Here is a 114,404-nt window from a genome sequence, read left to right on the forward strand (position 1 = left end):
CAGCTACATCACAGTCGGCTCCAGCTTCGCCGTCAAGAAGGGCAACCCCGACGGCCTCAACCCCGACGACGTGTGCGGCAAGGCGATCGGCGTCCAGACCGGCACGTGGCAGGAGGAGGAGCTCGGCATGTTCAACGAGGAGTGCTCCGCCGCCGGCAAGGAAGCCATCGAGGTCCTCTCCTACCCCCGCCAGAGCGACGTGACCACCAACGTGGTGGGCGGCAAGGCTGACGCCTTCTACGCCGACTCCACGGTGGCGAGCTACTCGGTGGCCATCACCGGTGACCAGCTCGAGGTCGTCGGTGACGTCCGCGACGCCGCCCCACAGGGCATCGTCGTGCCGCAGGACGACGCCGCCCTTACCGAAGCGGTGCAGAAGGCCATGCAGCACCTCATGGACGACGGAACCTGGCAGGCCATCCTCGACTCCTGGGGTGTCGACGAGGCCGCGCTGGACACGGCTGAGCTGAACCCGGAGGGCTGATCCCCGTGCCCACCCGACCGGAGTTGATCCGCGCCCGCCCCGTGCCCAGACCCAGCGTCTGGATCTGGGCGGCCATCGTCCTGGTGCTGTTCGGCCTGCTGGTCTACAGCCTGTTCACGAACCCCAACTACCGCTGGGACGTGGTCGGCCAGTACCTGTTCGACGCGCGGGTCATCTCCGGTGTGGGCTGGACCCTCATCCTGACGGTCCTCGCCATGGCGCTGGGCATCCTGCTGGCGGTCACCACCGCCATCATGCGGATGGGCACCAATCCCATCCTCCGCGCGGTGGCCTACGTCTACATCTGGTTCTTCCGCGGGACCCCCATCTACACCCAGCTGGTGTTCTGGGGCCTCATCGCGGTGCTGTACCCCCGAATGGGGGTGCCGTTCGGCCCCGAGTGGCTGCAGTTCGACACGCAGGACGTCATCAACGCCACCGTCGCAGCCGTGCTCGGCCTGGGCCTCAATGAGGGCGCCTACCTCTCGGAGATCGTGCGCGGGGGGCTCAGCTCCGTGGACAAGGGCCAGTGGGAGGCGTCGACCGCGCTGGGCATGAAGCGATCGACGACGCTGCGTCGCATCGTCATCCCGCAGGCCATGCGGGTGATCGTGCCGCCCACGGGCAACGAGACCATCTCCATGCTGAAGACCACCTCGCTCGTGCTGGCAGTGCCGTTCTCGCTGGAGCTGACGTTCGTCACCAACGCCATCGGCAACAAGAGCTTCCTGCCCGTGCCGCTGCTGATCGTCGCCGCCATCTGGTACCTGAGCATCACCTCGGTGCTGATGGTGGGGCAGGCACGCCTGGAGCGCTACTACGGCCGGGGCTTCGACAACTCGGAGACCTCCGGTGGCGGCAGAGCCAAGGGCGTCTCGAAGAAGCAGCAGGCCATCCTCGCCTCCGGTACCGTCCATGAAGACCCCAATCTGGAGGTGACCCCGTGACCACCGCAACCCCCATGGTCGACATCCAGGGCGTGCACAAGTTCTTCGGTGAACTGCACGTCCTCAAGGGCATCGACCTCCAGGTGCAGAGGGGCGAGGTGTGCGTCGTGCTGGGCCCCTCAGGCTCCGGCAAATCCACCCTCATCCGGTGCATCAACGAACTGGAGCAGATCAGCGCCGGCCGCCTCTACGTCGACGGCGACCTCATGGGTCTCCGCGAGGTCGACGGGGTGCTGCACAGGCTCAGCGACAAGCAGATCGCCAAGCAGCGCGAGCGCGTCGGCATGGTGTTCCAGCGTTTCAACCTCTTCCCCCACATGACCGCGCGCGAGAACGTGATGGAGGCCCCCAGACAGGTCCGCGGCCTCGGGAAGGCCGAAGCCGCCACGCTGGCCGACGAGCAGCTGGCCCGCGTCGGACTCTCGGACCGAGCCGACCACTACCCCGCCCAGCTCTCCGGTGGGCAGCAGCAGCGCGTGGCCATAGCACGCGCCCTCGCGATGCAGCCGGACCTGATGCTGTTCGACGAGCCCACCTCCGCGCTCGACCCGGAGCTGGTGGGCGAAGTGCTGAGCGTGATGAAAGAACTTGCCGCCAGCGGCATGACGATGGTCGTGGTGACCCACGAGGTCGGCTTCGCCCGTGAGGTCGCGGATCAGGTGGTGTTCATGGACGACGGCGTGATCGTCGAACGCGGCACCCCCCGCGATGTCATCGACAACCCACAACAGCAGCGCACCGCGGAGTTCTTCGCCAAGGTCCTCTGAGGCCCCTCCCCCTGGCCACCCGGACGCTCACGGCGAGACATCTTCACTCGTGGCATGAAACAAGGCCCCGGCCGATCCGTAGATCGCCGGGGCCTCGGAGAAGGACCAGGGGTGGTTACCAGACCCTGGTGCCCTTACCACCGCGCATGGGGACGAAGTTGAGGATCAGGCCAACCACGATCAGGATGATTCCGATCCAGGTGAGGATCGAAATGTTCGCGATCAGGCCAATGATGAGGAGGATGATTCCGAGTACTACCATGATGGCCAACCCCTTCGGTTGATGGTCTTTCCAAGCGGGGAACCGCTCTTCTCAACTAGCTTTCCGGTGTTGGAGAGCGGGGCAACACATCCAAATGGGTGAGTTGCCCCGGTGTAATTTGCGGTATCCGACGTGGGCTCTCAGAGCCTCACACGTTCCTCCACCCACGATGCCTCGCTGCGGACCTCTCGCCCGACGACCAGTTCACCGTCGACGACAAACCCCTCCTCGCGCTCGGAGAGATAGCGGATCAGACGCTGCCGCCAGTGCCCCAACTCGTCCGCTCGTGCTGCGTCATGGGCGAGGTCCTGCAGCTCGGTGGGATCGGCGTCGAGGTCGAAGAACTGTTGGATGCCTGATCCGGACCACCACACGAACTTACGGTGGCCATCCGTCACCCAGTGCATCGACTCCCACCCCTGCATGCTGTAGGTGTGCTCGCCGTGGATCTCCTCGCGCCAGGACACCTCTTCACCCCGGATCAGGGGCAGGACACTGGCGCCGTCGAGCGAGTCGGGGATCTCGGCGCCGGCGATGTCGAGGATCGTCGGCATGACGTCGCGCAGTTCCACCGCCTCGTCGACGCTCGGCACCACCTTCTCGCCACCGGGGAGGCGCAGGATGAACGGGATGCGCGCGCTGCCCTCATACCCGACCGACTTCCGGTAGAAGTGGTGATCACCCAGCATGTCGCCGTGATCGGACACGAACATGATCGCGGTGTTGCGAAGGAGGTCGAAGTCGCTCAGCGCCTCGAACATCCGGTTCAGTTGGTGGTCAATCTGGGTGATGAGCCCGAAATAGCCGGCGAGGGCCCGACGGCGCACCTCCGGTCGCTGTTTCCCGAAGGAGGCGTCTGCCAGATGGTCACGCCGGTAGTCGGCGAACCGGTCGACCCAGTCCCCTACCGGCGCTTCCCCCAGGTCAGCGTCCAGGTACTGATCCAACGCCCAGGCAGGCGGGTCGTAGGGTGCATGGGGGCGGTGGAAGGACAGATACAGGAAGAAGGGCATCGTCGGATCTCGGCGGTGGAGCCAATCAACGGCTTCAGACATGATCCACGACGTGGGGTGGTAGGCCTCGTCCTTGTCCCACGGCCTCGCCATCATCGAGTTGCACCCCACCCCGTGATCGGTTTCCGCGGCCGCGGCCATGCCCGGCTGCCTCCGCAACCAGGTGCTGTAGTCGTCGATGAGTTGCAGGTTGCGCCCGGCCCTCTGGCGGGCGAAGTGCAGGAAGCCATCATGCAGCCTGACATCGTCGAAGCCGATGCGGTCGCGTTCAGGGTAGACGTGCATCTTGCCGATGGCCTGCGTCTGGTATCCCGCCCGGCCGAGTTCGCGGGGCAGCGTGGTCTCATACAGGTCGCTGAAGGGCACCCCCTCGCGGTATCCGTACCGGCCGTGCGACTCCTGGTTCAGGCCGGTCATGAGCCCCACCCGGGCCGGCACACAGGTCGGCACCGCCGAGTAGGCGTGCGGGAACGTCGTCCCCTCGGCGGCCAGGGTGTCCAGGTAGGGCGTCTGGACGACGGGGTGACCGGCCCCGGACATGGCGTCGCCGCGCATCTGGTCGACGCAGACGAGGATGATGTTGGTCCGCTCGGTCATCCCCCCACCTCCCCGCAACGAGGCTGTGCCGGCGGACCGGTGACGAGAAGAGGTGTCATGCGCTGTGCTCCTGTGCACTCGATGCTGCTGGCTAAACGATTCACCGTGTGCAGCAGCGCTGTCAAGCCCGATAGCGAAATGCGCAGTGTCGGCTGGAGGCCTAGTGGCTATCCGAGGGGCGTGGAGAGGCCGACGACCGCGATGGCGGCGCGCAGTGCGGTCACGACTTCCTGCAGGGAGAGCGGGTCCGCGGCTGCACGGCCCACGGCCGGTCCGTCTGTCTCGGATCCCACCAGCACCGTCCCTGTTGCCCGGACCGCAGGTACGTGGATGAAGCCCGCAGGACCGTCGAAGCCCGTGAGCGCCGCACGGAACGTGGCGTTGCACACATAGCGGCCGGCGTCGTCGCTAACCTCTGCCGCCACGCCTGCGGCACGCACGGCCCTGACGATCCCGTCCACGTCCAGCCGTGACGGCAGACGCGGCACGAGGTCGTCGATGGGCCCGCAGGGCTGTGCTCCGTCGTTGTCAGGGATGCGGGCCCGCCGCTCGTTGACGGCCCAGCGCTCCGGCGTGACGAGGGGTCGCCCGCCGGCTTCGCCGACGCAGATCACGGCGTCCGGCCGCACCGCCTCGATCGACGCTGCCAACGTCTCCGGGGCCCGGTCGAAGGACACCGGAAGGATCACCGTGTGCAACTCGACCGACGCATCAGACCAGGTGGCCCCGAGTTCCCGGACGGCGTCGCCGCTCGCGTTGGCCGGATCGCCACCGAACGGTTCGAACCCGGACACAAGAATGCGCATGGGTGTCAGTGTGACACCCATGCGCATTCTTCGTGAGTCGGAGGTCCGTCAACCGGCCGCGAGCGGCAGGCTGGAGGGACCGATCAGGCCTCGGCGGGCTTGAGGGCCGAACCGTCGATGCTGACGGACGGGCTCATGGTGGCCGAGACGGCGACCTTGCGGAGGTAGCGACCCTTGGCCGCGGCCGGCTTCAGGCGCAGGACCTCGTCGAGGACGGCGAAGTAGTTCTCAGCGAGCTGCTGCTCCGTGAAGGAGGCGCGGCCGATGATGAACTGGAGGTTCGCGTGACGGTCCACGCGGAACTCGATCTTGCCGCCCTTGATGTCGGCGACGGCCTTGCCGGTGTCCATGGTGACGGTGCCGGTCTTGGGGTTCGGCATCAGGCCACGGGGGCCGAGGACGCGGCCCAGACGGCCGACCTTGCCCATGAGGTCAGGGGTGGCGACGACTGCGTCGAAGTCGAGGTAGCCGCCGGCCACCTTCTCGATCAGTTCGTCGGTGCCGACCTCGTCAGCCCCCGCCGCGCGTGCGGCGTCAGCCTTGTCGCCGGCGGCGAAGACGAGGACCCGTGCCGTCTTGCCAGTGCCGTGCGGCAGGTTGATGGTGCCGCGGACCAACTGGTCCGCCTTGCGGGGGTCGACGCCGAGGCGCATGGCCACGTCGATCGACTCGTCGAACTTGGCCGTTGCCATCTCCTTGACGAGGCGGATGGCCTCTTCAGGGCTGTAGGCCTGGCCTTCGGCGCGCTTCTCGGCGGCCGCCTTGTATGCCTTGCTGTGCTTCATGCTGGTTCCTTGTGTTTGTGCCGGGCTCATGACCCGGTCCACCAGTTCTGGTGTGGGGAGCACTCCCCTACCAGGGATGTGTGTGTTCGGGGTTCAGATCACTCGGAGACGGTGACGCCCATGGAGCGGGCGGTGCCTTCGACGATCTTCATGGCGGCCTCGACGTCATTGGCGTTGAGGTCCGGCAGCTTGGTGGTGGCGATCTCGCGGACCTGGTCCTTGGTGATCTTGCCGACCTTGTCAGCCAACGGGTTGGCCGAGCCGGACTTGAGGCCTGCCGCCTTCTTGATCAGCTCGGACGCCGGGGGCGTCTTCGTGATGAAGGTGAACGTGCGGTCCTCGTAGATCGTGATCTCGACGGGGATGATGTTGCCGCGCTGGGATTCGGTCTGGGCGTTGTACGCCTTCACGAATTCCATGATGTTGACGCCGTGGGGGCCGAGAGCGGTACCGACCGGCGGTGCAGGCGTGGCTGCGCCGGCCTGCAGGGCGACCTTGACGAGCGCCGCAACCTTCTTCTTGGGAGGCATGGGTGGGTCCTTTACCTATACGGATGGATGGCGCGCCCGGAACAGGCGCGACGCACAATCTTAGACGACCTTCTCGACCTGCTTGAAATCCAGGTCGACAGGGGTCTCGCGGCCGAGGATCTCGACGAGAGCGATGAGCCGCTGATTGTTGGCGTTGAGTTCGGTGATCGTGGCGTGCACCCCGGCAAAGGGGCCGTCCGTCACCATGACGGAGTCGCCGACCGCCAAGTCGACGACTTCGACCTTCTTCTTCCGTGCGGCCTCGGAACCCGCGTGAGCGGCGTTGACCTTGGCGACGACGGAAGGAGTCAGCATGTGGAGGACCTCGTCGATCGACAGCGGCACGGGCTGCTGCCCCTGGCCGACGAAGCCGGTGACGGAGGGGGTCTGGCGGACGGCGCTCCAGGAGTCGTCGGTCAGTTCCATCCGGATGAGGACGTATCCCGGCAGGACGCAACGCGTGACGGTCTTGCGGCCGTTGTTGCGGACCTCGACGACGTCCTCGGTGGGGACGACCGTCTCGAAGATGTAGTCCTCCATATTCAGCGTGGTGACACGCGCGTCGACGTTCTGCTTGACGCGGTTCTCCATACCGGAATAGGTGTGGATGACGTACCAGTCACCGAACTTGGATTCGAGTTCCTCGCGCAGCTCGTTGATGGCTGCTTCGAGGGCCTCGTCGCGGTCCTGGGAGGCCTTGTCGGTGGCCTCGTCCGGCTCTTCCTCAGCCAGTTCGGCGAGTTCGATGGTGGTGTCGTCGTCCTCGGCGACGTCCAGCGCGCCGAGGTCGATCTCCACGTCGTCGGTGGAGGTCTCTTCGATCGGGCCGAGGTCGACCTCAAAATCAGAGTTGTCAGTCATGGATTCAGCTCCCAAACAACTGCAGCAGCGACCAGCCGAAGAAGAGATCCAGCGAGCCGACGATGGCGATCATGATCAACACGAACACCAGGACGGCGCTGAACATCGAGATCGTCTGCGGCCAGGTGGGCCACACGACCTTCTTCAGCTCGGAGCCCGACTGCTTGGCGAATTCGACCGGGTTGGAAGCCCGGTAGGGGTCATCGTGCTCGGCGAGCGCTTCGGAGCGCTTGCGGGTGACGGTGTCCTTCTTGCGGACAGGGGCCTTGACGGTACGACGGACCGGTGCCAGCGCGGCGGCGGCTTCCTGCTCCTCCGGGGTGAAGTCCTGCTCAAGCTCGCCGAGGGTGATGTCCTCGTCGGCTTCGGCGACTTCCTCTTCGGCGGCAGCCAGCGCTTCGGGATCCTCGATCTCGACGGCGTCGTCTTCGGGCGCGTCGGGCTCCCCGGGGACGAAATCTTCGTTCTCCGGTACTGCGTCGTGCGACTTGTCGCTCACGCCGTGATCCCTTCGCTTGACAAACAAAATGCCTCCGGCTCGGAAGCCGTAGGCGGGGCGAGACAGCCATTGCTGACCATCTAGCAGGGCAGGAGGGACTCGAACCCCCAACCTGCGGTTTTGGAGACCGCTGCTCTGCCAATTGAGCTACTACCCTTTGGCGGTTGGATTACCGGATGGACCGTGTTGTGTGGACACGCTCCGACCTTGGCAAATTGAACCGGTGCTCGTCCACTATAGGGGTTTTCCGGGCCTGAGTCGAACCAACCAGGACCCGGGCAGTCTCAGTGATCGACTAGTCCGTGCTGATACGCCGAGACGACCACCTGCACCCGGTCACGCAGCCCCATCTTGCGCAGGATGGCGCCGACGTGCGACTTGATCGTGGACTCGGAGGCGAAGATGGTCTGCCCGATCTCCACGTTGCTGAGCCCCTGCGCCACCAGGGCGAAGACCTCGTGTTCCTTCTCGGACAGTTGTGTGAAGCCGACCGGCGGGGCCGGCTTCTCCTGGAAGGAGGAGTCGAGCAGCGCGGCGAGGTCCTCCGGCGCGATGACGCCGTTGCCGCTGTGCACCGTACGGATGGAGTCCGTGAGCATCTGCGGGGTGATGTCCTTGAGCAGGAACCCGCTGGCGCCGTACCTGATGGCGGTGGCCGCGCGGTCGTCGAGGTTGAACGTGGTGAGCACCAGCACCTTGACGCCGGAGCCGGAGGCGACAGCGTTGCCCAGGATGCGGCGGGTGGCCTCCACGCCGTCGACCCCGGGCATGCGGATGTCCATCAGGATCACGTCGGGGTCGAGCTGGGCCGCCAGCGCCACGGCCTCCTCACCATCGGTGGCCTCCCCCACCACCTCGAGGTCGTCCTGGGCGTTGACGATGACCCGGATGGCCGAGCGGAACAGTTCCTGGTCGTCGACCAGCATGACGCGGATGGGCACGCGGTCCTCCTAGTTGGTTCGCAGTGGCAGCCAGGCGGTGGCGGTGATGACCTCACCGTCGGCGCCCTGGTGCCGGTTGAGTTCGAAACTACCGCCCACGGCGCCGAGCCGCGCGCTCATCCCGGCGATCCCCCCGCCGTGGAGCGCCCTGGAGAGGGTGTGCCCGCCGTCGAGGTTGCGCACCTCCATGGTGAGCCGGTCCGCCCAGGTCAACGCGACGGCGATGGGCCTGCCGTGTTCGCCGTGCTTGATGGCGTTGGTGAGCATCTCCTGCAGCACCCGGTAGGCGACTGTCTCAGCGTCGGGTGGCAACGCCCGGCTCTGCCCCAGTTGGGTGACCTCGAGGTCGACGCCCGAGGCCCGCACGCTGTCCAGTAGCGCGCCGAGCCCTCCGGGCGGGGCGGGCACCGACGGGTGGTCGCCGCGGGCCGCGTGCAGCACCTCCCGGATCTCCCCCAGGGAGCGGCGGGCGCACACGGCGATGTTGTTCATGGATTCGTGCAGGTCCTGGGTGTTGGTCAGGTACTGCGCGGATTCGGCCTGCATCAGGATCACGGCCAGGGAGTGGCCGACGACGTCGTGGACGTCGCGTGCGAGCCTGGCGTTGGCGGCCTCGGCCGCGGCGACCCTGGTGAGGCGCTGCTCTTCCAGGACGGCGTGCTGTTGCGCCTCGATGGCCCGGGTGCGCTGCCACTCGGCGTCCTCGGCCCGGGTCTGTTGCGCGCGGACCTGTGCCGTGGAGCGCTGCCGCAGGCCCAGCAGCCACGGCGCACCGAGGAAGGACGCCACCAACCCGAAGGCGAACGCGGTGCCGCCCAGCCCGAAGTACTGCTGACCCCAGAAGAACTGCTGCCCGAGGAGGGTGCCCGCGATCAGCGCCCCGAGCGCCAACGAGACACCGGAGACGATGACGGTGGCGCGGGACCCGAACCGCGTGGCGGTGTAGGCCAACCAGGCGCCGGCGACGACCTGGACCAACAGCGGCAGGGGCTCGCTGCCGACCATCAGCAGGAAGAGGCTGCCCGCCCAGAAGATGCCGAGCGAGGCGCCAGGCTGGCGACGGGCGATGACGAGCACGGCGACCATGAACAGCGCTCCGATGGCCCGGTCCGGGGAGGGGCTGGCGAGCGCGTACAGGAGGAAGGTGGGCGCCCCGAGGACCACTGCGACGACGAGCGCGATCCGGTCTGCGAGGAGTCCCCACGCGACACTGTCGGGACGGGCGTGGGCTGCTGGCATGAGGCCAACATACGTGCCCACGCCCGTGGGCGACATCAGACTCTGGGTCAGAGCCTCTGGTACTTCCCGGCGGGGCGGGCCGGGTCAGCGGCTGCGACGACGCCCGCCACCGCCGGCGGAGAAGGCTGCGGCCCCGCCCACGCGCGGCTGGCCCTCGGTGCGACGGCCACCGCCGTCACGCTGCGAGCGCGGCTGATCCCCGCTGCGCTGGCGCTGCGCACGGGGCTGTTCCCCGCTGCGCTCGCGCTGCGAACGAGGCTGTTCCCCGCTGCGGGAACGCTGACCGGACGGCTGCCTGTCGCCGCTCGCGGCACGGCGCCGCCCGCCGCCGTTGCCGCCGCCGCGCTGCTGCTGTTGCTGCTGCGGCTTGGCCTTGATGATGCCGCCGGGGAACTTCCGCTCCCCGGGGGCGATTTCGAGCAGCACGGGGTGCCGCTCGTCGGCGCGGGTGACGGTGGGCTTGACCCCTGCCTTGCGGGTGAGGTCACGCACGTCGCCGCGCTGCGCGTCGAGCATGAGGGTCACGACGGTGCCCTCGGCGCCGGCGCGGGCGGTGCGGCCCGAGCGGTGGGTGTAGGCCTTGTGCTCGACCGGCGGGTCGGCGTGGATGACCAGGCCCACGTCGTCGACGTGGATGCCGCGGGCGGCGACGTCCGTGGCGACCAGGGTCTGGGCGGTCCCGGACTGGAACGCGTGCATGGAACGCTCGCGGTCGTTCTGGCTCATGTTTCCCTGCAACTCGACGGAGGGCACGCCCGCGGCGTTGAGCTGGCGTGCGAGCTTCGTCGCGCGGCGCTTGGTGCGGGTGAACACCACCGTGCGGCCGGGCGCGGCGGTGAGGTTCACCAGGACGGGGAGGTGCTGCTGGTCGCTGACGTGCAGCACGTGGTGGTGCAGCGTCGGGACGGGCGAATCTGCGGAATCGGCCTCGTGGGTCTTGGGCTGGTGCAGGAACTGCTTGACGAGCGTGTCCACGGCCTTGTCGAGGGTTGCGGAGAACAGCATGCGCTGGCCGTTCGACGGGGTGGCCGACAGCAGCCGGCGCACCGACGGCAGGAAGCCGAGGTCTGCCATGTGATCGGCCTCGTCGAGGATGGTGACCTCGATGGAGCCGAGGTTCACGTGGCCCATCTCGATGAGGCTCTCGAGGCGGCCGGGGCAGGCGACGACCACGTCGACGCCCTTCGTCAGCGCGACGACCTGGGGCCGCTCCTTCACGCCGCCGAAGACCGTGCGCGAGGTGAGCCCGGCGACGGCTGCCAGCGGGGCGAGGGCCTCGTCGATCTGGTTGGCCAGTTCGCGGGTGGGCGCCAGGATGAGGGCGCGGGGGCGCTTGGGCGTGCGGCGGGTGCCGCTCGCCATCAGCCGGGCGACCATGGGGAGCAGGAACGCGTACGTCTTGCCGGAGCCGGTGCGGCCGCGGCCGAGGACGTCGCGGCCCAGGAGCGAGTCAGGCAGCGTGGCGGCCTGGATGGGGGTGGGGACGGTGATGCCGCGATCCTCGAGGACGGCAGCAAGCTGTGCGGGCACGCCAAGCGCGCCGAAGGACTGAGAAGTCAAAGGGGTTTCTCCCGATAGGGCGATGCAGCGGTTCTGCCCGGCGCGGAAATCTCATCCGCAGCGCGATGGCATCAAAGAAAAAGATCAGAGTTTACCCGGAGCAGAACATCCGGGCGCTGTGTCCACAGTAGCGCGCGCAGCCCCAAACCCCCACATCGGCGACCCGGCGGCTAAGCCAGCGAGGCCAACCAGGCGGCGTGCAGGTCGGCGTAGCGGCCCCCGCCAGCGATCAGTTCCACCGGCGTGCCGTCCTCGACGATGCGGCCGTGGCTAAGGACCAGCACCCTGTCGGCGATCTCCACCGTCGAGAGCCGGTGGGCGATGATGATGGCGGTCCGGTCGGCGAGGATCGTCGACAGCGCCGCCTGGACGAGGCGTTCGGTGGGGATGTCCAGCGAGCTGGTGGCCTCGTCGAGGATCAGCACCCGCGGGTCTGCCAGGACGACGCGGGCGAAGGCGACAAGCTGGCGCTGGCCGGCGGACAACCGCGAGCCCCGCTTGCCGGTGTCGGTGTCGAACCCGTCCGGCATGGCCTCGATGAACGTGTGGGCACCGACGGCGCGGGCCGCCGCGACCACCTCGTCGCGCGTGGCTCCAGGGCGGCCGAAGGCGATGTTGTCGGCGATGGTGCCGGCGAAGATGAAGTTCTCCTGGGTGAGCAGCGTGACGTGCCGGCGCAGGGTGGCGTCGTCGAGGTCACGCACGTCGACGCCGTCGAGCCGCACGGCCCCCGCCTGCGGGTCGTAGAACCTGGCGATGAGCTTGGCGATGGTGGTCTTGCCCGCGCCGGTGGTGCCCACGAGGGCGACGGTCTGCCCGGCCGGGATGTCCAGGCCGAGGCCCGGCAGCACCGGGGCGTCCTCCACGTAGGAGAAGTCCACGCCGTGGAGGCTGACCGCTCCCCTGACGTCCGGCAGCGCAACCGGGTGCTCGGGGTCTGCCACGTCGTCGGCCTCGTCCATCACGCTGGAGATCTTCTCCAGCGCGGTGAGCGCCGACTGCAGGGTGGAGATGAACTGGCTGAGGTCCTGCATGGGGTCGAAGAACATGCGCAGGTACAGCACGAAGGCGGCCATGGTGCCGATGGAGACGCTTCCCCCCACCGCGAGGTAGCCGCCGGCGAGCACCACGAGCACGATGCCGAGGTTGCCGATGAACTGGATCCCGGGCATGGCGCGGGCGAAGATGCGCATGGCGCGCACATTGGAGTCGCGGTAGGTCAGCGCGACGTCCTCGAAGATCTCGCCGGCGCGGGGCTCGCGGCGGAACGCCTGGACGGCCTTGATGCCGGTCATGGTCTCGATGAACTGCACGATGACGATGGCCGAATGCGTGCGCACGGCACGGAACGCGCGGGTGGAGGCGCCGGCGAACCACCGCATGAGGAGCAGGAGCGGCGGGTAGCTGAGGAAGGCGACGAGGGCCAGGCGCCAGTCGAGGCTCAGCATGATGACGCTGGAACCGAGGATGGTCAGCGCGGCGATGATCACTACGTCGAGGCCCTGCAGCACGAGTTCCTGCACGGCCTCGACGTCGCTGGTCATGCGCGACACGGCGCGTCCGGAGGTGTAGCGGTCGTGGAAGCGGATGCTGAGCCGCTGGAACTTCTTGTAGAGGCGGCGGCGCAGGTCCAGCAGGATGGCGTTGCCGATCCGGCCGGAGCTGCGCAGGAAGGTGACGCGCGCTGCCACCTGGACGACGATGGCGACGGCCATCAGGCCCAGCGTGGGGAGCAGCACGCTGTCGTCGGTGAGCCCGTCGTCGAGCACATCCCGCACGAGCACCGGCACGACCAGACGGGCGGCCGCCTCGACGACCACGACACCGACGAGGAGCAGCAGCCAGGTGCGCCATGGGCGCACGAGGGTGGCGAGCAGCCGGCGCGACGGGGCGCGCAGGCCTGCGGACGAGTCACGTTCCTCGTCGATCTCCTGCTTGACCCCCCGCCACGCGACGTTCGGGTCATCGGGGTGCTGCGGCTCAGTGCTCACCGTTGTCGCCTTCCATCGAGATGGCGTAATCGGCCGAGAGCAGTTCGCGGTACTCCGGCACGGTGGCCAGCAGTTCGCTGTGCGTGCCGGTGTGGGCGATGCGCCCCTCGACCAGCATCGCCACCCGGTCCGCCAGGAGGACGGTGGACGCGCGGTGCGCCACGACGACCCCGGTGACCCCGACCAGGGTGGACCTGAGGGCCTCCTCCACCTCTGCCTCGGTGTGGATGTCGAGGGCGCTGAGGGTGTCGTCGAGCACGAGCACGCGGGGCTGGACGAGGATGGCACGGGCCAGCGCCAGCCGTTGTCGCTGGCCCCCGGAGAGGCTGAGTCCCTGCTCGCCCAGACGCGTGTCGAGGCCCCAGGGAAGGTCGTGGACGAACTCCGCGCGGGCCACGCGCACGGCTTCGGCGATCTCCTCCTCAGTGGCGTCGGGACGGCCGAGCGTGAGGTTCTCGCGGGCAGACATGGAGAACAGGATGGGGTCCTCGAAGGCGGTGCCGATGAGGCTGCGCAACTGCCGCAGGTCCAGGTCGCGCAGGTCCACGCCGTCGAGCAGGATCTGGCCGCCGGTGACGTCGACGAGGCGCGGGATCAGCGAGACGAGGGTGGACTTGCCGGAGCCGGTGCCGCCCACCAGCGCCACGGTCTCCCCCGGCGCGATGTCCAGGTCCAGGTCACGCAGGGTGGGTTCCTCGGCGTCTGGGAACTGGAAGGTCACACCGCGCAACTGCAGGTGCCCGCGCGGCTCCGCGATGGTCTTGTCGCCGCTGACGATCGTGACCGGCGCGTCGAACACCTCCGCGACGCGGTTGGCCGCCGTCGCCGCCTCACGGGCGAAGGAGAGCAGGAAGCCGAGGCTGCCCACCGGCCACGCCAGGGACAGCAGCAGCGTCACGAACGTGACGGCCGCGCCGAGGCTGAGCCCGCCCTCTGACACCCCGTAGCTCACGCCGAACAGGACGATCAGCAACAGGACCGAGGGGAAGATCTCCAGCAGCGTCCAGAGCACGGAGGCCAGGTTCATGCGCCGCACACCGCTCTCGGCGAGCGCGGCGGCGCGCTTGTCGAAGGCCTCGAACGAATGACGGGTGCGGCCGAACGAGCGGATGACGCGCACCCCGTGCAGCGACTCCTCGGCTGCCGAGGCCACGTCGCCCGTCTGGTCCTGCACCCGCCGCGAGATGCGGCCGAAGCGGCCCATGAGCGCGAACACGGCGATGACGACGGGGATGACCGAGATCAGCACCGCCACGCCCACCTGCCAGAGCGTGACGACCATGATCCCGACCACCACGACGATGTGCAGCGAGCTCATCGCCAGCATCACCAGGCCGAACGACATGAAGCGGCGCAACAGGCCGAGGTCGCTCATGATGCGGCTGAGCAGCTGGCCGGATTCCCACGCCTTGTGGAAGCCCAGTGGGAGGCGCTGCAACTGGTCGAAGAGGTCGAGGCGGATGTTGGCCTCGATGTGCGAGGTGGCGCGCGACATGATCCACCGGCGCACGAAGCTCATGAACGCCTCGAAGGCCCCCACTCCCAGCAGCGCCAACGAGTACCAGAGCACCCCGACGACGTCGCCGCGGCGGATGGGCCCGTCGACGACGGCGCCGAGCAGCAACGGGATGGCGACGCTGGCCAGCACCTGGAGCGGGGCCAGGGCGAAGGAGGTGATGAACTGCGGCGCGAACGGGCGGATGTACGGGAGGAAGCGCAGCACGTCTGCGCGCTTGGGGTGTGCCGCTGCCAGCGCATATCGGCGGGGGGACTCAGCAGGAAGCACCGGGCCACACTACCCGGTTGCGGGCAACGGTCTCGGCGCCCGTTGACATGCTCCCCCTTGTAGGGTGGCCGGGTGATCCCGATCCCGTTCTCCGTCGTCAGCAAACCGACGGGGGCTGCCTGCAACCTCGACTGCACGTACTGCTTCTTCCTGTCCAAGGACCTGCTGTACGACGAGGACAAACGGCAGTGGATGTCGCCGGAGCAACTGGACACCTTCATCCGGGAATTCCTGGGGGGCCAGCCTGACGGCGAGGTCACGTTGGCCTGGCAGGGCGGCGAACCCACTCTGCGGGGCCTCGACTTCTACCGGACGGCCGTCGAGCTCACCCGGCGCTACCAGCGCCCGGGCCAGCGGGTGCAGCAGTCCATCCAGACCAACGGCACGCTGCTGGACGACGAATGGTGCAGTTTCCTGGCCGCGGAGAACTTCCTGGTAGGCCTGTCCGTCGACGGCCCGCAGCACCTCCACGACGCGCACCGCGTCAACAAGGCCGGCCGCGGCACCCACGCCCAGGTCATCCGCGGATGGGAGTTCCTCCGCAAGCACGGCGTCGAGACCAACATCCTGTGCACGGTGAACTCTGCCAACGGCGACCACGGGGCCGAGGTCTACCGCTACTTCCGCGACGTGCTGGGCGCGACCTTCCTGCAGTTCATCCCCATCGTCGAGCGGGCCGGCTACGAGGCCCCTGACGGCAAGAGGTTGCTGTACCTCCAGCAGGGCGACGACGTCACGGACCGCTCGGTCGGCCCCGGCCAGTGGGGCCGGTTCCTGAGCGAGGTCTTCGACGAGTGGCTCAAGGCCGACGTCGGCAGGGTCTTCGTGCAGCACTTCGACGTGATGCTCGCCGCCCGCTTCGGTCAGTACTCGCTGTGCGTCCACTCCCCCGAGTGCGGCACCGCCTTGGCCGTCGAACACAACGGTGACGTCTACAGCTGCGACCACTACGTCGAGCCGGGCTACAAACTGGGCAACGTCGCCGACGGCGGGTTCCAGGAGTACCTACAGCTCCCGGAGCAGCGCGAATTCGGGCGGTCGAAGAGGACCTCGCTGACTGAACAGTGTCGCCGGTGCCCGGTGCGCTGGGCCTGCCACGGTGGGTGCCCCAAGGACCGCTTCGCCACCTCGGCCGACGGCGAGCCCGGCCAGAACTATCTGTGCGAGGGCTACTACGGCTTCTTCTCCCACGCCGCCCCCACCATCGAACTGATGGCCCGCGCCGTGGCCTCAGGCCGCCCCGCGTCCGACGTCACGGGCTGACCGCGCCCGGCGCCCGCACGGGTTCGCTGGCACTCCCAGCACATTGTCTTCTTCGGTAGCCTAGGCAGCTATGAGCCTGCTCGAGGAGCTGACTGCCGCCGTCGACGGCATACTGCCCGACGCGGCCGCCCTCAGGCGCGCCATCCACGCCGAGCCCTACATCAGCGGCGAGGAGGGACCCACCCGTGACCGGCTGGTTCGGTCCATGGGCTGGCTCGACTGGACGCCGGTCGCTGGGACAGGAGCCTGGGCCCGGCTGGGCCCGGCTGGCCCCGCCGTCGGGCTGCGCGCCGAGTTGGATGCCCTCCCGGTCATGGAGGCCACCGGCGTGGAGTGGGAATCGCGGCGCCCCGGCGTGGCGCACGCCTGCGGCCACGACGTGCACATGGCGGCGCTCTGGGCAGTGACGACCGCCGCCCGCAGCCTCGACCTGCCTGTCGGCCTCGTGCCCGTGCTTCAGCCGCGCGAAGAGGTGACCCCGCCCGGCGCCGGGGACGTCGTGCGCTCCGGCCTGCTGGACGAGCAGGAGATCGAGGCGATGATCGGTGTGCATCTTCAGCCGCAGGTGGACCGGGGCGTCGTCTCCACGGGGGCCGGCGCCGTCAACGCCGCCTACGACTCCTTCGAGATCGTGGTGCGGGGCCGCCCGGGGCACGGCGCGTACCCCCATGTCGCCGTGGACCCCATCAGCGCGTTGGCCACCATCATCGGCGAACTCCAGAGCCTGCCCGGACGCATCATCAATCCCACGCACCCCACCGTGATCTCGGTGGGCCAGATCGCGGGCGGCACCGCACACAACGTCATCGCGGACCAGGCCAGCTGCCAGGGCTCCATCCGCACCTATTCGGAGGCGGACCGCGCGCTGCTGCACGAGGCCTTGGCACGGCTGGCGTCGGCGGTCGCGGAATCGCGCGGCGGGCAGGCGACGACGCGCTTCGTGCGGGGCGGCCCGGCGCTGCTCAACGACCCCGGGCTGGTGAAACGCATCGATCCGCTGCTGCGCGGCCTGGGGCTGACGGTCGCGGAGACGCCGTTCAGATCCTGCGGCTCGGACGACTTCGCGGAGTACGGCCGCGAGGCCGCCTCCGTCATGTGCTTCATCGGCACCGGCCACGTGGACGGCGTCGGCCTCCACCACGGGGCGTTCCTCCCAGGGCGCGAGGCACTGCAGTTGGCCGCGCACGCGTTCGCGGCCGGCTATGTCGCGGCCGCCGCCCTGATCGCGGCGTGACGCGGGGCTCTCAGCCGAGGAGGCGGGCCCACGTGGCGTAGCTCGAGTGGCCGCTGCCCTCGATGCGGTGCCGCTGCTGGAAGGAACGCAGCGCCTTGTCCGTGGCGGCGTCGAAGGTGCCCGTGACGGCGACACTGCCGTCCTTGAGCTGCAGCTGGGTTTGGAGGACGCGGACGCCCTCCCCCTTCGCCCCGGATGCGAGCTCGGGCAGCAGCGCCTGCCACGTGGCGTCGTCCATCTTGCCGGTCACGGTGAGCTTCTGGGCCCGCTGGAACGCGCTGACGGCGGCCGTCGTCTGCGAGCCGTAGATGCCGTCGACGCCGATGCCGGCCTCGAGCGTGTTGAGCAGCCGCTGCAGCGAGCGCACTGCGTCGCCGCGGCTGCCGACGAGAAGTTGGGGGAACATCGTGTACGGGTCAACCGTGGTGACCGGCGGCGTGGGGCCGTCGGGGTCCATGCCCTCCGGGTAGCCGGGGCCCTGGCCACGCAGGTTGTACTGGTACAGGTTGTGCGAGCGCATGATGCTGATGACCTTTTCGGGGTACTTCGGGTCCGTCGCGTAACCGCCCTTCCACACCTCGGTGACGAACTGATCCGGGTAGTCGACGTACTGGAAGGCCGCGGCGTAACGCGTGGCGGTGCTCAGCAGGCGGGCGTAGTCCCGCGTCGAGTCGAGCCAGCTCGCGTAGGTGCGGAAATCCGCCACGATGTAGTACTTGGTGCCGTCGGAGCGGGTGTACTCGGCGGTACGGACCGGGACGCAACCCGTCTGGTACGGCGAAGGCGTCGAGGTGCACTTGATGTTGAACAGGGTGTTCACGTTGTAGACCACCCCGTCTACGGTCAGCTGCCCAGCCATTTTCGACTCGCCCCAACCCGACTCCAAGGCGGCCATGCCGATGGTCACCGACGCGGGGATACCGAATTCCCGTTCGGTCTGCTGGGCGTCCTTGACCAGCTTCGCGATGAAGTCGCTGGCCGTACTGCCCGCCGCTTCCTGCTGCCGCTGGAGCATCGGGACGGCCACGACGGCGAGCACTACTGCCACCGCCGCGAGCCTGAGCCATCGTTTCATCTGCAATCACCCTCCGGGGAGGAGGCTAATGGCAGGGGCACGTCGGCCGGAAATATCTCAAGCATCACTTGAGGTCGGGCAACGCCGTTCCCACGAGGTTGACCTCCGGCACCAGACGGATCCCGAAACGCTCTGCCACGCCGTCGCGGACCTCGGCGGCGAGCGCCACCAGGTCTGCGGCGGTGGCCGAGCCACGGTTCGTCAGCGCCAGCACGTGTTTGCCTGAGAGCCTGGCCTGGCCGTCGCCATGGCCCTTCGCGAAGCCGGCGTGCTGGATCAGCCACGCAGCGCTGGTCTTGACCCGGCCGTCCGCGTCCGGGAACCGCGGGGCCTCAGGAGGCAGCGCCGCCGCTTCGTCCGCGCCGAGGATGGGGTTGGTGAAGAAGGAGCCCGCGCTCCAGGAATCGTGATCCGCCTCGTCGAGCACCATGCCCTTGGAGCGGCGGATCGCCAGTACGGTCTCGCGGACGCGGGTGGCGTCGACGCGACCGCCCGGCGCGGTGTCGAGGCGGCCCGCGAGCTCGGCGTAGCGGATCGGTGCCCCGAGCGAGCCCAACCGGAACTGGAACCCCACCTCCAGGACAAGGTAGCGGCCGGGCTCACGCTTGAAGCGGGAGGTGCGGTAGCCGAAGCCGCAGTCCGTGAGGGGGAAGGTGCGCTGCGTGCGTTCCTTCCTGTCCCAGGTGCGCACAGAGGTGATGGTCTCCGCGACGTCGGAGCCGTAGGCGCCGACGTTCTGGATGGGCGTGGCGCCCACGCTGCCGGGGATGCCGGACAGCATCTCGATGCCGCTCCATTCGTTGGCGACGGCGTGGGCCACGAAGGTGTCCCAGTTCTCGCCCGCCGCGACGCGGACCGCCGCTCCCCCGCAGTCTGAGACGTCGGCGGTGATGCCGGTGGTGCCCACCCGCACGACGGTGCCGGGGAAGCCGGCGTCGCTGATGAGCAGGTTGGAGCCGCCGCCGAGGACCAGGACCGGCTCATCGCGGCGGTCGCAGTCTGTGACGACGTCGATCAGGTCGCGCTCGGCGCGGGCCACGACGAACCGTTCGGCAGGGCCACCCACGCGCAGCGTCGTGTGGCGGGCCAGCAGCGGGGAATCCGGGATGGGCGGGGCGTCGGTGTCGATCGCGACGCGGTCCAGGCTGCAGGACGCGGCCTCTCCCCCCGGCTCAGTCAAGTCGCACCTCGGCGCGCGCGGCGCCCAGCACCGCGTCGTCGCCACAGGTGGCGGTGATGGCGAGCTTCGCCACTCCGTCTGCCACCTCTGTGACCTTGGCCGCGTAGACCACCTCGGTGCCCTCGTCGGTGTCCGGGACGACGACGGGGCGGGTGAAGCGGACGAAGTAGCTGAGGACTCTGGCCGGGTCCCCCACCCAGTCCGTGACGATCTTCAGGCCGGCGCCCATGGTCCACATGCCGTGGGCGACGACACCCGGCAGGCCGATGGCCTGCGCATGACGGTCGGAGAAGTGGATCTCGTTGAAATCCGTGGAGGCACCGGAGTAGCGCACCACGGTGGAGCGGGTGACCCCGACCCTGAGTTCGGGCAGCTCGGTGCCGACGGTGACCTCACTCATCGCTGTCCTCCCGGGGGCGCGTGTGCATCAGGGTGGAGCGCGCCTCGCAGACCGCTTCACCGTCGACGGTGAGGTCCACCAGCACGGTGATCATCTCCAGGTTGCCCCGGTTGCGCACCTTCTCGATGCTCAGTTCGGCCGCCACGGCGTCACCGGGGCGCAGCGGGCGGTGGAAGGCGAAGTTCTGGTCCGTGTGCATGGTGCGGTTGAGCGCCAGGCCGAGTTCCTCGTCGGCGAACAAAGAGCCCCAGGCCTGGGCTGCGATGACCGCGGCGAAGGTGGGTGGGGCGATGGGGTCTTCGCCCGAATAGGCGGGGTTGTCATCGCGCACGGCTGAAGCGAATTCGGCGATCTTGGCGCGGCTGACCACGTACGGCGGAGCGGCCGGGTAACGGCGGCCCACGTGTTCGGCGGAAATCGGCATGCGCGTAAGGTTACCGCCCACCGACGACAACGGCCGCCCCCTGGACGGGAGCGGCCGTTGTGGTGAGCGGTGGGGGTTCAGCGGGTTTCGCGGTGCGCCTGGTGCGTGCGGCAGCGCGGGCAGAACTTCTTGAGTTCGAGACGATCCGGCGTGTTACGACGGTTCTTCTTCGTCACGTAGTTGCGCTCCTTGCATTCGGTGCAGGCGAGCGTGATGATCGGGCGGACATCCCCGGACTTCTTAGCCATGATCTTCCTTAGCTTGCGGCGCGTAGCGCGTGTTCTCTGCTGACAATGTGGTGACGAGGGCGGGAATCGAACCCGCGACACAGCGATTATGAGCCGCTTGCTCTACCGACTGAGCTACCCCGTCAGGAGTTCTTTCCCTGGTGGAGCAGGGAAAGAACAGAGCCCCCATGCGGAATCGAACCGCAGACCTTCTCCTTACCATGGAGACGCTCTGCCTACTGAGCTATAGGGGCCAGCCGACGACCAACAGTACATCACCCAATTCGGAGAGCACAAATCGGGGGTTCTCCTTCCTGAGACCCGTCCGATCGGGGTTTTCGGTCGATCTGCGGGACCCCCGCCATTTAGGCTTCGGGCCATGATCTGGCAACTGACAGCGATGGCCCTGTACATGGCCGGCATGCTCTACATCGGGTACCGGGCCACCAAGCAGGTGGAGGACCTGGACGACTACATGCTGGGTGGCCGACGGCTGTCCCCCGCGGTGGCGGCCCTTTCGGCCGGCGCCTCGGACATGTCCGGCTGGCTGATGATGGGCCTGCCCGGTGCCCTGTACGCCGCCGGTCTGTTCCAGGCGTGGATCGCCATCGGCCTCACGGTCGGCGCGTGGTTGAACTGGCTGCTCGTCGCGCCGCGCCTGCGCAGCTACACGGAGATCGCCCGCAACTCGATCACCATCCCGTCGTTCTTCCAGCACCGCTTCCGCCACGACTCCCCCGTCATGCGCGTCGCCGCCAGCCTGATCATCCTGGTGTTCTTCACCTTCTACGTCTCCTCCGGCATGGTGGCCGGCGGCAAGTTCGTGGAGTCCACCTTCGGCCAGCCCTATCTGCTGGGCATGCTGATCGTCTCCGGCGTGGTCATCACCTACACCCTGTTCGGCGGCTTCCTGGGCGCCACGTACACCGACGTCGTCCAGGGCATCCTGATGTTCGTGGCGCTCCTGGTGGTGCCGGTCATCGGCCTCATCGCGGTGGGCGGGCCCGACGAGGTGATGGCGGGCATCCGAGCGGTCGAGGCGCAGGACGGGGTGCCGCGCCTCAGCCTCAGCGCGGGCGGCACGCTGATCGGTGGCCTCTCCGCGGCCGCGTGGGGCCTGGGCTACTTCGGCCAGCCCCACATCATCGTGCGCTTCATGGCCATTCGCTCCGCCCGGGAGACCAAGGTCGCCCGCCGCATCGGTGTCACCTGGATGGCGCTCGGCCTCGTGGGCGCCTGCGCCACCGCGCTGGTCGGCATCGCCTACTTCAACCAGCGCCCCAACGAGTTCGTCTCCAAGGACCCCGAGCAGGTCTTCCTCGTCCTGTCCTCCGAGGTGTTCCACCCGTTCCTGGCCGGCCTCGTCCTGGCTGCCGTGTTGGCCGCCATCATGTCCACGCTGTCGTCGCAGCTCGTGGTGTGCTCCTCGGCCGTCATCGAGGACCTCTACAAGCTGGTCACGAAGCGGACGATGACCAAGCGTCAGGAGGTCGTCGCGGGCCGCCTCGGCGTGCTGGCCGTCTCCGTCATCGCGCTCCTGCTGGCCATCAACGACGACAACCCGGCGGTGTTGTTGCTCGTCGCGTTCGCCTGGGCCGGGTTCGGGGCCAGCTTCGGACCGACGATCATCCTGAGCCTGTTCTGGAAGCGCCTCACCTCACAGGGAGCGCTGTGGGGCATGGTGACCGGTGCCGTCGTCGCCTTCGTCTGGGGCCGGACCGAGGCCCTCAGCAGCACGCTCTACGAGATCGTGCCCGGCTTCCTGGCGAACCTGCTGGTGGCGGTGGTGGTGTCGCTGCTGACGGCTCCCCCGGCGCCCGAGGTGGTCGAGGAGTTCGAGGAGGCCGTCGCAGCGTCGAAGGCCTGACTCAGGCGCGCAGCGCCGCGACGGCGGCCTGCAGCGAGTCCGTGAACATGGTCTCGCGTTCTTCGGCCGTGAGGTCGCCCGAGCCGTCCTTGAGATGGTCCGACACGGTGAGCACTGCGAGCGCCTCCTTGCCGTGCGCGGCGGCGCAGGCGTACAGACCGGCCGCCTCCATCTCGACGCCGAGGGTCCCCAGCTTGTCGAGCGCGGGGATGATGTCCATCCGCGAGGAGTAGAAGAAGTCGCTGGTGTAGACCGATCCGACGTGCACCGTCCGACCGGCGCCCCGAGCCTGGTCCACGGCACCGCGCAGCATGTCGTAGCTGGCGGCCAGCGACAGGCTCACGCCGGGCACGTCGATGGTGGCCACGCTCGAATTGGTGTGGGCGGAGACCGCCACGATGACGTCCTTCACCTTCACCTTCGACGAGATGCCGCCGCAGGTGCCCACCCGGCAGATGCGCTCCACCCCGAACTGCGAGTACAGCTCGTTGGCGTAGATCGAGAGCGAGGGCACGCCCATGCCGGAGGCCATGGCGGTGACGGGCACGCCGTCGAACGTCCCGGTCCAGGCCCCGATGCCGCGCACGTCGGAGACCAGCCGGACCCCCTCCATGTGGTCGCGGGCGATCCGCTCGGCGCGCTTCGGGTCACCGGGCATGATCACCAGGGGGGCGATGTCGCCGGGTTCGCAGGCGATGTGGGGAGTGGCCATCGTGGGCACCTTTCTCAGTGGGGCTTGCGCATCACACACTAGGTGCGAAAACACGAATAAGGCCCCGAATCAATCCGATTCGGGGCCTGGTGGCAAGTGTTGGATTCGAACCAACGTAGGCTACGCCGACGGTTTTACAGACCGCTCCCTTTGGCCGCTCGGGCAACTTGCCATTCACCGGTTTGACCCGGCGACGCACAACTCTAGCAGGAGGAATCCGGCAGGTACAAAGCGCCTCCGGGGGAGTCCGTGCTGGCACAATGTGAGGACCGATCACCGACCGAACCCAGGAGAGACATGGCTGCGGACAGCTCATTCGACGTCGTCAGCAAGGTGGACCGCCAGGAGGTGGACAACGCCCTCAACCAGGCGGCCAAGGAGGTTGGCCAGCGCTTCGACTTCAAGAACGTCGAGGCGAAGATCGCCTGGTCCGGCGAGGCCATCGAGATGGAGGCCAACTCCGAGGAACGGGTCAAGGCCATCCTGGACGTGTTCCAGACCAAGCTGCTGCGGCGCGGCGTCAGCCTCAAGGCCCTGGAGACCGGCGACCCCCGCGTCTCCGGCAAGCTCTGGAAGATCACCGCCAGCACGCGCGAGGGCATCAAGCAGGAGGACGCCAAGAAGGTCTCCAAGCTCATCCGCGACGAGGGACCGCGCGGCGTCAAGACCCAGATCCAGGGCGAGGAGCTGCGCGTCTCGTCCAAGAGCCGCGACGACCTGCAGGCCGTGCAGCAGTTGATCAAGGAAGCGGACTTCGACTTCGCCGTGCAGTTCGTCAACTACCGCTGAGGCTAAGCTTCGGCACCATGCGCATCGGTACCCACAACGTCAACGGCATCCGTGCGGCGCTCCGCCGCGGCTTCCGAACCTACTGGGACGGTGCCGGGGCCGACGTCATCGCCCTGCAGGAGGTGCGTTGCCGCGTCGGCGACCTCCCGCTGGAGGCGTTCGCCGGCTACCACGTGACGCTCGACGCGGGGCAACTCGCCGGGCGCAACGGCGTGGCGATACTCACGCGGGAGAAGCCCGCCCACGTGCGGGCCCTCTCGGAGTCGGCCACCACGGTGGCCCCGGACGGCGAGCCGGAGGAGGTCGACGCGGAGCGGATCATCAGCCGTGACCTGGCCTCGTTCGCCGGCGAGGGCCGCTACGTCGAGGTCGACCTGTCCGACGCCCCGCTGCGGGTGGCGTCGCTGTACCTCCCCAAGGGGTCCGCGTGGCCCTACGAGGAGGATGGCGAGGAGAAGTACCAGCGCAAGATGCGCTTCATGCGTGGGCTGGCCCGGGTGCTGACCACGTCGCGCCGGGAGGCCGCCGCGCAGGGCCGCGAGTTCCTCGTGATGGGCGACTTCAACATCGCCCACACGCGCCACGACCTGAAATCCTGGCGCACCAACCAGAAGTCCGAGGGCTTCCTCCCGGAGGAGCGCGAGTGGTTCGGCGCCCTGCTGAGCCCGCGCAGCCTCGTCGACGTGGTGCGCCGCCTGCACCCGGACACCGACGGCCCCTACAGCTGGTGGTCGTGGCGCGGCCAGTCCTGGACGACCGACGCGGGGTGGCGCATCGACTACCACCTGGCCTCCCCCGGCCTCGCCGCCCGGGCGACCCGGGCCTGGGTGGGCCGGGAGGCCACCTACGAGGAGCGGATCAGCGACCACTCTCCGGTGCTGGCTGACTACTCTCTGTGATGGGTTGGCGCAGCTCGTGGGTGTGCACCGCCCAGTAGGACGCCCCGAAGAGGATCAGCACCATCATCCACAGCCCGTTGCGGATGCCGAAGTTCATCGCGTTGAACCCCAGCAGGATCACGGTGGCCACGATCGCCCAGCGCAGCGCCCGTGACGACGGGCGGGTCACCGGCAGCAGCACAGCTCCCCACAGCAGGTACCAGGAGTGAATGGCCGGGGCGCTGAAGGCGAACCACAGGAACGAATAGCTGATGAAGTGCAGCGGCCGCTTGCCCAGGTGCCGCCACGCGAACCAGCCGATGCCCGCCACGGCCGCCACGGCGCCGATGCCCCGGAACACCGTGATGACGGCGCGGCCGGTGGGATCCAGGCCGGCCCAGGTCACCGGGTACTGCACGATGAAACCGGCGACGGTGAACGGCGACACCGTGTCCACCATGCCGGGCACGTTGATGGCGTTGACCCAGCCGAAGCCGAGCCCCGACACCAGCGAGATGGCCGCGAAGACGGCCACGGACAGAGCGAGCGACGCCGTCGCCTTCAGGGCCGCCCACACCGTCGACCGCCACCGCCACGACGCCCAGGGGTGCACCAGGAACGGCAACGCGACCGAGACGAGGAACGCGGGCTGCTTGATGGCCGCGGCCAGGCCCACGATGAGGGCGCCGAGCCACCAGTGTCGCCACTTCAGGGTGACCCAGATGCCCAGCAGCATCAGGCCCGTCATCTGGGAGTCGTTGTGCGCCCCGCCGATGAAGTCGATGACCAGGATCGGGTTGAGTACGGCGAACCAGCTGGCCATGGCCGGATCGACACCCACCCGCTCGGCGATCCGCGGCACCATCAGGCCGATCAGCACCACGCCCACTAACGCCGGGATCCGCATCAGGACGGCCGAGAGGTACGGGTCGAACGCCGCCAGGTTGACGAGCCCGTGGCTCATCCACAGCGACAGCGGGCCGTACGGAGCCGTCGTGCCGCGCCACACCCACGCCACCTGGTCGGCGTAGTAGCCGGGCAGAATGCCGGGGCCGACGGCATAGGGGTTCAGCTGGTTGTGGATCAGCCACCCGTGGGCGGCGTAGGAGTAGGCGTCGTGCGAGAAGATCGGCGGGCCGAACAGCAGCGGCAGCGACACGATCGCCAGCACCGCCCAGTGCCGCAGTTGTGGCTGCCCCAGGGCCCGACGGCGCGCCGGCCGGAGCCTGAACCACGCCTCGAGCATGAGGGTCAGGCCGAGCAGCGTGGCGATGGTGCCGAACCAGCGGGTGGTTGGCCCGTCGATGCGCCAGGCGCGCAGGACGTCCCAGATGGGTGAGGCCTGCGGGAGGTACGCGGGGCTCAGTGAGCCCATGAGGATGCCGAGGCTGCCGAGGAAACCGAACCAGACCCCACGTGTGGCGCCGGCCTGCCTCAGATCTGACCACGCGCCCCGGGCGATGTCACCCGTGCGTCGCACCGGGGGCCAGTTGCTCGCGGTGGTGCAGCAGGTCCACCAGGCGGTCTGCCGAGGGCACGTGCGCGCCGCCCCATACGAGCGCGTCGGTGGGGCACTGCTCGATGCACACGCCGCAGTACATGCACAGGGACCAGTCGATGGCGAAGGTGTCGAGCACGTTGTGGGTGCGTGGGCGGGCGCCCGGCGCGGGCACCGTCTGCTCCTGGTGCGACGTGAGCGTGATGCACCACGTGGGGCACTCCCGGGCGCAGATCATGCAGGACGTGCAGCGTTCCTCGATGAGGTCGATGGAACCGTGGATCATCTGGCGCCCTCCACCCCGGGTGGCAGCAGCTTGCGGCGGCCGGGCTCGGAGGACCCCGGCTCCACGGCACCCGGCCAGGGCCTGGCCTGGCGCGGCTCGAGAAGGACGTCCTTGCGCAGGGGGGTGCCGCCGGCGTGGTGGATCAGGGGGCGGTTGTCCCCGCCGTCGAAGGTGACGCCGAAGAAGTCGTGCACCTGGCGCTGCAGCCAGGCGGCGCCCGGGAAGACCGCCGCCACGTCCGGCAGGTGCGCATCGTCGCGCGGGGTGCGCGTCACCAGGTCCACGCGGTCGCGGGTGACCGGGTTCTCGAGCGTGAGGATGATGCGGATCTCGTCGGAGCGGCCCAGCTCGTCGACGGCGGTGAGGTTGATCAGCAGGCTGAATCCGGCGCGGCGGGCGGCAGCCGTCTCGTTCGCCCACTCCTCCACCGGGATCTGGTACTCAGCCACGCAGGCCCACCAGGTACTCGTCGAGCGCGGACGGCGGCGGTGGGCAACCGGCGATGAAGTGGTCCACGGGCACCAGCTCCTCGCCGCCCTTCACGACGGCGTACGAATCCCAGTAGGGCCCGCCCACGCAGGCGCAGGCGCCGAAGGCGACCACCGTGGCGTCCGGCACCTGGTCGAGCGCGTGCCGGATGGCCGGGACCATCGGCGCGGTGAGCGTGCCGGAGAGAGTGACCACGATCCTGGCCCCGTCGGGGATGGACGCGGCGTCGACGACGGGGCGCGAACCGGCCGCTGACTGCGATTCGAGCGCGCAGCAGGCCAGCGGGACGTCGACGACGAAGATGTCGCCGTCTCCGAACCAGTCGCGTGCCATGAGCATGCCGAGAGTCTAGTGCGATACGGCACTGTCGGCTCGGGCGGCTAGACTCGCCCGAGCAATGACGACGACCTACCCGGACTGGGTCCCTCGACTGACCGACGCGGACCTCACTCTTCACTTCGGCGCACCGACGGTGGCGCGCGGGGCGCACTATGCCAACCTGGGGCGGGTCTCCAACATCCAGACGGCCGGTGTGCTGGCCACGGCACAGGTGCGCGGCAGCAACTTCCGGCAGTACCAGACGAGCGTCGCGCTCAACCGCGGCGTGCTCACCGCCACGTGCAGCTGCCCCATGCGCGCCAACTGCAAACACGCGGTGGCCCTCATCCTCAGCATGCGCACCCCGTCGCTCACCCGCCCCCAGGTGTCCTGGCGGGCGCTGCTGCAGCCGCTGATGGATCAGCCCACGGTGGCGGACGGCTCGCCGATGGCGTTGGTCTTCAGCGAGGACGGCGCGGAGCTCGGCATCGCCCCCGCCCGGTTGGGCGCCCGCGGCAACTGGGTCCGCTCCGGTGTCGGCTGGGCCGAGATCATCAGGGACCCGGGGAACCTGGACCCGTCCCACCTCGAGGCCGTCCGGGCCGTCCTCGAATCCCGCGACCTGTCCAGGGGTGGCGGCAACTGGGTGCCGCAGGTGCTCGCGTTCAACGACCTCAACCCGGGCGTCTGGGAAGCGCTGCGCCGCGCCTCCGCCGCCGGCATCGAGTTCATCCCCGGCGCGGCGGCCTCGGGACGCACGATGGCCCCGCCGGTGGTCTCGGCCCAGCCCTTCGAGCCCACGCTGCTGCTGCGCCGCGACGACGGCGGCCTGAGACTGGTCCCGGCCGTGCACGACGGCGAGGACACCATCGAGGTGACCGGCCGGGCGCTGTTGGGTCGCCCGGCACACGGCGTGTCGTTCCCACGCGAGGGCGAGTTGGTCCTGGGCGCGCTGTCGCGCCCACTGGACCAGTCGGAGCAGCGGGTCTTCGCGCACGGGTCCATCACCGTCCCGGAAGCGGAGGAGGCGGCGTTCTCCGCCGGCTTCCTGCCGCAGTTGCGCCGCCGGCTCCGGGTGAAGGTGGCCGAGGACGTGCACCTCTCGGAGCCTGAACCGCCGAAGCTGCTCCTCCGGGCCGAGTTCTCCTCGGATGCGGCCACCCTGGAGTGGGGGTTCCGCTACCGCATCGGCACCACCGTCGTCGACGTGCCGCTGCAGGCCCGCGCTTCGGAGGCGCACCCCCGCGACTACGCCGCCGAGGCGAAACTGCTGCCCCTGGCGGCGAGCCCCTGGTTGCAGCCGCTCTCCCATCGGCGCCCGGAACCCACCACCCTCACCGGACGGCCACTGATCGGCTTCGCCAGCGACACCCTCCCGGACCTACAGGCGCACCCGGACGTCGAAGTGGAGTCCACGGGCAGCGCCCGGGCCTACCGCGAGGCCGAGGACCAGCCGGACATCGAGCTCAACGTCACCGAATCGGAGCGCGGCGACTGGTTCGACCTGGGCGTCAACGTCACCGTCGGCGGCGAGCCCGTGCCGCTGGCCGAACTACTGGCCGCCCTCACGTCCGGCGACGACCACCTCGTCCTCGATTCGGGCGTCTGGTTCTCGCTGGACGTGCCGGAGCTGGTCCAGCTCCGCGAGCTCCTCGACGAGGCGCGGCTGCTGATCGAGCACGACGGCGACACCATCCGCCTGCGGCCCGAACACGCCGGCCTCTGGGAGGAACTGGTCTCGCTCGGGGTCGTCGCCGAACAGTCCGCCGCGTGGCGGCAGTCGGTGCAGGGCCTGCTCGACCCCGATTCGCTCCCCCCGGTGGACCTCCCCAAGGGCCTCGACGCGGAGCTGCGCCCCTACCAGGACACCGGTTTCCGCTGGCTCACATTCCTGTGGCAGACGCGGCTGGGCGGCGTCCTCGCCGACGAGATGGGCCTGGGCAAGACCCTCCAGTCGCTCGCGTTCCTGCAGGCGGTGCACGAGCGGGGCGATCTGACGCATCCCGCACTCGTCGTGGCGCCCACCTCCGTCATCGGCACCTGGGTGGCGGAGGCGGAGCGGTTCGCCCCGGGCCTCACCGTAGTGCCCATCACGGAGACACACGCCCGACGCGGCACCCAACTGCCGGAGGCGATCGAGGGGGCAGACCTCGTCGTGACCTCCTACACGCTGCTGCGGCTCGAGGAGGAGGCCTACCGGGACCTGGAGTGGTCCGCCGTGCTGCTCGACGAGGCGCAGTTCGTGAAGAACCACACGTCGAAGGCATACAAGGCGGTCCGCCGGCTGCGCGCGCGCCTGAAGGTGGCCCTCACCGGCACGCCGCTGGAGAACAACCTGATGGACCTGTGGTCGCTGCTGTCGATCGCCGCCCCCGGGCTGTTCCCGGACCCGAAGGCGTTCACCACGGCCTACCGCAAGCCCATCGAGAACGGCAACCGCGACGCCCTGGCCCGCCTCCACCGCCGGACACGCCCGCTGATCCTGCGCCGCACCAAGGCCGCCGTCGCGGAGGAACTGCCGGACAAGCAGGAGCAGTTGGTGCCCGTGCAACTCGCCCCGGCGCACCGTCGGATCTACGACAAGCACCTGGCCCGCGAACGACAGAAGATCCTGGGCCTGGTGGGAGACCTGCAGCGCAACCGGATCACCATCCTGCGCTCGCTCACCATGCTGCGCCAGCTGAGCCTCTCCCCCGTCCTGGTCGACGGCGACTACCCGGCCGCCTCGGCGAAGATCGACGCGCTGCTGGACCTGCTCGACGAGGCCCTCGCCGAAGGCCACCGGGCACTGGTGTTCTCGCAGTTCACCGGGTTCCTGGGATTGGTGCGCGAGAGGCTCGACGCGGAGAAGATCAGCTACGAGTACCTCGACGGCAGCACCCGCAACAGGGCCGAGCGGATCTCCGCCTTCCGGGGCGGCGAGGCCTCGCTGTTCCTGATCAGCCTGAAGGCCGGCGGCTTCGGCCTCACGCTGACGGAGGCGGACTACGTCTTCATCCTGGACCCGTGGTGGAACCCCGCGGCGGAGGCGCAGGCCATCGACCGGACGCACCGCATCGGGCAGGACAAGCCCGTCAACGTCTACCGCCTCGTCGCGGAGGGCACCATCGAGGAGAAGGTGGTGGCGCTGCAGGAACGCAAGCGCGCCCTGTTCGACGACGTGGTGGGCTCCGGTTCAGACACCGCAGCCCCCATGAGCGCCGCAGACATCCTGGGCCTGATTCAAGACTGACAAGGTCTGTGGGCTAGGCTCCGTGATCGGTGAACACGTCGCGAGAGCGCTGGGGAGAAGAACCTGATGAACCGCCTGAAGACCGTCGTGCTGGCCGCGCTCATGGCAGTGGGCGGCGTGCTGCTACCCACCGTCACGGAGGCCCCGGAAGCGGCTGCACTCGACGTGTACACCACGCCCGGCACCCACACGCTCAACGGCCGCCAGTGGAAGACGGCGTGTGCCGCGTACTCCCCGACGATCGACCGCTGCCGCACGGAGATCTACGCGACGCAGATCACCCGCGACGCGGCCGGCCGCTTCACCCAGGCCAACGGCTGGGCGTTCAACAACCTCACCTACAAGCCGGTGGCGCACAAGTTGTGGGGCAACAACCCCCTGGCCACCCCCGGCGAGTGGATGGAAGGTGGCCGTAGGTGGCGCACCGAGTGCGGCACCGCGGCCACCGGCAAGGACGGCTGCCGCAGCTACATCCACGGGACCGCCTACACCTCCGTGGGCGGCCGGATCGAGGCCGTCAACCAGTGGATGTTCAACAACATCGTCCGCGTCACACCGGGCTCGATGAAGGTGGGCCTGGAGGCGGACCCGATCCGACGGGCGCCGGACTTCCTGCACGGCCGGCGGTTCTTCACGCTGGGCACGATCATCACCAACCCGAACGAGGGCGGCCAGGCACGCGGCACCGGCCGGCTCAGCCAGGTGGAGCTCGACCCGGCCGGCAAGGTGGGCACGTTCAGGGAGAGCTACTGGTCATTCACCTGGGACATGGCGCGCGAGTCCGACTACGGCGCCTTCCGCACCTCCATCGCCGACCGCCCCACCGGCTGCACTGTCAGCGCCCCGGACAACGCCGACCGCCTCCGCATGGGGCTGCCCGCGTTGCCCGCCGGCACCTGCGACGTGCGGGCGGCCCGGTCCTTCACCGCGAAGCCGACCGTGCGCTACGGCACCTATGACCACTCGGGCGGCAACCGCCTCCGGTTGTTCTGGAACAACTCGTTCATCACGGAGACCTACCTCGACGCCACCGCCGGCGGCGCCGCCCACAGCGAGCTGCGCCTCGCCGCCCACACGCACCAGGGCAGCGTCAACGCGCTCGGTTTCATGTTCGGTTCGACGAAGGCGCCGGCGGCCGGCCGCTCGATGGTCCCGGAGACCCAGAAGCAGCCGCCGTGGCTGCCGCCCCGCTCAGTGAACCCGGCCGTCGTGACACAGTCGCTCTTCCCGAGCCCGGCCGGGGGCGCGGACAAGACCCTCTGGGTCCAGAACCTCGCCACGCCCACCCTTCTCCCGGTGCGGCAGTCCTTCCAGTTCCGCGATTACCAGGACGCAGGGCGCGGCTGCATCGTGACGAAGCCGGAGTTCCGGGGGCGGGTGTCCCCGTCGGGCTGGCACTCCTACTTCTGTCCCCTGGCGGACAACGGCAAGCTGGTCTGGCACCACATGGCCGCGTCGCTGGTGGCGGAGGGCCATGGCCTGTGCGGGATCGGCGACTGGAGCAAGTGCACCGCCGCCAGCCCCCAGACCGTCCGGTTCGGGCTCCCGGCACGGGCCGGCGGCCACGTCTACGCCGGGCTGCAACAGATCGACGACAACAACAGGCTGGCCGCGATCGTCGGCCTGGAGACGAGCATGTACAACCACAAGGCGAGCTCGCAGTCCGCCATGTCGCTGTTCGCCGCCGTGTCCCCTGACAGCTGAACCGGGATTTCGCCGAGCGATCGGGACTAATCGGGTGCTGCGCGGTGTTATGCGCTGAGGGACCCGTGGAACACCGGGTCTAAACTCTGACCGGGGACGATTCGTCTCCGGCGATACGACAAGAGGGAACACACAGTGGCAGACCAGCTCTCGCTCGACCGGGTGGTCATCCGTTTCGCCGGTGACTCCGGCGACGGCATGCAGCTCACCGGAGACCGGTTCACGGCCGAAACGGCCGCGTTCGGCAACGACATCGCGACGCTGCCCAACTTCCCGGCGGAGATCCGCGCGCCACAGGGCACGCTGCACGGGGTGTCCAGCTTCCAGCTGCACTTCGCCAACTTCGACATCGTGACCCCCGGTGACCGGCCGGACGTGCTCGTCGCGATGAACCCGGCTGCGTTGAAGGCGAACCTGAAGGACCTGCCCAAGGGCGGGGTCATCATCGTCGACACGGCCGACTTCACGGCCCGCAACCTCAAAAAGATCGGGTGGCAGACCAACCCGCTCGAGGACGGCAGCCTCACCAACTACTCCGTGCACTCGCTGGACCTCACCGGCCTGGCCACCGGCGCCGTCGAGGGTTTCGGGCTGACCCGCAAGGACGCCTCCCGCACGAAGAACATGTTCGCCCTGGGCCTGCTGAGCTGGCTGTACTCGCGCCCCGTCGACGGCACCCTGCGGTTCCTCAGCGAGAAGTTCGCCTCCAAGCCGGACATCCGCGACGCCAACATCGCGGCCTTCAAGGCCGGTCACGCCTACGGCGAGACCACGGAGGCGTTCGAGGTCAACTACACCATCGCCCCCGCGCCTGTGCCCGCCGGCCGCTACCGCCAGGTGTCGGGCAACATCGCCACGGCCTACGGCCTCATCACGGGCGCCCACAAGGCCGGCCTGCAACTCTTCCTGGGGTCCTACCCCATCACCCCCGCCTCGGACATCCTGCACGAACTGTCGCGCCGCAAGGACCTGGGCGTCATGACCTTCCAGGCGGAGGACGAGATCGCCGCCGTCGGCGCGGCGCTGGGCGCTTCGTTCGCCGGCTCCTTGGGCGTCACCACCACGTCGGGCCCCGGCATGGCGCTGAAGGCCGAAACCATCGGCCTGGCGGTGATGACCGAACTCCCGCTCGTCGTCGTCAACGTGCAGCGCTCCGGCCCGTCCACCGGCATGCCCACGAAGACCGAGCAGGCAGATCTGCTGCAGGCGATGTACGGCCGCAACGGCGAGTCGCCGCTGCCCGTACTGGCCGCCAAGTCCTCGACGGACTGCTTCGACACCGCGCTCGAGGCCTGCCGCATCGCGGTGAAGTACCGCACGCCGGTCATCATGCTGTCCGACGGGTACCTCGCCAACGGCGCGGAACCCTGGAAGCTGCCGGACCTCAGCCAGATCGAGCCCATCGAACCCGGCTTCGCAACCGAGTTCAACGGCACAGACGCCTCCGGCAAGGACGCGTTCCTGCCCTACGCGCGTGACCCCGAGACCCTCGCCCGCGCCTGGGCCGTGCCGGGCACCCCCGGCCTGGAGCACCGCATCGGCGGCCTCGAGAAGTCCGAGGGCACCGGCGACATCTCCTACGACCCGGACAACCACGAGGCCATGACCCTCACGCGCCGGGCGAAGTTGCGGGGCATCGCCCGCGACATCCCGGACCTCGTCGTCGACGACCCCAGCGGCGACGCCCGGGTACTGGTGCTCGGCTGGGGTTCCACGTACGGCCCCATCACCGCGGCCGCACGGCGCGTCCGCCTCTCCGGACGCAAGGTGGCGCTCGCGCACCTGCGTCACCTCAACCCCATGCCGGACAACCTGGGCGACATCCTGCACCGCTACGACAAGGTTGTGGTGCCCGAGATGAACCTCGGCCAGCTCGCCGTCGTGTTGCAGGCGCGCTACGCCAAGGCCATCACGCGTTACTCGCGCGTCCGTGGGCTGCCCATCTCGCTCACCGAACTCGAGGTCGACCTGTGCGCGGAGATCGACGCCACCACCAAGGAGGACAACTGATGTCGGGTCTCGTCGGAGTTCCGCTGAGCGTCGAACCGCTCAGCAAGAAGGACTTCACCTCGGATCAGGAGGTGCGCTGGTGCCCCGGCTGTGGCGACTACGCCGTCCTGTCAACCTTCCAGTCCATGATGGCCACGCTCGGCATCAAGCGTGAGAACACCGTCATCATCTCGGGCATCGGCTGCTCGTCGCGGTTCCCGTACTACGTGGACTCCTACGGCATGCACTCCATCCACGGGCGCGCGCCGGCCATCGCCACGGGCGTGGCCATGACGCGGCCGGACCTCAACGTCTGGGTCGTGACGGGAGACGGTGACGCCCTCTCCATCGGCGGCAACCACCTGATCCACACGCTGCGCCGCAACGTGAACCTCACCATCCTGCTGTTCAACAACCGGATCTACGGCCTCACCAAGGGCCAGTACTCCCCCACCTCGGAGATCGGCAAGCTCACCAAGTCGACGCCGTACGGCTCGGTGGACACCCCGTTCAACCCCGTCACGCTCGCGCTCGGCGCGGAGGCCACCTTCGTGGCCCGCACCATCGACTCGGACCGCGCGCACCTGTCCGAGGTGCTGACGGCGGCGGCCAACCACCGCGGCACGTCGCTGGTGGAGATCTACCAGAACTGCCCCATCTTCAACGATGACGCGTTCTCCACGTTGAAGGGCCCGGACGGTCTGCTCATCAAGCTGGTGCACGGCGAGCCCATCACGTTCGGCAATGGCGAACTGGCCGTTGCCAGGGGTGCCGACGGCGACCTGAAGGTGGTCCGCACCGCTGAGGTGGACCAGGCCAGCATCGTCGTGCACGACGAGACGCGCCAGGACCCCACGCTGGCGTTCGCGCTGTCGCGCCTCACGGAACCGGGCGTGCTCCGGCAGGCCCCCATCGGCATCTTCAGGCGTGTTGAGCGCCCCAGTTATGATGACCTCGTCCGAGACCAGATCGGTACCGCAAGGGCCGCAGACACCGAGGCCGCGCTTGCCGCGGTGCTCGCCGGGCCAGATACCTGGGAGGCAGAGACGCGATGACAGACCGGCAGCCGGGTTGGCATCAGCCGCTGCCGCCCGACGGCCCCACGTCACCGACGACGCCCACCCGCCCCATGACGGGCGACGAGGCGCCTGCCCTGGATACGTTCGATGCCGTCGGCATGCAGTCCGTGCTCACCCGGGCCCGCAACCACAGCCGGTTCGTCGCACCTCCCCCTGAGGAGGCCGCCACCCGGCGCCCCTTCCCCGTGCGGGCCCTGGGCTGGGGAATGGCGCTGATCCTCGCCGTCGGGGTGCTCACCGGTTTCCTCTACGTGAACCACTTCAGACCGGTCGCCGATGATCCGGACACGATCGTCTCCCTCCCCAGCCCGACGGCGAGCATCTCTGAGGTCACGGCACAGACGCCGCAGGAGATCGTCTCGGAGTACTTCGAGGCGCTCTCCACCGGCGACCTGGCCCGCGCGCTGGCGATGGGCGACACGGGCGGCAACGGTTCCCAGGCACTGCTGAACGCCAACGTCTACGCCCGCTCCCGCGAACTCAGCCCCATCACCGACGTCGAGATCCTGTCGGACAGCCTGACGGCCACCGACATCCCGGTGCGCTACCTCATTGGGGGCGAGCCGTTCGAGACGACCATCTCGCTCAACCTGCTGGACAACGGCAGGTACCGCCTGGCGCAGACCACCGTCACCGCGGAGTTCGTGCTCGCCGGCGGCCAGAATCTCCCGGTGCTGGTCAACGGCCAGAGGGTCGACCCGTCGCTCACCTATGAGGTCGTGCCCGGCACCTACGAGGTCTCCACCGGCCTGCCCTTCCTCGATTTCACCGAGACCAGCATGCTGCAGGTGGCCTCCCCGTCCCGGGCCGACGCCGTGAAGGTCAACATCACGCCAGAGCTCACGGAGGCCGGTCGTGACGCACTGATCGGGGCCGCCAGGGCCTCCCTGAACGCCTGCTTCAGCACCCCGAGCATCGCGCCCGCGGGGTGTCCCAACCAGGCGGAAGCGGCGGGTGGCGCGACGGTCTCCTCGGCGAGATGGCGCCTCACGAACAACCCCTGGTCCGAAGCTTCCCCCACGCTGGTGGCCGACGACCAGAGCGTGGCCCTGATCCGGCTGCGGCTGGCCACCTCCCTCGACATCAGCTACAGCAACGGGTCCGGCTCGCACCCCACGCCGACGATCTCCGCAGACGTGCGCGCCTCCATGCTGGGCCGCGATCCGTCGGCCATCGAGGTCACCTGGAGCACCGGATAGCGACGGTAGGGTGGCGGCCATGACCCCTGCGATCGACTTCGAACATTCCGACCCCGCCGTCCGTCCACAGGACGACCTCTTCCGCCACGTCAACGGGACCTGGCTGCGGACGGCCACCATCGAACCCGACCAGTCCTCGGCCGGCGGTTTCGTGGACCTGCGCAACGCCGCAGAACTCGACGTGCGCGCGATCGTGGAGGAGCAGCAGCAGGGCGATCCGGCCACCGACGAGGGTCGTATCGCTGCGCTCTACGCCTCCTTCATGGACACGGACCGCATCGAGGCGCTCGGCATCGAACCGGTGCGCCCCATCCTGGACAGCATCGACGCCATCGATTCGCCTGTCGCCCTGGCCCGGCACCTCGGCTGGTCGCTGCGCCACGGGCTGAGCCCTCTGGTGCACCTCTACGAGGAATCAGACCCGGGGGATCCCAGCCGTTACGCCGTGTTCGCCTCGCAGGGTGGCCTGGGGCTGCCCGACGAGGCCTACTACCGCCTCGATGAGCACGCCGAGATCCGGGAGAAGTACCTGGCCCACCTGACGCGCGTCTTCGAACTGGCCGGCTTCGAACTTGCCGAGCAGCAGGGCCAGGCCGTCCTCGCCGTCGAGACGGAGATCGCGTCACACCACTGGGACAGGGTCCGCTGCCGCGACCTGCGGGCGATGTACAACCCCACCTCGTTGGAGGACGTCATCTCCGCCACGCCCGGGTTCGACTGGGACGCCTTCCTCGAAGGAGCCGGGATCCCCCGCGCGAAGCTGGCCGAACTGATCGTCAGCCAGCCGTCGTTCCTCGAAGGGGTGGCGCCTGTGCTGGTCTCGGCGCCCCTCGACACGTGGCGCTCGTGGGCACGATGGAAGGCGCTTTCGGGGCTGTCGGCCTACCTGTCCGAGGACTTCGTCGAGGCCCGCTTCGACTTCTACGAGAAGACACTGGCCGGCAACGAGGAGCAGCGCCCCCGCTGGAAGCGCGGCCTCGCCCTGGTGGAGGGTGTGCTCGGCGAAGCCGTCGGCCGTCTCTACGTGGAGCGCCACTTCAAGCCCGAGGCGAAGGCCGCCATGGACGAGTTGGTGGGCAACCTGATGAAGGCCTACGAGAACTCCATCACGAAGCTGACCTGGATGACCGAGGAGACCCGCGCCGAGGCGCTGCGCAAGCTCAGCCAGTTCACGCCCAAGATCGGTTACCCGGTGAAGTGGCGCGACTACTCGGCGCTGCCGGTCACCGCCGACGACCTGGTCGCCAACGTGCTCGCCGCGAACTCCTTCGAGCTGGACTACACCTTGGAGCGCATCGGCGGGCCGGTGGACCGCGACGAGTGGCAGATGTTCCCGCAGACGGTCAACGCCTACTACCACCCGCTGCGCAACGAGATCGTGTTCCCCGCAGCCATCCTGCAGCCGCCCTTCTTCAACGCCGACGCGGACGACGCGGTCAACTACGGCGCCATCGGCGCGGTCATCGGCCACGAGATCGGGCACGGCTTCGACGACAAGGGCAGCACCTGCGACGGTGACGGCCGCCTGCGCGACTGGTGGCAGCCCGCCGACAGGGAGTCCTTCGAGGCACTCGCCGAGCGGCTGATCGGTCAGTACGAGGGGCTCGTCCCGGAAGGCATCGAGGGGGCCGGCGTCAACGGCAGGCTCACCGTCGGGGAGAACATCGGCGACCTCGGCGGCCTGGGCATCGCCTACGACGCGTGGCTGCTCGCCGGCGGCGACCCCCGTGGCGAGGCGGTCGACGGGCTGACCCCGGCCCAGCGCTTCTTCACCGGCTGGGCGCAGGCGTGGCGCGGCAAGCGGCGCCCCGAGGCCATGAGGGTCCTGTTGGCGACGGACCCGCACTCGCCCAACGAGTTCCGCTGCAACCAGATCGTGCGCAACCTCGACGCCTTCTACGGCGCCTTCGAGGTCAGCGCCGACGACGCCCTCTGGCTCGCCCCGGAGGACCGCGTCACCATCTGGTGATCTCTCGGCAGAGGGCTGGAGCGCTGATCATGGCGCTCCAGCCCTTTTTGTATCACCCCTTGTCACGGCCGCTTACGGAAATATGAGATCGCTCTCATGTCTCGATTTGGTAACAGAACGCTCCTCCAGCTTGACTCACCTCCCGGAAAGGATGAGAGTTACCCAATGAGAGCGCTCCCACGGAGCGCACGGACATGACGAAGGAGTCATAGTGAAGAAGCGTTCCATCGCCCTGGTCAGTGCGCTGGCCATCGGGCTCACCGCCTGTTCCGCCAGTGCGGAGCCTGCCGACAACGAGACCGGCGCCAGCAGCGACGAGCAGATCACCCTGCGCGTGGCCACGTTCAACGAATTCGGCTACGAGGATCTCTTCCAGGACTACATGGATGAGCACCCCAACGTGAAGATCGAGCACAAGAAGGCCGCCACGACCGACGAGGCCCGCGACAACCTCAACACCCGCCTGGCCGCCGGCTCCGGCCTCTCGGACATCGAAGCCGTCGAGGTCGACTGGCTGCCCGAACTGATGCAGTACGCCGACAAGTTCGTCGATCTCAAGAACGACGACGTCGAAGGCCGCTGGCTCGAATGGAAGGAAGCCTCCGCCACCACCGCCGACGGCCAGCTGATCGGTTACGGCACCGACATCGGCCCCGAGGCCGTGTGCTACCGCTCGGACCTCTTCGAGGCCGCGGGCCTGCCGTCGGACCGTGAAGCCGTCGCCGACCTCCTCGAGGGCGACTGGGACACCTACTTCAACGTGGGCAAGGACTTCGTCGCCAAGTCCGACGCCGCCTGGTACGACTCCTCCGACGCCACCTTCCAGGGCATGGTCAACCAGGTCGCCACCCCGTTCGAGAACGAGGACGGCACGCCTATCCCCCTGGCCGACAACGCGGAGATCAAGAGCATCTACGACCAGATCATGCAGGCCAAGGCCGACGACCTCTCCGCCGGGTACGCCCAGTGGAGCGAAGACTGGACCGCAGCCTTCCAGAACGACGGCTTCGCCACGATGCTGTGCCCGGGCTGGATGATGGGCGTCATCGAAGGCAACGCGGCCGGCGTGACCGGTTGGGACGTCGCTGACGTGTTCCCCGGCGGCGGCGGCAACTGGGGCGGCTCGTTCCTGACCGTCCCCGAGCAGTCGGCCAACCCCGAGGCCGCCCGCGAGCTCGCGGCGTGGCTGACAGCCCCTGAGCAGCAGATCAAGGCCTTCATGTCGAAGGGCACCTTCCCCTCGCAGGTGGACGCCCTGGACAGTGAAGAACTCCTCGGCCAGACCAACGAGTTCTTCAGCGGCGCGCCCACCGGCGAGATCCTCGCCAACCGTGCGGCCGCCGTCGACGTCACCCCCTTCAAGGGCCCGAACTACTTCTCGATCCGCGCCACCGTCACCGATGCGCTGAACCGCGTCGAGTCCGGCACCGACGACGCGGCGTCGTCGTGGGACAAGGCCATCGAAGCCTACGAGGCCCTCGGCCTCAACTGATCCCCCGACTGGGTGGGCCCGGCGCGCCGCCGGGCCCACCACCCACCCAAGGAACTGCGAATGCCATCCATGACCACCTGGCGGCAGCGGGCGAACCGCTGGGACGTCAAGTACTCGCCCTACCTCTACATCAGCCCCTTCTTCATCCTCTTCGCGATCGTGGGGCTCTACCCGCTCATCTACACCGCCTGGGTCTCCGTGCACGACTGGCACCTGATCGGCGGCCAGGGGGACTTCGTCGGGTTGCAGAACTTCATCGACGTCCTGCAGCAGCCGCGCTTCTACAACGCGCTGCGCAACACGTTCTCGATCTTCCTGCTGTCGTCCGTGCCCCAGCTCATCGCGGCGATCTTCATCGCCTGGATGCTCGACGCCAACCTGCGGTCCAAGACCCTGTGGCGCATGGGCGTCCTCCTGCCCTACGTGGTGGCACCGGTGGCGGTCTCCCTGATCTTCTCCAAGCTCTTCGCGGACAGCTCCGGCCTGATCAACACCCTGCTCGGCCAGATCGGGATGAACCCCGTGGGCTGGCACTCGGACAGCTTCGCCGCCCACGTGGCGATCGCGACGATGGTGAACTTCCGGTGGACCGGCTACAACACGCTGATCTTCCTGGCCGCCATGCAGGCCGTGCCGCGCGAACTCTATGAGGCCGCCGTCGTCGACGGGGCCAACCGGGTCCAGCAGTTCTTCTCCGTGACACTGCCGTCGCTGCGTCCCACGATGATCTTCGTCATCATCACCTCCACCATCGGCGGCCTGCAGATCTTCGACGAGCCGCGCATGTTCGACCAGTTGGGTCAGGGCGGAGCGGACCGGCAGTGGCAGACGCTCACGATGTACCTCTACGAACTGGGCTGGGGGCCGCAACGCAGCTTCGGCCGGGCCTCGGCGGTGGCGTGGCTGCTGTTCCTCATCATCATCGTCATCGGCGTGATCAACTTCTGGCTGACCAGCCGCATCTCCAGTTCCGAGGGCCGCAAGGCCAGGCAGCGCACCAAGGAGGCCGTGTGATGCATTCGACACCCATGATCGAACAGACCGCGGGCAAGGGCGCAGCCCGTTACGCCCGCCGCAAGCTGGGGCTGGTCTCCGGCAGGCGCCGGGCCGGGTGGGGCACGTACGTGACCCTGACGCTGGTGCTGCTCATCTCCATCTACCCCCTCTACTACGCCATCCAGCTGGCGAGCTCCGACGCGGCCACCATCGCCCGCAATCCCATTCCGCCCCTGCTGCCGCAGGGCAACCTCATCGAGAACCTCAACCGGGTGCTCAGCTCCGACATCAACTTCTGGCGGGCCTTCACCAACAGCGTCATCGTCTCGACGGTGACCTCGGTGTTCCTCGTGATCTTCTCGACCCTGGCCGGTTACGCCTTCGCAAAGCTGCGCTTCCGCGGCAAGGGGCCGCTGCTGATCTTCGTCATCGCCACCATGGCCGTGCCGATGCAGCTGGGCATCGTCCCGCTGTTCATCGTCATGAGCGAACTGGGGCTCACCGGTAGCCTCGCCGCCGTCATCATCCCCAACATCGTCACCGCTTTCGGCGTGTTCTGGATGACCCAGTACCTGAGCCAGGCGCTGCCCTACGAGCTGATCGAAGCGGCCCGCGTCGACGGCTGCTCCATGATCAGCACGTTCCGCCACGTCGCACTCCCCGCCGCGATGCCGGCTGCCGCGATGCTCGCCCTGTTCACCTTCGTGGCCCAGTGGACCAACTTCTTCTGGCCGTTCATCGTCCTCGATGCCAGCAATCCCACGCTTCCCGTGGCGTTGCAGCTGCTGCAGGCCAGCTACTTCAAGGACTATTCCCTCATCATGGCCGGCGTGGTCATCTCCACCGTGCCACTCATCGTCGTTTTCATCATCACAGGACGTCGGCTCGTGGCCGGCGTCATGGAAGGAGCAGTGAAGGGATGACCCCCGTCACCTTTACCCCCGACTTCATCTTCGGCGCGGCCACGGCCGCCTTCCAGATCGAGGGCGCCAACACCGAGGACGGCCGCGTGCCGTCCATCTGGGACACGTTCTGTGCCACCCCGGGCAAGGTTGCAGGTGGCGACACCGGTGAGGTGGCGTGCGACCACTACCACCGCATGCCGCAGGACGTCGCCCTCATGAAGGAACTGGGGCTCCAGGCCTACCGGTTCTCGACGGCCTGGCCCCGCGTGGTGCCCGCCCCCGGGGAGGTCAACCAGAAGGGTCTCGACTTCTACTCGCGGCTCGTCGACGAGCTCCTGGCCGATGGCATCAAGCCGTGGCTGACCCTGTACCACTGGGACCTGCCCCAGTACGAGCAAGACAGGGGCGGCTGGACCAACCGCGACACCGCCCACCGGTTCGCCGACTACGCCGAGGTGATGTACCGCGCCCTGGGCGACCGGGTCGACATCTGGACCACGCTCAACGAGCCCTGGTGCTCCGCGTTCCTGGGCTACGCGAACGGCGAGCATGCCCCGGGCCACCAGGACGGACGCGAGGCACTGGCCGCGGCCCACCACCTCCTCCTGGGGCACGGGCTGGCCGTGACGCGGCTGCGTGAGCTCGGTCTCGCACAGCCGAAGCAGGTGGGGATCACCATCAACCCCGGCATCCACCACCCGGCAGACCCGGACAGCGCCGCGGACCGCGACGCCGCCCGGCGGCACGACGCCCTGCGCAACCGCATCTGGCTGGACCCCCTCTTCACGGCGGAGTACCCGGCAGACCTCATCGCCGACATGGGCGACCTCTGGCCCGCGGAACTGATCCTCGATGGGGACCTGGAGGTCATCTCCCAGCCCATCGACGTGCTCGGGATCAACTTCTACAACGGTGAGACCACCGCCGCCGTCCCGGGCGCCGACGTCGACTCCCCCGGCTCGCCGCACCCGCGCACCGGCGACACCACGGGCGTCAGCCGCGACGTCCCCCTGACCGCCATGGGCTGGGAGATCTACGCGCCGGACTTCACCGACGTGCTGGTGCGCCTGAGCCGCGACTGGGCCGCCCCGCACGGCGCCCACCTGGTCGTGACCGAGAACGGGGCCGCCTTCAACGACGTGCCGGACGCCGACGGGTTCGTGGCCGACGCCGACCGCAGCGACTACCTCTACCAGCACATCGGTGCCGTCCACGACGCCATCGAGGCCGGGGCCGACGTCCGGGGCTACCTCGCCTGGTCGTTGCTGGACAACTTCGAATGGGCCTGGGGCTACGAGAAGCGCTTCGGCATCGTCCACGTCGATTACGACACCCAGGTGCGCACGCCCAAGGCCTCTGCCCGTTGGTACGCTGACATGATCCGTTCACGCGAACTGGCCAAGCCGTAAGAAGGATGAGATGAGTCTCAACGGTCGCCCGCCGACACTCGAAGACGTGGCACGCCTCGCCGGCGTGTCGCGGGCGACCGCTTCCCGCGCCATCATCGAGCCCGCCAAGGTGTCGGAGGAGCGCCGCTCCGCCGTCGAGGAGGCGATGGCCCGCTTGGGCTACGTCCCCAACGCCGCGGCCCGCAGCCTGGTGACGCGCCGAACCATGTCGATCGCCGTCGTGGTGCCCGAACCCACGCGCACGGTGTTCGAGGATCCCTTCTTCCAGGCCGCCATCGGCGGTATCAACTCGGTCCTCACCGGCGCCGACTACCAACTGGTCCTCCTGATGGGAGACCCGCAGGGGCAGACGCAACGGGTGCGCCACTACCTGCGCTCGCGCCTGGCAGACGGCATCGTCGTGGTGTCCCACCACGGGTCCGACGGCGTGGTGGAGACCGCCGTGGCGGCCGGCGTGCCCACCGTGCTGGTGGGTCGGCCGTTCAGCGGCGTCGTCAAAGTCGCCTACAGCGACCTGGACAACGTGCTGGGCGGCCGGCTCGCCACCCGGCACCTCATCCAGCAGGGCTGCTCGACCATCGGCATCGTCACCGGCCCGCTGGACATGGTGGGCGCCCGCGACAGGTTCGACGGTTGGCGCACGGAACTCGCGGCGCACGGCAAGTCGGCCGGCGGCATCTGGCATGGCGACTTCGACCGCGACTCCGGCCTCTCCGCAGGGCAGGAGATCGCCACCGGCGCGGTGAAGCTCGACGGGCTCTTCGTCTCCTCAGACCTCATGGCGCTGGGGGTGCTGGAATCGCTCGCGGAGCACGGTGTCCGGGTCCCCGACGACCTCCGGGTGGTCGGCTTCGACGACATCAGCCTGGCCGCCTATGCCAAGCCGTCCCTCACGACCGTCACGAACTCCGGGTTCGCGCTGGCCACCGCCGCCGCCGAGTTGCTGATCCAGCAGCTCCAGACCGGGGTGATCCCGGCGCCCAGGATCCTGCACCCCGAACTCGTCGTCCGAGACTCGGCCTGATCGCTCGGGGCCTGCCGGTCAGGCCAGGCGCTCGCGCACCGCGATGGCGACCCCCGCCACCGCCACCGCGGCCGCGGTGACGACGAAGGCCTGGGCGAAGCCGAACCCGCCGGCAAGCGCGCCGATCGCCATGGCGCCGACGCCGGTGCCGACGTCGAAGCCGACGTTCCAGATCACCGACGTGGGGGCGCGGTTCTCCTCCCCCGCCTCCACGAACGAGCGCACCAGCGTCACCGTCTGCAGCGCACCGTAAGCCAGGCCCAGCAGGGCGGCGCCGACGATCATCCACGCGGGCTGCCCCCACCGCAGCGAGGCCGCGATGCCCGCCACCCCCAGCGCGCCCACCCAGAGCAGTGACCAGATGAACGGCCTGGTGCCGTAGCGGTCACTCAGCCCACCGACGAGGTAGCGCCCCACGGCCGCCAGCCCCGTCACGGCGAGCAGGACGGTCATGGCCACGACGGGGTCGCTGACCAGCTGCGGGGCGAAGGTCAGCACGGCACCGCCGGAGGCCGTCACGAGCAGCAGGGCGACCACGGGCATCCAGATCAACGGGAGGACGCGCAGCAGCGGCGCGCCCGCCGAGGACCCCCCCGGGTCGCCCGCCGTCTGCCTGGAGATCTGCCGCCCGAGTTCCGCCACCCACAGGAGGGCGACCACCGGCAGCAGGCCGAGGACGAGCGTCCAGCGCACGCCGATCACGTCGGCCAGTAGGGGCGCCACCGACATCAGTACCAGCTGCGGAATGGAGATGGCGAGGCCGTAGAGGCCGACACCCCGGCCACGCGCCTCTGGAGGGGTCAGGAGTGCCACGGCGGTGGCGCCGCACACCGTGATGACGCCGAAGCCGACGCCGCGCAGGGCGTTGGTGCCGAGCACCACCCACAGGTCCGGGCTGATCGCCTGCAGTGCGGCGGGGATCCCCAGCGCCAGGAGGCCCAGCGACAGGGTGCGGGTCCAGCCCCACCTGGCCAGCCAGCGGTTGACCTGCAGCTGGGTGAGGACGGTGGTGGCCATCAGGACCGTGGTGGCCATGCCGGAGCCGAACTCCGCAGCGCCGCCCCGAGCGGCCCACAGCGGGGAGATGGGCAACAACAGCGCGAAGCCGGCGAACGCCACGGAGGCGGTCAGCAGGATCAGCGGCATACCCGGCGCGCGCAGCACCACGAGGCATCACTCCAAGAGGTAGGGGGAATCAACCGCCTCACTCTACCCGGAGGGCCGGTGGGCCCCGCCTCGTCGGGCGGCGGGCCGCGCGTGGCCTAGGAGGTGCGCTCGACGAGATCCGTGCACACCTGCAGCAGCGCGTCCTTCGCCTCGCCCTCGGGCAGTGGCGCCAGGTGGGCGCGCGCGATGTCGGCGTGGCGCTCGACCTCGGCCTTCGCACGGCCCATGACCGGGTGGGCCTTGAGCCCCTCCAGGGCGGCCTCCAGGTCCTCGTCGGAGCTGAGGTCGCCGTCGATCAGCGCGAGCAGGTCCGCGTCCGCCGCATCCTTCTCCGCCCGCAGCATGAGGACGGGCAGCGTGGGGACGCCCTCGCGCAGGTCCGTACCGGGCGTCTTGCCGGTGCTGGTGGAGGTGATGTCGATGAGGTCGTCCGAGAGCTGGAACACCAGCCCGATCTCCTCGCCGAAGTTCGTCAGCGCGTTGAGCACCTCGTCGGAGGCGCCGGACACCATGCCGCCGAAGCGGGCCGACGCGGCGATCAGCGAACCGGTCTTGTCCGCGATGACCTGGATGTAGTGGGCCAGCGGGTCCTCGCCCTCGCCGGGGCCCTTGGTCTCGGCGATCTGGCCCTGCACCAGGCGCGAGAACGTCTCCGCCTGCAGCATGACGTAGTCGACACCGAGCTCGGCGACCGTGGTGGAGGCGCGGGCGAACAGGAAGTCGCCCACGAGGATGGCCACGGAGTTGCCCCACAGCCGGTTGGCCGACGGGGCGCCGCGGCGCAGGTCCGCGACGTCCATGACGTCGTCGTGGTAGAGGCTCGCCACGTGCGTGAGCTCCATGACCATGGCGGCCCGCAGGAGGTCGTCGTGGTCCGATTCTCCGCCGAAGTGGGAGGAGAGGAAGACCAACAGCGGACGGAACCGCTTGCCGCCCGCCGCGATGATGTGGCGGGCGGCCTCGGTCACGAAAGGCGAACTGGCCACGGCGCTCTCGACCAGGTGCCCCTCGAACTCGTCGAGGAGCACGGTCAAGCGTGCGTCGAGCAGGTCGTTGCCCACTGTGGGTCTCCTAGGGTCAGCGGATGAACTGTGCGGCGCCGGCAACCAGGTCGAGCACGCCGCCCGGCACGAGGCCGAGGACCAGAGTAGCCAGACCTGTGACCGCGAGCACAACCCACGTCCCGGCGGACGGGGATTCGACCACGCCCACGGTCGCTTCGTCGGCGTCCTGGAACCACATGGCCACGACGACCTTGAGGTAGAAGAACGCGGCGATGACGCTCATCACCACGGCGACGAGGACGAGCCAGCCGTAGCCGCCCTGCCACGCCGACGCGAACACGGTCAGCTTGCCCACGAAGCCGGCGGTCAGCGGGATGCCCGCGAAGCTGAGCATGAACAGGGTCATGAGCGCTGCGATAAGGGGGCTGCGCCTCCCGAGGCCCTTCCAGGACTCGAGGCCGTTGGCCTCGCCGCCCGCGCGGCGCACCATCATGACGATGGCGAAGGCACCCAGCGTGGCCACGCCGTAGGTCAGCAGGTAGAACGCGACGGCGGCCACGGACGCCACCGACACGTTGTCGCCGGCCTCCACGGCCCCGACGACGCCCACCAGGATGAAGCCGGCGTGCGCGATCGAGGAGTAGGCCAGCAGTCGCTTGATGTCGGTCTGCGCGAGGGCCGCGGTGGCACCCACCAGCATCGTGACGACCGCCACGACGGAGAACAGCAGCTGCCAGTCCCAGGCGAGTCCGCCGAGCGCGACGTAGTACACGCGCAGCAGAGCGGCCACGGCGGCTGTCTTGGTGGCCACCGCCATGAAGCCCGTCACCGGGGTGGGGGCGCCCATGTAGGCGTCCGGGGTCCACGAGTGGAACGGCACTGCGCCCATCTTGAACAGCAGGCCCACCGATGCCAGCAGCATGCCGCCGAGCAGCAGCCACTTCGAGCCGGTCCCGGCGGTGACCGCATCTGCGATTCCGGCCAGCGTCAGGGCGCCGGAGTAGCCGTACAGCAACGAGATGCCGTAGAGCATGATCGCCGAGGCGATGGAGCCGAGGAGAAAGTACTTGAGGGCAGCTTCCTGGCTCAGCAGGCGACGGCGGCGGGCCATGCCGGTGAGCAGGTACAGCGGCAGCGAAAGGATCTCCACCGCCACGAACAGCACCAGCAGGTTGTTGGTGGACGAGAACAGCAGCATGCCGAACAGCGCGAACACCAGTAGCGGGAAGACCTCGGTGTGCTCACGACGGAGGCGGTCCGCCTCCCGCTCGAGAGGCGAGCCGGGCACGGTGGCGGCCGACGACGCGAACGCCGACACTCCCCCACCGACGCGGCGCTCGGCGAAGAGCGCCACTCCGGCCAGCCCGACGAGCAGCAGCAGCGTCCAGAAGATGTAGGTCGGGCCGTCGATCGCGAGCAGCCCCATGGCAGCCAGCGAAGGTGCTTCCTGGACCCAGTTGAGGATGGTCACCCCGAGCGACGCGAGGATGCCGACCGCGGCCAGACCCGCCTGCACCGGCTGGCGGAGGTGCCGGGGCACGAAGCCCTCGAGCAGGATGCCCAGGGCACCCACACCGAGCAGGATGAAGAGCGGCGTCAGCAGCATCCACTCCAGCGTGGGAGCGGGGATCGGCGTCTCCAAGAGGTTGATCATCAGTTGCCTTCCTCAGCCTGCGGGGCGGGATCGGTCACGCCGACGGTCGCCATCGTGCCCTGAGCAGCGTCGTCCGCCACTGACAGCACCGGCTTCGGGAAGAAGCCGAACAGCAGCAGCAGGGCGATGAGCGGCGCAACGACGGCCTTCTCGCGGAGCGTGAGATCGGTGGTGACATGGCTGGCGACCTGCTCGGTCACCGGGCCGGTCATCGTGGTCTTGTACATCCGCAGCACGTACACGGCAGCCAGCACCATGGCCAGCACCAGGAACGCGATGTGGATGGGGTAACGCTGCCAGGAACCGGCGAGCACCAGGAACTCGGCGACGAAGTTGCCGAAGCCCGGCAGCGACAGGGCGGAGAGACCCGCGAGCAGCAGTACGCCGGAGAGCACCGGGGCCACCTTCTGCACGCCGCCGTAGGCGTCGATGTCTGCGGAACCGCGGCGTCGGATCATGAACCCGACGACGAGGAACAGCGCGGCGGTCGACAGCCCGTGGTTCAGCATGTAGTAGATCGAGCCGCTCATGGACTGGCTGGTCAGCGCGAAGATGCCGAACACCATCAGGCCGAAGTGGCTGATCGAGGTGTAGGACACCAGGCGCAGCAGGTCCTTGGCGCCGAACGCCATGAGGGCGCCGTAGAACATGGACACGATCGCCCAGATGAGGATCACCGGGGTGGCCCACTGGCTGGCCTCGGGGAACGCCTGGAGGCAGATCTTGATCATCCCGAAGGTGCCGATCTTGTCCAGGATGCCCACGAGCAGCGTCGAGGTGCCCGGCGTGGCCTGCTCGGCCGAGTCCGGCAGCCACGTGTGCAGCCCGGCCAGCGGCGCCTTCACCGCGAAGGCGAAGAAGAAGCCCGCGAAGAGCCAGCGGCCCATGGACGTGTCGATGTCGAGCCCGACGAGGTCGCCGATCAGGAAGCTCGGCGAGCCGGCCGCCGCCGTGACGGCGTAGACGCCCGCCACCGCGACCAGCATGACCAGGCCACCGGCCAGTGAGTAGATCAGGAACTTGACCGCGGCGGCGCTGCGACGGGGGCCGCCGTAGCCACCGATGAGGAAGTACGTCGGGATCAGCGTCGCCTCGAAGGCCACGTAGAAGAGCAGGATGTCCGAGGCCATGAACACGAACAGCGCGAAGCCCTGCAGCAGCAGCGCGAGCGCGAAGAACGTGGAGCCGCCCCAGCGGGAGGTGGGCTCATCGCCCGTGTGCCACTCGGCGAGCAGCACGACCGGCACGATGAGGACGGTCATCAGCACCAGGATGGCGCCCATCCCGTCCAGGTCCAGCGCGTAGCGCGCGCCGATCGCGGAGATCCAGGAGACGTCCTCGGCCAGCACGGCGTCCTGCGTGTGCAGGATGAACGCCAGGACACCGAGCACCAGAGTGGTGACCGCGAAGCCGTAGCCGACGAGCTTGCCGACGTGACCCTTCACGAAGAACAGCACGATCGCGCCGACGATGGGCACCAGGCCGAGGACCGTCAGAAGAGGGAATGCCATTGTCATTTCTCAGTTACTCCTTAGCCCAGCTGCCCGATGACAACGACGACGGCGAGGGCCAGGAGGCCCACCCCTGCGGTCAGCCCGTAGCTGCGGACGTAGCCGTTCTGCAGTTTGCGGAACCATTCACCCGCTCCGGTCGCCACCGCGGCGGAACCCATGACCGCGCCGTCCGCGACACCGTGGTCGAAGGCACCGATGCCGGCTGCCAGACCCTTGGTGGGGCGGATGATCGCGTGCTCGTTGAAGGCATCGCCGTACAGGTCGTGGCGGCCCGCGTGCACCAGCGGGTTCTTCGTCTCCGGCGCTTCGCGCGGGATGTCGCCCTTGTGCAGGAACCAGCCGATCGCGACACCGACGACGACCACGGCCAGCGTCAGGATGCCGATGGTGGTGAAGTGGATGAGCGGCGTGTTGTGCGGCTCCTGACCGGTGGCCGGGGCCAACCAGTCCTGGATCCAGCCGTTCATGAGGACACCGGCCACGATGGACAGCAGCGCCAGCACGATCAGGGGCACCGTCATGACGAGCGGCGACTCATGCGGCTCGACGCCGTCCTCCCATCGCTTCTTGCCGAAGAACGTCATCATCATCAGGCGCGTCATGTAGTACGCAGTGATGCCTGCACCCAGCAAGGCCAGCACGCCGTAGATCACGTTCTGCTCGAAGGCGGCCTCGATGATGTGGTCCTTCGAGTAGAAGCCCGAGAGGAAGGGGAAGCCGATGATCGCGAGGTAGCCGATCCCGAAGGTCAGGAAGGTGATCCGCATGGGACGGGCCAGGGCACCGAAGTGGCGCATGTTCACGTCGTCGTGCATGCCGTGCATGACGGAGCCGGCGCCGAGGAACATGTTGGCCTTGAAGAAGCCGTGCGTGATCAGGTGGAAGATCGCGAACGAGGCGCCGATGGGGCCGAGGCCCGCGGCGAGCATCATGTAGCCGATCTGCGACATCGTCGAGCCCGCGAGGACCTTCTTGATGTCGTCCTTCGACGTACCGATCCAGGCACCGAAGAGCAGCGTGACCGTGCCGACGATGGCGACGGCCGTCGTGGCGATCGGCGCTGCCTCGTAGATGACGTGCGAGCGCACGACCAGGTAGACGCCGGCGGTGACCATGGTCGCAGCATGGATGAGGGCCGACACCGGGGTGGGGCCCTCCATCGCGTCCAGCAGCCAGGACTGGAGTGGCACCTGGGCCGATTTACCGCACGCGCCGAGCAGCAGGAAGAAGCCGATGAGCGTGACCCAGACGGGCGTCAGGTTCGCGACCCCCGCGTTGACGTCCTCGAAGCGCACCGAGCCGAACATCGCCAGCATCGTGAAGATCGCCATCGACAACCCGAGGTCGCCGACGCGGTTGACGATGAAGGCCTTGTTGCCGGCGGCCGACGCCGAGGGGCGGTGGGCCCAGAAGCTGATCAGGAGGTAGGACGCGAGGCCCACACCTTCCCAACCGACGAACAGCACCAGGTAGTTGTCCGCCAGGACCAGGATCAACATGGCGGCGATGAACAGGTTCAGGTAGGCGAAGAAGCGACGGCGACGCTCGTCGTGCTCCATGTACCCGATCGAGTAGATGTGGATCAGCGAGCCGACGCCGGTGACCAGCAGGACGAAGAGGATCGACAGCTGGTCGGCCAGGAAGCCGACGCCGACCGACCAGTTGCCGGTGGCGATCCACTCGTACAGCTGGACGTTGATGGCGCGGTCGTCGGGGGACGCCCCGAGGAGTTGCAGGAACAGCACCAGGCCGATGGCGAACGACGCGATCGGTGCCAGGGTGCCCAGCCAGTGACCCCAGGCGTTGGTCGCCCTGCCTGCCAGCAGCAGGAAGGCGGCCGAGGCCAGCGGGATGGCCACCAGCAGCCAGACCATCAGGCCGGTGCTCGACAGGGCGGAGACGGATTCAAGGAGTTGCACGCTCGTAGTCCCCTTACAGCTTCATCAGGTTGGCGTTGTCGACGGAGGCCGAGCGACGGGACCGGTACACGGCGACGATGATCGCCAGGCCGACCACAACTTCAGCGGCTGCCACGACCATCACGAAGAACGCCGCGACGAGTCCGTCGAGGTTCCCGTGGAATCGGGCGAATGCGACGAATGCGAGGTTCGTGGCATTGAGCATCAGTTCGATGCTCAGAAAGGCGATGATCGCGTTGCGGCGCAGCAGGAACCCTGCGATACCGATAGCGAACAGGATCGCCGAGAGGATCAGGTAACCCTCGGGGCTCATTCGTCGTCTCCTTCGATCTCAAGCGTGCGACCCTCGAGCGCCCGGTAGGCGGAGGAGGTGGGTGCGCGCAGTTCGTCCACGTCGACCACCACGCCACGCATGGTGAGGGTGCGCGAGACGGACTTCTCGGCGATGGACCCGTCCGGGAGCAGCGCCGGGATGGAGATGGCGTTGTGCCGGGCGAACACACCCGAGTTGGGCAGCGGGCCGGGGTGCTCGCCGAGCTCGGCGTAGGCGCGCTTGCGGAGTTCAGCGGACTCCACCTGGCTGACCTTCTTGCTGAGGAGCTCGCCGTGGGCCAGCACCATCGCGCCGACCGCGGCCGTGATCAGGAGGGCCGCGCTCGCCTCGAAGAGGAACACGTACTCACCGAACAGCTTGTTGGCCAGCGACGGGATGTTGCCGCCGTACTCGGCGTTGGCCGCCGCCAGGCCGGCGGGCTGCCCACCGACGGTGAACTGACCGACGGCGGAGATCATCAGGATGCCGATGCCCAGCGCCACCAGCGAGGCGGCGATGCGGTGGCCCTTCAGCGTCTCGACGACCGAGTCGAGCGAGTCCACGCCGATCAGCATGACGACGAACAGGAACATCATCAGGATGGCGCCCGTGTAGACGACGATCTGGATGACGAACAGGAAGGGCGCGTCCTGGGCCGCGTAGAGGACCGCGATCGCCACCATCACGCCGGCCATCGCGATGGCCGAGTGGATGGGTTTGCGCGACAGCAGGAAGATCAGGGCGCAGATCACCGCGATGGGCGCGCACACCCAGAAGGCGACCTCACCGGCTGTCACCAGCGGGATCATGGGGATCATTTGGCCGCTCCTGTGGTCGTCGAGCCGGTGCGGGTGTCGGGGGTGCCCGTCGCGGGCAGCCCCAGGAAGTAGTCGCGCTCGTCCGCGCCGAGGCGACGGGGGTGCGGCGGCTGTTCCATGCCGGTCAGCAGCGGCGCGAGCAGGTCTTCCTTTTCGTAGATCAGGCTCAGCCGCGTGTCGTCGGAGATCTTGAACTCATTGGTCATCGTCAGCGCCCGGGTGGGGCAGGCTTCGATGCAGAGGCCGCAGAAGATACAGCGCAGGTAGTTGATCTGGTAGACGTGGCCGTAGCGTTCGCCCGGCGAGTAGCGGGCGTCGTCGGTGTTGTCGGCGCCCTCCACGTAGATGGCGTCCGCCGGGCAGGCCCAGGCACACAGTTCGCAACCGACGCACTTCTCCAGGCCGTCCGGCCAGCGGTTGAGCTGGTGTCGGCCGTGGAAGCGCGGCATGGTGACCTTCTCCGCGCCCTTCTTGTGCGGGTACGACTGCGTGAACGTCTTGCGGAAGATGGTGTTGAGCGTGATGCCGAAGCCGGCCCACGGATCGAAGATGCCCATCAGGCTTCCTTCCCTTCTGCGGTGACCTCGGCCATGGTCTGGTCCTGCGCGGGTCCGCGCACGACGCCTGCGAGCTCGGGCAGCATCTGCCCGGGCATCGGGGGCACTGGGTAGCCGCCGGCGAAGGGGTCGTAGACCTCTTCGACGACCGGGCGTTGCTCCGGCAGTTCGGCCACCGGGTCCTTGCCCCCGAACAGCCACCACAGGACGATGAGCAGCGCGAGGCCGAGGCCGAGGGTGGCGTTGCGGAACTGGGTGTTGGCGACCAGCGCCACCACGATGATCCAGATCAGCGAGATCTCGATCAGCACCTTCCAGCCGAGACCCATGAACTGGTCGTAGCGGAGGCGAGGGAGAGTGCCACGCAGCCAGACGAACACCGAGATCAGGAACTGCACCTTCAGCATGAAGAAGATCGGGCCGAACCACGGGTTGTTGAAGAACTCGATGTTGTTCAGCGGCCAGATCGGCAGGTAGCCGCCGAGGAACAGTGTCGTGCAGACCGCAGAGACGGTCGCCATGTTGATGTACTCCGCGAGGAAGTACAGCGCGTAGCGGAAGCCGGAGTACTCCGTGAGGTAACCGGAGACGAGTTCCGACTCACACTCGGGCAGGTCGAACGGTGCGCGGTTGGTCTCGCCCACCATGGCGATGGCGTAGATGATGAACGACGGGATCAGCAGCAGGAAATACCAGGTCTGCAGCCCGAGCGGCAGGGCGATGTCGGTGAACGGCACGACGAGCTGCAGCGGGAGGCGCTGCGATTCGACGATCTCCGAGGTGGACATCGAGCCGGCCATCAGGAACACGGCGACCATGGACAGGCCCATCGAGATCTCGTAGGAGATCATCTGCGCCGTCGAACGGATGGAGCCGAGGAAGGAGTAGGTGGAGTTGCCGGCCCAGCCCGCCAGCACGATGCCGTAGATGCCGATCGAGGCCGAGGCCAGGATGAACACCGCGGCGACCGGCAGGTCCGTGAGCTGGAGGCGGGTCTCGACGCCGAACATCGTCACCTGCCCACCGAACGGGATGACCGTCCAGCAGGTGAAGGCGGCCACGGCGGTGAGCACGGGGGCGATGTTGAACAGCCACTTGTCGGCGTTCTTCGGGCGGAAGTCCTCCTTGATGAGGGCCTTCATACCGTCTGCGAGCGCCTGGCCGAGGCCGAAGGGGCCGTTCATGATGGGGCCGAGGCGGTGCTGCATCTTGCCGACGAGGCGACGCTCGTACCACACGTTGAAGATCGTCCAGACGAGGAGGACGACGAAGAGCGCCACCACCTTGATCAGGATCAACCACCAGGGATCGTTCATGAAGATGTTCATGCCGTTGCTCCTTCGACGACGGTGACGGCCGTGACGCGGACCGGCGAACCGGGGGCGGCGACGAGTCGCTCCCCCAGGCCGGGGTTGACGGGCACCCAGACGACGTCGTCGACCATGCCGGGGACGATGTCGACCGGCAGCACCAGGCTGCTGCCCGCTGCCTCCACGGTGGCGACCTCGGTCAGACCGAGCCGCTCAGCGGTGGCGGCGGAGACCCGGGCGACCGGCGGACGTGCGGTGGCACGCAGCGCCAGTTCGTAGTCGTTGCCCTGGGAGGCGTCGAGCAGCTCGCGCCATCCCGCGACGACCAGACCGGCATGGGCGGGGGCCGTCGCGACGGCGGGGGCCGCCGGGCGGTCGCCGTCCCAGGCACCGAGTTCCGTGAGGTCGGTGTAGGCCTGCTTCGGGGCGCGGAAGCCGAGCGTCGAGCCGAGGGCATCAGCCAGGGCGGCCAGGATGCGGATGTCGGTCATCGGCGACACCGGCTGCTTGACGATCACGTTGACGCGGCCGTGGCGGTGCTCCCAGTTCAGGAAGTGGCCCGACTGCTCCTCGAGGAGGGCGGCCGGGAAGACCACGTCGGCGCGGGAGGTGACGGCGCTGGCGCGCTGCTCGATGCTGACCACGAACTGCGCGGCCTCGAGACCGGCCAGCGCGGCGGCCGGGTCTCCCAGGTCGTGCGGGTCCACACCGGCGACCACCAGGGCCTTGAGCGTGCCCTGGGCCAGCGCGGTGAACTGCTCATCGGCCGACAGACCGGCCTCAGCGGGCAGCGAGCCGACACCCCAGTGGGAGGCGACATCGACGCGAGCGGCGGGGTCTGCCACCGGGCGACCACCGGGCAGCAGGCCCGGCAGGCAGCCGGCCTCGATGGCCCCGACGTCGCCTGCGCGGCGGGGGATCCAGGCCAGGCGGGCGCCGGTGGCGTCCGCCTTCGCGGCGGCGGCGCTCAGCACGCCGGGGAGGACGGCGGCGCGTTCGCCGACGAGGATGACCGAGCCTGCGTCGAGGTCCGTCAGTGCGTCCAGCGCCTCGGCTTCACGGCCGGGGGCCGTGGGCACGAGGGTGGCGGACAGCTTGTCGGAGCCGCGGGAGACGAACGGCGCGAGGGTGGTGACCTTCAGGTGCCCCTTGCGGACCGCCTTGCGGAGGCGGAGGAACACGATGGGCGACTCGTCCTCGGGCTCGAAGCTCACCAGCACGACGTGCTTGGCGGCGTCCAGATCCGCGTAGGTGACGGCCTCGTCGACTCCCCTGCCGGCCACGCGGGCCGCGAGGAAGTCGGCCTCTTCGGCAGAGGCGGGACGCGAGCGGAAGTCCACGTTGTTGGTGCCCAGCACAGCACGGGCGAACTTGCCGTAGGCGTAGGACGCCTCGACGCTCAGCCGACCACCGGTCTGGACACCGACGGCGGAGCCGGCGGCGCGGAGACCCTGGACCGCGGCGTCGATGGCCTCAGGCCACGACGCGGGCTCCAGCACTCCCCCGCGGCGCACGAGCGGGCGGGTGATGCGGTCGTCGCCGCGGCCGTACATGAAGCCGAAGCGGCCCTTGTCGCAGCTCCACTCCTCGTTGACCTCAGGCTTGTCGCCCGCGAGGCGACGCTTGACCTGGTGGTGACGCTGGTCCGTGCGCAGTTCACAGCCGGACGCGCAGTGCTCACAGGTGGTGACCTTCGACACGAGGTCGAAGGGACGCGCCTGGAAGCGGTAGGCGGCGGAGGTGAGGGCGCCCACGGGGCAGATCTGCACCACGTTGCCGGAGAAGTACGAGTCGTACGGGTCCTGCTCGTAGGTGCCGACCTGCTGCAGCGCACCGCGCTCCACCAGGGCGATGAAGGGGTCACCGGAGATCTGTTCGGAGAAGCGCGTGCAGCGCGCACACAGCACGCAGCGTTCGCGGTCCAGCAGGATCTGCGCGGAGATGGCCACGGGCTTGGGGAAGGTGCGCTTCAAGCCCTCGAAGCGGCTCTCACCGGGGCCGTTGGCCAGTGCCTGGTTCTGCAGGGGGCACTCGCCGCCCTTGTCGCAGACGGGGCAGTCGAGCGGGTGGTTGATCAGCAGGAACTCCAGCATGCCGCGCTGCGCCTTCTCGGCGACGGGCGAGGTGCGCTGGGTGTTGACCTTCATGCCCTCGGCCACCGGCATGGTGCAGGAGGCCTGGGGCTTGGGGAACCCTCGGCCGTTGCCGGCGTCGGGGATGTCGACCATGCACTGGCGGCAGGCGCCCACCGGGTCCAGCAGCGGGTGGTCGCAGAAGCGCGGGATGGCGGTGCCGATCATCTCGGCGGCGCGGATGATCAGCGTGCCCTTGGGGACGCTCACCTCCGTGCCGTCGATGGTCAGGGTGACCAGGTCGGGCTTCGGAGCCACCTCACCCGAGGTCGTCTTGGCGTCGACGGTCATCGCACGTCTCCTTCCGCGGCGAACAGTGCGCTCTTCTCATACGGGAACACTTCCCAGGCGGGGGTGTGGTAGCCCTGCTCGAACTCGGAGCGGAAGTGCCGCACGGCACTGGTCACCGCTGCCACCGCACCGTCGGCCAGCGCGCAGAACGAGCGGCCACCGATGTTGTCGCAGATGTCGAGGAGCTTGTCGACGTCGCCCTCGCGGGCGGTGCCGGCTTCGAACTTCATCAGGAGCTGGACGAGCCACCAGGTGCCTTCACGACACGGGGTGCACTTGCCGCAGCTCTCATGCTTGTAGAACTCGACGAAGCGCAGCGTCGTGCGCACCACGGAGGTGGTGTCGTCGAAGATCTGCAGTGCCTTGGTGCCGAGCATCGAACCGGCCGCCGCCATGGATTCGTAGTCCATGGGGAGGTCGAGGTGTTCCGGCGTCAGGATCGGCGTCGAGGAGCCGCCGGGGGTGAAGAACTTCAGTTCGTGGCCGTCGCGCATGCCGCCGCCGAGCTCGATGAGCTCGCGCAGCGTGATGCCCATCGGGGCCTCGAACTGGCCGGGCGTCTTGATGTGGCCCGACAGCGAGTACAGCGTGAAGCCCTTGGACTTCTCGGTGCCCATCGACTGGAACCAGTCAGCCCCGTTGTTGATGATGGCCGGCACCGAGGCGATGGATTCCACGTTGTTGACCACCGTCGGGGAGGCGTACAGACCTGCGACGGCGGGGAACGGCGGGCGGAGGCGGGGCTGGCCGCGTCGACCCTCGAGGGAGTCCAGCAGCGCCGTCTCCTCGCCGCAGATGTAGGCGCCGGCGCCGGCGTGCACGATCACGTCGAGGTCGTAGCCGGTGCCCATGATGTTCTTGCCCAGGTAGCCGGCCGCGTAGGCCTCACGGACGGCCTGCTGAAGGCGGCGGATGACGTGCAGGACCTCACCGCGGCAGTAGATGAACGCGGTGTGGCAGTTGATCGCGTACGACGAGATGATGACGCCTTCGACCAGCGTGTGCGGCGTGGCCATCATGAGCGGGATGTCCTTGCAGGTGCCCGGCTCCGACTCGTCGGCGTTGACCACGAGGTACTTCGGGTTGGGATTGTCCTGCGGGACGAAGGACCACTTCATGCCCGTCGGGAAGCCTGCGCCACCGCGGCCGCGGAGGTTGGCGTCCTTGACGAGCGAGATGAGGTCTGCGGGCTGCATGGCCAGGGCCTTGCGCATCGCGCGGTAGCCACCTGTGGCCTCGTAGCGGGCGAGCTTCCAGGAGTTGGGTGCGCCCCACTGTTCGCTGAGGACGGGGGTGAGCAGGTCGGTCACTGTGCGGCCTCCTGCTCGGCGGCGGCCGGCTTCGCGTCAGCGGCCGGGGCCTTCCAGTCGTTCTCACGGGCGATGTCGACACCGGCCAGCGAGGCGTGACCTGCGGAGGGCCCTTCGTCGGCCCGGCCGTCGGGGAACCCGGCGAGGACGCGCTCGGCTTCGCGCCAGGAGGTGATGGTCGCGCCACGGGAGGAGACGACCTCCTCGTCCTTCTGCAGCTTCTCCAGCAGGTCGTCGGCCTTCTCCGGCGTCATATTGTCGAAGAACTCCCAGTTGACCATCATCACGGGGGCGAAGTCGCACGCCGCGTTGCACTCGAGGCGCTCCAGCGAGATCTGGCCGTCCGGGGTGGTCTCACCCTCGTCGATGCCGAGGCGCTTCTTGGCCCGGTCGAGCAGGATGTCGCCGCCCATCACCGCGCAGAGCGCAGTGGTGCAGACGCCGACGTGCTGCTTGCCTGCGGGGCGGCGCTTGTACATGGTGTAGAACGTCGCGACGCCGGAGACCTGCGCCGTGCTGATGCCCAGCACGTCGGCGCACGCTTCGATGCCCCGGGGGCTGATCCGGCCGTCGACCGACTGGACGAGGTGGAGCATCGGCAGGAGTGCGGAACGAGGCTGCGGGTAGCGGGCCGCCAGCTCGCGCAGTTCGGCGATGGTGCCGTCGTCGATCTGGGACGACTGGTCGGTGTAGTCCACCGAACCGGAATCCGGGAAGTGGCTGGCAAAGTGGCCGCTCATCGGTCCACACCTCCAAGTACGGGGTCAAGGCTGGCGAGCGAGACGACGACGTCGGACATCATGCCGCCCTCGCACATCATCGGGATCGACTGCAGATGGTTGAAACCGGGATCGCGGAAGTGCACCCGGTAGGGGCGCGTCCCGCCGTCGGAGACGACGTGGCACGCGAGCTCGCCCTTGGGGGATTCGATGGCCTGGTAGACCTGCCCCACCGGGACCCGGAAGCCCTCGGTGACGATCTTGAAGTGGTGGATGAGCGCTTCCATGGACTCGCCCATGATGTGCTTGATGTGCTCGTTGCTGTTGCCCTGACCGTCGGCGCCCAGCGACAGCTGAGCGGGCCAGGCGATCTTCGGGTCTGCCACCATGACCGGCTGGCCGTGCGTGCGCTCGAGGCGGTCGATGCACTGCTCGACGATCTTGAGGGACTCCCAGCACTCCTGCAGACGAATCCGGAAACGGCCGTAGGCGTCGTCCGAATCCCAGGTCACGACGTCGAAGTCGTAGGTCTCGTAGCCGCAGTAGGGCTGCGTCTTGCGCAGGTCCCAGGCGTAGCCGGTGGCGCGCAGCGGCGGGCCGGACATGCCCATCATCGTGGCCGCGGTGAGGTCCATCACGCCGACGCCGGACTGGCGGCCGATGAAGATGGGGTTCTCGTTGCAGAAGGCGGCGTACTCCGGCAGGTGCTTCTTGAGCCAGTCCACGATGGTGCGCAGCTGGCTGATGCCGTCCTCCGGCAGGTCGTTGGCCACGCCGCCGGGGCGGATGAACGCGTGGTTCATGCGCAGGCCCGAAATGGCCTCGAAGAAGTCAAGGATCATCTCGCGCTCACGGAACGCGATGGTCATGACGGTCAGCGCGCCGATCTCCATGCCGCCGGTGCCCATGGCGACCAGGTGCGAGGCGATGCGGTTGAGCTCCATCATGAGCACGCGGATGACGCTGGCGCGCTCCGGGATGTCGTCGGTGATACCGAGCAGCTTCTCCACGGCCAGGCAGTAGACGGCCTCGTTGAACAGCGGCGCGACGTAGTCCATGCGGGTCACGTAGGTCACGCCCTGGACCCACGTCTTGTACTCCGCGTTCTTCTCGATACCCGTGTGCAGGAAGCCGATGCCCGGGCGGATGGACTTGACGGTCTCACCGTCCATCTCGAGGATCAGGCGCAGCACGCCGTGCGTCGACGGGTGCTGGGGGCCCATGTTGACGACGATGGTCTCGTCGCCACGCTCTGCCTGCTCGGCCGCGATGTCGGTCCAGTCGCCACCCTGTGCCAGGTAGACGCGGTCGACCTTCTCCTCACTGGTGCCGGCGAAGACGTCTTCGGTGGTTGCGTGGGTGTGGGTCACGAGTAGGTCCTCCTGTTGTCGGGAGCGGGCACCTTGGCGCCCTTGTACTCGACGTCGACGCCACCCAGCGGGTAATCCTTGCGCTGCGGGTGGCCCTTCCAGTCGTCCGGCATGAGGATGCGGGTGAGCGACGGGTGGCCGTCGAAGATGATGCCGAACATGTCCCAGGTCTCACGCTCGTGGTAATCCACCATGGGGTAGGTGGCCACGACCGACGGGATGTGGGGATCTTCGTCCGGGCACGTGACCTCGAGCCGGACCCGACGGTTGTGGGTGTAGCTCAGCAGGTGGTACACGGAGTGGAGTTCCGCGCCCTTCTCGCTCGGGTAGTGCACGCCCGAGACGGACACGCAGACCTCGAAGCGCAGGAACGCGTCGTCGCGGAAGGTGCGCGCCACGGCGGCGAGGTGCTCGCGCGGCACGTAGATCGTGAGCTCACCGCGGTCGAACAGCACCCGGGCGCCGCCGAGTTCCTCGGGCAGCAGTTCCAGGGCCCTGCCGTACACGGCGTCCGACGGGTCGTCGAACGGGGGCTCGGTGCGGCCCGGCATGCTGAGGCCGCGGGTGAGGCCGCCGTAGCCGGAGGTGTCGCCGGAGCCGCGGGACCACATGCCCGCCTTGCTGGTGAAGATGGGCTGCTGGGCGGGAAGACCCGAGGTGGCGGGGAGGTTCTCCTCAGGAGTCTGATCGTCGCTCATCGCATGAGCCCCTTCATCTCGACCTTCGCGGGCGCGGCCAGCGCTGCCTGCTCGGTGTCCTCGACCCAGGTGTCCATGTTGGCGCCGATCGGGTGCTTCTGCACCTTCTCGCGCAGCTTGAACATGGCCTCGATCAGCATGTCCGGGCGCGGCGGGCAGCCGGGCACGTACATGTCGACGGGCAGGAAGTGGTCACAGCCCTGGACGATCGAGTAGTTGTTGAACATGCCGCCGGAGGACGCGCAGGCGCCCATGGAGATGACCCACTTGGGGTTGGGCATCTGGTCGTACACCTGACGGATGACCGGGGCCATCTTCTGTGACACACGGCCGGAGACGATCATCAGGTCAGCCTGGCGCGGGGAGGCGCGGAACACTTCCTGGCCCCAGCGACCCGAGTCGTAGCGCGGCGTGCCGAAGGCCATCATCTCGATCGCGCAGCAGGCGAGGCCCATCGTCGCGGGCCAGAACGAGGCCTTCCGGACCCAGCCGAAGACGCCCTCGAACGTGGTCAGCAGGATGCCGCTAGGAATCTTGTCTTCGATACCCATGTTTATCTCCGATCATTCCCAGTCGAGGCCGTTGCGGCGCAGGACGTAGATGTAAGGGATGAAGAACAGCACGATGAACACGATCATGGCGATGATCGCGAACATGCTGAGCTGGTTGTAGGCCACCGCCCACGGGAGCAGGAACACCACTTCGATGTCGAACACGATGAACATCATCGCCGTGATGTAGTACTTGACAGGGAACCGGCCGCCGCCGATCGGCTGCGGGGTGGGCTGGATGCCGCACTCGTAGCTGTCGTACTTCGCACGGTTGTACCGAGCCGGTCCGACGACCAGGCTCAGCCCCATGGATACCACGACGAACACGGTGGCGAGCAGCACCATGCCGACGATGGGGATATAGGGGTTCATCGTTGTTTCCTTCCGATCACGCTGACGGAGCGACCTTGCACAAGGTGTTGATGATCCGGTCCATCGCGTCCCCGTCACGGGAGTCGGTCAGGTTGGCCAGGAGCTTCATCACGAAGCGCATGAGCATGGGCCGGGGTAGACCGTATCGGGTGCAGATGTACATGATCCGCGGGTCGCCGATGAGTTTGGTGAAGATCATTCCCAGGCGATAGTAACCACCCAGGCTGTCCTTCAGGGCGGCGGGGTAGGCCTGCATGGCCCGTTCCGCGGAAGCGGTGCCGATGCCGCGCGACTTCGCTTCGGCCAACGCCTGGGCCGCCAGCTCTCCGGCCTCCATGGCGTAGGCGATGCCTTCACCGTTGAAGGGGCTGACCATGCCGCCGGCGTCGCCCACGAGCACGAGCCCGCGGCCGTAGTGCGGCTGGCGGTTGAACGCCATCGGCAGCGCAGCGCTGCTCACCTTGCCCACCATGTTCTCGTCGCGGTAGCCCCACTCCTCCGGGGTGCCGGCCAGCCAGCGCTTCAGGAGGTCGCGGTAGTTGGTCTGGCCGAAACCCTTCGACGTGCTGAGCACGCCGAGGCCGACGTTGCAGGTGCCGTCACCCATCGGGAAGATCCAGCCGTAGCCGGGCAGCAGCGTGGACTTGCCCGGTTCGCCGTCCCAGAGCTGCAGGTGCGACTCAAGGAACTCGTCGTTGCTCTGCGGGCTCTTGTAGTACGTGCGCACGGCCACACCCATGGGGCGGCTGTCGATCTTGTTGATGCCCATCGAGATGGCCAGGCGCGCCGAGTTGCCGTCAGCGGCGACGACGTAGGGGGCCTTGAAGACGCGGCCGTCCTTGGTCTCGACGCCGGTGATGCGGCCGGTGCGGTCGTCCAGCACGGCGTTGGTCACGTTGGCGCCCTCGACGAGTTCGGCGCCTGCGGCCACCGCATGGCGGGCCAGCAGGTCGTCGAAATCCGAACGGGGACGCTGCACGCCGTAGGGCGGGAAGTCAGTCAGTTCAGGCCACAACAACTCGAACGGCTTGACGTGGCCGCCGTGCACGCGAAGACCCTTGTTGTGGATCCAGCCGGCCTCTTCAGAGGTGTCGATCCCCAGCCGGGTGAGCGCGCGGGTGGCGCGGGGCGTGAGGCCGTCGCCACACACCTTCTCCCGGGGGAAATGAGACTTCTCGAGCAGCGTGACGGAGAGCCCGTGCCGTGCGAGATAGGTGGCTGTCGCTGATCCGCCCGGTCCGGCTCCGACGACGATAACGTCCGATTCCTGGGTGGGGCGGGCCGTGCCAGAGTTGGCGAACGACATACACACTCCTGTCGACTACGACGGTGATTACCGAGTCAGTCTAGGGGTGCTGGGACGTTTCGGCCAACCAAGGCTCCCACTGCGGGCTACACTGCGAACCGCCTGCTGACTTGGGTATTTGGTCACGATGCGCTTGCTAAATTGCGGGGCGGGCCGCGCGGGGCAGATACCCCTCCCCCGCCTGCGGACGGCGGTCCCATAATCGGGGGCTGAATGGCCTCAGGCGAGCGTCGCGGCTATGCTCGCGAGGGTGATTCTGGACTTCGGGAGCGCTCGGATGCGTGCGACCACAGTCGCGATCGACGACCCCGGAGCCCTGGAGAGATTCCTCCCGGAGACCGGGCCCTCGACTGCATTCCTGCGTCGTGGCGACGGCTTTGTGGCACTGGGCGAAGTGGCCCGGTTCGAGACCGACCGCCTGGACGCCGCAGACGTCTGGTGGGAAGAGATCTCCGGCCAGATCGACCACGACTCCGAGGTGCTCGGCGAATTCGGCACCGGACCCATCGCGGTGGGCACCTTCACGTTCGACCCCGACAGGTCCGAGGAGCGCTCGGTCCTCACCGTCCCCGAGGTGATCATCGGCAGGCGCGGCGGGCTCAGCTGGATGACGAAGCTCGGCCCTGCCCGCGGCAACGCCACCCTCCCCTCTCCGGGTGAGCCCGTCCGGCCGCCGGCAGGCATGGTCTCGATGGGCGGTTCCATGGGTGACCACGCCTGGACCGACATCGTGGCAGAGGTGGTGTCACTGATCCGCAAGGGCGAGGTCCACAAGGTGGTGCTCGCCCGCGACCTGATCGCCCGGGCCGACAACCCGCTCGACCTGCGCTTCGTGCTGCGCGAACTGATGGCCACCTACCCCATGACCTGGGCGTACCTGGTGGACGGCATGATCGGCGCCACACCGGAGCTGCTCGTCCGCCGCGAGGGCGGTCTCGTCACGTCGCGCGTCCTGGCCGGGACCGTCTGGGGCGACGACGAGGACGCGGACCCGATCAGGCTCGCCGCCCGCCTCGCGAAGTCGAGCAAGGACATCTCCGAGCATGAGTTCGCCGTCGAATCCGTCGCCGGGGCGCTGGCGCCCTACTGCAACGCGATGAACGTACCCGAGGCCCCCTCGGTGCTGAAGCTGCCCAACGTGATGCATCTGGCCACCGACATCACCGGCGTGGTCGACGGGAACGCCAGCGCCATGACGCTGGCCGCCGCCCTGCACCCGAGTGCCGCCGTCTGTGGGACCCCGACGCACCTGGCGCTCGACGTCATCTCAGAGCTCGAATCCCTGGACCGCGGCCGGTACGCCGGTCCCGTCGGATGGGTGGACACCCACGGCGACGGCGAATGGGCCATCGCGTTGCGCGGCGGCCAGGTACGGCCGGAGACCCCGAACGAGATCCAGTTGTTCGCCGGGGCGGGCATCGTGGCAGATTCCTCGCCGGAATCCGAACTCGCCGAGACCGGCGCCAAGTTCGTGCCGATGCTGCAGGCCCTCGGCCTCAACGGCTCCTGAACGGCGAAGCGCGCCGCGGCCCCGGCCACGGCGCGCCCACTCCCCCGGGTGCCGTCAGCGGTTGCGCTGGACCTTGATCTTCGACTTGGGTGCCGCCGTCCCGTCGCGGCGACGGCGCTCCTCAGCGAGTTCGCGCTTCTGCTCCTCCTGCTGCTCCATGAGCTGGTCGCGGTCAAGGCCGCTGCGCAGGATCATGAAGGCGATGAGGCCGACGACCAGCGAGATCCAGACCGGCCAGCCGAGCACGATGGGCAGCGTGACGAGCGCCACCATGTCGAGGCCGCGCAACAGCGAGAACATCAGGCCGGGCGGCATGGCGCCGAAACCGGTGGACATGATGGGGCCGGAGTAGTCCGGCGGGCGGGCCGAGACCCAGCGCACCGCCCCGAGGAAGCCGGCGATGCCGGTGACCACGGCGGCCGAGGCCGCGTCGATGGGATCAACGGTGACGCCGCCACCCACGCCCATGAACGCGGGCAGCGCTGCGATGGCCCACAGCAGGGCCAGCACTCCCGGGACGACCATCGCCGCCTGCTTGACCTTGCCCGGATCGAACGGGAAGCAGCGCTGGAGGCCCCTGGTGCGGGTCAGCACGCGCAGCGAGTTCATGAACGGGATCAGGGCCGCCACCAGCACCAGCGCCGACAACGGCGGGTTCAGGGTGGCCAGGCCCAACGCCTGCACGGCGTAGGGCACCACGACGGTGGCCGCCAACGTGACCAGCCGCATGGGCTGGCGCCAGAGGCGCTGCACGTCGCGCATGACCAGGGCGGTCATGCCGGAGCCGGCGCCACGGGTGGGCTTCACGTGCCCGCGTTCGCGCGCCTTGGCCTCGATGAGGATGTCGCGGATCAGGGCGAACTCCAGCGCGAACGCCGCACCCTGGAGGCCGCTCAGCAGCGACCCGCCGGCGGTGAGCCGGTTGCGGCGGACGCCGCGGAGCCTGCGGTAGGCCACGAAACCGGCCACGAGGACCAGCAGGAGGCCGGCGCCGGCCACGATGTAGGCCAGTTCGACGGCGATGAGGTGGGCGCCGCCCAGGTCGATCCAGCCGGCGGCACCGAACACGAGGAGGACGAGGGTGCCGATGGCGGCCGTGCCGATGATCCACTGGAACACGGTCACCACCCAGCGGCGGTCCAGGCCCTGTTCCGCGGCGGCGAAGGCGAGCAGACCCGCGGAGCCGAAGCCCCCGGCCAACGCCCAGATGCCCACCTCGGGAAGCGGCGACCCCGTCAGCGCGGCGATCAACGCACCCAGCAGCCCGCCGACGACGAGCGCCAGGACGATGGCCGCGACGAGGCGGCCGGCCAGCAGCCGCCGTCGGTCCGTGGGGCCGTCCATGAGCCAGAAACCTTCAGCGGCGGAGGCGACGACGGGGCCGAACATGCGCGACAACACCAGCGTCGACGCCAGGATGCCGGCGACCGAGGCCCAGGGCAGCAGGCCGCGGGCGGCGAGACAGCCGGCGGTGTCACAGATCGCCACCACCTGCTGGGCGCGAACGATCGAGGAGATCACCATGGCGCCGATCAGCACGATGGAGAACACCATGACGTAGCCGTCGGACAGCGCCTGCCAGAGGCTGCGGTCGGCGCGGCCGCGTCGCCAGTCCTTCATCAGCAGTTTGAGCTGCTTCTCGTCGACGACCCCCAGGTCGTCGAAGTGGTCGTGGGCGGTGCTCAAGGCTCAGACCCCCAGCCGGATGGTGCGCGCGCCGATGGCCTCGAGGAGCGAGGGCTCATGGCTCGCCAGCACGATCGCCAGGCCGCCGGCGATGTCGGCCTTCAGCCGCTGGCCCAGCCAGGCGACACCTTCCACGTCGAGGCGCTGCTCGGGCTCGTCGAGCACCAGCAGCTGCCGCGGGCGGACGAACGCGGTGGCCAGCGCCAGGCGACGTCGCTGGCCCGACGACAGGGTGGAGGGGAGCTGGCCGGCCTGCGGCACGAGCTGCACCTCCTCGAGCACCTCGTCGACGAGGTCGTCAGGGTGCTCGAGCCCGTGCGCACGGGCGAGCAGGTCGAGGTGTTCCACGACGGAGAGGTCCGGGAAGAAGTCGAGGTCGTCGATGACGGTGGCCACGTCGCGGCGGATGATCGGGTTGGTCTCCGACACCTTGATCCCGTTGACCATGACGGTGCCCTCATCCGGCCTGTCCGCGCCGACGAGGCAGCGGAGCACCGTCGACTTGCCGGCGCCGTTGCGCCCGGTGAGCGCGACGGCTTCACCGGCCCGCACCTTCATGGAGAAGCCCTCCACGATGGTTACCGGGCCGTAGCCCTTCTTGAGGTTGTCCACCTGGAGCACGACGTCATTCTTAGCCACGTCCGCCATTGTCCACCATCGCCGCAAGCGGGTCGAACCGGCGTCCCCTGCATCCGTCGGTGGGCAGCGATAAGGTGAACCAATGCAGAGTGAGCCCGGCAGCCGAGCAACCCTTGACAAGCGGCGCGGTGACGTCGCCGCCATGTTCGACGGTGTCGCCAAACGCTATGACCTGTTCAACGACGTGTTGAGCATGGGTCAGGTGAGGAGGTGGCGCCGCGCCACGGTGGAGGCGGTGGACCCGCAGCCCGGGCAGCGCATCCTGGACCTCGCGGCGGGCACCGGCACGTCGTCGGCCGTCCTCGCGGCGCACGGCGCCTACGTGGTGCCCAGCGACATCTCCCTGGGCATGCTGGCCCAGGGGCGGCGGCAGCAGCCCGGCCTCGACTTCGTGGCGGGCGACGCGGTGGCCCTGCCGTTCCCGGACGACACGTTCGACGCCGTCACCATCTCCTACGGGCTGCGCAACGTCGAACGCACGCTGGACGCGCTGAAGGAGATGTACCGGGTCACCAAGCCCGGCGGCCGCGTGGTCATCGCGGAGTTCTCCACCCCCACCAACCGGGCCTTCCGGCACGTCTACACCAACTACCTCGTGGCCGCGTTGCCCCGCATCGCCAAGCTGTCCAGCAATCCGGTGGCCTACGGCTACCTGGCGGAGTCCATCCTCGCCTGGCCGGATCAGCAGGGGCTGGCAGACCTCATGCGCGAGGCCGGCTGGCAGGGCGTGGAATGGCAGGACCATGCCGCCGGCATCGTCGCGCTGCACCGGGGCTGGAAGCGTTGATGAACAGTTTCGTGCTGGACGCCTACGCCGCACGCAGTTGCCCGGTGAAGACGTTCCACACGTTCGACCCCACGCTCCCCCAGCCGGCACAGCCGCATGACGAGTCGCTGCGCGAATCGTTCCAGGGCGGCTCGGATTTCCGCGACGGGGTGCTCAACCGGCTGGCCGCCCGCACCGAGGGCGTCGTGGACCTCCGCAACCTGCACGCGCAGGGCGCCTCGTGGGAGGAGCGGCTCAAGGCCGCGTTGGAGGCCATGGGCGCAGGGGCGCCGCTGATCCTCGGCGGGGTCCTGCCCATGGACCTCGACGGCCACCGCAGCGGCCGGCCTGACGCGCTGGTGCGCGGCACGGACACCGAGGCCGGCACGCCCGGCTACTGGCCGCTGAAGGTCAAGCCGTACCGGGTGCGCGAGAAGCAGGTGGGGGCCACGCAACTGCAGGTCTCCACCCTCGGCGCCATCGGCACCCTGGAGGCCCTCCCTGACCTGCGCTACCGCGTCCACCGCGAAGGCGTGCTGCTGGAGTTGGGACACCACTGGCGGCTGCTCGAATCCTGCGGCTTCGCGTCCTCGTCCTCCCTGGCCGCCGTCGTGGGCGACGACCGGGCCGCCGGTTCGGAGCCGTCGGCCACCTGGGTGGACCTCACCACCAAGTTCATCCGGACCTATTCGAAGACGGCGGGGCACAAGCTGCGCTCGGCGTTGGAACGCTACGACCACGAGCACGGCTTCCGCGTCTACGTGGCCGAACACGCGCGCGAGCGCACCGGGGTGGCCGACCCCGCGCCGGTGGTGCGGCCCATCCGCATCAAGGAGTGCGAATGGTGCGCGTGGTGGCAGGTGTGCCGCCCGCTGATCGACGACGACGACCTCTCGCTGCGCATCTCCAAGGCGCCGCTCGACGTGCGCGAACTCCAGACGCTGCTGGGCCTGGGCATCAAGACCGTCGCGGAGCTGGCGGAGGCCGACATCGACGCCATCCTCCCCCGGTACCTGCCGCTCACGGGTCACCGCGACCGTTCCGAACACCGCCTGCGCCAGGCGGCCCGCCGTGCCCGGATGCTGGCCAACGGCGTGGAGCTGGAGCGCGTCAGCACCGAGGCCATCGGGGTGCCGCGCGCCCCCGTCGAGGTGGACCTCGACATCGAGACCGCCGACGACGGCACCGTGTACCTCTGGGGTGTCCTGGTGACCGACGCTGAGGGCTCGCGGTTCCAGCACTTCAGCCGCTTCGAGCAACTCACCCAGGACGCGGAGACGGCCGTGGCGGTGGAGTTCGCCCAGTGGCTGCTGGACATGGTGGCGCGTCATCCGGGGCTCAGGGTGTTCCATTACAGCGACTACGAGACCGTGCACCTGCGGCGGATCGCGGAACGCAGCGGCAACCCGGCGCTGCTCGCGGCCGTGGGACTCATCAAGGACCACTTCACAGACCTGTTCGGGTTCGTCCGCGACAACTTCGTCGGCGTCGACGGGCTCGGCTTGAAGGTCGTCGCCAGCCGCGGAGTGGGCTTCCGCTGGCGCGACGAGGAGCCGGGCGGCCTCGCGTCGCAGACCTGGTTCGCGCAGGCCGTCAAGGCCGGCACCGCGGAGGCCCGCAGCTCAGCGCGGCGGCGGGTGCTGGACTACAACGAGGACGACGTGCGCGCCACGCTGGCCGTGCGCAACTGGCTCACCGCCCACGACGGCGGTCAGGGCCTCGGGACCCCTGCCACGATGAACTCGGCGTCCGAGGCGAGCGCCTCCTCCAGCGAGGGCTGATCGGCCACGCGCACCGCCAGCCACCCCATGGCGGTGGCCACGGCCACCAGGTCCAGGCCCTGGGGCGTGCCGAACACCCGCTCGAAGCTGTCGGCGTAGTCCGGCGCGCCCTGCTCGAGGGTGTGGAAGATCGAGCCGCCGTCGTCATCGGCCACCACGACGCGTAACCCCGGCCACGGCTCGAGGGAGGGCCGGACGAGTGCCCCCAGGTCGTGCTGCACCGTGAGGTCGCCGACCAGCACCGTGGTGGGGCGGTGGTCCGCCAGCGCGATGCCGGTGGCGGTGGCGATGGTGCCGTCGATGCCGGCCACGCCGCGGTTGGCGTAGACCCGCGGGGCGTCGTCCCCCACCGGGAGCATGTCTGCGGCGCGGATGATCGAGCTGGAACCGAGCATGAGGTCGTGCCCGCCGTCGAGCGCCGCGAGCACGGCCCTGGCGACGTGGCGCTGGGTGAAACCCTCGCCGACGCCCGCCGCGTCGGCCGCGCGCCAGCGGGCCAGCCAGGACTCCTCCTGCTCCGGGATCTCGACCGAATCCGCGATGACGACCGCGCGATGCCCGGGGTCCGTCCAGTCCGCGGCGGACGTCACCACGATGAGCTCCACGTCGGCGCGGGCCATCAGGGCGACCACCGGCCGCGACAGGGTGGGGTGACCGAACACCACCACCCGTTCGATCTCGGCGCCCAGCGTGCCCAGGAGGTCGCGGTAGCCGGCGATGGCGCAGCCCCCTCCGCGGGCGTTGGAGCTGGGTTCGGCGAAGAGCGGCGCCCCCGCGGCCTCGGCGACCCTCCTGGCCTCGGCGCCGATCTCGGGCGGGGCGTCGCCGGCCAGCACGACGGTGCGCAGGCCGGCTGCAGCCCGAAAGACCTGTCCGGGCAGGCTCGGGCTCACCAGCAGCGGCCACTGCTCGGGGGCCGGTAGCGGGCCCACCACCGGGGCGGCGAACTCGACGTTCAGTTGCACGGGCCCTGGCCGGCGGGTGCGGTAGCCGGCCGCGAGTACGACGGCGCGGTGCACGCCGGCGGCCCAGGCCGCCTCGTCACCGGATTCAGACGACAACCGGACGACGCCCAGCGCAGCCGGCCCCAGCGCCCCCGCCTGGTCTGCCGTCTGGCTCGCGCCGGTGCCCACGAAATGGGCGGGGCGGTCCGCGGTGATGAAGACCAGCGGGATACCGGCGGCCCGCGCCTCCATGGCCGCCGGGGCCAGGTTCGCCACGGCGGTGCCGGACGTGGTCATGACCGCGACGGGGCGCTGACCGGCCTTGGCCAGGCCCAACGCGGTGAACGAGGCCACCCGCTCGTCGATGCGGACGTGCAGCCGGAGCACCCCGGCGCGGTCGGCGCGCTCGACGGCGAGGGCCAGGGACGCGCTGCGGGAGCCGGGCGCGAGCACCACGTCGCGCACCCCCATGCTGAGGAGGGCGTCGACGATCGTGCTGCCCAACCGGATGCTGCTCATGAGACCCTCCTCCACCGATCCAACCAGAAGTGGGTGAGTTCCGGGCCGGCCGCGTACCGCTCGAGCAACGCGGGGTCCACGACCACCGGCCGCACCGGGAGCATGCCGTCGACCGGGTGGAGCGGGCTCGCCGTGACGTCGCCGTCGAGGAGGCGGGCGGTCTCCAGACCGCAGGCGTGGGGCAGCTCGGGCAGCGCGGCAGCCAGGGCGAGCCCCGCCCGGAGACCGACGGAGGTCTCCACGGCGCTGGACACCACCACGGGCATGGCCAGTTCCTCGGCGAGGCGCAGGCAGGCGCGGACGCCGCCCAGCGGCTGCACCTTGAGCATGGCGATGTCGGCCGCCCCGGCCCGCTTCACCCTGAGCGGGTCGCCGGCGCGGCGGATGGATTCGTCGGCGGCGATGGGCGTGCCGAGGTCGAGCCGCCGCAGCGCGGCGAGTTCCTCGACGGTGGCGCAGGGCTGTTCCGCGTACTCGAGCCCGAACGGCTCCAGTTCCCTGAGGGCGGCGGCCGCGTCGTGGAGGCTCCAACCGCCGTTGGCGTCCACGCGGAGCTTGGCCCCCGGCAGGGCGGCGTGCACCGCGGCGACCCGGGCGACGTCGTCATCGATCCGCTCCCCCGAGGCCGCCACCTTGATCTTGATCGTGCTGCAGCCGGACGCCACCGCGCGGGCCGCGGCCTGCTCCGGCGGGAGGCCCGGGACGATGCCGTTGACGGGCACGGTGTCACGCACCGGCTCCGGGTACCCCTCCTCGGCCATCTCCATGGCGGCGCGGAGCCAGGCGGCGGCCTCCGCGTCGTCGTACTCCGGGAAGGGGCTCCACTCGGCCCACCCGGCCGGGCCCTCGAACAGGATCCCGCTGCGGTGGGTGATGCCGCGGAACCGGACGGTGAGGGGGATGTCGTAGACGAAGAGCCTCATGCGAGGTAGGTCCCGACGAGCAGCCCCAGGCCGATGCCGATCTCGGCGAAGCCGGTGGACTGGATCACGGGGATGAGTCCCCGGCCGTCGGCTCCCCCGAGGATGCGGCGCAGGGGCTCGACGAGCAGGCCCACGGCCAGGAGCGCCACCAGGGCCCACCACGTGGTCAGCGCAGCGAAGCCGATGACGGCGGCGACGGTGAGCCCGACGAGGGCGGCGTAGAAGAGGCGGCTGTTGCGGTCGCCCAGCCGCGCGGGCAGCGTCATCTTGCCGGCGATCCGGTCCGTGGGGATGTCGCGCAGGTTGTTGGCCACCAGGATGCCGGCGGCGAGCGCGCCCACCGCTGCGCCTGCCAGCCACGCGTGCCACGGCGCGGCGTCGGAGATCACGTAGGCAGTACCCACGGTGGCCACCAGGCCGAAGAACACGAACACCATGAGCTCGCCCAGCCCCAGGTAGCCGTAGGGCCGCCGGCCGCCGGTGTAGAACCAGGCGGCGATGATGGCGAGAGCCCCCACGACCAGCAGCCACCAGTGACCGCTCCACGCCACGACGCCCAACCCGGCCAGGGCAGCCACTCCGAAGGAGAGGAACGCGGCCCGCTTCACGGCGGCGGGCGCCGCCAGGCCGGAGGCGGTGATGCGGGTGGGGCCCACCCGGTCGTCGTCGGTGCCACGCACGCCGTCGGAGTAGTCGTTGGCGTAGTTGACGCCCACCTGCAGCGCCAGGGCCACCACGAGGCAGAGGGCCGCGACGCCCCAGTGGTACCTGCCGAGAGCGGCGGCGGAGGCGGATCCCGCCAGGATGGGGGCGACGGCGGCGGGGAGGGTGCGGGGGCGCGCACCGGCCACCCAGACGGAGAGGGAGTCGTTCATGATTTGACCAATCCTAGGAGGCTTCGCCGGTCCGGTTTACCGCCGCCGGTGCGCGGCAGCGTCTCGACGGTGACCAGTTGCCGGGGCAGCGCCGGGGCAGGCAGCGAGCCGCGCAGGGTGTCCCGCCAGGTTTCCAGCGTGCCCCCGGTGGCGAACAGCACGACGCGCGCGCCCCATTCCGGGTCGTCGACGGCGAGCACGTCGGTCTCCGGGTCCAGAGCGGCGACGGCGCGGCGCACCTCTGCGAGGTCGACGTTGACGCCGCCGCTGATGACGACATCGTCGAAGCGGCCGTCGATGATGAGTCTGCCGTCGGCCCAGTGGCCGCGGTCGTTGGTCAGCACCGCCCCCCCGGCTGCGGGGTGGCCGAGGTAGCCCTCGAACACGGTGGGCCCGCCGATCTCGATCCGGCCGAGTTCCCCCACGGTGATCCTGACTCCGGGCAGCGGGACGCCGTCCCACACCACTCCGCCGCAGGTCTCGCTCATCCCGTAGGTCTCGATCACCCGGATGCCGGCCGCCTCGGCCCTGGCCCGCAGTTCGGGACGCAGCGCGGCGCCCCCGACGAGGACGGCGTCGAACCGGCCCAGCATCGCGCTCAGCGCGGGTGACTCGAGGGCGCGGTACAGTTGGGTGGCCACGATCGAGAGGCAGTTGCGTCCGGGCGCAGGATCGAGGTCCGTGAGGTCTGGGGACGCGGTGCGCACCCCGTCGCCGACCTGGCCACGCACAAGCACCATGAGTCCGGCCACGTAGTGCGGCGCGAGAGTCAGGTGCCAGGTGGCGGTGAATCCCAGGCGCTCCTCGGCGGCCCGCGCCGCCGCCGTCAGCGCGGTGCGGTGCAGTACCACCAGCTTCGCGTCACCCGTCGAGCCGGAGGTCGCCACAACGGCGCACCCGTCGGGCGCGGTACCGCTGCCGGGGGCCAGCCACAGGCCGGGGCCGCCGTCGAGGAGGTCGCGGACCCGTGCGCTGATGGTGTGCATCCCTTCACCCTAAACCGGGCCCCGGGTTGGACGGCGTAGACTTGGCCCATGCCCAGGATCCTCCTCATCATCGCGGTGGTGATGCTCACCATCTACTGCGTGGTCGAGGTCGCGCAGTCCCGCGGTTACCGGGTCCGGGCCATGCCCCGCTGGCTCTGGGCCTTCGCCGTCATCGCGCTGCCCATCGTGGGGCCCGTGTCCTGGCTCGTCCTGGGCCGGCCGCTGAAGAACCACCCGCAGGTCCGCGATCATCGGGCCCCCGATGACGACGAGGATTTCCTGCGCGGCCTGCGCTGACATCGCGCGTTCACCTTGGGGGCGTACAATCTCGCCCGTTGTCTCGTCTGAGGAGGACGCACGTGGGAGCCGGAGTGATGGTGGTGGCCGAGTGGCTGCTGGAATGCTCGCGCGAATTCGTTGCCCGCATCGATGAGCTGGACGAACTCGACCGTGCCCTCGGCGACGGCGATCACGGCACCAACATGGTGCGCGGTTTCGCGGCCGCGGAAAACCTCGACCTCAGCGCCCAGAACCACGCCGCCGAGGCGCTGCGCCAGGTGGGCATGGCTCTGGTGCAGAACGTGGGCGGCGCCTCCGGGCCGCTGTTCGGCACGTTCTTTCTCCGCGCCGGCGCGCACTGGGACCCGTCGCTCACCACGCACGGCCTGGCCCTCGCGCTGCGGGAGGCGCTCCGCGGCGTGCAGGCGCGCGGCAAGGCAGAGCCAGGCGACAAGACGATGATCGACGCGCTGGCCCCCGCCTCCGCGTCGCTCGACGCGTCGGCCGCCGAAGGCGAGAATGTCGCAGCTGCCCTGGAGAAGGCGGCCGCGGCCGCCGAGGCCGGGCGCGACGCCACCGTCGACATGGTGGCCCGCCGGGGCAGGGCCGCTCTGAACGCGGACCGGTCGGTGGGCATCATCGACCCGGGGGCCGTGTCCATGGCCCTGATTCTGCGCACGGCCGTTCACCACATCGGCTGACCACTTCGCGTCCCACCCGGGGCGGGCAATAGGGTGGGTGCCATGAGCTACGAGGCACCTCACAAGGCAGTCATTCTGGCCCGCGGGCTGGGTTCGCGCATGCGCAAGGAAGCTGAGGGTGTCGACCTCAGCGAAGAGCAGTCCAAGGCCGCCGACGCGGGCGTCAAGGCGATGATCTCCGTCGGGCGTCCGTTCCTCGACCACGTGATCTCCGCGCTGGCCGACGCCGACTTCACCGACATCTGTCTGGTGATCGGCCCGGAGCACGACATGATCCGCGACTACTACGACAACGTGGCCAAGGATCGCATCACCGTCTCCTACGCCGTTCAGGAGGAGCCGCTCGGCACCGCCAACGCCGTGCTCGCCGCGGAGGAGTTCGCCGGCGACGACCGCGTGCTGGTGATCAACTCGGACAACTACTACCCCGCCGAGGCCCTCACCCTGCTGAAGGACGTCCCCGGCTCCGCCCTCGTGGGCTTCACCCGCAACGGGATGCTCACCAAGTCCAACATCGCCCCAGAGCGCATCGCCGCCTTCGCGCTGGCCACCGCCGACGAGGAGGGCAACCTGGCCGAACTGGTCGAGAAGCCGGACCCGGAGACCATCGAGCGCCTCGGCGACGATGCCGTCATCTCGATGAACTGCTGGCTGTGCACCCCGGCGATCTTCGCCGCAGCGAAGGCCATCCCGCTGTCGGCGCGCGGCGAATATGAGATCACCGACGCGGTGCGCCGCGCCATCGAGGACGGCGACCCGTACGCCGTCGTGAAGGCCGACGCCGGCGTGCTCGACATGAGCAACCGCGGCGACATCGCCTCCGTCGTCGAAGCTCTGGGTGACCGCGAGGCCCGTCTGTGAAGTGGTTCGTCCCCGGCCGCCTCGAGGTCCTCGGTAAGCACACCGACTACGCCGGCGGCCGGTCGCTGCTGGCTGCCGTGGACCGCGGCATCACCATCACCCTGGAGGACGCGGACGAAGGCTTCTACGCCTGTACGACGGCCGTGCCCGGTGAGCTGAAGCTCACCCCGGGGTCGCCGTCGGGTCTGCCGAAGGGCCACTGGGGAAACTACGTCCAGGCCACGCTCGACAGGCTGTTCCTCAACTTCGGCGACCTGAAGCCCGCCCGCCTCGTGATCGACTCGAACCTGCCGCTCGCCTCGGGCATGAGCTCGTCGTCGGCGCTCGTGGTGGCCGTTGCCCTGGCCGTGGTGGACCACAACGACATCCGTGAGCGCGAGGAGTGGAAGGCCAACATCCACTCCGACATCGACCTGGCCGGCTACATGGCCACGATGGAGAACGGCCTCACCTTCGGCACCCTCGCGGGCATGCGCGGCGTGGGCACGTTCGGCGGCTCGGAAGACCACACGGCGATGCTCTGCTGCCACGAAGGCAGCCTGACCGAGTTCACGTTCTGCCCCATCGAGGAGGGCGTCTCGGTGGCGCTTCCCCCGGAGTGGTCGTTCGTCGTGGCGGTCTCGGGCGTGCTGGCCGAGAAGACCGGCGCGGCGCTGGAGTCGTACAACAACGCCTCGCTGACGGCCCGCGAACTGGCTGAGGCGTGGAACGACGCCACGGGCCGCGAGGACGCCGTCCTCGCAGATGCGCTGGCCTCCGACGACGACGCCCTCGAGGGGCTGCGCGCGATCGCGGCCTCGGATGAGGGCCTCACCAGGCGCCTGACGGCCTTCGTCACCGAATCCGAGGTCGCCATCCCCCAGGCGGTGAAGGCCCTGCAGGCCGGCGACCTGGAGGCCTTCGGCCGCGCCGCCGACCTCTCGCAACGCAACGCCGACGAGCAGTTGGGCAACCAGATCCCCGAGACCAACCGCCTCCAGCGGCTCGCCCGCGAGTTGGGCGCGGCCGCCTCGGCGGGCTTCGGCGCCGGCTTCGGCGGCTCCGTCTGGGCCCTGGTCCAGACCGATGAGGCTGAGTCCTTCGCCGACAGGTGGCTGGCTGCCTACGTGGCCGAGTACCCCGAGGTCGCCGAGACCGCGTCGACGATCGTCACCCGCCCCGGCGGCCCGGCCCGTCGCCTCTAGCTGTACTGACCGGACAGGTTGGTTGAAGCAGTGCGATGACACGCGCTGACTGATGGAGACGAAGGGAGGGCCCTTCGGGTTGGGTGGGAGTTGCGAAACCATCCACCGCCAGAGAGGCCCTCTTGTGTCCCACGCTAACGCAGCCCTGACCCCTCGCGCTCGTTTGACCGTAGCCAGACTCGTCGTCGATGCCGGCGTCCCGGTCTCCGAGGTCGCGGCCCGGTTCCAGTGCTCCTGGGCCACAGTGAAACGCTGGGCCGACAGGTATCGGGCTGGCGAATCGATGCAGGACCGTTCATCACGACCGAAGTCGTCTCCGAACAAGACCACGATGCCGGTCGTGAAGCGGGTGGTTTCTCTGAGATTGCGGCTCCGGGAAGGACCCGTGCAACTCGCGTCCCGAGTCGGGGTTGCACCCTCGACGGTCCACCAGATCCTGCGCCGTTGCCGACTGAACCGGCTGGCCCACGTCGACCGGGCCACTGGCGAGCCGGTGCGTCGCTACGAGCACCCGCATCCCGGGTCGATGATCCACGTCGACGTGAAGAAGCTCGGCAACATCCCCGACGGTGGCGGTTGGCGCTTCGTCGGACGAAACCAGGGTGACCGGAACCGTGCGGCCACCCCCGGCAAACAACGCAACCAGCATCACCACCCGAAGATGGGACACGCGTTCGTCCACACGGTCATCGATGACTTCTCCCGCGTCGCCTACGCCGAGGTCCACGACGACGAAACAGCCCTCACGGCCACGGCGGTCCTGGCCCGGGCCGTTGACTGGTTCGCCGCCCGCGGGGTCAAAGTCGAGCGGGTCCTGTCAGACAACGGATCCGCCTACAGATCGAACCTTTGGCATCGAGTCTGCAGCCAGCTCGGCATCACGGTGAAGAAGACCCGACCGTATCGGCCGCAGACCAACGGGAAGATCGAACGGTTCCACCGCACCCTCGCAGACGGTTGGGGATACGCCCGCTGCTACCAATCAGAAGCCGAGCGTCGGGATGCCCTCGCGGGGTGGCTGCATCACTACAATCACCACAGACCCCACACAGCCTGCGGGAACCTCTCACCGTTCACCCGGTTAACCAACGTCCCCGGTCAGTACATCTAGCCGACGGCAAGAGAAAAAAGGCTCCCTCGCGAGGGGTTCCGTGCGTGACGTCACGCTCGGAACCCACCGCGAGGGAGCCTTTTTCATCCACCGCCGACGGCACCTCGCGGCGGCAGCTCAGCCGCCCCTCGGATCAGATGAGGAATTCGTCCTGGTAGCTGCGCGGGTCCTCGATGGGTTCCAGGTGGCCCAGCACGCGGAGGTCCGGGAACTCGTCCTGGAGGAGGTCGACCAGGTCCTCCATGGCGTCGTGGCCCTCCTGCACCGTCCAACTCCCAGGGACGAGCATGTGCATCTCCATGAAGGCGCGGGACCCCGACACGCGGGTGCGGAAGGCGTGGAACTGCACGTGCTCGTTGGTGTGCTCGTCCAGGATGGCGCGCAGCCTGGTGTTGGTCTCCTTGGGCAGCGACTCGTCCATGAGCCCGGAGGACGACTCCATGACCAGCCGCCAACCGGTCCACAGGATGTTGAGGCCCACGAGGATGGCGATCACCGGGTCGAGCCAGTCCCAGCCGGTGAGGCCCACGAGCAGGATGCCGACGACGACACCGGCCGTGGTGATGAGGTCGGTGTAGAGGTGCTTGGCGTCGGCGCGCAAGGTGATCGAGTTGTGCTCCTTCCCGGCGCGCATCAGGACGAACGCGACGGCGCCGTTGACGAGGGCCGCCACCACCGAGATACCCAGGCCGAGGCCGACCTCCTCGATGGGCTGCGGGTCCATGAGCCTCTGGATACCGAACACCAGGATCGCCGCGGCGGCGATGAAGACCAGGACGCCCTCAACGCCCGACGAGAAGTACTCCGCCTTCGTGTGGCCGAAGTGGTGGTTCTTGTCCGCGGGCCGGGCCGCGAGCTTCAGGACGTACAGCGCGACGAACGCCGCCACCAGGTTCACCAGGGATTCGGCCGCGTCGGACAGCAGGCCCACCGAGCCGGTGACCCACCACGCGCCCATCTTCAACACGATGGTGATCAGGGCGGCCGCGATGGACAGCCACGCGAACTTGGTCAGGTCAACGCGTTGGGTGGGAGAGGGAAGCACGCGTCAATGGTGGCCCTTCTGGCGGGTCAAACCCAAACGCCGCGCACTCAGCGCAGGACGTTGCGCAGCTGGCCGCCAGTGGCCAGCGCGCCCACCTGCCGCGCCACGAACTCCGAGGCGCCGGTGGGCCGGTCGCTGGCGATGTGGGGGGTGATCAGCACGTTCGGCTCGTCCCACAACGGCGACTCCGCGGGCAACGGCTCCACCGCCGTCACATCGAGCGCCGCGGCGGCCAGGCGACCCGAGCGCAGCGCCGCCACGAGCGCCTCCTCGTCGACGGTGGTGCCACGCCCCACGTTGACCAGCAGCGCGCCATCCTTGAGGGTCGCCAGTCGCTCTGCGCCCAGCGCCTTCGCCGTCGATTCCAGGCTGGGCAGGATCATGACCAGCACATCGGTGCCCGCGAGCACCTCGTCGAGGCCTTCATCGGCGACCACCGGGAACCCGTGCCGCTCCCCCGCGCTCCTGGCGACACCGGTCACCTCCGCGCCCAACGACTTCAGCAACGGGGCGACGGTGGCCCCGATGGACCCGAAGCCCCAGACCGTCACCTTCGCCCCGCGCAGGCTCACGACGCGGCCGTCGTCGCCTCGGGCCGCCACCGCGCCACCCAGATGGTGGTCCCAGCGACGCTCACGCTTCCTGACCAGCGCCAACGGCAGGAAACGCACCAACGCCAGCGTCAGGGCGAGGACATGTTCGGCGACATTGTCGTCGTGCAGGCCGACGCCGTTGGCGAGCACCACGGAATCGTCGAACCCCGCCGCCAGCACGCTGTCGGCCCCGGCTGCCAGCCCCTGCACCAGCCGGAGGCCGGTCATCCGCCGGGCGGCGTCGTCGATCACCGTCTGCGGCTGCCCCCACACGACGAGCACCTCGGCGTCGAGATGCGCCTCCGGCACCGCCTCGTCGTGCGGCACGACGACGACCTCAGCGCCCTCCAACCGCGGCGCCTCTCCCGGGTAACTGCTGGGGATCACAACCTTCATGCCTGCAGGCTACCCGCGGTTGCGCTGATTCCCCGTGCGCAAGTGGATGTGGTCACGGCTCCCACAACGACGTTTCTCCGCGTGTCGCGGTGACGACCCCATCCAATTGCTCACGGCTCAGGGGGCGGGCCCGACCACCGGCGAAACCCGGATGGGATTCCCGGCGGCGAAGTCGATAGCATGACGGGGTGCTGACCATGCAAGATGCCCTCCGCCGTCTCTCCGACTACTGGACCTCGAAGGGGTGCCTGACCTGGCAACCGTTCAACAGCGAGGTCGGTGCCGGGACGATGAACCCCGCCACCGTGCTGCGCGTGCTCGGGCCAGAGCCGTGGGACGTGGCGTACGTGGAGCCTTCGGTGCGCCCGGATGATTCCCGCTACGGCGAGAACCCCAACCGCCTGCAGATGCACACCCAGTTCCAGGTGATCCTGAAACCGGAGCCCGGCAACCCGCAGGAGCTGTACCTCGGCTCGCTCGAGGCGCTCGGCATCGACCTGTCCGCCCACGACGTGCGCTTCGTCGAGGACAACTGGCAGCAGCCCGCCATCGGCGCCTGGGGACTCGGCTGGGAGGTCTGGCTCGACGGGATGGAGATCACCCAGTTCACCTACTTCCAGCAGGTGGGCGGGCAGAACCTCGACCCCATCCCGGTGGAGCTCACCTACGGCGTCGAACGCATCCTGATGGCACAGCAGGGCGTGACGCACTTCAAGGACATCGTCTACTCCATCGCCGCGGACGGCCGCCCCGTCACGTACGGCGAGGCCTTCGGCCAGCAGGAGTACGAGATGAGCCGCTACTACCTGGACGACGCCGACGTCGACGCCAACCGTCGCCTGTACGAGACCTACGTGGCCGAGGCCACCCGAATGGTGGAGGCCCGCCTCCCCGTGCCGGCGCACGGCTACATCCTGAAGTCGAGCCACGCGTTCAACGTCATGGACGCCCGCGGCGCGATCTCCACCACCGAGCGCGCCAAGGCCTTCGCGACGATGCGCCGACTCATGCGCGATACCGCCGCCCTCTGGATCGAGCGCCGCGAGGAGCTCGGCTTCCCGCTGCTGCGCGAGGCCGCCGTCGGGGAGCAGGCCGCGCCCGCCGTCGACGCCGGCACGCTCGGCGACGACCCGCAGACGCTCGCCTTCGAGATCGGCGTCGAGGAACTCCCGCCGCACGTCGTGCCGCAGACCATCGAGGCCGTGCGCACCGCGCTCACTGAGAAGCTCGCCGCCACGCGCCTCAGCTACGGCGACATCACGGTCGAGGGCACCCCCCGCCGCATCGTCGCGGTGGTCGACGGCGTCGCCGCCCGCGAACCCGACGCCGAGCAGCTGCGCAAGGGCCCCAAGTGGAGCGCCGCGTTCGACGCCGACGGCAACCCCACCAAGCCGCTCGAGGGCTTCATGCGCGGCCAGGGTGTCACGGCGGACCAGATCGTACGCGCCGAGATCGGCGGCAACGAACACGCCGCGGTGTCGGTGAAGGTCGACGGCCGCCACGTCGTGGACGTGGCCGCCGAGGCGATCTCCTCGATCATCGGCGGCCTGCGCGCCGAGAAGAACATGCGCTGGAACGACGCGAACCTGTCGTTCTCCCGCGCCATCCGCTGGCTGGTCGTGCTCTGGGGCGACACCGTCGTCCCGGTCAACGTCTCGGGGCTGACGGCGGGCCGCACCACCTACCTCCAGCGCGCGGTCCAGGGCCAGGAGAGCGGCAGGCGCTCCGACGGCGCCCTCGTCGGGTTCGTCGAGGTGGCCACCGCCGCAGAACTGCTGCCCACCATCCAGCAAGGCTCCATCCTGCTCAGCTCCGAGGACCGCCGCGCCTCCGTCGTCAGCCAGGCGGAGGACCTCGCCCGGGGCGTGGGCGGCACCATCGACGTCGATGCCGAGTCCTCCGTCATCGACGAGATCACCAACCTCGTGGAGGACCCCCGGGGTGTGCTGGGCACCTTCGACGAGCGCTACCTCGACCTGCCCGAGCAGATCCTGACCGCCGTCATGCGCAAGCACCAGCGGTACCTCCCCATCTACCGCGACGGCAGGCTCGCCGCGCACTTCGTCACCATGGCCAACGGCCTGTGCGACGACGACGTGGTGCGCGCCGGCAACGAATCCGTCATCCGCGCCCGCTACGAGGACGCGCTGTTCTTCTGGAACGCCGACCTCGCCGCAGAAGGCGTGGACGGCTTCGTGCCCGGCCTGGACAAGCTCACCTTCGAGGACCGCCTCGGTTCGGTGGGCATGCGCGCCCGCCGCATCGCCGACGTCGCCGCCAGGCTGGCGGACCGGCTCGGCATCGACGGCACGGACCGCGAGACCCTGACGCGCGCCGGGCAACTCGCCAAGTTCGACCTGGCCACCCAGATGGTGGTCGAGATGAGCTCGCTGGCCGGCTTCATCGCCCGCGAGTACGCCGTCCGCAAGGGCGAGACCCAGGCGGTGGCGGACGCGCTGTTCGAGATGGAGCAGCCGCACACCTCCGCCGACGCCGTGCCCGCCTCCGTCCCCGGTGCGCTGCTGGCGCTGGGCGACCGCTTCGACCTACTCGCCGCCATGTTCGCGCTCGGCGCCAAGCCCACCGGCTCCTCAGACCCGTTCGGCCTGCGTCGCGCCGCCCTCGGCGTCGTGCGCATCCTGCGCGAATCGGCCGGCACCCCGCTGGAACGCCTCACCGTGCGGGCCGGGCTCGAGGACGCCGTCGCACGGCTGGCTGAGCAGGGCGTCGACGTGGCCCCGGACGCCGTCGAATCCGCCCTGGAGTTCACCATCGGCCGCTTCGCGCAGCTGCTGCGCGACGAGGGCACCTCCGCAGACCTCGTGACGGCGATCCTGCCCGCGGCGGACGCGCCCGGGCGCGCCGCCCGCCTGCTGGGCGAACTCGCCGGGGCGCAGTCGGACCAGGCGCTGCGTGACCTCGTGTCCACCAACGTGCGCATCACCCGCATCCTGCCCGACGGTGTTGCGGCCGGCTACGACGCGGCGCGCCTGACCGAACCCGCTGAGGTGGCCCTCAAGGAGGCCGTCGAGGCGGTCGGGGCGGGCATCGCCGAGCAGCCCATCGCCGAGGTGGTGACGCACACCGCCCCGGTGGTGCGGGCAGCGGGGACGTTCTTCGACGACATCCTCGTCAACGCGGAGGACCTCGCAGTCCGCGCCGCCCGCCAGGGTCTCCTGGCGTCGGTGCTGGCGTTGTCGCCGGAGGGCATCGATTGGAAGGCCCTCGACATCGCGCTGAACTGAGGCCAGTAACCTGGGGCCATGGCAGTTAAAGGCTGGTTCGGGCTTCCGTTCTTCGCGAAGGATCCGCAACCGGAGGTCGTGACGTGCACGCTCTCGGGGGGCGGCTCCAGGGCCAGCTTCCAATTGGGCGCGCTCGACTACCTGTACCAGCACGACGAACGGTTCACGCCGACGATCTTCGTCGGCACCTCCGCCGGGTCGATCATCGCCAGCTCGCTGGCACAGGGCCGCGACAGGGACGAGCAGTACGGCTACCTCACCCGGCTGCGGTCCATCTGGAACGGGATGCGGGAGCAGAGCGACATGTTCACGCCCCGTCCGTGGTTGTCGACGGCGGAGCGCCAGGCGCCCACCCTGTTGGACCTGATGAAGCCGCCGCGGCCTGAACCCCCGAAGCCGCGCCAACCGCTGCTGCACTTCCCCTTCCTGCGCCCCCAGCACCAGACCCCGGTGACTCCCCCGTCGCCGATCGAGGGACCTGACCCGCTCGAGCTGGCGCTCCAGCCCGACGAGGAACTCCGTTCCGACTGGTCGTTGGCCACGCTCGGCGCCATGGCCGGCGCCCTGAGCCGGCTGAGGCTCAGCGACCTCAATGCCGTCGCGTCCGGGCTGGAGCGCACCCGTTCGATGTACCGGCCCGGCCCGGTGCTCGCCCAGCTCCTGCACGACGAGATGTTCGTCCCCGACCGGGTGGCCGGGTCCGGCATGACGCTGCGCATCGCGATGGTGGGGCTGGAATCCGGTGAGCTCCGGTTCATGACGGAGGACGGCCAGTTGGTGAGCCGCTGGAACGAGCCGTGCGACGACACGCACCACGACCTGCGGGTGGGCGTGCTGGCCTCCTGCTCCATCCCGGCGGTCTTCCGGCCGGTGCCGATCGGCGGCGAGACCTACGTCGACGGCGGGGCCCGGGAGAACCTGCCCGCCGAGCTCGCCATCGGCCACCTGGGCGGGGCGCGCAACTACGTGCTGAGTTCCCAGAGCCAGGGCGTCCAACGGCGCCCCGCGATGACCGACGTGGACCTGTTCGCCGTGGTGATGCGCTCCACCGAGATCCTCATCGACGAGGCCGGCCGCGACGAGCTCGCCTACGCCCACTCCACCGGCGCCGCGGTGGTCCATCCGGAGCTGAGCGTGCACGACGCCATGACCGTGCATCCGGGGCTGATCGCGATCAACGAGGCCTACGGCTGGTTGCGGGCCGCAGAGATGCACCTGAGGCTCGGCCCGGACGAAGAGGCCCGGCACCGGCGCATCATCGAACTGCGGATGCGGATCGTGCAGTTGGAGGACCACTTCCTCAGCCTTGAACTGCCCTTGAAGCGCGACGTCCAGCGGCTGCGCAGCGCCAAGGTGGAGCTGCGCGACCTGGTCCGCTCAGCCCACTCCACCCCCATGCCGGCGGGCGCGGACAGCTGGTGGCTTGAGTGGGAGCGGCGGGTCGTACCGCCGTCGATCGATCCACCCTGGCTCAGCCTCTAGCCTCGCCTGCGCGCGGCCTCCGCCTCTGCCCGCGCCAGCCCGCCGTGCTCGAGGCCGGCCACGCCTGACTCGCCGGCCCACACGACGCGGCCGTCGCGTCGGACCGTGACGGCCATCCGCCCGGCCAGCTGTTCGAGGGCCCCCGGGGTGCCGCGGCGCTCCTCGACGAGGGGGACGGGAAGCACCAACGCCTGGGCGGGTTCGGCCTCGGCATCAAGGTTCACCTGCCAGCGGGCCGAACGGGCCCGGAGTCGCCAGTGGGAGGCGCTGGTGGTGGCCCGGACGGGGGACGTCACCGGGTTGCCGAGCCGCAGCACCGAGCCGTCGGGCAGGCGGACCACCAGCCCCGTCACCTCCGTGCGCAGCGGGCCGGAGTGGACCTCGCCGCCGGCGAACGCCACGCAGACCTCCTCCTCGGCGAAAGCGTGCGCCTGCCCCCACCACCACGAACCGGGGAAGCCCGCCCGTCCCCAGTTCTTCTCCCCGTACACGGCGGCGCCCGAGAGGTCCCAGCGTTCGCCATCCACGACGGCTCCTCCGTCGGCCGTGCCCCCCAGGAGCCAGGGGTGCCAGTACTGGTTGAGCGCGGGCACGCTCTGGAAGTAGCTGGAGCCCCCGAAGAGGCGGTGCGGCCAGCGCCGCTGCCCGCTGATCGTGACGTCGAGCCGGGCATCCGGGCCGAGATCGACGGCGACCCTGGTGTCGTCGCCGAAGAAGCGGCCGTCCAGGGTGCGGGCGCCCGGCCCGAGCCGTCGGCATTCGGCACCCTCGACCACTGCCTGGCGCCAGAAGCCGCCGGAGGTGCCGATCCCGCACAGGGCCCATGGCCCGGCCGCAGTCTGCTGGACGCCGATCAGCGCGATGAGCACGCGGCCGGACTCGGCGTGCGTGAACCGCCAGAAGTGGCCCTCCATGGCGACGCCATGGGCCCGCTCCGGGAACCCGAAGGGGAGGTCCGCGCCGCTTCGTCGGTAGGCACCTAGGGGATCCGGCATGCGCACACCCTAACGGCGGAGCGCCCGGTCGAGGGCCCGTTCGCCTTCCTCCCTGAGGTCGCCGCTCTGGCGGGCGTACTCGATGCCGGCGAGCACGCCGTAGGTGAAGCTCGGCTCTCCCGCGGCCTCCGCCGCCGCAGCTACTTCCGTCAGCCACCGGGTGGCCACGGAGGAGTCCTGCAGCAGGCCCAGCGCATCCGTGGCGGCCTCCCACTCCGCGGCTGACTCGCCTGCGCGGTCGCCGAACGAGGGAGCCACGGCCTCATAGGCATAGCGCACTGCCTTGGCGCGCTTGCGTGCCTCGTGCAACAGGTGCAGCTGGGCGTCACCCTCGGCGTGCGCCGCCGCATCCCTACCGCGCCCGGCCCGGCGCACCGCAGTGCGGATGAGCGGCGGCAAGACCCTGCGCGCCGGCTTCGCGGCCCGCCCCCGCCACGGCGTGTCACCCAGGAAATCCAGGAGCGAGTCCACCAGTGCCAGATAACGCTCCGAGTTCAGCGCCGCCACCAGCGCGGCGTGACCGGAGTCGTGCCGGGTGCCCACCTCGTGCCGCAGCCGTTCGTGCACCGGGCCCCTGACCAGATCGGCGGGCAGCTCGTCCAACTCACCGCCGAGGCGCTCGAGCATGACCTCCGCGTCGCGGGGTGCGCCGAGGATGTCGCCGAGCCAGGACAGCTCGTCGCGCAGGGGGTCCGAAAGCTCGCGCCGGAACAGCCGCCGGAACGTGCGCAGCGCGCCCCGCAGGCGCCGCACCGCGAGCCTGCCCTGGTGCACGGCGTCCTCCTCATCGGCCCGCATCGCGTCCTCGCGCCCGACGACGGCGGCCACCTCCCGGCGCAGGTAGGAGTGCACCAGCACCGCCGCTGGCCCTGAACGACGAGGCCCCCGGCCCTTTTCGACGCGGCGGGGCAGGCTGCCGAGGGACCACACCACCTTGGACGGGGAGCTGGAGCGCTGGACGCCGTGCTCGGCGAACCGCTCCTCCACCGCGGCGAGCAGTTCCTCGTCGCCGTCGATGAGCTCGACCTCGACCTCCCGCATCGACAGCCCAGAGGGCAGGGCGCTGACGCGGTCGTCGGACAGGCCGGCGAGGACGGCGCCTTCCGGGCCGAGCAGCTCTGTCTCGGTGCGATGGGTGACGAGGAAGGACAGCGGGACCAGCGCGTCGTCGGGGTCAGCGGGCCGGTCGGCGCCGAGGGCCGCCGCGACCGCGGCGCGCAGCACGGTGGGCACCCGCAGGTGGCCGGGCGCATCCTCGAGATCCGCGTGGACCTCTTTGCGCGACCGGGGGCCGACGGGAAGCTTGTGGTGCCAACCGTCGTCGCTGCCGCCGGTTCTCCGGCGCAGGGTGATGGAGTGCCTGGTCAGGAGGAGGTCGACCGTGTCGTAGTAGACGGACCGCTGCCGGAAGTCGTGGACGGCGCCGAGGGGAACGAGCCCCTCCAGCGGGGGGACCGAACCGTGCTCCTCAAGCTCGAACTTGATCTCAGTTTCAAGGTGTCCAGCCATGCCACCTAAGCTACGCGACAACCGGCCGGGAGCCGCGCTGGTGTTCCCAAGTGATGGTGCCCCCAGCGGGGCTCGAACCCGCGACCCATGGATTAAAAGTCCACTGCTCTGCCAACTGAGCTATAGGGGCCTAAACAGAATAGCGCCACTCCGGCATGGCACGCTTGGGGACATGCCTTCCTGGCTCTGGTTCGTCGTTGTCGTCGGCGTGGGTGTCCTCATCCTCGCCGGAGCCGTGCTGCTCGACCGCAGGCAGAGCCGCCGCAGCACCGGCGCCAGCGAACCCGCACCCCGACGCGGACATCCCCAGGTGGACACCCACGTGCCGCGCTACATCACGCAGGACGAGATCGACGACCTCCCGTCGCCCGGCGCCGGGCACACCCGCGACCTCCCCCGGCAGGGCGAGGGCTTCGGCTTCGGCCACGCCCATCCGGATTTCGCCACCAACCCCGAGGGCGCCTCCTATGATGACCCCCGGCTGCTGATCGTCGACGGCGAACTCAGCTCCATGCGGGAGCTCCTCGCGCCCCTGAAGTGGGCGCGCGAGGGCGACCCCCTCGTCGTGGTGGCCGCCGGCTTCCATCCGGAGGTCCTGGCCACGCTCGCCGCGAACCGCCGCGCCCTCAGCCTGCCGGTGGTGGCCGCGGTGGCCGACAGGCGGGACCGTCGGCGGCTGGCCGAACTCACCGGTGCTGAGGAACTCGGCAGGGCGGATCTCCAGGCCGGCTACGTGCCGGGCTCCGCCCTGGGCACGGCCCGGCACTGGTCGAGCACCGCGAGCAGGGCGTGGGTCGAGCCAGGCTCTGCCCGGCCCTGATCCGAACCTCAACCTCAAGCCTCAACCTCATGGTCGAACCTCAAGCTGCACTTGAGTCGGGTTATTTCTGAAGCTTCTGACACTTCTCACCAGACCTTCAGCTACCAGATGCGGCACCTCCCCCGGCGGAACCCCTAGCCAACCCTGAGTCGGGTCGTGAAAGCCCATGAAAACCACGTCAGTGTGATTCTCATGAACCATGCGGCGTGTCGCCTTGCCGCCTCTTAGGAAACTCTCAAGTACCGTTGTCTGACAACGCATTCCTTTCCTAATGTCCATCGCACCGGCGGACGTGCCGGGACCCATTTCCGGTCCGGGGAAGCGGCACGTCCTCCCGCCCCCCAGCGACGACGAGGAGAGACGTGAACAAGGCACTGAAGAGCCTGAGGCTCAGCGCGGCCGCGGTCGGAATCGCCGTCCTGGCACAGGGGCTCGGCGGATTGGCGCTCGGCCCCGCAGCCACCGCCAACGGTGAGGTGACTGCGAAGACACGCGTCCACGTGCGCACGGAGCCCAGCGCCTCGAGCGCGAGCCTCGCCGTGCTGAACAAGGGCGACAGCCTGCCCGCGCAGGGCTCGAAGGACGGCTGGACCGAGGTCTCCTTCAACGGCACGACGGCCTACATCGCCACCGCCTACATCCAGGGCAGCAGCGTCCTCGCCGGTGCGCCCACCTCCGCCATCGCCAACGGCACCAGCCAGGGCAGCAAGGGCACGGTCTACTCGACCACCGCCCTCAACCTGCGCAAGGGCCCCTCTACCGACGACCCCATCGGCGCCCGCGTCGAACGCGCCGTGCGCCTGGAGTTGACCGGAACCGTCAGCGGCGAGTTCGCCCAGGTCACCTACAAGGGCAGCACCTACTGGGCGGCCGCGCGCTACCTGAGTGACACCGCGGCCTCAGCCCTCTCCTCTCTCCCCATGGCCACCGGCAAGGCCCGCGGCACCGCGGCGCTGATGGTGCGCTCCTCCCCCAAGACCGAGTACATCAACTACGGCGACGCGCCCGTCGGCACGATCTTCGACACCACCGGCAAGACCTCCAACGGCATGGCCCAGGTCATCCACAACGGCGCCGTGCGCTGGGTCAACGCCAGGTACCTCACCCAGATCCCGCTGAAGGCAGCGTCGCCTTCAGCGCCAGACCTGCCCAAGACGTCGACCCGGTACGCCACCACCCTGCTGAACATCTGGGCCGCGAGCACGGGCGCCAAGTACAACGGCGAGATCCAGCGCGGTGCCCAACTGCAGGTCACCGGCATCGTCGAGAACGGCCGTGCGCAGATCGTGCACAACGGCGAGCTGCGCTGGGTCACGGCCCGCTACGTCGCCAACACCCCTCCGGCCACAGGCGGCGCCTCGGGCGGCAACAGCGGCGACATCAACAAGGGCTACTCCTCCGGCCTCGACAAGACCAACGCGAACGTCCAGGCCATCGCCTGGGACGTCTGGGCACGCTTCCCGCAGATCAAGACGCAGTACGGCTGGCGTCGCGACGTGACCCCGGACCACCCGGCCGGCCGAGCCGTCGACGTGATGATCCCGAGCTACAAGAGCAACCAGGCCCTCGGCTGGGAGATCGCGAACTACTACCGCGCCAACGCGAAGAAGTTCAACATCAACTACATCATCTTCGGCCAGAAGATCTGGTCCGTGGCCCGCAACAGCGAGGGCTGGCGCGCCATGGCCTCCCGCGGGAGCGACACGGCCAACCACTACGACCACGTGCACATCAACACGTACGGGTGAGTGGGAACCGCCGGCGTTCGCCCGCGGTTTGCCTGAAAGGCTCGGAGTCTCTAAACTTCTTCGAGCTAGGTCCCCATCGTCTAGCGGCCTAGGACCCCGCCCTTTCACGGCGGTAGCACGGGTTCGAATCCCGTTGGGGATGCGATGCAGCCGAGCTTCGGCTCGGCTGCAAACAGGTAATGACAACGGGTTCGCCCGATGTGACAACCGCGAGGATGTCACGCTATAGTTACCGGGCTGGTGCAAGCCAGCAGGGCCGGGAAACCGGTCCAAGGTCAAGAAATTGGCCCCGTAGCGCAGTTGGTTAGCGCGCCGCCCTGTCACGGCGGAGGTCGCGGGTTCGAGTCCCGTCGGGGTCGCTGGTATGGCGGAAACGCCAGGCCAAGCCGGCCAGGTAGCTCAGTTGGTACGAGCGTCCGCCTGAAAAGTGGAAGGTCGCCGGTTCGATCCCGGCCCTGGCCACAAACCCCCTCGCCCAGCGTGGGGGTTTCTGCTTTTCCCGGGTTCCTCAGCGCTGCGCGTAGCAGCGGATGAAGCGGCCGAATTCCTCGAAGACGACGGCACGGACCCGCTCAGACGACAGCGTCAGGTCGTGCATGGCGTCGGGCACCCGGATGATGGTCACGCTGTTGCCCAGCTTCGGCGCGCGCGCCGCGATGAGTTCGACGTCGAGCACGATGTCTGCCAGCTGCTGCTCCTCGCCCCAGGCCTTGCTGAAGAACGACCGCTCCGAGATGGCCACCAGCACCGGGCAGTCGATGCGCAGGCCCTCCGCGACGCGGGCGTGACCATTGGTGATGGCAGCCAGCCAACCGAAGCGGGCCCGGAACGCGGGATCGCCCTTGAGGTTGAGGTTGTAGGTCCACTCCCCGTCCTCGGAGGCGGCCACCGAGCGGCGGTAGAAGCCCGTGTCCCCCAGCGGCAGCACCGTCGTGGGGGCGACGGCGCGCGCCGCCGTCACGGCGGGCCTGAGCAGCGTGTTGCCGTAGGTCTCCAGCCAGGGCGCGTTCAGGATCAGGCCGGCGAACGTGCCGGGCCGCTCATGGGCGAAGAGGGCGGAGGTCAGGCCCCCGGTGGAATGCCCCATGAGCACGATCTCGTCGTGCCCCTCGGCCCGCACGATGTCGACGGCGGCGTCGAGCTCCACGAAGTAGTCGGCGAGGTCTGCGATGTAGCCGGCCAGCAGGCCGGGACGCAGCGATCGCCCGTACCGACGCAGGTCGAGGGCATAGAAGTCATGGCCCAGGTCGTGCATCGCGTCCGCGAGATGGGTCTGGAAGAAGTAGTCGTTCCAGCCGTGGACGTACAACACGGCGCGCCCGGAGACGGGCGCGCCGCGGCGCACAATTGTTGCCACCAGGGAACCTTTCGGTTCCAGGGCGTACGTTGGTTCATCACTGAGGTCTATCGAGCGCTGTTCGTAGCCCGGCAACTCGGTGTCGGGCACCCAGTTGAACACGTCAGTGTCTGTCAGGAAGAACGACGCTCGTCGAGGCCGTCGTAATCCTCATCGTCGTTGTAAGCCTCATATTCGGCTGCCAACTCGGCGTAGGGGTCAGGGTCCTCGGTCTCGCTGGTGTCATCGTCCTCGTAAACTTCGTCGACAACATCCCCGCGCAGCTCCCGTTCCAGAGACGAGAAATCCGTCTGGATTGAACGGTACTTGAGCTCACGGGCGACCTTGGTCTGCTTCGCCTTTGCACGGCCGCGCCCCATAGTGGGTCGACCCCCTTGCTTTGTTCATCGCGTGCTTGCCGCGGATCTGGTCACTAACTCGTGGGTACAGGCTACCTAATCGTTCGATTTACTCCAAAGAAGGCGTCGTCTCGCTCATCCCCTGTTCGCGGCCGACGAACAACTCGCCCGATGGCTAAGCTGAGGAGGCGCATCCCGACTCAAGGAGTTCCTTCGCATGGGCAAGATCATTTACACCCTCACCGATGAGGCCCCCCTCCTCGCCACGTACTCGTTCCTCCCGATCGTCAACGCCTTCGCCAGCCAGGCAGGCGTCGACATCGAGACCCGGGACATCTCGTTGGCGGGCCGGATCCTGGCACAGTTCCCGGATCGCCTTGAGGAGAAGGTGGATGATTCGCTCGCAGAGCTCGGAGAGCTCGCGAAGACGCCGGATGCCAACATCATCAAGCTGCCCAACGTCTCCGCCTCGCTCCCCCAGTTGAAGGCAGCCATCGCCGAACTGCAGGGCCTCGGCTACGCCATCCCGGACTTCCCGGAGGACCCCCAGACCGACGAGGGGCGCGACATCCTCGCCCGCTACGGCAAGGTCATGGGCTCGGCCGTCAACCCCGTGCTCCGCGAGGGCAACTCGGACCGCCGCGCTCCGGAGTCCGTGAAGAACTACGCCAAGAAGAACCCGCACCGCATGGGCGCGTGGAGCAGCGACTCCAAGACCTCCGTGGCCACCATGGACGCCGACGACTTCCGCCACAACGAGCAGTCCGTCGTACTGCCCTCCGCAGACACCCTGACCATCCGTCACCGCGCCGCCGAAGGCACCGAGACCGTTCTCAAGGACGGCCTGAAGGTGCTGGAGGGTGAAGTGGTCGACGCCACGGTGCTGCGCGCCGCTGCCCTCGACGCGTTCCTCACGGAGCAGGTCGCCCGCGCCAAGGAGCAGGGCGTGCTGTTCTCCGTCCACCTGAAGGCCACCATGATGAAGGTGTCGGACCCCATCATCTTCGGCCACGTCATCAAGGCGTTCTTCCCCGAGGTCTTCGAGAAGTACGGCGCAGACCTCGCGGCCGCGGGCCTCTCGGCCAACGACGGGCTGGGCGCGATCTACGCCGGCCTTGACAACCTGCCCAACGGCGCGGAGATCAAGGCCGCCTTCGAGCAGGGCATCGCAGACGGCCCGACGCTGGCGATGGTGAACTCCGACAAGGGCATCACCAACCTGCACGTCCCCTCGGACGTCATCGTCGACGCCTCGATGCCCGCGATGATCCGCACCTCCGGCCACATGTGGGGCCCCGACGGCGGAGAGGGCGACACGCTCGCCGTCCTGCCTGATTCGTCCTACGCCGGCGTCTACCAGGCCGTGATCGAGGACTGCCGCGAGAACGGCGCCTTCGACCCCTCCACCATGGGGACAGTGCCCAACGTGGGGCTGATGGCACAGAAGGCAGAGGAGTACGGCTCGCACGACAAGACCTTCGAGATCGAGTCCGACGGCGTCGTCGAGGTGGTGAACTCGGCCGGTGAGGTGCTGATGAGCCACGACGTGGCCGCGGGCGACATCTGGCGCGCCTGCCAGGCCAAGGACGCCCCCATCCAGGACTGGGTGAAGCTAGCCGTGACCCGCGCGCGGATCACCGGCTGGCCGGCCGTGTTCTGGCTGGACCCGGAGCGGGCCCACGACCGCAACCTCATCGAGAAGGTCCGCGCCTACCTGGCAGACCACGACACCGACGGCCTCACCATCGAGATCATGAGCCCCGTCGAGGCGACGAAGTACACCATCGAGCGGATCCGCCGCGGCGAGAACACCATCTCGGTCACCGGCAACGTGCTGCGCGACTACCTGACGGACCTGTTCCCCATCCTGGAACTGGGCACCTCGGCCAAGATGCTGTCGGTCGTGCCGCTCATGGCGGGCGGCGGCCTGTTCGAGACGGGCGCCGGCGGCTCCGCCCCCAAGCACGTGCAGCAACTCGTGGCCGAGGACTACCTCCGCTGGGATTCGCTGGGCGAATTCCTGGCGCTGGCCGCCTCGTTCGAGCACCTGGCCCAGACCGAGGACAACGCCCGCGCCGCCGTCCTGGCCGCCACGCTCGACAGGGCCACCGGCACGTTCCTCGACAACGACAAGTCCCCCACCCGCCGCATCGGCGGCATCGACAACCGCGGCTCGCACTACTGGCTGGCCCGCTACTGGGCCGAGGAACTCGCCTCCCAGACCGACGACGCGGAACTGGCACAGACCTTCAAGCCGGTCGCCGAGGCGCTCGCGACGAACGAGCAGCAGATCATCTCGGACCTGCTCGGAGTCCAGGGCAAGCCCGCCGACATCGGAGGCTACTACCGGCCCGATCCCGCGAAGACCACGGCTGTGATGCGCCCCAGCGCCACCATGAACGAGGTCATCGACTCGCTCTAGCCTCCCCCACCCAGGGACACACGGTGCCCCGCAGCCCCGCGCTGCGGGGCATCGTCGTTTTCCGCCGGTGGGCGAAACCCCTGGAAAAAACGTTATCGAAAACTCCGGGGTCCCTTGACGATGCTCCCGGGGCCCACTTATGGTCGGATTAAGTTTGGTGACGCACCAAAATAGGCGGGGCGGCCGGGCATCACGGATGATGCCCAGGATGCCGGCCCCGCGACCACGAGAGGAAGCAATGTTGTCTCGTCATCGCCGCCGAGTCGCGGCCCGCTGGATCGGCGCGGGTCTCGCCGCAGCACTCGCCACCGTCAGCTACGCCGTGCCCGCCCAGGGGGCGCCCGCCGACGTCGCTGATACCCCCATCCCCTCGCTGAAGGAGACCTACGCGGACTACTTCAACGTGGGCAACATCTACTCCGGCCGCCAGACCTACCAGGAGGACACCCCGAACTGGGCCCAGGTGGATCGGCACTACAACGTCATGACGGCCGAGAACATCATGAAGCCGGACCAACTGCTCCCCAACGCCAACATCAACCTCGATACGGGCACATGGGACTTCACGTTCGACGAGGCCGACTACTTCGTGAACGAGTCCCTCGCGAGGGACATCAAGGTGCACGGCCACGTGCTGGTGTGGCACAGCCAGTCCCCCAGCAAGCTCTTCCAGGGCACCCGAGACCAGGCCCGCGCCAACATGGAGCGCTACATCGAGACCGTCCTGACCCACTTCAAGGGCCGCGTCGTCTCCTGGGACGTGGTGAACGAGGCCTTCAGGGATGGACTCGACACGTTCGACCCCGAGACTCAGAACTGGGAGGACTTCCTCCGCGGCGGCCCCGGTGACTACGCCCGCTCCGGCTGGTACACCGCCTACACCACAGACATGGACGTGGCGGCAGGTGAGTCACCCGGCGACTTCATCTACGACGCCTTCGTGTTCGCCCGCAAGTACGGCCCCGAGACCAAGCTGGAATACAACGACTTCAACGTCTTCCAGTCCGAGGGCAAGGGCAAGGCCATCATCGCCATGGCCACGGAACTCAACGAGCGCTACGCGGCCGAATACCCCGACGACCCGCGCCAGCTGATCGAGACCATCGGCCTGCAGTCGCACAACTACATCAACCAGACCCCGGCCTTCGCCTGCTCCGACCTGACCCGGCTCCCTGAGCTGGTCGACGAGGCAGCCGAGGAATGGCAGCCTGGCGCCTGCTCGAACCACGCCTCCGTCGAACGCTCCCTGCAAATGATCATCGAGGCGGGCTTCACCGCCAACGTGAGCGAACTGGACCTCCAGGTCTGGGAGGCCTGGAACGCCGAGCCCGAGGGCTCCGACCGGGCGAACTACGCAGATCTTGACGACCCCACCGTGGCAGACCGCTTCTACAAGGACGGCTTCACCTACTGGGTGGGCAAGATCGAGAACCGGATGGAGCTGGAGGCCATCCAGGCGCAGCGCTACGCCGAGTACTTCGCCGTCTACAAGAAGTACTCACAGGACATGGACCGCGTGACGTTCTGGGGTCTGACCGACTACCTGAACTGGCGTGCCACCCACAACCCCCAGTTGTTCAACATGGACTGGTCCGAGAAGCTCTCCGCTGACGCGGTTGCGGATCCGGAAGGGTGGCTGGGCGTCAAGAAGCCCATCATCGACGAGTCGAGGCTGACCGGCGCCATCACCTGGGCCGACAGCCTGGACCTGCGCGGCAAGAACTACAAGGGCGCCACGCTCGGGGCGGTCACCAGCACCCGCGGCAAGGCCAACGCAGTGCTCCGCAGCAACCGCACCCAGGGCGAGGTGAACTCGGCCACGGAGGCACTGATCGCGGCCATCACCGCGCTCGAGGTGAAGTAGCCACCAACCACAAGCGCCCCGCAGCCTCGTGCTGCGGGGCGCTTCGCGCGTGGCGACGGCGGCCTCAGGCCGTCTCACCCTAGTGGCGACCCTCGGCGAACTCCTCGACCAACTTCGCGTTGAACGCCGGCAGATCGTCGGGGGTGCGGCTGGAGACCAGCCCTTGGTCCACCACCACCTCCTCGTCCACCCACTCGGCGCCGGCGTTGCGCAGGTCCGTCTTCAGGCTGCCGTAGGAGGTGAGCCTGCGGCCCTTGACGACGTCTGCGTCGGTCAGGATCCAGCCGCCGTGGCAGATGACGCCCACCGGCTTGTGCTGGTCGAAGAAGTCGCGCGTGAACTTCACGGCCGCCTCCTCCATCCTCAGGTGGTCCGCGTTCACGACGCCACCGGGCAGCACCAAGGCGTGGAAGTCTGCGGCGTCGACGTCGGCGACAGTGGCGTCCACCTTCTGGGTGTGCCCCTTCTTGCCCTTGACCTCACCGCTCTCCGGGGCGACGAGCGTCAGTTCGGCGCCCGCCGTGGTGAGCGCTTCCCAGGGGCTGGTCAGCTCTGAATCCTCGTAGCCATCGGTGAGGAGGAAGGCGACCTTCTTGCCGGACAGTTCGGACATGTTCATCTCCTATGTTCGGGGTCCTCCACGCTAGTCGCCAATGCCGGCCCACCCAATACCTGAAAGTGTGGGGTCAGCGGCGGCGGCGGTACTGCGTCGGCACACGATTGCTGAAAGGGGCGGGCCCTCACGGACCCGCCCCTGTGTGTTCACCACCCCAGTGGTGAAGTGATTCAGCCGAAGACGCGCATCAGCCAGCCCATGAACCCACCCTGCTGGGCGGTGGCGGGGGCGGTGGTCTGCGGCTGGGCGGCGCGGGCCGGCGCGGGGGTCTCGGCGACCGGCTGGGCCTCGACGACGGGCTCGGCCACGGCCTCGGCCTCAACAGCGGCCTCGTCGGCCTGCTTGATGGCGGAGACCTCGAAGACGAGGTTCACGTTCTCGGAGACCAGCACGCCGCCGGTCTCGAGGGCCGCGTTCCAGACGAGGCCGAAGTCCTTGCGGTTGACCTGGACGGAGCCGCTGAGGCCCACGCGCTCGTTACCGAAGGGGTCGACGGCGACACCGTCGTACTCGAAGGGGATGCTCACCTCGCGGGTGACGTCCTTGATGGTGAGGTTGCCCTCGACGTCCAGGCCCTCGCCGGCCGCGGTCACCTTGGTGGAGGTGAAGCGGATGGTGGGGTAGGTCTCGACGTCGAAGAAGTCGCCGGAGCGGAGGTGACCGTCGCGGTCCGCGTTGCCGGTGTCGATGGACGAGGCCTGGATGACCACGTTGATCTTGGCGTCTTCCAGGTTGGCACCGGTGGCGGCCGTGCCCTCAAAGTCGGTGAACGAGCCGCGCACCTTGGTGACCATGGCGTGACGGGCGGTCCAGCCGATCTCGGTGTGGCTGTTGTCGATGACGTAGTTGCCGGACAGGGCGGTGAGTGCAGTCATGGGGTTCTCCCGGGATTGGGGCGAGCTCATCACTCACCGGTTGTTGAAGATGCTACTACTCTAGCGACACTTACTTGAAACGTCAACTACTGACGAATCGAGGGTCACCGATTCACGCCCGGGCCCTTGGGACTAGGCTCACCGAATGACGACGTGGTGGGGCTGGGCTGCACGCCGTGCCCGCGCCTCCTCGCTCCTGCTGGCGACGCTGTTGGCCCTGGTCACCGTCACCACGGCGATCCTCGCCTTCGTCGTCGGGCAGGCCGGCACGCTGGCCACCGACGCTGCGCGCGCCGCCCTCTCCACCGCCGCACCGGGCGCCGGGGCCGTCCAGGCCCAGACCCGCCTCGGCCCGGATCCCAGGGCCCAGGACGGGGTGGCGCGCAGCGCGCTCACCGAAGGCTTCTCCCCCGCGCCCGTCACTGTCCACACCACCCACGTGTCCGAGCCGCGTCGCCCCACCGTGGACGGCGGCGAGGCCGCCCAGCGGGTGACGCTGTGGTCCGGCGAACACCTCTCCCCCGGCCTGCTGAGTGTCGACGGGGGCGCCTGGCCCGCTGCTGCGGACGAGGCCGCGCTCCATTCCGGGGCGGCCGCCGAGCTGGGGCTCTCCACGGGAGACACGCTGACGGTCGACGGCCACACCCTCAGGATCACCGCCCTCTGGGAGGCCTCGGAACCGTCCTCGCCGCTCTGGTTCGGCGACCCCCTCGTCATGGACGGCGCGGACCCCGCTTCGGTGGGTCCGCTCATCGTGGACCGCTCGGTTCTGACGGGCGGCAACCCGTTCATCCGGTGGTCCGTGGTCCCGGATGCGGAGCGCATCACGCCCGAGGCACTCGACGTGTTGGCCGCCGGGGCCGACCGCGCCAAGGCGCTGGTGGCCGGGGCCGACGTCACGGGGCGGGGCATCGTCGTCGACGGCGACTTGGCGTCGACGGCGGAGCGGGCCTCCCGCGACTGGGAGGTGGGCCGCGCCTTCGGCATCGTGCCGGTGAGCGTGCTGCTGCTGGTGGCCGCCGTCGGCCTGGTGCAGGTCTCGGGGCTGCTCGCCGCCACCCGACAGCGGGAGCATGAACTGCTCGCCGCCCGCGGCGCTGCCCGCCGCCAACTCCTCGTCACAGGGCTGGCCGAGTCCACCCTGGTGGCCGTGGTGGGGGTAGCACTCGGCTCCGCCATCGCGCTGGGGCTGCTGTGGCTGACATCGCGCAACACGGCGCAGTTCGACATCGTGTTGCTGGGCGGAGCGGGCAGCCTCCTGCTCACCGTCGTGGCGCTCTGGACCGTGACCATCCGCGCCACGTCCTCCCTGACGGGACGGCCGCCTGCAGACAGGGTGCGGGCCGTGGCGGGCGCAGCGGCGCTGGTGGTGGTGTTCGCGGCCGCCGCCCTCACCACGTGGCAACTCCGCGGAGCGGACAGCCTGCAGTTCCTGCCGGCACTGGCCCCCGCCTTCCTCCTGGCTGCCGCGGCCGTCCTGGGCCTCGCAGCCCTCGGCCCCATCACGAGGCTCGTCGAGGCGGCGGGCAGGTTGGCCGAGACCTCTGCCTGGCTCGCCGCCGCGCAACTGGCCCGCGGCCTGCTGGTGCACGCGGTGCCGGTGACACTCACCATCCTGGCCACCGGCACGGCGACCTTCGCGTCGCTCTATGCCGGCACCGCGGCCACCACCCACCGCGACCTGACCATGCTCGTCACGGGCGCCCCCCTGCGCGCCACGCTCTCCAGCCTCGACGCCGGCACCCAGGGTCTGCAGCTGCCGGACCTCGCGGCTGTCGACGGGGTGTCGGCCTCGGTACCCGTCTGGCTCGACGACTCCGGCAGGGTCGGCGACACCCCCGTCGCTGTCCTCGCAGGGCCCCTGGACCGCCTGTCGGAGGTGGCCACGCTCCCGGCCGGCCTGGCGTTCCCCGAGCTCCCGGGTCGCGTCGAGGGCGTCGAGCCCCTCACCGTCCCCGACGGCGCCACCACCCTGCACGCCCAGTTGGACGGCCGGGTGTACCTCGATGAGTGGCAGCAGGAGTACTTCGACCGGGCGGACGAGTTCAACCGCGCAAGCGCCGCGGACCTTCCGCCCCAGGAGGCCGAGTTCCTCGCCCAGGTGTGGACGGAGGACTACCTGGACCGCGTCTCGCGGACCTCGTCGTACTCCCTGCGCCTCACGCTGCGGGACGCATCCACCGGGGTGAGCCGCACCGTCAACGGGCCGTCCGTCTCGATCGACCAGCCGGATCCCGACGGCGCCACCCCTCCGGGGGACCGCCCCTTCTGGAACGACCTCGTGGGCACCGCCGCGGCCGACATCGCCCTCCCGCAGGACGGTGCGGTCGTCGTGGAGAGCGTCCAACTCGTCGGCCCGCCCGACGACAACGCAGACCGCAGCACGCGGCTGGAGATCACGCTCAGCGCCGACGGCGTGCCCCTCGGCGGGGTGGGGGACTGGACCTCGGACCTGGCCGTCACCGAGGAGTTGGCCGGGCCCTACCGGGCGGCCCTGGCGTCCGTGGAACCCGCCTGGGAACCGCGCACCGAGACCGTGACCTTCGAGGACGGCACGACGCAGACCTTCCACCACCCCGTCAGCAACAAGCCACCCGTGCCCCAGGCCGCCGTCGACGCCCGTGGCGAGGCCTGGCGCGTCGAGACCAGCCCTGCGCTGCCACTGATCACCTTCGGGGCCAACGTCCCCTTCGAGGGGCACGACCACCGGGGCGTGATGGCGGGGGCGGCTCCCGCCCAGCCCGCACCCGTGCCCGTCGCCCTCACCACGGAACTCGGCGACGCCACCACGCTCGGCCCCGGAGACGCCCTCGACCTCGCCGCGTTCGGCCGTCGCATCCCCGCCGTCGTCGCGGCCGTGACACCGGCCCTGCCGGGCCTCACCACCGAGCTCGGTGTCCTCGCCGATTCCGGCGCGGTGTCGGCCCACCTCGCCACCACCGCCAACCCGTTGCGCTGGCCCTCGGAGCTCTGGGCCACTCTCGATGGTGACCCCAGCGCGGTCCGGGCCGCCGCGGCGCAGCTCGCCGGCATCTCGGCCCTCCGCACGCCGGACGAGACGCCCAGCCGCACGGCGACGGCGGCCCGCTCGCTCTGGATCGCCGCCGGGAGCGCGCTCCTCCTGTCCCTCACCGGCCTCGCGGCCGCGGCCGCCACCCAGCTGGCGGCCAGGCGCTCCGAGGTGGCGGTGCTCCGGGCGCTCGGCATGACGCCCCGCGCACAGCGGCGCAGCCGCACGCTTGAGTCCGGCGGGCTGCTCGTCATCGCCACGCTGGCCGGCATCGCCTCGGGCGTCGCGGTGGCGTGGCTCGTCGTCGACCCCCTCGTGCAGGCCGCCCAGCCGGCCGGCCCCGGCTACCGCAGCCCTCTGACCGCAGAGGTCCTCCCCTGGGCGGCCCTGCTCGGCGCGGGCGCCGTGGCGTTGCTGCTCATCCTCTGGCTGGTGGGACGCGCTGTGCAGCGTCAGGCGCTGGACCCGGAGTACCGGGAGGAGGTCCGGTGACCGCGCTGAAACTCCTGTGGCGGCAGTTCTCCTCGGAGCGCTGGCCCGCGCTGTTGCTCGCGCTGAGCGTGCTGATCCTCGCGGCCCTCACCACCGCCACTCCACGCCTGATGGCGAACCTCGACGACCGTCAACTCACCCAGACGCTCTCCGGCCTCTCGGCCCTCCAAGGCGATGTCGCCGGCACCTGGGCACAGAACACCATGAACTCCCCGGTTGCGGGCATCCAGGAACCATGGGAACCGCATCGGGAGGCGCTCGAGACCCTCAGGGGTGCCCAGCCGGAGCCCCTGCGCTCGCTCCTGGCGGCGCCCCAGTTCATGGCGGAGGTGCCGGCCGACCTGACCGTGGTGCCGCCCACCGCCACAGGCTACTTCGAGGCTCGCTTCCTGTTCTTCGTCGACCCCGACCTGGCCGGGCACGCAGAACTGGTGGCCGGTTCCTGGCCCTCCCCGCGGCCAACCACCAAGGGCCCGGAGGGTGCCACGCCCACGGGCCCCCAGGGGGTCGCGGCGCTGGCGGAGGTGGCTGAGCGCCTGGGGTGGGAGATCGGTGAGCAGATCAACGAGTCGGTGACCCTGAGCGGCACGTTCCGCCCACTCGATGAAGGGGACACCCGGTGGGAGCACATCCCCTACGCCCGCACTATCGTCGAGCAGCAGGACGCGAATCTCGGTACCCGCCTGGTCACCGGCCTCTTCCTCCCGCCGTCCTACCTCTCCAGCGGTATCCCGGTCGAGAAGCTGGGCCCCGGCGTCACGGAGACGCTCACGATGCACGCCTGGTTCGGCGTCGACACCGCGGGCCTCGCCGATGTGGACGTCAGCGAGCTGCGATCGCAACTGACCGGCCTGCTGGCACAGCGCTACGCGGTCCTGACCGCTGACCCGGAGTCCGACGACCCGTCCCCCACCCAGTTCCGGCTGGAGTCCGAACTGGGTCAGGCACTGACCTCGGTCGCCGCCCAGCAGGACGTCACCCGCGCGGCAGTGGCCGTGGCCGCGGTCGGGCCGCTCGCAGTGGGTCTGGCCCTGCTGGTGCTGGCCGCCCAGCTCGTCATCGAACGCCGGCGGGGCGCCGTCGAACTCGTCACGGCGCGCGGCGTGTCCTGGCACCAGCTGCGCTCGTTGCTCAGCCTCGAAGGGCTTCTGCTGGGCGTGCCCGCGGCAGTGCTGGGTCACCTGCTGGCGGCGGCCGTGACGCCAGGCGGCAGCTCACCCTGGTCGTGGGCCGGCACGCTGCTCATCGGGGCGGCAGCCGCCCCCGCCCTGTCCTGGGCCGCCAGGCACATCGGTCCCGCCAGCATCCGTGCCGACCTCACCCTGCGGCCCGGCCGGTGGCGCGTCGTCGCGGAAGTCCTGACCGTCATCGCCGGCGCCGCCGGCCTCTGGGCCCTGCTCAGCCGCGGCGACACCCCCACCGGGGGTCTGGACCTCCTCGCCACCGCCACACCGGTCCTCCTCACCGGGGCAGCCTGCCTGCTCGCGCTCCGGCTCTATCCCCTCCCCCTGCGGGTGGCGGCCCGGTGGCTCCGGCCGGGGCGGGGGGTAGCCGGGTTCCTCGGTTCGGTGCGCGCCCACCGGGATCCGGCGGGCGGCCTGACGCCGGTGTTCACGGTTGTCCTGGGCACCACCATCGCGGTTCTCAGCGCCACCCTGCTCGGCTCCGTCATCGCCGGCACCGAGCGCGCCACGTGGGAGGCCAACGGCTCGTCGGTGCACATCAGCGGCCCCCGGATCACCGACGAGATGCTCGCGGACCTGCAGCGCGTCGACGGTGTGCTCGCCGTCGCCCGCATCCACGACGCTGGCTCCAACCACCGCCTCAGCCAGGGCGGCGAGACCCGGGTGCGGCTGTGGCTGGCGGAGCCGGCCGTCGAGGACGCCTACGCGGCGTCACCGTTCGGGTCGGCCCTCCCTGCGCGGCTGTTCGCCGGGGAGGGTGCGCCGGGGATCGTGCTCGGCGACTCCGTGCCGGTGCAGGCCGGCGGCGCCCGGCTGGAGGGCGTCGGGGGCGTGACGGTGCTCGACGCGTTGCCGGCGCCGCCGGGCGTCCGGACGGGGGCCGCCTGGGCCATGATGAGCGCGGAGCGGTGGGCCGAGGCCCAACCCCTGCCACCCGCCACCCTGGCGTTGGTGTCGTTGGCGCCCGGCACCGATACCCGGGTCGCCCGCGCACGGATCGGCGAGGTGGTGGGCAACGCGCGCATCACCGTCGCCGACGAGGAACTCAGCGCCATCCGTGAGACGCCCACGGTGTCCGGGCTCACCACCACCTTCGCCGCCCTCACTGCAGCCACCGCCGCCCTGCTGACGCTCACCCTGCTGGGTTCGCAGCTGATGGCCACCCGGGCGCGCACCCGGCTCGGCGCCGTCCTGCGGACCCTCGGCATGGGGCGACGGGAACTCCGGGCGCTGACGGCCTGGGAGATCGCGCCCAGCGCTCTGCTCAGCCTCCTCCTGGGTGTGGGGGTCGGCATCGCCCTGGCGGCGCTGCTGCTCGCCACCCTCGACTTCCGCAGCCTCACCGGCGGCTCCCAGCCGCCCCCGCTGCACCTCGACCCGGCGCTGCTCGGCGGCGTCGGCGCCCTGCTGACCCTCACCGTGGCCGTGGCCATCGCCGCCACCGCCTGGCTCGTGGGCCGCACCAACCTCGCACAGGAACTCCGCATCGGAGAGGAACGATGAACGACACCATCACCCGCAGTCACCACGGCCCAGACATCTGGTGCGAGGACCTCGTTCGCATCCACACGACGGAGGGCGTCGAGGTCCAGGCCCTGCAGGGGCTCAGCCTCACCGTGGACCCCGGCGAGGTGGTCGCGGTGGTCGGCGCCTCCGGCTCCGGCAAGTCCACGCTGCTCAACATCCTCTCCGGTCTCGACCGGCCCACCGGCGGCCGGGCCCGGGTCGCCGGGCATGACCTCACCGCGATGGGCAGGCGGCAACGCATCGACTTCCGTCGGCACAGCGTGGGCTTCGTCTTCCAGCAGACCTCCCGCAACCTGCTGCCGTTCCTCACCGGCGCGGAGAACGTGACGATGCCCATGGTGATCGCCGGGCGCTCCCAGCGGCGGGGGCGGGCGCTGCAACTGCTTGAGCTGCTGGGCGTGGCCGACTGCGCCAACCGCGTCCCCCGGCAGCTGTCGGGCGGCCAACAGCAGCGCGTGGCCATCGCCACCGCGCTGGCCAACTCCCCCGACGTGCTGCTGGCGGACGAGCCCACCGGCGAGTTGGACGAGGTGAATTCAGCCGAGGTCCTCGACCTCATGCGCGCGGCGGCCACGGAGCTGGGCACCACGGTGCTGATCGTGACCCACGACCCGATGGTCAGCGACCACGTGGCCCGCACCGTCCAGATCCGCGACGGCCGCACCTCCACCGAGGTGCTGCGCCGCACGGAGATCGGCCCCGGCGGGGTGGCCCGCGAGGTCGCCGAGGAGTACACCGTGATCGACCGTTCCGGCCGGCTGCAGCTGCCGCCGGCCCACGTCGAGGAACTCGGGCTGCACGACAGGGTGCGCATCACCCGCGAGACCGGCCACGTCGGGGTCTGGCCCAATGGCTCGCGCGCCCGCCGTTCGGCCCCTGAGGAGGACGCATGACCACCACCGCACGGATCGCTGGCGTTGACCTGCGCCGCACCTTCGGCTCGGGCGACACGGAGGTGCACGCCCTCGACGGCGTCAGCATCGAGGTGCACGCCGGCGAACTCACCGTCGTCACCGGCCCGTCCGGCTCCGGCAAGACCACCCTGTTGAACCTGCTGGGCGGCCTGGACCGCCCCACCGGCGGCCGCGTGGTGCTCGACGACGGGCGGGTCCTGTCGGAGTTGGCGGAGAGCGAGGTCCTGGCCACCCGCCGGGAGCGGATCGGGTACGTCTTCCAGACCTTCGGGCTGATCCCCGTGTTGTCTGCGGCGGAGAACGTCGAGGTGCCGCTGCGGCTGGCCAAGGTCCCGGCGGCGCAGCGCAACGAGCGGGTCGCGGCGATGTTGGAGCGGGTGGGCCTAGCCCGGCACGCCAAGCAGCGGCCCCACGAGCTCAGTGGCGGTCAGCAGCAGCGCGTGGGCGTCGCCCGCGCCCTCGTCGCCCGCCCTCACATCCTGATCGCCGACGAACCCACCGGCCAGCTCGATTCAGACACCGCCGCCACCATCATGGACCTCATCGTGGAACTCACCCACGAGTTGGGCATCGCGACGGTGGTGTCCACCCATGACCCGCTGCTGCGGCAGCGGGCCGACAGGGTCGTCGAACTGCTCGACGGGGTGCTCGCCGGTCAGCCGACGATCACCACGTAGGCCACGAAGGCCGCCACGCTGACCAGCGTGTACAGGCTCAACACGTTATTGGCGAACGTGATCTCCGCAGTGCGCCGCGGCGGCAGGTACAGGGGCACGATGAACGGCGGCGGCAGGATCAGCAGCATGAACACCGCGGCCTGCACCGGCACCCCCAGCCCGAGCCACTGCCCCACCACGAACAGCGAGACCACGACGGCCAGGACCAGGCAGACCAGGAAGCGGACGGCCACGAAACCCGCAGCCTCCCGCACTCCGCCGAGGGTGAGCCGGGCGCCGAAGCCGACGATGACCAGGATCAACGGCACGATCATGGCGGCCAGGTAGCCTGCCGCCGCCAGCAGAGCGCCGGAGAACGGGTTCGCCTCCAGGGTCGGCCTGAGTCCGAGCGCGTTGAGCGCCAGTCCGAGCGCGATCGCGATGATGACGGGCGACGTGGCGAAGGAGCGCACGGTCTCCGCCGGCGACGAGGCACCGTCGCTCTGCCGCTTCAGCAGCGTGACGAAGACGAACCAGATGAAGAACTCGTGCCCGAGGCCGACGATGGCGGCCACCGGCGCCCGCTCCAGGCCGTAGGCGGCGGTGAACAGCGCGAGGCCCACCATGCCGAACTCGAACCCGGTGAACAGGAAGGTGCCGACCGGCGGTACCTTCAGCCAGCCGGTGACAAGCTTCCCGGCCCCGAGCAGCAGCACGCACAACAGCGGCACCAGGATGATCAGGGCGACGTACTCGCGCTGGAACTCCAGGCCCAGGAAGGCGAGGAACAGCACGGCCGGCAGGACGACGTTCAGCACGAACCGCTTGAGACCCTCGACGGTGGTGGCGTCGAGGACGTTGAGCCGGCGCAGCAGGACGCCCAGCGCGATCAGCAGGAGGATGGGCACGATGCTGGCCAGAGTGGGTCCGAGGGCTGAGCTCATGCTCCGATGATCGCAGGGCGGGTACCGGCCCCTGACCCCGGTGGGGCTTATGCCCCCGCGGGAGGGGCCCACCTCGTCGAGCGTCGGTCAGATACGCAGCGGGGGTCAGACGAGGACGGCGGCGCCGGGGCCTTCCACGGCTTCGACCTCGCCCAGCACCCAGGACGGGACGCCACGGCCGTTCAGCAGCCTCAGCGCGGCGTCGACCTCGCTCTGCGGCAGCATCGCGACCATGCCCACGCCCATGTTCAGCGTGGCGTCGATGTCCGGCTGCGAGATCTTCCCCACCTCCTGCACGAGGCGGAAGATCGACGGCGGAGTCCAGCTGGAGCGCTGCAGCACGGCCGTCATGTCCGTGGGCATCACGCGGGCCAGGTTGTTGGCCAGGCCGCCGCCGGTGACGTGGCTCATGGCGTGCACCTCGACGTTGCGGATGAGGTCCAGCACGTCCAGCGCGTACACCTTGGTGGGCTCGAGCAGTTCCTCGCCGAGCGTGCGGCCGAGGTCGTCGACGTGGCGGTCCAGGTTCCAGCCCGCCTGCTCCAGCAGGACGTGGCGCACCAGCGAGTAGCCGTTGGAGTGGAGACCGGAGGAGGCCATGGCGATGACGGCGTCGCCCACGCGCACGCGGTGCGCGCCGAGGATCTTGGACTTCTCCACGACGCCGGTGGTGGCGCCCGCGATGTCGTACTCGTGGGGGCTGAGCAGGCCGGGGTGCTCGGCGGTCTCGCCGCCGATGAGGGCACAGCCGGCGGCGACGCAGGCATCGGCGATGCCCTGCACGATGGCGGCGATGCGCTCCGGCACCACCTGGCCGCAGGCGATGTAGTCGGTCACGAACAGCGGCTCGGCGCCGGCGACCACCAGGTCGTCGACGAGCATGCCGATCAGGTCGAACCCGATGGTGTCGTGCTTGTCCATGGCCTGCGCGATGGCGACCTTGGTGCCCACACCGTCCGTGGACGTGGCCAGCACCGGGTGGTCGTACTTCTTGAACGCGGCGGCGTCGAAGAAGCCGGCGAACCCGCCGAGCCCACCCAGCACCTCGTGCCGGTTGGTGCGGGCCACGTGGGCCTTCATGAGTTCGACGGCGCGGTCTCCGGCCTCGATGTCGACGCCGGCGGCGGCGTAGGCACTCTGGTTCACATTTCCTCCAGGTTCAGCAGCTTGGCCTGTGCGCGTGGGATGGCCACGGGGTACTTGCCGTCGAAGCAGGCGCGACACAGGTTGTCCGCCGGCACGGTGGTGGCCTCCGTGAGCCCCTCGAGCGAGATGTAGCCGAGCGTATCGGCGCCGATGGAGCGGCGGATCTCTTCCAGCGAAAGGCCGGGGGCCAGCAGTTCTGCACGGGTGGCGAAGTCGATGCCGAAGAAGCACGGCCACTCCACCGGCGGCGACGAGATGCGCACGTGTACCTCTGCGGCGCCGGCTTCGCGGAGCATCCGCACCAGCGCGCGCTGCGTGTTGCCGCGCACGATGGAATCGTCCACCACGACGAGGCGCTTGCCGGCGATGACGTCGCGCAACGGGTTGAGCTTGAGGCGGATGCCCAGCTGGCGGATGGTCTGCGTCGGCTGGATGAACGTGCGGCCCACGTAGGCGTTCTTGACCAGGCCCTGCCCGTAGGGGATGCCTGAGCCCTGCGCATAGCCGATGGCCGACGGGGTACCCGAATCCGGCACCGGGATCACGAGGTCCGCGTCCACGGGGTGTTCCTCGGCCAGCTTGCGGCCGATGTTGACGCGCACCGAATGCACGTTGCGGCCGGCGATGGTCGTGTCCGGGCGGGCCAGGTAGACGTACTCGAAGATGCAGCCCTTCGGATCCGGCGCGGCGAACCGCTGCGACCGCAGGCCACGCTCGTCGATGGAGATGAACTCGCCCGGCTCCACCTCGCGCACGAAGGTGGCGCCGACGATGTCCAGGGCCGCGGTCTCCGAGGCGATCACCCAGCCACCCTGGAGGCGACCGATGACCAGCGGCCGCATGCCGTGCGGGTCACGCGCGGCGTACAGGGTGGTCTCGTTCATGAACGAGAGGCAGTAGGCGCCGCGGAGGCGCGGGAGTACCTTGAGCGCGGCCGCTTCCAGGCTGCCCTCGTCGAAGCTGGCGATCAGCGCCGAGATCAGCGCGGTGTCGCTGGTGGAGTCCATGACGCGGCTCTTGTGCGGCACGGACTCTGCGGGGGCGATCTCGTGCAGCCACTCCTCGAGTTCCTCGGTGTTGGTGAGGTTGCCGTTGTGGGCCAGAGCGAGGCCGCCGTGGGGCGTGGCCCGGAACGTGGGCTGGGCGTTGTTCCACTCGCTGGCGCCGTGCGTCGAGTAACGGGTGTGTCCAATGGCGAGGCGGCCCGGCAGCGATTTCAGGGTGGATTCGTCGAACACCTGGGACACGAGGCCCATGTCCTTGAACACCATGATGCGGTTGCCGGTGCTGGCCGCGATGCCCGCGGATTCCTGTCCGCGGTGCTGCAGGGCGAACAGCCCGTAGAAGGTCAGCTGGGCGACATCTTCCTCTGGCGCGAAGACGCCGAAGACGCCGCACTCTTCCTTGGGGCCCTCGTAGTCGCGGGGATCGTCGTTGCTGATCACCCGCCAAGACTACCGCCCGAGCGCCTGGGACCTGTCATCGCGATCAGCCCTGATACAACGCGACCTGGGTCGCCTTGAGGACCGCCAGCACCCGGTCCCCCGGCGCCAGCGCCATCTCCCGGACGGATTCGGGGGTGAGGTCGGCGGCCAAGCGGTGCCCCGCCACGCGCAGGATCACGCGCTGCACCGGCCACCGGTCCTCCACCAGTTCCACCACCGCCGGCAGCACGTTGCGGGGGCTCCCGTGCGGAGCGGTACGGAAGACGGACACCGCCGTGGGAGGGAAGACGGCCCGCGCCTCGCCGCGGGTCAGCCCACGCTCCGCGAGCCCGGCCACGGCGACCCCCTCGCCCAGCGCGAGGGCCCCGTCGTCGTCGATGACTCCGCGCAGCAGGTTGAGCCCCACGAAGTGGGCCAGGAACTCCGTCGACGGCCCCTGCGCCACGTCCTCGACGGCGCCGCCCCCCACGACGGAGCCCTTTCCCAGCTCGATGACGTGGTCCGCCAGCGACACCACGTCGAGGAAATCGTGGGTCACCAGCACGGTGGTCAGCCCGCGCAGCCGGGCGCGCAACAGTCGCCGGAGTTCGGGAGCGACCGTGGCGTCCAGCGCCGCGAAGGGTTCGTCGAGCAGCATCACGTCGGGGTCGATGGCCAGCGCCCGGGCCAGCGCCACGCGCTGCGCCTGGCCCCCGGACAGTTGCGCCGGGCGCCGTTGAGCGAGGTCCCCCAGGCCGATCTCCTCCAGTTCCCGCGCGGCGCGCTCCCGCGCCGCGGCCATCGACGCGCCACGGGAGCGCGGCCCGTAGGCGACGTTCTCGAGCACCGTCAGGTGCGGGAACAGCAGGGCGCGCTGCTCCAGGTACCCCAGCCTGCGACGGTGTGCAGGCAGCAGACGGCCGGGTGCCGACACCGTGCGGCCCAGCATCGTCACGGAGCCGGTGTCTGGGGCCAGGCTCCCGGCGATAAGATGGATGAGGCTCGACTTGCCGGACCCGTTGGGCCCCACCACGGCGACGGTCCTGCCCTCAGGGATGCCGACGGCGAGGTCCAGGCCGCGTGCGGCCACCGTCGCCTCGATGCGCACCGCGTCAGTCATGCAGGCTCCTCAGCCCGTGCGAGAGCCCCACCACCAGCGCGGCGACGGCCAGCAGCACGACGGCGAGCGCCAGCGCCAGGTCCGTATCGCCCTCGCGGAGGAGGTAGATCTCGAGCGGCAGCGTGCGGGTGACGCCCTGCAGGGAGCCTGCGAAGGTCAGCGTGGCGCCGAACTCCCCCAGCGCCCTGGCGAAGGCGAGCGCGGTGCCGGAGCCGACGGCCGGCGCCAGCATGGGCAGCGTCACGGTGAAGAAGGAGCGGGAGGGGCTGGCGCCGAGGTAGGACGCGGCCCGTTCGTAGTCGCCGCCAGCGGCACGGAAGGCGCCCTCCAGGGAGACCACCAGGAACGGCAGCGCCACGAAGGTCTGCGCCACGATCACGGCCGCCGTGGTGAAGCCGATCTCGATGCCGAGCACCGACAGGTGCTGCCCGATCAGGCCCCGACGCCCGAGCGCGATCAGCAGCGCAAGCCCGGCCACCACGGGCGGCAGCACCATGGGCACCGTCACCAGGGTGCGCACCCACCGCGCCCAGGCGCCCCTGGAGCGGGCGAGCACCAGCGCCGTGGGGGTGCCGATGACCAGCACGATCAGTGTCGAGACGACGCACGTGGCGAGGCTCAGCGTGAGCGCGTCCATCGCGCGTTCCGAGGCCAGGAGTTCGGGGAGGCGCCCCCAGGGAGCCCGGATGACGAGCGCCAGGAGCGGGACGGCCAGGAGTGCCACCGCGACGCCGAACGGCAGCCAGGCCCACCGTGGGACGTTCATGACGGCGACCCGAACCCGAAGCCCTGCAGTTGCGCGCCCCACTGACCCGCGAGCCTTTCCGCGTAGGCACGCGCAGCTTCGGGGCGAGCGGCGCCCTTCAGCACGGCCACCCAGTACGTGGTGGGATCCTGCTCCGCCCCGGGCACCGGGAGGATCTCGACGGCCTCGGAGGTGGCCGCATCGGTGGCGTAGACCAGCCCTGCGTCGGCTTCGCCCGAAGCCACCTTGCCGAGCACGTCGGTGACCTTGGTCTCTTCCGACACGGGCCTCAGCGCCACGCCATTCGAATCGGCCAACCGCCGGCTGGCGGCGCCGCAGGGCACCTCCTCGGCACAGACCACCAGCTTCACACCGTCGAGCGAGGCGTCGAACCCTGTCACGCCGCCAGGGTTGCCGGTTGGCACCACCAGGACGAGGTGGTTCGTCGCGAACATCACGGGCTCGCCGTCGATGAGTCCCTCCCTGACAGCGCGGTCCATGGTGTTCCGGTCCGCAGAGGCGAACACATCGGCCCGTGCGCCACCGGCGATCTGGTCGACGAGGCCGGAGGACCCGTCGAAGGAGTAGTCGGCCTCCGGCTCGAGTTGCGGGAGTACCTGATGGAGCGAGGCTGCGGCGAAGACCCGCAGCGGGCCCCCGGAGGTGGGCGCGCACCCGGTCAGGGCCGACGCGGCCAGGGCGAGGCCGAGCACCCAACGCATGGCACCCCTCCTCGCCTCGTCGCCAACGCCGTCCTCCACAACCTATCGCCTAGGCTGGAATCCATGAGCCATCCCGCCGCCGTGATCACCTGCTCGGACCGCGCCTTCGCCGACGTCTACGAGGACCGCTCCGGCCCCGTGGCCGCCCTCGCGCTGAGGGAGGCAGGGTTCGACACGCCGGATCCGGTGATCGTGCCTGACGATCCTGAGCAGATCCGGCTCGCCGTCGCCAGTGCTGTGGACGCGGGTGCCCGCGTGGTCGTCACCAGCGGGGGTACCGGGGTCAGCCCCACGGACATCACCGTCGAGATCACCCGAGACCTCATCGCCTACGAGGTGCCCGGGCTGATGGAGGAGGTCCGCCGCCGGGGGGCCCAGAGGCAGCCCCTGGCGCTGTTGAGCCGCGGCGTGGCGGGCGTGCTGGCCCTTCCCGACGCGAAGCGGGCGCTCATCATCAACGCTCCCGGTTCACGCGGTGGGGTGCGTGACACGATGGCCGTCATCGGGCCCCTGCTGGCCCACATCGTCGACCAACTCGACGGGGCCGATCACGACATGAGCGCGCCGGCGTCACACGGCTGACGGGCGCACCCAGTCGCCTGAGCGGCCACCGCTCTTGGCCGTGATCTTCGCCGAGACGATCTCCGCGCTGCGGTCCACGCCCTTGACCATGTCGACGATCGCCAGCGCCGCGACGGTGACCGAGGTGAGGGCCTCCATCTCGACGCCGGTGCGGTCAGCCGTGCGCACGGTGGCGGTGATGTCCACGCCGCCGTCGGTGATCTCGAGCTCCACCGTGCAGCCGTGCACCCCGATGACGTGCGCCAGCGGCAGGAGGTCCGGCGTCTTCTTGGCGGCCGCGATGCCGGCGACCCTGGCCACGGCCAGCACGTCGCCCTTCGGCACTGTGCCGGTGCGCAGCGCCTGCACCACCTCGGGCGACGTCCGCACCGTGGCGACGGCGGTGGCGGAGCGGACGGTCGGCTGCTTGGCGGTGACGTCGACCATGAAGGCCTGGCCCTGACCGTCGAGGTGGGTGAATTCCATGCGGCAAACCTACCGTGCGGGCTGCGGACCGGATGAGGGCCCGAGCGCCTAGCCTTGGTGGATGCCGTTGTTCACCGTCGGACATTCAGACCGCAGTATCGAGGAGTTCATCGACCTGCTCGCCGCCCACGAGGTGGGCGTGCTCGCCGATGTGCGCAGCCTGCCGGGGTCGCGCAAGTTCCCGCACTTCAACAGCGAGGCGCTCGCCACCTCTCTCCCGGAGCGCGGCATCGAGTACCTGCGGATCGAAGACCTGGGTGGGCGCCGGAACAAGTCGAAGACGGTGGACCCGTCGCTCAACGGGTTGTGGCGCAACCAGAGCTTCCACAACTACGCGGACTGGGCCATGGGCGAGGATTTCGGGCGGGCGTTGCAGCAGTTCCGGGCGCTCGGGCCCCGCCGACCCACCGTGATGTGTTCCGAGGCGGTCTGGTGGCGGTGCCACCGCCGGATCATCGCGGACCACCTCCTGGCGCTCGGCGACGACGTGCGGCACATCATGTCGCCCACCAAGGCAGACCCCGCCACCCTCACCCCTGGAGCCGAACCGCGCCACGGGTCTGTGACCTATCCCGCGGATGACCTCAGCGGGTGATCAGCACCTCAACGGTCTCCCCAGGCGACTCCCGGTCCTCAGGCACCATCGCCATTCCGTCGGCACGGTGCAGTGAAGCGATCAGGTGCGAGCCGGAGCCCAGCCCGTGGGAGGGGGCGACTCCCCCGTCGACGAGCCGCACCGGGATGTACTGGCGGCGGCTGGAGGACTTGCGCCAGGTCTCGCGCACCGGCAGTTGGAGGGTGAGGGGCTTCTTCGCCGCTCCGGTGAGCTCGGCCAGGAGCGGGCGGAGGAACAGCCAGGCGGAGACCCAGGTACTGACGGGGTTGCCTGGGAGGCCCAGGAAGGGCACGCCCCTGCCGTCCGCGGCGCGCAGCAGCCCGCTCGCCTGGGGTTTCCCCGGCTGCATGTTGACCCGGACGAACTCGATGTCGCCCTCCACCACCTGGCGCACCACCTCGAAGGCCCCCACGGAGACGCCGCCGGTGGTGACGATCACGTCTGCCGCAATCGCCTCGTCGAGCACCGCGCGGAACTGGGCTGTGTCGTCGCCGACGGCGCGCCTCAGGACGACGTCGCCGCCGAAGCGCGACACCAGCGCCTCGAGCAGATAGGAATTGGAATCCGGGATCTGGCCGAAGCCCAGTTCTTCCCCCGGCGCGACGAGTTCGTCTCCCGTGGCCAGCACCGCCACCCGGGGGCGGCGACGCAGCGGCACGCTCCCGTAACCGATCGACGCGGCGGCCGCCGTGGCCTCCGCGCTCCACACGGTTCCCGCGGGCAGCACCAACTGGCCGACCGGCACGTCCTCGCCCCTGTGGCGCACGTGCCTCCCGGCGTCGACGGTCTCGTGCACGACGACCCACTCCGGCAGGGGCGCGTCGCCCATGGGCTGGTCCGTCAGTTCCACCGGCACCACGGAATCGGCCCCGGGCGGCAGTGGCGCCCCCGTCATGATCCGCGCGCACTCCCTCGCGCCGACGGTGGGCGCCCACGAGGCGCCGGCGGGCACGTCGCCGATCACCCTCAGCCGCACGCCGGCGGAGAGGTCTGCGGCCCGGACAGCGAAACCGTCCATCGCAGAGTTGTCGAAGGGCGGCACGGCGAACCGCGCGGAGAGTCCCTCGGCCAGCACG

100 protein-coding genes and 8 tRNA genes (2 of these 108 only partly in view) are annotated in these 114,404 nt (G+C 69.4%); 42 read left to right on the forward strand and 66 right to left on the reverse strand.

Annotation, left to right across the window (positions count from 1 at the left end):
- From ACZK4S_RS01255 to ACZK4S_RS01265, 3 genes are all read left to right on the forward strand, one after another.
- Positions 1-484, forward strand: the 3' portion of a protein-coding gene (locus ACZK4S_RS01255; protein ID WP_076060737.1) for an ABC transporter substrate-binding protein. 419 nt of this gene lie to the left of the window's left edge; the window shows 484 of its 903 coding nt (coding positions 420-903); its start codon lies beyond the left edge, outside the window; the stop codon is at positions 482-484.
- 140 nt (positions 485-624) lie between these two features.
- Positions 625-1,431, forward strand: coding sequence for an amino acid ABC transporter permease (locus tag ACZK4S_RS01260; protein WP_459398188.1), 807 nt, complete (start codon positions 625-627; stop codon positions 1,429-1,431).
- Positions 1,432-1,445: 14 nt separating this feature from the next.
- A complete protein-coding gene (locus ACZK4S_RS01265) occupies positions 1,446-2,198 on the forward strand; it encodes an amino acid ABC transporter ATP-binding protein (RefSeq protein ID WP_182764231.1) in 753 nt (250 codons plus the stop codon).
- Between the two features lie 115 nt (positions 2,199-2,313).
- On the opposite strand, the gene ACZK4S_RS01270 is transcribed toward ACZK4S_RS01265, so the two are convergent.
- The 13 genes from ACZK4S_RS01270 to ACZK4S_RS01330 form a co-directional block, all read right to left on the reverse strand.
- Positions 2,314-2,460, reverse strand: coding sequence for a hypothetical protein (locus tag ACZK4S_RS01270; RefSeq protein WP_182763810.1), 147 nt, complete (start codon positions 2,458-2,460; stop codon positions 2,314-2,316).
- Between the two features lie 140 nt (positions 2,461-2,600).
- On the reverse strand, positions 2,601-4,070 hold the full coding sequence (locus tag ACZK4S_RS01275) for an arylsulfatase (protein WP_463643117.1): 1,470 nt from the start codon (positions 4,068-4,070) through the stop codon (positions 2,601-2,603).
- 167 nt (positions 4,071-4,237) lie between these two features.
- The gene (locus ACZK4S_RS01280; protein WP_076061013.1) at positions 4,238-4,876 is read right to left on the reverse strand and encodes a pyroglutamyl-peptidase I; all 639 of its coding nucleotides are present in this window, start codon (positions 4,874-4,876) and stop codon (positions 4,238-4,240) included.
- Positions 4,877-4,959: 83 nt separating this feature from the next.
- On the reverse strand, positions 4,960-5,661 hold the full coding sequence (rplA, locus tag ACZK4S_RS01285; protein WP_076060747.1) for a 50S ribosomal protein L1: 702 nt from the start codon (positions 5,659-5,661) through the stop codon (positions 4,960-4,962).
- 98 nt (positions 5,662-5,759) lie between these two features.
- Positions 5,760-6,191, reverse strand: a complete 432-nt coding sequence (rplK, locus tag ACZK4S_RS01290; protein WP_076060749.1) for a 50S ribosomal protein L11 — start codon at positions 6,189-6,191, stop codon at positions 5,760-5,762.
- Between the two features lie 60 nt (positions 6,192-6,251).
- Positions 6,252-7,052, reverse strand: coding sequence for a transcription termination/antitermination protein NusG (nusG, locus tag ACZK4S_RS01295; protein ID WP_463643118.1), 801 nt, complete (start codon positions 7,050-7,052; stop codon positions 6,252-6,254).
- Between the two features lie 4 nt (positions 7,053-7,056).
- Positions 7,057-7,551 (reverse strand): preprotein translocase subunit SecE, encoded by a 495-nt coding sequence (gene secE, locus ACZK4S_RS01300; protein WP_233120744.1) that lies wholly within the window; start codon positions 7,549-7,551, stop codon positions 7,057-7,059.
- An 84-nt stretch (positions 7,552-7,635) separates the two neighbouring features.
- A tRNA-Trp gene (locus ACZK4S_RS01305) sits at positions 7,636-7,708 on the reverse strand.
- 127 nt (positions 7,709-7,835) lie between these two features.
- Positions 7,836-8,492 (reverse strand): response regulator, encoded by a 657-nt coding sequence (locus ACZK4S_RS01310; protein WP_076060753.1) that lies wholly within the window; start codon positions 8,490-8,492, stop codon positions 7,836-7,838.
- A gap of 9 nt (positions 8,493-8,501) precedes the next feature.
- Positions 8,502-9,731 (reverse strand): sensor histidine kinase, encoded by a 1,230-nt coding sequence (locus tag ACZK4S_RS01315; protein WP_463643119.1) that lies wholly within the window; start codon positions 9,729-9,731, stop codon positions 8,502-8,504.
- A gap of 84 nt (positions 9,732-9,815) precedes the next feature.
- The gene (locus ACZK4S_RS01320; protein WP_463643120.1) at positions 9,816-11,291 is read right to left on the reverse strand and encodes a DEAD/DEAH box helicase; all 1,476 of its coding nucleotides are present in this window, start codon (positions 11,289-11,291) and stop codon (positions 9,816-9,818) included.
- 170 nt (positions 11,292-11,461) lie between these two features.
- Complete coding sequence (locus ACZK4S_RS01325; RefSeq protein ID WP_463643121.1) at positions 11,462-13,282, reverse strand: ABC transporter ATP-binding protein; 1,821 nt, start codon at positions 13,280-13,282, stop codon at positions 11,462-11,464.
- Positions 13,272-15,068 (reverse strand): ABC transporter ATP-binding protein, encoded by a 1,797-nt coding sequence (locus ACZK4S_RS01330; protein WP_233120747.1) that lies wholly within the window; start codon positions 15,066-15,068, stop codon positions 13,272-13,274. The genes ACZK4S_RS01325 and ACZK4S_RS01330 overlap by 11 nt, the downstream gene beginning before the upstream one ends.
- 72 nt (positions 15,069-15,140) lie before the next feature.
- Between ACZK4S_RS01330 and ACZK4S_RS01335 the strand changes: the two genes are divergently transcribed.
- Both ACZK4S_RS01335 and ACZK4S_RS01340 read left to right on the forward strand, forming a co-directional pair.
- Positions 15,141-16,331 (forward strand): anaerobic sulfatase maturase, encoded by a 1,191-nt coding sequence (locus ACZK4S_RS01335; protein WP_463643122.1) that lies wholly within the window; start codon positions 15,141-15,143, stop codon positions 16,329-16,331.
- 70 nt (positions 16,332-16,401) lie between these two features.
- Complete coding sequence (locus ACZK4S_RS01340; protein ID WP_463643123.1) at positions 16,402-17,565, forward strand: M20 metallopeptidase family protein; 1,164 nt, start codon at positions 16,402-16,404, stop codon at positions 17,563-17,565.
- Positions 17,566-17,575: 10 nt separating this feature from the next.
- Here the strand turns inward: ACZK4S_RS01340 and ACZK4S_RS01345 are convergent, their stop codons facing one another.
- The 7 genes from ACZK4S_RS01345 to ACZK4S_RS01375 all read right to left on the reverse strand — a co-directional run bounded on the left by ACZK4S_RS01345 (position 17,576) and on the right by ACZK4S_RS01375 (position 21,125).
- Complete coding sequence (locus ACZK4S_RS01345; protein ID WP_463643124.1) at positions 17,576-18,640, reverse strand: glucosaminidase domain-containing protein; 1,065 nt, start codon at positions 18,638-18,640, stop codon at positions 17,576-17,578.
- 64 nt (positions 18,641-18,704) lie between these two features.
- Complete coding sequence (locus ACZK4S_RS01350) at positions 18,705-19,784, reverse strand: UDP-N-acetylmuramate dehydrogenase (protein WP_076061017.1); 1,080 nt, start codon at positions 19,782-19,784, stop codon at positions 18,705-18,707.
- Positions 19,785-19,812: 28 nt separating this feature from the next.
- Positions 19,813-20,220: a MaoC/PaaZ C-terminal domain-containing protein gene (locus ACZK4S_RS01355; protein WP_076060770.1), complete on the reverse strand. Its 408-nt coding sequence runs from the start codon at positions 20,218-20,220 to the stop codon at positions 19,813-19,815.
- Complete coding sequence (locus ACZK4S_RS01360; RefSeq protein WP_076060773.1) at positions 20,213-20,644, reverse strand: FAS1-like dehydratase domain-containing protein; 432 nt, start codon at positions 20,642-20,644, stop codon at positions 20,213-20,215. The genes ACZK4S_RS01355 and ACZK4S_RS01360 overlap by 8 nt, the downstream gene beginning before the upstream one ends.
- A gap of 77 nt (positions 20,645-20,721) precedes the next feature.
- Positions 20,722-20,892: a 50S ribosomal protein L33 gene (gene rpmG, locus ACZK4S_RS01365; RefSeq protein WP_076060775.1), complete on the reverse strand. Its 171-nt coding sequence runs from the start codon at positions 20,890-20,892 to the stop codon at positions 20,722-20,724.
- Positions 20,893-20,940: 48 nt separating this feature from the next.
- A tRNA-Met gene (locus tag ACZK4S_RS01370) sits at positions 20,941-21,016 on the reverse strand.
- Positions 21,017-21,052: 36 nt separating this feature from the next.
- A tRNA-Thr gene (locus ACZK4S_RS01375) sits at positions 21,053-21,125 on the reverse strand.
- 125 nt (positions 21,126-21,250) lie between these two features.
- On the opposite strand from ACZK4S_RS01375, the gene putP reads away from it, so the two are divergent.
- Entirely contained in the window at positions 21,251-22,738 is a 1,488-nt protein-coding gene (gene putP, locus ACZK4S_RS01380) for a sodium/proline symporter PutP (RefSeq protein WP_463643125.1), read from the forward strand.
- A 1-nt stretch (position 22,739) separates the two neighbouring features.
- Here putP and deoD read toward each other — a convergent pair whose 3' ends face one another.
- Both deoD and ACZK4S_RS01390 read right to left on the reverse strand, forming a co-directional pair.
- Complete coding sequence (deoD, locus tag ACZK4S_RS01385) at positions 22,740-23,450, reverse strand: purine-nucleoside phosphorylase (protein ID WP_076060780.1); 711 nt, start codon at positions 23,448-23,450, stop codon at positions 22,740-22,742.
- A gap of 87 nt (positions 23,451-23,537) precedes the next feature.
- Positions 23,538-23,622: transfer RNA gene (locus tag ACZK4S_RS01390), tRNA-Tyr, on the reverse strand.
- 125 nt (positions 23,623-23,747) lie between these two features.
- Between ACZK4S_RS01390 and ACZK4S_RS01395 the strand changes: the two genes are divergently transcribed.
- The gene (locus tag ACZK4S_RS01395) at positions 23,748-24,239 is read left to right on the forward strand and encodes a YajQ family cyclic di-GMP-binding protein (RefSeq protein WP_076060782.1); all 492 of its coding nucleotides are present in this window, start codon (positions 23,748-23,750) and stop codon (positions 24,237-24,239) included.
- A 17-nt stretch (positions 24,240-24,256) separates the two neighbouring features.
- Complete coding sequence (locus tag ACZK4S_RS01400; RefSeq protein ID WP_076060785.1) at positions 24,257-25,138, forward strand: exodeoxyribonuclease III; 882 nt, start codon at positions 24,257-24,259, stop codon at positions 25,136-25,138.
- Here ACZK4S_RS01400 and mptB read toward each other — a convergent pair.
- From mptB to ACZK4S_RS01420, 4 genes are read right to left on the reverse strand one after another with little or no spacing between them, the layout of a single operon-like run.
- Entirely contained in the window at positions 25,098-26,597 is a 1,500-nt protein-coding gene (gene mptB / locus ACZK4S_RS01405) for a polyprenol phosphomannose-dependent alpha 1,6 mannosyltransferase MptB (protein WP_463643126.1), read from the reverse strand. The two genes, ACZK4S_RS01400 and mptB, sit on opposite strands and share 41 nt — an antisense overlap.
- The gene (locus tag ACZK4S_RS01410; RefSeq protein WP_076060790.1) at positions 26,581-26,901 is read right to left on the reverse strand and encodes a 4Fe-4S binding protein; all 321 of its coding nucleotides are present in this window, start codon (positions 26,899-26,901) and stop codon (positions 26,581-26,583) included. The genes mptB and ACZK4S_RS01410 overlap by 17 nt, the downstream gene beginning before the upstream one ends.
- The gene (locus tag ACZK4S_RS01415) at positions 26,898-27,350 is read right to left on the reverse strand and encodes an NADH-quinone oxidoreductase subunit C (protein ID WP_463643127.1); all 453 of its coding nucleotides are present in this window, start codon (positions 27,348-27,350) and stop codon (positions 26,898-26,900) included. Before ACZK4S_RS01415 ends, ACZK4S_RS01410 begins: the two co-directional genes overlap by 4 nt.
- Positions 27,343-27,729, reverse strand: coding sequence for an NADH-quinone oxidoreductase subunit B (locus ACZK4S_RS01420; protein ID WP_143570924.1), 387 nt, complete (start codon positions 27,727-27,729; stop codon positions 27,343-27,345). The genes ACZK4S_RS01415 and ACZK4S_RS01420 overlap by 8 nt, the downstream gene beginning before the upstream one ends.
- A 58-nt stretch (positions 27,730-27,787) precedes the next feature.
- On the opposite strand from ACZK4S_RS01420, the gene ACZK4S_RS01425 reads away from it, so the two are divergent.
- The 11 genes from ACZK4S_RS01425 to ACZK4S_RS01475 all read left to right on the forward strand — a co-directional run bounded on the left by ACZK4S_RS01425 (position 27,788) and on the right by ACZK4S_RS01475 (position 44,706).
- Positions 27,788-30,940, forward strand: coding sequence for a DEAD/DEAH box helicase (locus ACZK4S_RS01425; protein WP_463643128.1), 3,153 nt, complete (start codon positions 27,788-27,790; stop codon positions 30,938-30,940).
- Positions 30,941-31,006: 66 nt separating this feature from the next.
- Entirely contained in the window at positions 31,007-32,644 is a 1,638-nt protein-coding gene (locus ACZK4S_RS01430) for a hypothetical protein (RefSeq protein WP_463643129.1), read from the forward strand.
- 135 nt (positions 32,645-32,779) lie between these two features.
- Positions 32,780-34,654, forward strand: a complete 1,875-nt coding sequence (locus ACZK4S_RS01435; RefSeq protein ID WP_463643130.1) for a 2-oxoacid:acceptor oxidoreductase subunit alpha — start codon at positions 32,780-32,782, stop codon at positions 34,652-34,654.
- Positions 34,654-35,688 carry a 2-oxoacid:ferredoxin oxidoreductase subunit beta gene (locus ACZK4S_RS01440; protein WP_076060803.1) on the forward strand — a complete coding sequence of 345 codons (1,035 nt, stop codon included), beginning with the start codon at positions 34,654-34,656 and terminating at the stop codon, positions 35,686-35,688. The genes ACZK4S_RS01435 and ACZK4S_RS01440 overlap by 1 nt, the downstream gene beginning before the upstream one ends.
- Positions 35,685-36,911: a hypothetical protein gene (locus tag ACZK4S_RS01445; RefSeq protein WP_463643131.1), complete on the forward strand. Its 1,227-nt coding sequence runs from the start codon at positions 35,685-35,687 to the stop codon at positions 36,909-36,911. Before ACZK4S_RS01440 ends, ACZK4S_RS01445 begins: the two co-directional genes overlap by 4 nt.
- Positions 36,912-36,930: 19 nt before the next feature.
- Positions 36,931-38,880, forward strand: coding sequence for a M13 family metallopeptidase (locus ACZK4S_RS01450; RefSeq protein WP_463643132.1), 1,950 nt, complete (start codon positions 36,931-36,933; stop codon positions 38,878-38,880).
- Positions 38,881-39,091: 211 nt separating this feature from the next.
- Entirely contained in the window at positions 39,092-40,372 is a 1,281-nt protein-coding gene (locus ACZK4S_RS01455; protein WP_463643133.1) for an ABC transporter substrate-binding protein, read from the forward strand.
- A 60-nt stretch (positions 40,373-40,432) separates the two neighbouring features.
- On the forward strand, positions 40,433-41,386 hold the full coding sequence (locus ACZK4S_RS01460) for a carbohydrate ABC transporter permease (protein WP_076060815.1): 954 nt from the start codon (positions 40,433-40,435) through the stop codon (positions 41,384-41,386).
- A complete protein-coding gene (locus tag ACZK4S_RS01465; protein ID WP_076060818.1) occupies positions 41,386-42,291 on the forward strand; it encodes a carbohydrate ABC transporter permease in 906 nt (301 codons plus the stop codon). Before ACZK4S_RS01460 ends, ACZK4S_RS01465 begins: the two co-directional genes overlap by 1 nt.
- The gene (locus ACZK4S_RS01470) at positions 42,288-43,682 is read left to right on the forward strand and encodes a GH1 family beta-glucosidase (RefSeq protein WP_076060820.1); all 1,395 of its coding nucleotides are present in this window, start codon (positions 42,288-42,290) and stop codon (positions 43,680-43,682) included. Before ACZK4S_RS01465 ends, ACZK4S_RS01470 begins: the two co-directional genes overlap by 4 nt.
- 10 nt (positions 43,683-43,692) lie before the next feature.
- Positions 43,693-44,706: a LacI family DNA-binding transcriptional regulator gene (locus ACZK4S_RS01475; RefSeq protein WP_076060823.1), complete on the forward strand. Its 1,014-nt coding sequence runs from the start codon at positions 43,693-43,695 to the stop codon at positions 44,704-44,706.
- Positions 44,707-44,724: 18 nt separating this feature from the next.
- Here the strand turns inward: ACZK4S_RS01475 and ACZK4S_RS01480 are convergent, their stop codons facing one another.
- The 17 genes from ACZK4S_RS01480 to ACZK4S_RS01560 form a co-directional block, all read right to left on the reverse strand.
- Positions 44,725-45,873, reverse strand: a complete 1,149-nt coding sequence (locus ACZK4S_RS01480) for an MFS transporter (RefSeq protein WP_463643134.1) — start codon at positions 45,871-45,873, stop codon at positions 44,725-44,727.
- Between the two features lie 95 nt (positions 45,874-45,968).
- Positions 45,969-46,934: a polyprenyl synthetase family protein gene (locus ACZK4S_RS01485; RefSeq protein WP_463643135.1), complete on the reverse strand. Its 966-nt coding sequence runs from the start codon at positions 46,932-46,934 to the stop codon at positions 45,969-45,971.
- 16 nt (positions 46,935-46,950) lie between these two features.
- On the reverse strand, positions 46,951-48,531 hold the full coding sequence (nuoN, locus tag ACZK4S_RS01490; RefSeq protein ID WP_463643136.1) for an NADH-quinone oxidoreductase subunit NuoN: 1,581 nt from the start codon (positions 48,529-48,531) through the stop codon (positions 46,951-46,953).
- Positions 48,531-50,042: an NADH-quinone oxidoreductase subunit M gene (locus ACZK4S_RS01495; RefSeq protein ID WP_463643137.1), complete on the reverse strand. Its 1,512-nt coding sequence runs from the start codon at positions 50,040-50,042 to the stop codon at positions 48,531-48,533. Before ACZK4S_RS01495 ends, nuoN begins: the two co-directional genes overlap by 1 nt.
- 20 nt (positions 50,043-50,062) lie before the next feature.
- Positions 50,063-51,919, reverse strand: coding sequence for an NADH-quinone oxidoreductase subunit L (gene nuoL, locus ACZK4S_RS01500; protein ID WP_076061021.1), 1,857 nt, complete (start codon positions 51,917-51,919; stop codon positions 50,063-50,065).
- A gap of 58 nt (positions 51,920-51,977) precedes the next feature.
- The gene (gene nuoK, locus ACZK4S_RS01505; protein WP_076060835.1) at positions 51,978-52,277 is read right to left on the reverse strand and encodes an NADH-quinone oxidoreductase subunit NuoK; all 300 of its coding nucleotides are present in this window, start codon (positions 52,275-52,277) and stop codon (positions 51,978-51,980) included.
- Complete coding sequence (locus ACZK4S_RS01510; protein ID WP_076060837.1) at positions 52,274-53,095, reverse strand: NADH-quinone oxidoreductase subunit J; 822 nt, start codon at positions 53,093-53,095, stop codon at positions 52,274-52,276. The genes nuoK and ACZK4S_RS01510 overlap by 4 nt, the downstream gene beginning before the upstream one ends.
- Complete coding sequence (gene nuoI, locus ACZK4S_RS01515; protein ID WP_076060839.1) at positions 53,092-53,652, reverse strand: NADH-quinone oxidoreductase subunit NuoI; 561 nt, start codon at positions 53,650-53,652, stop codon at positions 53,092-53,094. The genes ACZK4S_RS01510 and nuoI overlap by 4 nt, the downstream gene beginning before the upstream one ends.
- The gene (gene nuoH / locus ACZK4S_RS01520; RefSeq protein WP_076060841.1) at positions 53,652-54,980 is read right to left on the reverse strand and encodes an NADH-quinone oxidoreductase subunit NuoH; all 1,329 of its coding nucleotides are present in this window, start codon (positions 54,978-54,980) and stop codon (positions 53,652-53,654) included. Before nuoH ends, nuoI begins: the two co-directional genes overlap by 1 nt.
- The gene (locus tag ACZK4S_RS01525; protein WP_463643138.1) at positions 54,977-57,385 is read right to left on the reverse strand and encodes an NADH-quinone oxidoreductase subunit G; all 2,409 of its coding nucleotides are present in this window, start codon (positions 57,383-57,385) and stop codon (positions 54,977-54,979) included. The genes nuoH and ACZK4S_RS01525 overlap by 4 nt, the downstream gene beginning before the upstream one ends.
- A complete protein-coding gene (gene nuoF / locus ACZK4S_RS01530; RefSeq protein ID WP_076060846.1) occupies positions 57,382-58,695 on the reverse strand; it encodes an NADH-quinone oxidoreductase subunit NuoF in 1,314 nt (437 codons plus the stop codon). Before nuoF ends, ACZK4S_RS01525 begins: the two co-directional genes overlap by 4 nt.
- A complete protein-coding gene (nuoE, locus tag ACZK4S_RS01535; protein ID WP_076060849.1) occupies positions 58,692-59,435 on the reverse strand; it encodes an NADH-quinone oxidoreductase subunit NuoE in 744 nt (247 codons plus the stop codon). Before nuoE ends, nuoF begins: the two co-directional genes overlap by 4 nt.
- On the reverse strand, positions 59,432-60,712 hold the full coding sequence (locus tag ACZK4S_RS01540) for an NADH-quinone oxidoreductase subunit D (RefSeq protein ID WP_076061023.1): 1,281 nt from the start codon (positions 60,710-60,712) through the stop codon (positions 59,432-59,434). The genes nuoE and ACZK4S_RS01540 overlap by 4 nt, the downstream gene beginning before the upstream one ends.
- Positions 60,713-60,780: 68 nt before the next feature.
- Entirely contained in the window at positions 60,781-61,482 is a 702-nt protein-coding gene (locus ACZK4S_RS01545) for an NADH-quinone oxidoreductase subunit C (RefSeq protein WP_076060852.1), read from the reverse strand.
- Positions 61,479-62,033 (reverse strand): NADH-quinone oxidoreductase subunit B, encoded by a 555-nt coding sequence (locus ACZK4S_RS01550; RefSeq protein ID WP_076060855.1) that lies wholly within the window; start codon positions 62,031-62,033, stop codon positions 61,479-61,481. Before ACZK4S_RS01550 ends, ACZK4S_RS01545 begins: the two co-directional genes overlap by 4 nt.
- 12 nt (positions 62,034-62,045) lie before the next feature.
- A complete protein-coding gene (locus ACZK4S_RS01555) occupies positions 62,046-62,405 on the reverse strand; it encodes an NADH-quinone oxidoreductase subunit A (RefSeq protein WP_076060858.1) in 360 nt (119 codons plus the stop codon).
- Positions 62,406-62,421: 16 nt separating this feature from the next.
- Entirely contained in the window at positions 62,422-63,711 is a 1,290-nt protein-coding gene (locus tag ACZK4S_RS01560; protein WP_463643139.1) for a geranylgeranyl reductase family protein, read from the reverse strand.
- Positions 63,712-63,988: 277 nt separating this feature from the next.
- Here ACZK4S_RS01560 and ACZK4S_RS01565 point away from each other — a divergent pair, with 277 nt between their 5' ends.
- Entirely contained in the window at positions 63,989-65,221 is a 1,233-nt protein-coding gene (locus ACZK4S_RS01565) for an isochorismate synthase (protein WP_233120749.1), read from the forward strand.
- 54 nt (positions 65,222-65,275) lie between these two features.
- On the opposite strand, the gene ACZK4S_RS01570 is transcribed toward ACZK4S_RS01565, so the two are convergent.
- Positions 65,276-66,907 (reverse strand): DUF6297 family protein, encoded by a 1,632-nt coding sequence (locus ACZK4S_RS01570; protein WP_143570929.1) that lies wholly within the window; start codon positions 66,905-66,907, stop codon positions 65,276-65,278.
- Positions 66,908-66,910: 3 nt separating this feature from the next.
- A complete protein-coding gene (locus tag ACZK4S_RS01575; RefSeq protein WP_076060865.1) occupies positions 66,911-67,555 on the reverse strand; it encodes an ABC transporter ATP-binding protein in 645 nt (214 codons plus the stop codon).
- A 73-nt stretch (positions 67,556-67,628) separates the two neighbouring features.
- On the opposite strand from ACZK4S_RS01575, the gene ACZK4S_RS01580 reads away from it, so the two are divergent.
- Positions 67,629-68,333, forward strand: coding sequence for a demethylmenaquinone methyltransferase (locus ACZK4S_RS01580; protein WP_076060867.1), 705 nt, complete (start codon positions 67,629-67,631; stop codon positions 68,331-68,333).
- The gene (locus ACZK4S_RS01585) at positions 68,333-70,093 is read left to right on the forward strand and encodes a TM0106 family RecB-like putative nuclease (protein ID WP_463643140.1); all 1,761 of its coding nucleotides are present in this window, start codon (positions 68,333-68,335) and stop codon (positions 70,091-70,093) included. The genes ACZK4S_RS01580 and ACZK4S_RS01585 overlap by 1 nt, the downstream gene beginning before the upstream one ends.
- On the opposite strand, the gene menD is transcribed toward ACZK4S_RS01585, so the two are convergent.
- Genes menD through ACZK4S_RS01605 form a run of 4 tightly spaced genes read right to left on the reverse strand, consistent with a single transcriptional unit; the run spans position 70,024 to position 74,340 of the window.
- On the reverse strand, positions 70,024-71,556 hold the full coding sequence (gene menD, locus ACZK4S_RS01590; protein ID WP_463643141.1) for a 2-succinyl-5-enolpyruvyl-6-hydroxy-3-cyclohexene-1-carboxylic-acid synthase: 1,533 nt from the start codon (positions 71,554-71,556) through the stop codon (positions 70,024-70,026). The genes ACZK4S_RS01585 and menD overlap by 70 nt on opposite strands.
- The gene (locus tag ACZK4S_RS01595) at positions 71,553-72,479 is read right to left on the reverse strand and encodes an o-succinylbenzoate synthase (protein ID WP_463643142.1); all 927 of its coding nucleotides are present in this window, start codon (positions 72,477-72,479) and stop codon (positions 71,553-71,555) included. Before ACZK4S_RS01595 ends, menD begins: the two co-directional genes overlap by 4 nt.
- Entirely contained in the window at positions 72,476-73,354 is an 879-nt protein-coding gene (locus ACZK4S_RS01600) for a 1,4-dihydroxy-2-naphthoate polyprenyltransferase (RefSeq protein ID WP_463643143.1), read from the reverse strand. Before ACZK4S_RS01600 ends, ACZK4S_RS01595 begins: the two co-directional genes overlap by 4 nt.
- Positions 73,351-74,340 carry an AMP-binding protein gene (locus ACZK4S_RS01605; RefSeq protein ID WP_463643144.1) on the reverse strand — a complete coding sequence of 330 codons (990 nt, stop codon included), beginning with the start codon at positions 74,338-74,340 and terminating at the stop codon, positions 73,351-73,353. Before ACZK4S_RS01605 ends, ACZK4S_RS01600 begins: the two co-directional genes overlap by 4 nt.
- Before the next feature lie 48 nt (positions 74,341-74,388).
- Between ACZK4S_RS01605 and ACZK4S_RS01610 the strand changes: the two genes are divergently transcribed.
- The 5 genes from ACZK4S_RS01610 to ACZK4S_RS01630 all read left to right on the forward strand — a co-directional run bounded on the left by ACZK4S_RS01610 (position 74,389) and on the right by ACZK4S_RS01630 (position 78,476).
- Positions 74,389-74,637: a PLD nuclease N-terminal domain-containing protein gene (locus ACZK4S_RS01610; RefSeq protein WP_076060882.1), complete on the forward strand. Its 249-nt coding sequence runs from the start codon at positions 74,389-74,391 to the stop codon at positions 74,635-74,637.
- Between the two features lie 77 nt (positions 74,638-74,714).
- Positions 74,715-75,320, forward strand: a complete 606-nt coding sequence (gene dhaL / locus ACZK4S_RS01615) for a dihydroxyacetone kinase subunit DhaL (RefSeq protein WP_463643412.1) — start codon at positions 74,715-74,717, stop codon at positions 75,318-75,320.
- A gap of 42 nt (positions 75,321-75,362) precedes the next feature.
- Positions 75,363-76,181 (forward strand): nucleotidyltransferase family protein, encoded by an 819-nt coding sequence (locus tag ACZK4S_RS01620; RefSeq protein WP_463643145.1) that lies wholly within the window; start codon positions 75,363-75,365, stop codon positions 76,179-76,181.
- Complete coding sequence (locus ACZK4S_RS01625; protein ID WP_463643146.1) at positions 76,178-77,365, forward strand: GHMP family kinase ATP-binding protein; 1,188 nt, start codon at positions 76,178-76,180, stop codon at positions 77,363-77,365. The genes ACZK4S_RS01620 and ACZK4S_RS01625 overlap by 4 nt, the downstream gene beginning before the upstream one ends.
- Positions 77,366-77,489: 124 nt before the next feature.
- On the forward strand, positions 77,490-78,476 hold the full coding sequence (locus tag ACZK4S_RS01630) for an IS481 family transposase (protein ID WP_463643147.1): 987 nt from the start codon (positions 77,490-77,492) through the stop codon (positions 78,474-78,476).
- A 133-nt stretch (positions 78,477-78,609) separates the two neighbouring features.
- Here ACZK4S_RS01630 and ACZK4S_RS01635 read toward each other — a convergent pair whose 3' ends face one another.
- Both ACZK4S_RS01635 and ACZK4S_RS01640 read right to left on the reverse strand, forming a co-directional pair.
- Complete coding sequence (locus ACZK4S_RS01635) at positions 78,610-79,521, reverse strand: cation diffusion facilitator family transporter (RefSeq protein ID WP_463643148.1); 912 nt, start codon at positions 79,519-79,521, stop codon at positions 78,610-78,612.
- A 47-nt stretch (positions 79,522-79,568) separates the two neighbouring features.
- Complete coding sequence (locus ACZK4S_RS01640) at positions 79,569-80,510, reverse strand: NAD(P)-dependent oxidoreductase (protein ID WP_463643149.1); 942 nt, start codon at positions 80,508-80,510, stop codon at positions 79,569-79,571.
- 197 nt (positions 80,511-80,707) lie between these two features.
- Between ACZK4S_RS01640 and ACZK4S_RS01645 the strand changes: the two genes are divergently transcribed.
- Both ACZK4S_RS01645 and ACZK4S_RS01650 read left to right on the forward strand, forming a co-directional pair.
- On the forward strand, positions 80,708-83,755 hold the full coding sequence (locus ACZK4S_RS01645) for a glycine--tRNA ligase (protein ID WP_463643413.1): 3,048 nt from the start codon (positions 80,708-80,710) through the stop codon (positions 83,753-83,755).
- An 18-nt stretch (positions 83,756-83,773) separates the two neighbouring features.
- Complete coding sequence (locus ACZK4S_RS01650; protein ID WP_463643150.1) at positions 83,774-85,237, forward strand: patatin-like phospholipase family protein; 1,464 nt, start codon at positions 83,774-83,776, stop codon at positions 85,235-85,237.
- Here ACZK4S_RS01650 and ACZK4S_RS01655 read toward each other — a convergent pair.
- The 3 genes from ACZK4S_RS01655 to ACZK4S_RS01665 form a co-directional block, all read right to left on the reverse strand.
- Positions 85,234-86,232 (reverse strand): tocopherol cyclase family protein, encoded by a 999-nt coding sequence (locus ACZK4S_RS01655; RefSeq protein WP_463643151.1) that lies wholly within the window; start codon positions 86,230-86,232, stop codon positions 85,234-85,236. The genes ACZK4S_RS01650 and ACZK4S_RS01655 overlap by 4 nt on opposite strands.
- Positions 86,233-86,241: 9 nt before the next feature.
- Positions 86,242-87,741: a CYTH and CHAD domain-containing protein gene (locus ACZK4S_RS01660; protein WP_463643152.1), complete on the reverse strand. Its 1,500-nt coding sequence runs from the start codon at positions 87,739-87,741 to the stop codon at positions 86,242-86,244.
- A 54-nt stretch (positions 87,742-87,795) separates the two neighbouring features.
- A tRNA-Lys gene (locus tag ACZK4S_RS01665) sits at positions 87,796-87,871 on the reverse strand.
- Positions 87,872-87,913: 42 nt separating this feature from the next.
- Here ACZK4S_RS01665 and ACZK4S_RS01670 point away from each other — a divergent pair.
- From ACZK4S_RS01670 to ACZK4S_RS01690, 5 genes are all read left to right on the forward strand, one after another.
- The gene (locus ACZK4S_RS01670; protein WP_463643153.1) at positions 87,914-88,561 is read left to right on the forward strand and encodes a hypothetical protein; all 648 of its coding nucleotides are present in this window, start codon (positions 87,914-87,916) and stop codon (positions 88,559-88,561) included.
- Between the two features lie 362 nt (positions 88,562-88,923).
- Positions 88,924-90,309, forward strand: coding sequence for an SH3 domain-containing protein (locus ACZK4S_RS01675; protein ID WP_463643154.1), 1,386 nt, complete (start codon positions 88,924-88,926; stop codon positions 90,307-90,309).
- Between the two features lie 69 nt (positions 90,310-90,378).
- Positions 90,379-90,451 (forward strand) — tRNA-Glu (locus ACZK4S_RS01680).
- A 143-nt stretch (positions 90,452-90,594) separates the two neighbouring features.
- A tRNA-Asp gene (locus ACZK4S_RS01685) sits at positions 90,595-90,668 on the forward strand.
- 29 nt (positions 90,669-90,697) lie between these two features.
- Positions 90,698-90,771: transfer RNA gene (locus ACZK4S_RS01690), tRNA-Phe, on the forward strand.
- 46 nt (positions 90,772-90,817) lie between these two features.
- Here ACZK4S_RS01690 and ACZK4S_RS01695 read toward each other — a convergent pair.
- Both ACZK4S_RS01695 and ACZK4S_RS01700 read right to left on the reverse strand, forming a co-directional pair.
- Positions 90,818-91,666: an alpha/beta hydrolase gene (locus ACZK4S_RS01695; RefSeq protein WP_233120750.1), complete on the reverse strand. Its 849-nt coding sequence runs from the start codon at positions 91,664-91,666 to the stop codon at positions 90,818-90,820.
- A 113-nt stretch (positions 91,667-91,779) separates the two neighbouring features.
- On the reverse strand, positions 91,780-92,025 hold the full coding sequence (locus tag ACZK4S_RS01700) for a DUF3073 domain-containing protein (RefSeq protein WP_463643155.1): 246 nt from the start codon (positions 92,023-92,025) through the stop codon (positions 91,780-91,782).
- Between the two features lie 196 nt (positions 92,026-92,221).
- Between ACZK4S_RS01700 and ACZK4S_RS01705 the strand changes: the two genes are divergently transcribed.
- A complete protein-coding gene (locus tag ACZK4S_RS01705) occupies positions 92,222-94,426 on the forward strand; it encodes an NADP-dependent isocitrate dehydrogenase (protein ID WP_463643156.1) in 2,205 nt (734 codons plus the stop codon).
- 238 nt (positions 94,427-94,664) lie between these two features.
- Positions 94,665-96,290, forward strand: a complete 1,626-nt coding sequence (locus ACZK4S_RS01710) for an endo-1,4-beta-xylanase (RefSeq protein WP_463643157.1) — start codon at positions 94,665-94,667, stop codon at positions 96,288-96,290.
- 79 nt (positions 96,291-96,369) lie between these two features.
- Here ACZK4S_RS01710 and ACZK4S_RS01715 read toward each other — a convergent pair whose 3' ends face one another.
- Together ACZK4S_RS01715 and ACZK4S_RS01720 are read right to left on the reverse strand one after the other, a co-directional pair.
- Positions 96,370-96,903: a type 1 glutamine amidotransferase domain-containing protein gene (locus ACZK4S_RS01715; protein ID WP_463643158.1), complete on the reverse strand. Its 534-nt coding sequence runs from the start codon at positions 96,901-96,903 to the stop codon at positions 96,370-96,372.
- A gap of 173 nt (positions 96,904-97,076) precedes the next feature.
- Positions 97,077-97,781 carry a YceI family protein gene (locus tag ACZK4S_RS01720; RefSeq protein ID WP_463643159.1) on the reverse strand — a complete coding sequence of 235 codons (705 nt, stop codon included), beginning with the start codon at positions 97,779-97,781 and terminating at the stop codon, positions 97,077-97,079.
- A 145-nt stretch (positions 97,782-97,926) separates the two neighbouring features.
- Here ACZK4S_RS01720 and ACZK4S_RS01725 point away from each other — a divergent pair, with 145 nt between their 5' ends.
- From ACZK4S_RS01725 to ACZK4S_RS01740, 4 genes are read left to right on the forward strand one after another with little or no spacing between them, the layout of a single operon-like run.
- On the forward strand, positions 97,927-101,283 hold the full coding sequence (locus ACZK4S_RS01725) for an ABC transporter permease (RefSeq protein WP_463643160.1): 3,357 nt from the start codon (positions 97,927-97,929) through the stop codon (positions 101,281-101,283).
- Complete coding sequence (locus ACZK4S_RS01730; protein ID WP_463643161.1) at positions 101,280-103,970, forward strand: FtsX-like permease family protein; 2,691 nt, start codon at positions 101,280-101,282, stop codon at positions 103,968-103,970. The genes ACZK4S_RS01725 and ACZK4S_RS01730 overlap by 4 nt, the downstream gene beginning before the upstream one ends.
- Positions 103,967-104,887: an ABC transporter ATP-binding protein gene (locus tag ACZK4S_RS01735; protein WP_076060928.1), complete on the forward strand. Its 921-nt coding sequence runs from the start codon at positions 103,967-103,969 to the stop codon at positions 104,885-104,887. The genes ACZK4S_RS01730 and ACZK4S_RS01735 overlap by 4 nt, the downstream gene beginning before the upstream one ends.
- Positions 104,884-105,585: an ABC transporter ATP-binding protein gene (locus tag ACZK4S_RS01740; protein WP_076060930.1), complete on the forward strand. Its 702-nt coding sequence runs from the start codon at positions 104,884-104,886 to the stop codon at positions 105,583-105,585. Before ACZK4S_RS01735 ends, ACZK4S_RS01740 begins: the two co-directional genes overlap by 4 nt.
- Here the strand turns inward: ACZK4S_RS01740 and ACZK4S_RS01745 are convergent.
- The 6 genes from ACZK4S_RS01745 to modA all read right to left on the reverse strand — a co-directional run bounded on the left by ACZK4S_RS01745 (position 105,564) and on the right by modA (position 111,665).
- The gene (locus ACZK4S_RS01745; protein WP_076060932.1) at positions 105,564-106,508 is read right to left on the reverse strand and encodes an AEC family transporter; all 945 of its coding nucleotides are present in this window, start codon (positions 106,506-106,508) and stop codon (positions 105,564-105,566) included. The two genes, ACZK4S_RS01740 and ACZK4S_RS01745, sit on opposite strands and share 22 nt — an antisense overlap.
- A gap of 105 nt (positions 106,509-106,613) precedes the next feature.
- Complete coding sequence (gene purM, locus ACZK4S_RS01750; protein ID WP_076060935.1) at positions 106,614-107,654, reverse strand: phosphoribosylformylglycinamidine cyclo-ligase; 1,041 nt, start codon at positions 107,652-107,654, stop codon at positions 106,614-106,616.
- A complete protein-coding gene (purF, locus tag ACZK4S_RS01755; protein WP_198928224.1) occupies positions 107,651-109,099 on the reverse strand; it encodes an amidophosphoribosyltransferase in 1,449 nt (482 codons plus the stop codon). The genes purM and purF overlap by 4 nt, the downstream gene beginning before the upstream one ends.
- Before the next feature lie 43 nt (positions 109,100-109,142).
- Positions 109,143-110,198, reverse strand: a complete 1,056-nt coding sequence (locus tag ACZK4S_RS01760; RefSeq protein WP_463643162.1) for a sulfate/molybdate ABC transporter ATP-binding protein — start codon at positions 110,196-110,198, stop codon at positions 109,143-109,145.
- The gene (locus ACZK4S_RS01765; protein ID WP_463643163.1) at positions 110,191-110,964 is read right to left on the reverse strand and encodes an ABC transporter permease; all 774 of its coding nucleotides are present in this window, start codon (positions 110,962-110,964) and stop codon (positions 110,191-110,193) included. The genes ACZK4S_RS01760 and ACZK4S_RS01765 overlap by 8 nt, the downstream gene beginning before the upstream one ends.
- A complete protein-coding gene (gene modA, locus ACZK4S_RS01770) occupies positions 110,961-111,665 on the reverse strand; it encodes a molybdate ABC transporter substrate-binding protein (RefSeq protein ID WP_463643164.1) in 705 nt (234 codons plus the stop codon). Before modA ends, ACZK4S_RS01765 begins: the two co-directional genes overlap by 4 nt.
- A gap of 63 nt (positions 111,666-111,728) precedes the next feature.
- Between modA and ACZK4S_RS01775 the strand changes: the two genes are divergently transcribed.
- The gene (locus ACZK4S_RS01775; protein ID WP_463643165.1) at positions 111,729-112,247 is read left to right on the forward strand and encodes a MogA/MoaB family molybdenum cofactor biosynthesis protein; all 519 of its coding nucleotides are present in this window, start codon (positions 111,729-111,731) and stop codon (positions 112,245-112,247) included.
- Here the strand turns inward: ACZK4S_RS01775 and moaC are convergent.
- On the reverse strand, positions 112,236-112,712 hold the full coding sequence (gene moaC, locus ACZK4S_RS01780) for a cyclic pyranopterin monophosphate synthase MoaC (protein WP_076060947.1): 477 nt from the start codon (positions 112,710-112,712) through the stop codon (positions 112,236-112,238). The genes ACZK4S_RS01775 and moaC overlap by 12 nt on opposite strands.
- Before the next feature lie 61 nt (positions 112,713-112,773).
- On the opposite strand from moaC, the gene ACZK4S_RS01785 reads away from it, so the two are divergent.
- Entirely contained in the window at positions 112,774-113,307 is a 534-nt protein-coding gene (locus ACZK4S_RS01785) for a DUF488 domain-containing protein (RefSeq protein ID WP_463643166.1), read from the forward strand.
- Here ACZK4S_RS01785 and ACZK4S_RS01790 read toward each other — a convergent pair.
- Positions 113,297-114,404, reverse strand: partial view of a molybdopterin molybdotransferase MoeA gene (locus tag ACZK4S_RS01790; protein ID WP_463643167.1) — the 3' portion only. 92 nt of this gene lie beyond the right edge of the window; 1,108 of the gene's 1,200 nt are visible here — the last part of the coding sequence; its start codon lies beyond the right edge, outside the window; the stop codon is at positions 113,297-113,299. The genes ACZK4S_RS01785 and ACZK4S_RS01790 overlap by 11 nt on opposite strands.

This window comes from Tessaracoccus zhenghani (assembly GCF_055326325.1).

Bases quoted from the DNA above. Each gene is read 5' to 3' on its own strand.
- ACZK4S_RS01610 (WP_076060882.1), top strand. From the start codon at position 74,389: ATGCCCAGGATCCTCCTCATCATCGCGGTGGTGATGCTCACCATCTAC.
- ACZK4S_RS01410 (WP_076060790.1), bottom strand. From the start codon at position 26,901: ATGATCCACGGTTCCATCGACCTCATCGAGGAACGCTGCACGTCCTGC.
- ACZK4S_RS01710 (WP_463643157.1), top strand. From the start codon at position 94,665: ATGTTGTCTCGTCATCGCCGCCGAGTCGCGGCCCGCTGGATCGGCGCG.
- nuoI (WP_076060839.1), bottom strand. From the start codon at position 53,652: ATGGGCATCTTCGATCCGTGGGCCGGCTTCGGCATCACGCTCAACACC.
- moaC (WP_076060947.1), bottom strand. From the start codon at position 112,712: ATGGAATTCACCCACCTCGACGGTCAGGGCCAGGCCTTCATGGTCGAC.
- rpmG (WP_076060775.1), bottom strand. From the start codon at position 20,892: ATGGCTAAGAAGTCCGGGGATGTCCGCCCGATCATCACGCTCGCCTGC.
- ACZK4S_RS01745 (WP_076060932.1), bottom strand. From the start codon at position 106,508: ATGAGCTCAGCCCTCGGACCCACTCTGGCCAGCATCGTGCCCATCCTC.
- ACZK4S_RS01425 (WP_463643128.1), top strand. From the start codon at position 27,788: ATGACGACGACCTACCCGGACTGGGTCCCTCGACTGACCGACGCGGAC.
- ACZK4S_RS01605 (WP_463643144.1), bottom strand. From the start codon at position 74,340: ATGCACACCATCAGCGCACGGGTCCGCGACCTCCTCGACGGCGGCCCC.
- ACZK4S_RS01340 (WP_463643123.1), top strand. From the start codon at position 16,402: ATGAGCCTGCTCGAGGAGCTGACTGCCGCCGTCGACGGCATACTGCCC.
- ACZK4S_RS01545 (WP_076060852.1), bottom strand. From the start codon at position 61,482: ATGAGCGACGATCAGACTCCTGAGGAGAACCTCCCCGCCACCTCGGGT.
- ACZK4S_RS01265 (WP_182764231.1), top strand. From the start codon at position 1,446: ATGGTCGACATCCAGGGCGTGCACAAGTTCTTCGGTGAACTGCACGTC.
- ACZK4S_RS01720 (WP_463643159.1), bottom strand. From the start codon at position 97,781: ATGACTGCACTCACCGCCCTGTCCGGCAACTACGTCATCGACAACAGC.
- ACZK4S_RS01775 (WP_463643165.1), top strand. From the start codon at position 111,729: ATGAGCCATCCCGCCGCCGTGATCACCTGCTCGGACCGCGCCTTCGCC.
- ACZK4S_RS01560 (WP_463643139.1), bottom strand. From the start codon at position 63,711: ATGTCGTTCGCCAACTCTGGCACGGCCCGCCCCACCCAGGAATCGGAC.
- nusG (WP_463643118.1), bottom strand. From the start codon at position 7,052: ATGACTGACAACTCTGATTTTGAGGTCGACCTCGGCCCGATCGAAGAG.
- putP (WP_463643125.1), top strand. From the start codon at position 21,251: ATGATCTGGCAACTGACAGCGATGGCCCTGTACATGGCCGGCATGCTC.
- nuoN (WP_463643136.1), bottom strand. From the start codon at position 48,531: ATGATCAACCTCTTGGAGACGCCGATCCCCGCTCCCACGCTGGAGTGG.
- ACZK4S_RS01585 (WP_463643140.1), top strand. From the start codon at position 68,333: ATGAACAGTTTCGTGCTGGACGCCTACGCCGCACGCAGTTGCCCGGTG.
- ACZK4S_RS01355 (WP_076060770.1), bottom strand. From the start codon at position 20,220: ATGAGTGAGGTCACCGTCGGCACCGAGCTGCCCGAACTCAGGGTCGGG.
- ACZK4S_RS01360 (WP_076060773.1), bottom strand. From the start codon at position 20,644: ATGCCGATTTCCGCCGAACACGTGGGCCGCCGTTACCCGGCCGCTCCG.
- ACZK4S_RS01785 (WP_463643166.1), top strand. From the start codon at position 112,774: ATGCCGTTGTTCACCGTCGGACATTCAGACCGCAGTATCGAGGAGTTC.
- ACZK4S_RS01440 (WP_076060803.1), top strand. From the start codon at position 34,654: ATGTCGGGTCTCGTCGGAGTTCCGCTGAGCGTCGAACCGCTCAGCAAG.
- ACZK4S_RS01555 (WP_076060858.1), bottom strand. From the start codon at position 62,405: ATGAACCCCTATATCCCCATCGTCGGCATGGTGCTGCTCGCCACCGTG.
- ACZK4S_RS01275 (WP_463643117.1), bottom strand. From the start codon at position 4,070: ATGACCGAGCGGACCAACATCATCCTCGTCTGCGTCGACCAGATGCGC.
- ACZK4S_RS01345 (WP_463643124.1), bottom strand. From the start codon at position 18,640: ATGAAACGATGGCTCAGGCTCGCGGCGGTGGCAGTAGTGCTCGCCGTC.
- ACZK4S_RS01475 (WP_076060823.1), top strand. From the start codon at position 43,693: ATGAGTCTCAACGGTCGCCCGCCGACACTCGAAGACGTGGCACGCCTC.
- ACZK4S_RS01765 (WP_463643163.1), bottom strand. From the start codon at position 110,964: ATGAACGTCCCACGGTGGGCCTGGCTGCCGTTCGGCGTCGCGGTGGCA.
- ACZK4S_RS01645 (WP_463643413.1), top strand. From the start codon at position 80,708: ATGCAAGATGCCCTCCGCCGTCTCTCCGACTACTGGACCTCGAAGGGG.
- ACZK4S_RS01575 (WP_076060865.1), bottom strand. From the start codon at position 67,555: ATGGCGGACGTGGCTAAGAATGACGTCGTGCTCCAGGTGGACAACCTC.
- ACZK4S_RS01580 (WP_076060867.1), top strand. From the start codon at position 67,629: ATGCAGAGTGAGCCCGGCAGCCGAGCAACCCTTGACAAGCGGCGCGGT.
- ACZK4S_RS01660 (WP_463643152.1), bottom strand. From the start codon at position 87,741: ATGGCTGGACACCTTGAAACTGAGATCAAGTTCGAGCTTGAGGAGCAC.
- ACZK4S_RS01600 (WP_463643143.1), bottom strand. From the start codon at position 73,354: ATGAACGACTCCCTCTCCGTCTGGGTGGCCGGTGCGCGCCCCCGCACC.
- rplK (WP_076060749.1), bottom strand. From the start codon at position 6,191: ATGCCTCCCAAGAAGAAGGTTGCGGCGCTCGTCAAGGTCGCCCTGCAG.
- ACZK4S_RS01460 (WP_076060815.1), top strand. From the start codon at position 40,433: ATGCCATCCATGACCACCTGGCGGCAGCGGGCGAACCGCTGGGACGTC.
- ACZK4S_RS01760 (WP_463643162.1), bottom strand. From the start codon at position 110,198: ATGACTGACGCGGTGCGCATCGAGGCGACGGTGGCCGCACGCGGCCTG.
- nuoL (WP_076061021.1), bottom strand. From the start codon at position 51,919: ATGGTCTGGCTGCTGGTGGCCATCCCGCTGGCCTCGGCCGCCTTCCTG.
- ACZK4S_RS01510 (WP_076060837.1), bottom strand. From the start codon at position 53,095: ATGATCCCCATGATCCCGCTGGTGACAGCCGGTGAGGTCGCCTTCTGG.
- nuoK (WP_076060835.1), bottom strand. From the start codon at position 52,277: ATGAGCCCCGAGGGTTACCTGATCCTCTCGGCGATCCTGTTCGCTATC.
- ACZK4S_RS01495 (WP_463643137.1), bottom strand. From the start codon at position 50,042: ATGGCATTCCCTCTTCTGACGGTCCTCGGCCTGGTGCCCATCGTCGGC.
- ACZK4S_RS01620 (WP_463643145.1), top strand. From the start codon at position 75,363: ATGAGCTACGAGGCACCTCACAAGGCAGTCATTCTGGCCCGCGGGCTG.
- rplA (WP_076060747.1), bottom strand. From the start codon at position 5,661: ATGAAGCACAGCAAGGCATACAAGGCGGCCGCCGAGAAGCGCGCCGAA.
- ACZK4S_RS01640 (WP_463643149.1), bottom strand. From the start codon at position 80,510: ATGAAGGTTGTGATCCCCAGCAGTTACCCGGGAGAGGCGCCGCGGTTG.
- dhaL (WP_463643412.1), top strand. From the start codon at position 74,715: ATGGTGGTGGCCGAGTGGCTGCTGGAATGCTCGCGCGAATTCGTTGCC.
- ACZK4S_RS01715 (WP_463643158.1), bottom strand. From the start codon at position 96,903: ATGTCCGAACTGTCCGGCAAGAAGGTCGCCTTCCTCCTCACCGATGGC.
- ACZK4S_RS01595 (WP_463643142.1), bottom strand. From the start codon at position 72,479: ATGAGGCTCTTCGTCTACGACATCCCCCTCACCGTCCGGTTCCGCGGC.
- ACZK4S_RS01470 (WP_076060820.1), top strand. From the start codon at position 42,288: ATGACCCCCGTCACCTTTACCCCCGACTTCATCTTCGGCGCGGCCACG.
- ACZK4S_RS01450 (WP_463643132.1), top strand. From the start codon at position 36,931: ATGACCCCTGCGATCGACTTCGAACATTCCGACCCCGCCGTCCGTCCA.
- ACZK4S_RS01565 (WP_233120749.1), top strand. From the start codon at position 63,989: ATGCGTGCGACCACAGTCGCGATCGACGACCCCGGAGCCCTGGAGAGA.
- ACZK4S_RS01655 (WP_463643151.1), bottom strand. From the start codon at position 86,232: ATGCCGGATCCCCTAGGTGCCTACCGACGAAGCGGCGCGGACCTCCCC.
- ACZK4S_RS01430 (WP_463643129.1), top strand. From the start codon at position 31,007: ATGAACCGCCTGAAGACCGTCGTGCTGGCCGCGCTCATGGCAGTGGGC.
- ACZK4S_RS01445 (WP_463643131.1), top strand. From the start codon at position 35,685: ATGACAGACCGGCAGCCGGGTTGGCATCAGCCGCTGCCGCCCGACGGC.
- ACZK4S_RS01280 (WP_076061013.1), bottom strand. From the start codon at position 4,876: ATGCGCATTCTTGTGTCCGGGTTCGAACCGTTCGGTGGCGATCCGGCC.
- modA (WP_463643164.1), bottom strand. From the start codon at position 111,665: ATGCGTTGGGTGCTCGGCCTCGCCCTGGCCGCGTCGGCCCTGACCGGG.
- ACZK4S_RS01550 (WP_076060855.1), bottom strand. From the start codon at position 62,033: ATGGGTATCGAAGACAAGATTCCTAGCGGCATCCTGCTGACCACGTTC.
- ACZK4S_RS01270 (WP_182763810.1), bottom strand. From the start codon at position 2,460: ATGGTAGTACTCGGAATCATCCTCCTCATCATTGGCCTGATCGCGAAC.
- menD (WP_463643141.1), bottom strand. From the start codon at position 71,556: ATGAGCAGCATCCGGTTGGGCAGCACGATCGTCGACGCCCTCCTCAGC.
- ACZK4S_RS01650 (WP_463643150.1), top strand. From the start codon at position 83,774: ATGGCAGTTAAAGGCTGGTTCGGGCTTCCGTTCTTCGCGAAGGATCCG.
- ACZK4S_RS01725 (WP_463643160.1), top strand. From the start codon at position 97,927: ATGACGACGTGGTGGGGCTGGGCTGCACGCCGTGCCCGCGCCTCCTCG.
- ACZK4S_RS01735 (WP_076060928.1), top strand. From the start codon at position 103,967: ATGAACGACACCATCACCCGCAGTCACCACGGCCCAGACATCTGGTGC.
- nuoE (WP_076060849.1), bottom strand. From the start codon at position 59,435: ATGAGCGGCCACTTTGCCAGCCACTTCCCGGATTCCGGTTCGGTGGAC.
- ACZK4S_RS01700 (WP_463643155.1), bottom strand. From the start codon at position 92,025: ATGGGGCGCGGCCGTGCAAAGGCGAAGCAGACCAAGGTCGCCCGTGAG.
- ACZK4S_RS01670 (WP_463643153.1), top strand. From the start codon at position 87,914: ATGCCTTCCTGGCTCTGGTTCGTCGTTGTCGTCGGCGTGGGTGTCCTC.
- ACZK4S_RS01705 (WP_463643156.1), top strand. From the start codon at position 92,222: ATGGGCAAGATCATTTACACCCTCACCGATGAGGCCCCCCTCCTCGCC.
- ACZK4S_RS01315 (WP_463643119.1), bottom strand. From the start codon at position 9,731: ATGCCAGCAGCCCACGCCCGTCCCGACAGTGTCGCGTGGGGACTCCTC.
- deoD (WP_076060780.1), bottom strand. From the start codon at position 23,450: ATGGCCACTCCCCACATCGCCTGCGAACCCGGCGACATCGCCCCCCTG.
- ACZK4S_RS01400 (WP_076060785.1), top strand. From the start codon at position 24,257: ATGCGCATCGGTACCCACAACGTCAACGGCATCCGTGCGGCGCTCCGC.
- ACZK4S_RS01525 (WP_463643138.1), bottom strand. From the start codon at position 57,385: ATGACCGTCGACGCCAAGACGACCTCGGGTGAGGTGGCTCCGAAGCCC.
- ACZK4S_RS01465 (WP_076060818.1), top strand. From the start codon at position 41,386: ATGCATTCGACACCCATGATCGAACAGACCGCGGGCAAGGGCGCAGCC.
- ACZK4S_RS01395 (WP_076060782.1), top strand. From the start codon at position 23,748: ATGGCTGCGGACAGCTCATTCGACGTCGTCAGCAAGGTGGACCGCCAG.
- ACZK4S_RS01740 (WP_076060930.1), top strand. From the start codon at position 104,884: ATGACCACCACCGCACGGATCGCTGGCGTTGACCTGCGCCGCACCTTC.
- nuoH (WP_076060841.1), bottom strand. From the start codon at position 54,980: ATGAACATCTTCATGAACGATCCCTGGTGGTTGATCCTGATCAAGGTG.
- ACZK4S_RS01420 (WP_143570924.1), bottom strand. From the start codon at position 27,729: ATGCTCATGGCACGCGACTGGTTCGGAGACGGCGACATCTTCGTCGTC.